Origin of the sequence: Mycobacterium sp. (genome assembly GCF_029961025.1) — a bacterium.
Lineage (GTDB): Bacteria > Actinomycetota > Actinomycetes > Mycobacteriales > Mycobacteriaceae > Mycobacterium.
In genome coordinates, this window is sequence record NZ_JASBVP010000007.1 from 227597 (window position 1) to 341896 (window position 114300).

Genomic DNA, 114300 nt, shown 5'->3' on the forward strand with positions numbered 1-114300 from the left:
CGCACCGGATGCCTCGAGTGCGGTTCGTGCATGACGGGCTGCCGCTACGGAGCCAAGAACACCCTGGTGAAGAACTATCTTGGTCTCGCGGAATCGGCTGGTGCGCAGGTGATTCCGATGACAACGGTGACCGGGTTCGAGCAGCGGGCCGACGGGGTGTGGGAGGTGCACACCGTGCGCACCGGGCGCTGGCTGCGCAAGCGGAAACGCAGGTTCACCGCAACGCATTTGGTGCTCGCTGCCGGCACGTGGGGCACCCAGCATCTGCTGTTCAAGATGCGCGACACCGGCAAGCTGCCCGAGCTGTCGGAGCGGCTCGGCATGCTGACCCGGACCAACTCCGAGTCGATCGTCGGCGCGGCCCGGTTACGGGTCAAACCCGACTTGAACCTGACCCACGGGGTGGCCATCACCTCCTCGATTCACCCGACCCCCGACACCCACATCGAACCGGTCCGCTACGGCAAAGGATCCAACGCCATGGGGCTGCTGCAGACCCTGATGACCGACGGGTCCGGCCCGGAGGGCACCGCCGTGCCGCGATGGCTGCAGTTGCTGTACCGGGTCGGCAAGGATCCGCGCGTCCTGCTGTGGCTGCCTCCGCGCCGGTGGAGCGAACGCACCGTGATCGTGCTGGTGATGCAGAACCTCGACAACTCGATCACCACGTTCACCAAGCGGCGGATGCTTGGCCGGCGCCGCTACACCAGCAGACAGGGCCACGGGGAGCCCAACCCGACGTGGATTCCGATCGGCAACCAGGTCACCCGCCGGATCGCCGAGAAAATCGGCGGCGTCGCCGGCGGCACCTGGGGTGAACTGTTCAACGTACCGCTAACCGCCCATTTCCTCGGCGGCGCGGCAATCGGCGACAGTCCGCAAAGCGGTGTCATCGACCCGTATCACCGGGTGTACGGCTATCCGACGCTCTCGGTTCACGACGGGGCGGCGATCTCCGCCAATCTCGGTGTCAATCCCGCGCTTTCCATCACCGCGCAAGCCGAGCGGGCGGTCTCGCTGTGGCCGAACAACGGCGAGCACGACCAGCGGCCCCGCCAGGGCGAGCCGTATCGCCGGCTGGACCCGATCCCGCCGCGGCATCCGGTGGTGCCGCCCGACGCGCCGGGCGCGCTGCGCTGGTCACCGATCGATCCGCTCAGCTCGGCCGGCTGAACTCGCCGCGGCGAACACCCTCAGGCCGCGACCGGGTCGAGTAGCGCGCCGCCGATCACCCGGCTGGGTTGCCCGTGCACATCGACGGGCACGTCGCCCATCACGGTCACCCGGTGCAGCAGCCGGTACTGGCCGTCGTAGTCGTCGACGGCCCGGTGCTGAGTCGCCCGGTTGTCCCAGATGGCCACGTCACCCGGTTCCCAGTTCCACCGAATGGTGTTCTCGGGCACTGTGATTCGCCGTTGCAGCAAATCCAGCAGCAGATGCGATTCGTGATCGTCCAACCCGAGGAACCCGCGCACGAAACCTCCTGCCAGCAGGGTGCGCTCCCCGGTCTCGGGGTGCACCCGCACCACCGGATGCTCGGTGCGAAAGTCCGGCGTCTCGAACGCCTCGCGAAACGCTTGCTCCTTGTCGGTCTGTGCTTGCGGGTGCACATAGTCGTAGTGGTTGGTGTGCAGCGCCCAGAGATTTTCCGCCAGGAGCTTGAGCGGTTCGGGTAGCGCCGCGTAGGCCGCCGCGGTGGAGGCCCACAGCGTCGACCCGCCGTAGCTGGGCAGCGTGACCGCCCGCAGGATCGAGGCCGCGGGGTAGTTGGCGGCGAAGGTCATATCGGTATGCCACCGGGTGGCTTTGCCGTACTCGGAGTTGATCGGGGTGATGATCGGTGGGCTGCCGGCGAGATACCGTCCGGCCGGGTGGGCGATCGGTGTGCCCAGCAGCCGCGCGAACGCGAGCTGCTGGTCGTCGTCGAGGTGGTGCTGGCCGCGGAAAAAGATCACCCTGTGGGCCAGCAGCGCCTGGCGAATCGCCGAGACCGTGGCCGGGCTGAGGTCCCCGCCGAGCCGCACCCCGTCGACCCGGGCGCCAATGCGGCTGCCCAGCTTCGTCACGGTCAGCGGTGTTGTCGAAGAAGAAGATGTGATGGTCGAAGGGGTCATCGTCGTTCCTTAACCCGAATGCTGCGCTGGACTGTGTAGTCATGCGACTACACCGCTTATCGGTTAGTGTAGTCATGTGACTACGGATGGCGCAACCGGGAGGCGCGCCGAAACGCCCGTCGGCCGGGAAGAGGTGGCGGCGGCCGTTCTGGCCGCTGCGGCCGACCTGTTCGCCGAGCGAGGTCCGGCCGCGACATCGATCCGCGACATCGCGGCCCGCTCGAAGGTGAACCACGGGCTGGTGTTTCGCCATTTCGGCACCAAAGACCGGCTGGTTGGGGCGGTGCTCGATCACCTCGGCCTGACGACGAGCAGGCTGGTGCAGGCCGGCGCGCCGCCGGCGGAGGTGGAGCGGGCTTTCGACCGGCATATCCGGGTGATGGCCCGGGCACTTCTCGACGGCTATCCGGCCGGGCAGCTGCAGACCCGGTTCCCCGGGGTGTCGCAACTGCTTGAGCGGGTGCGCCCGCGCTACGACGACGACCGCAGCGCCCGGCTGGCGGTCGCTCACGCGGTTGCCCTGCAACTGGGCTGGCGGCTCTTCGAGCCGTTCCTGCGCTCCGCGGCCGGCATCGACGAGATGACCGAAGCGGAGTTGCGCGAGGCGGTAAGCGCCGAGGCCGCCCGGATCGTCGAACCGCGCTGACCGCAGGTCGGGGGGCGGTCGCGGGCGCGCCCGCACGCCGCCATCAGTCCAGCTGGCTGACCGCGGGCGCGCGCGGCCTGACGAGCCGCCGGCGTGTCGGCTCCCGGCCGGGCGGCTGTTGGGGCGGCGGCAGCAACGGCACCCGCGGTTGCAGGGCAACGGTGCAGGGCGCATCCGTGCTCAGCGTGAGGTCCTCCCCGGCGTGCCGGATGGTCAGCGACCCCCCCGGCCCGTCGCGCAGGGTGTAGGTGACGTCGGCGTGGGTGACATGCACGGTGAGCCGAAACCCATGCCAGCGCAACCGAAACCGCAGATCCGAAATGCCGTCCGGCAGGGCCGGGTTCAGCGACAGCACGCCCTCATCGTCACGCACCCCGCCGAAGCCGGCGACCAGCGCAATCCAGGCCCCGGCCAGTGACGCCATGTGCAGCCCGTCGCGCGTGTTGTGGTGCAGGTCGCGCAGGTCGATCAGCGCCGCCTCGTAGGCGTAGTCATGCGCGAGGTCCAGATGCCCGACCTCGGCGCACATCCCCGCCTGGGTGCAGGCCGACAGCGACGAGTCGCGCACCGTGCGCCGTTCGTAGTAGTCGACGTTGCGGGCCTTCTGCTCGGGGGTGAATGCGCGGCTGTGCCACTGCATCGCCAGCACCAGATCGGCCTGCTTGATCACCTGCGCGGAGTACAGCCGGACATACGGCGCGTGCAGCAACAGCGGGTAGGTCGCGTTGGCTTTGAAGTCCCATTCCGCAAGGGTGGTGAAGCCCTCGCATTGCTGGTGCACGCCCAATTCCTCGTCGTAGGGAATGTGCACGGCGTCGGCGGCGTCCCGCCAGGCGGCCATCTCCTCGGTGCTGACACCCATCGCGTGGGCCGCCTCGGGGTGGCGGGTGCAGGCCTCGGCGGCGGTGCGCAGGTTGTGGGCCGCCATCAGATTCGTGAACACGTTGTCGCGGACGACGGCCGTGTACTCGTCGGGACCGGTCACCCCGTCGAGGTGCCAGACGCCGTGGCGGTCGTGGTGGCCCAATGACAGCCAGAGCCGAGCGGTTTCCACCAGCACCGCCAGGCCGCACTCCTTTTCCAGCGAGTCGTCCCCGGTGACCACCCGATAGCGCTCGAAGGCCGCCGCGATGTCGGCGTTGACGTGCCAGGCTGCGGTGCCGGCCGGCCAGTAGGCCGAGCATTCCTGCCCGCGGATGGTCCGCCACGGGAAACACGCGCCGGCAAGACCGAGTTGGGCCGCGCGCTCCTTGGCGAGGTTCAGGATCGATGCCCGCCACCGCAGCGCGTCGGCGGCCGCGCGGGGAGCGGTGTAGGTGAGCACCGGGAGAACGAATGCCTCGGTGTCCCAGAAGGCGTGCCCGTCATAGCCGGTTCCGGTGAGCCCCTTGGCCCCGATCGCGCGCCGCTCGGCGCGCGCGCTCGCCTGCAACAGGTGAAAGAGCCCGAAGCGCACGGCTTGCTGGCTTTCCGGGTCGCCCTCGACCTCGACGTCGGCGCTGTCCCAGAAGTCGTCGAGGTAGGCGCGCTGCGAGTCCAGCAGCCCCTGCCAGCCGGAATAGCGGGCGCCGGTCAGCGCGGCGGCGGCCTGGTCGCGCAGCGCCGGGCGGGACCGCAGACTCGACCAGCCGTAAGCCAGGTATTTGACGATGCGCAGTTTCTGCCCCGGGCGAAGCCCGCAGATCACCGTGGTCCGGGCCAGATCCGGGCGGGCGTCGGTGGCGACTTCGACCCGCCCGGGCACCTCGACCTCATGGTCCATCGCGGCGGCCATCATCAATCCGCTGGCCCTGGTCCGGTGCATCAGCAGCGCTCCCTGGCCGATCTGCTCGTGCTCGACGGCCTCCAGCGGGTGCTCCAAGGCGGCCGCCACCCGCGGGTCCCCCGAGAACTCCGGCTGGTCCTCGTTGGTCACCAGCTCGGATTGCACCGTGACCCGGACGAATTCGTCGAGCGCTTCCACCACGTATTCGATCGCGGCGACGGCGCGGTGCGCCAGCGACACCAGCCGGGTGGAGCGGACCTTGACCTGTTTGTCCGCGGGCGAGCGCCAGTGTGCGTGGCGGGTCAGCGTCCCGGCCCGCAGGTCGAGAACCCGCTCGTGGCTGATCAATTCGCCGTAGCGGACGTCGAACGGCTCGTCGCCGACGAACAACCGCAAAATCTTGCCGTTGGTGACGTTGACGATGGTCTGGCCGGCCTCCGGATACCCGTAGCCGGCCTCGGCGTAGGGCAGCGGGCGCACTTCATAGAACGAGTTCAAATAGGTGCCCGGCAGCCCCCACGGCTCACCCTCGTCAAGGTTGCCCCGTAACCCGATGTGCCCATTGGACAGCGCGAACACCGACTCCGATTGCGCCAGGATGTTCAGGTCCAGCCGGGTCTCGCGGACGTGCCAGGGTTCGACGGTGAAGGCTTCCTCGGTGATCATGATCGGGCCTCCAGCAGCTCGGCAAGGTCGGTCACCACGATGTCGGCGCCGTTGCGGCGCAACTCCTCGGCGTGGCCGACCCGGTCGACGCCGACGACGAAGCCGAAGTTGCCCGCCCGACCCGCCGCCACGCCCGACAGCGCGTCCTCGAACACCGCCGCCGCGCCGGGGGTGACGTCGAGCAGCTGGGCGGCGCGCAGGAAGGAGTCCGGGGCGGGCTTGCCGGCGAGGTGTTCCTCGCGGAGTGTCACCCCGTCGACGCGCTGGTGGACGAACCTGTCCAAACCGCTGGCTTCCAGCACGTCTCGGGTGTTGGCGCTGGCGGACACCACCGCCACGCGGAGGCCGGCCTCGGTGACCGCCTGCAGGTACCGCCGCGAGCCCTCGAACACCTCGACACCCTCCTCCCGCAGGGTCTTCTGGAACATGTCGTTTTTGCGGCGGCCCAGCCCGTACACCGTCTCGGCGTCGGGGGGATCATCCGGGCTGCCGTCGGGCAACCGGATCCCGCGACTGTCCAGGAATGACCGCACCCCGTCTTCACGCTTCTTGCCGTCCACGTATCGCAGGTAGTCGGTGTCGGGGTCGAAGGGGACGAACGTCTCGCCGGTGCGCTCGGCCCGCCGGGCCAGATAGTCATCGAACGTGGCCTTCCACGCCCTGGCGTGCACGCTCGCGGTGTCGGTGAGCACACCGTCGAGGTCGAACAGACAGGCGCGCACCGTATCCGGCAGACCGAGCATGCGGACCTCGCTTCCCCGGTAGGTCGGGCGACACCGCGTCACCACGCCCGCTGTGCTGGCGACGGCGATTCCCGCGGCTACGTCAGTATCACGTCGATCTCTCGATTGCGCATTCTCGGACCGAGTGCGGCGATGACGCGGGACGCCCTCGCGGGGCAGGATCGCGGCATGGGGTCAGCGAATGCACGTTCTCCCTATATACCGGACACCCGACGATCGGGAACATCGGGATAGGTGACTTCCGCGGGATGGGGCGCGGGATCGGATATGCGTCGCCGGCCGGGGTTGCCCCGGGGGCGCACACACCACCGTGAGCGCGCTACCCTCGGACGGGGCGAGAACGAGCCGCGGGGCCCTTTCGGGAGAGGTCGCCATGAGCTATCGGCACATCACCGTCGATCGTGACCGGTTCGTCACGATCTGCATGAACCGCCCCGAGCGCCGGAACGCCTTGTCTTTGGATCACATGCTGGAGTTGATCGACGCGTTTCGGGCCGCCGGGGCATCGGAGTGCAGCGGAGTTGTCCTCGCCGGCGCCGGCCCGGTGTTTTGCGCCGGCCACGACTTTGCCGACATGGTGGGCCAAGACCTGGGCTTTATGCGTCATCTTCTCGGTGTGTGCACCGAGCTGATGGCGACCATCCAGTCGATCCGCCAGCCGGTGATCGCGAAAGTCCAGGGACTGGCCACCGCGGCGGGCTGCCAGTTGGTGTGCTCGTGCGATCTGGCGGTGGCCTCGACCGGGGCCGGTTTTGCCCTTCCGGGGGGAAAGGGGGGCTGGTTTTGTCACACCCCGCTGGTCGCGGTGGCGCGCTCGATCGAGCGCAAGCGGGCGTTGGAGATGGCCTTCACCGGCGATCCCATCGATGCGCACACCGCGCTGGAGTGGGGCCTGGTCAACCGGGTGGTGCCCCCCGAGCAGCTCGATGCCGCCACCACGGAGCTGCTGACTCGCGCCACCCGGGGAAGCTTTGCCTCCAAGGCGCTGGGCAAGGCGGCGTTTTACGCCCAGGTCGACCTCGACCAGCCCAAGGCCTATGCGCACGCCGTCGAGGTGATGGCCGCGGCAAGCCAGCTTCCCGACGCCCGGGAGGCGATGGCCGCCTTTTTGGAGAAACGCCCGCCGGTGTGGGCAGAGCCGACCCCGCTGGAGCACAAACCGGCGCAGGGTGACTGACGTCCAAGCCACGAGTGGGCGGCGGGCGGATAGCGCTCGGTCCGGGTGCCAGGGGATCAGAATCGGGGGCGCTCGTGGACGCGGGCCCCGCGCGGCGGGCGCCACTAGACTCGCTGCCAATGGGCCAATCCGCTGACCTCGCCGCACCCCGTCCCGTGCTGGTCGTCGATTTCGGCGCGCAGTACGCGCAGCTGATCGCCCGGCGGATTCGGGAGGCGCGGGTGTTTTCGGAAGTCATCGGCCACACCGCCTCGATCGAGGAGATCAAGGCCCGCAGGCCGCGGGCCGTCGTGCTCTCCGGCGGGCCGGCCAGCGTGTATGCCGAGGGTGCCCCGCAGCTGGATCCGGCCCTGTTCGAGCTGGGTGTTCCGGTGTTCGGCATCTGCTACGGCTTTCAGGCCATGACCCAGGCCCTCGGCGGCACCGTCGAACGCACCGGCACCAGCGAGTACGGCCGGACCGAACTGAAAACCCTGGGCGGCGAATTGCATTCGGATCTGCCCGAGATTCAGCCGGTGTGGATGAGCCACCGGGATGCCGTCACCTCGGCACCGACCGGGTTCGAGGTGGTGGCCACCAGCGCGGGCTCGCCGGTGGCGGCCTTCGAAGACCGCCGACGGCGCCTGGCCGGGGTCCAATACCACCCCGAGGTGATCCACACCCCGCACGGCCAACACGTGCTGAGCCGGTTTCTGCACGAGTTCGCCGGGATCGGCGCCCGGTGGACCGCGGCCAACATCACCGACACCCTGGTCGAGCAGGTGCGCAACCAGATCGGCGCGGGCCGCGCGATTTGCGGGCTGTCCGGCGGGGTGGATTCCGCGGTGGCTGCCGCGCTGGTGCAGCGCGCCATCGGCGACCGGTTGACGTGCGTGTTCGTCGATCACGGCCTGCTGCGCGCCGGGGAGCGCGCGCAGGTGCAGCGCGATTTCGTGGCTGCCACCGGCGCCAACCTGGTCACCGTGGACGCGGCGGCGACCTTCCTGGATGCGCTGTCGGGGGTGACATCGCCCGAGGGCAAGCGCAAGATCATCGGTCGGCAGTTCATTCGGGCCTTCGAGGGTGCGGTGCGAGACATCCTGGGCGACAGTGCTTCTGGGGCTTCCGGGGCCGCTGGCGGAAACATCGAGTTTCTGGTGCAGGGCACGCTGTATCCGGACGTGGTGGAGTCCGGCGGCGGTAGCGGCACCGCGAACATCAAAAGCCACCACAACGTCGGCGGACTGCCCGGCGATGTGAAGTTCAAACTTGTCGAGCCGCTGCGCCTGCTGTTCAAAGACGAGGTGCGCGCGGTCGGCCGCGAGTTAGGTCTGCCGGAGGAAATCGTTGCGCGCCAGCCATTTCCGGGCCCGGGTCTGGCCATCCGGATTGTCGGCGAGGTCACCGCGCAACGGTTGGACACCCTGCGGCGCGCCGACGCGATCGCGCGCGAGGAACTGACCGCCGCCGGCCTGGACGGCCTGATCTGGCAGTGCCCGGTGATCCTGCTGGCCGACATCCGCTCGGTCGGTGTGCAGGGCGACGAGCGCACCTATGGGCATCCGATCGTGCTGCGGCCGGTGTCTAGCGAGGACGCGATGACCGCCGACTGGACCCGGGTGCCCTACGAGGTTCTCGAGCGCGTCTCGACCCGGATCACGAACGAGGTTCCCGAGGTCAATCGTGTGGTGCTGGACATCACCAGCAAGCCGCCGGCCACCATCGAATGGGAATAGCCGGGAATACCCCGGCTTCACCCCTTGACGTTGCCGGGGGAGAGGCCTTTACTCGATGGTATCGAACATTTATTCGAAAAGAGTGGCAACCCGGCTGTTGTGCCGCAGGTAGTACCGGAGGTGACGATGGCGACGGTCCCGGCCCGTGACCGGCCGGACGGCGGGGGGGCCGAGCGGCTGGGGGCGTTGCGCAGGCAGCTGGCGGCGGTGTCCGGGAAAGTGGGTGCCGGACGCTGCGGGCGCGCCGACCGGAACGTTTGCGACTCAGAAACGCGGCTGCCGATTCCGCCGGCGCTGGCGGACGTGCTGCCCGGTGCGGTGCCGCGGGGAACGGTGGCGGTGTTGTCGGGAGCCCGCTCGCTGCTGCTGAGCATGGTGGCCGCGGTCACGGCCGCGGGCGGGAACGCGGTCATTGTCGGTCAGCCCGATATCGGACTGCTCGCCGCGGTGGAGATGGGGGCGGATCTGAGCCGGGTTGCGGTGATCCCCGATCCCGGGACCGATCCGGTGGAGGTGGCCGCGGTCCTTATGGACGGGATGGATGTGGTTGTCCTCGGTTTGAGCGGACGCTCGGTGCCGCCGGCCCGGGCGCGGGCGCTGACAGCCCGTGCCCGTCAGAAGGGCTGCACCCTGCTGGTCACCGACGGCGACTGGCATGGGGCGGCGATACACCTGCAGGCCCGGGTCTGCGGCTATGAGACCACCTGCGGCACCGCCGTTCCCGGTTTCGGGCGGATCGGCGGGGTGCGGCTTCAGGTCCGCCGGGCGCGGGGACGGGCGGTCCGGGCGCCGGCGGGGTGAGGTGAGCGCGGTGGATGCGGTGGCCTCCCGGGTCCTGGCGATCTGGTGCATGGACTGGCCCGCGGTCGCCGCGGCGGCGGCCGCGGGGTTGCACCCCACGGCCCCGGTCGCGGTAAGCCTGGCCAACCGGGTGATCGCCTGTTCGTCGGCGGCGCGCTCGGCGGGGGTGCGCCGGGGGTTGCGGCGGCGGGAAGCGCTGGCCCGCTGCCCGCAGCTACACGTCGTGACGGCGGACACCGACCGCGACGCCCGCTTTTTCGAAAAGGTGATCGCGGCGGTAGACGAGCTGACGCCCCGCTTCGAGGTGCTGCGACCGGGACTGCTGGTGTTGCCGGTGCGTGGGGTGGCCCGCTTTTTCGGGTCCGAGCGGCACGCCGCCGAGCGGTTGAGCGATGCGGTGGCCGCGGTCGGTGTGGAGTGCCAGGTCGGCATCGCTGACCGGTTGCCCACCGCGGTGTTCGCCGCGCGTGCGGGCCGTGTGGTGCCGCCGGGAGAAGACGCGCGGTTCCTGTCGGCGCTGTCGATCCGCCAACTGGCCACCGAGCCCAGCTTGTCCGGACCGGGGCGGGAAGAGCTGACGGATCTGTTGTGGCGGATGGGGATTCGCACCATTGGGCAGTTCGCTGCGCTGGCGCGCACCGACGTCGCTTCCAGGTTCGGCGCCGATGCGGTGGCCGCGCACCGGCTCGCCCGCGGCGAACCGGAACGCGCGCCGTCGAGGCGGGCGCGGCCCCCGGAGCTTCACGCCGTGCTGCACTGTGATCCGCCGATCGACCGGGTCGATGCCGCAGCGTTCGCCGGGCGCTCGCTGGCCGCCACCTTGCATCGGACGTTGCTGGCCGCCGGGGTGGCCTGCACCCGGTTGGCCATTCACGCCGTCACCGCCAACGGCGAAGAGCTGCACCGGGTGTGGCGGTGCGCCGAGCCGCTGACGGAGGATGCCACCGCCGATCGGGTGCGCTGGCAGCTGGATGGGTGGCTGCACAATCGAACCGCTGCAAATTGCCCCGCAGCCCCGGTGACGTTGTTGCGGCTGCAGGCGGTGGAGGTGGTTTCCGGCGGGGCGCTGCAGTTGCCGCTATGGGGCGGCCCCGGTGAGGACGACAGGCTGCGGGCCCGCCGGGCCCTGGTGCGGGTGCAGGGCCTGCTCGGCCAGCAGGCGGTGCAGGTGCCGGTGCTCAGCGGGGGTCGCGGGCCGGCCGAGCGCATCACCTTGACCCCGCTGGGCGACCCGCCGGTGCCCCAAGCCGACCCGCGCCCGCCGTGGCCCGGTCAGCTGCCCCAGCCCTCACCGGCGGTGCTGCTCGACGATCCGGTGGAATTGCTTGACGCTCAGGGTCATCCGGTGCGGGTAACCAGGCGGGGAATGTTCTCCGCCGATCCGGCGCGGCTGATCGCCCACGGTCGAGTCGATCGGCTGCGCTGGTGGGCCGGACCCTGGCCGGTCGACGAGCGGTGGTGGGATCCGGATGGTGCGGCGGCCCCGGGTGGGCGCATCGCCCGCGCCCAGGTGCTTCTGGAGGGTGACCCGGGTACCGCGCTGCTGCTGTGCCACCGCCGGCACCGCTGGTATCTGGAGGGGCGCTACGAGTGAATCGCCGGCACAGGCGCGGCCACGGCAAAAAACTGCAAACCAAGAACTGCAAACAAAAAGCTGCAAACGTGCCACCGTCAGTGCCCGTTCGGCGAGCCCAGCCGGCGAGCGAACCGCCCAACCCGTTGGATGTAGCGGTCGAAGAACACCGGCGGATCGACATCGATACCGATCTGCGCGTTGGGCTTTCGACCCCAACAACCTAACCGGTCGACGACCGTCATGCCGCGGGTCAGGCTCCCCGTCAGCTCGACATCCACCGTCGCCGGCTGTGTGGCCACCAGTTGCGGATCCAGGGCGACCGCGGCGGCCAACGGATCATGCAGATGCGCCAGATATCCATGGCCGCGGTCCTGGTAGGCCTCGAAGTAAAACCGCATCGCGTCCTCGATCACCCGGATCAGCGGGTTGGCGGCCGCCGAGCGGCTGCCACGTTCGTCCTCCGGGCTCAGCAACCTCGTTTCCGAGCCGGCGACCGCCGCCACCCGTGCGAGCAGCTCCGGCGTCATGACGATCTTTCGGGTCAGCTCCAATCCGCACAAAATCGGAAGTTCGTGCCGCCCTTTCTCGTTCGAGACCGCAGCCCAACCGGCGAATACCTCGGCCGCGGCCTCGGGATCCACGCTGATATTGAATTCGGCGACCGCCGTGGTGTTGCCGCGGTAGTCGTAGGCCCCGCCCATGATCACCAGCCGGCGCAGCAGCCGCGGCAGCGCCGGCTCGGTGCGCAGCGCGAGCGCCAGATTGGTCAGCGGCCCGGTGGCCACGCCGATCAGCTCTCCCGGATGGCTGCGCGCCGCCCGCACCCAGGCCGTGGCGGCGTCATAGCTGGTGAGCCGGCGGTCGCCGGGTGGCAGCTCGGCATACCCTAGACCTCGCCCGCCGTGGGTTTTCTCACCGGTGCGCAGCGGACCCCGCAACGGCCCGTCGGCTCCTTGGGACACCGGTATTTCGGCGGCACGGCACACCTCGAGCAGACCGAGATTGTTGGCGCAAACCTGCTGCACCGCCGCATTGCCGGCGGTCGAGGCGATACCGACGAGGTCGGCTTCCGGACTGGCCAGCAGATACACCAATGCCAGCGCGTCGTCGACGCCGGTATCCACATCGGCGAAAACCGGGAACGCCGCGACGTTCACCGCGGCAAGGATACCGGGTGCGAGCCGCGCCGAGATCGCCGGATTACCAGTGCACCCCGGGCAGCAGACGGACCGCTTTTCTGACCGGCCCGGTAACGCGCATCCGGGGGACGGCGCGGGCCGGGCGTTTCGGCCGGCCCGGCACCGGATGTTCGACCGCGGTGTCGGGGGAAACCAGGCCGCGGGCCGCCGGCGAATCGGGGTAGCCCAGGTAGAGCTGGTGCAGGATCCACCGCGAGAGCCGCGGCGCGAGATAGTAACCGATCTCGGCGAGCGTGCCCAGCGGGGTGTCGATGCGCACCGGCTTTTCGATCAACGCCCGTACCACCATCGCGGCGGCGTGCTCGGCGCTGATCGGGCGCACCGGGTGCAGCCGCGCCGACGGCACGATCATCGGGGTGTCCACCAGCGGCATGTGGATGGTGGTGAAGGTGATGTGATCAGACACCGTCTCTGAGGCCACCACGTCGGCGAACATGTCCAGGGCGGCCTTGCTCGACAGGTACGAGCTGTAGTTGGGGTGGCGCGCCAGCACACCACCGCTGGAAACGTTGACGACGTGGCCGAAGCGACGCTCCCGCCAGTGCGGCAGCAGCGCCAGCACCATTCGGACCGCGCCGAAGTAGTTCACCGCCATCGTCCGCTCGTAGTCGTGCAGCCGGTCGGTGGAGTTGATCACCGATCGCCGGATCGACCGGCCGGCGTTGTTGACCAGGTAGTCGACATGATCGAAGCGGCCCAGGATGTCCTTGACGGTGTGCTCCACCGACGCGGTGTCGGTGAGATCGCAGGTGAAAGCATGGGCCTGACCGCCGTTCGCGCGGATCTCGGCAACCAGTTCGTCGAGCGCCGCGGCGTTGCGGGCCAGCGCGAACACCGTGGCTCCCCGCTCGGCCACCGCGATCGCCGAGGCCCGGCCGATACCGCTGGACGCGCCGGTGATGATGACGTGCTTGCCCACCAGCGGTCCGGCCGGATCATCCCGACGCGCCCGGTCCGGGTCCAGATGCTCCGCCCAGTACCGCCACAGCCGGGGCGCGTACGTCGTGAACTCTGGTACGTGGATTCCACTGCCGGACAACGCCTCCCGAGTGTTATCGGAGGTAACCGCGGGTGCGGTGTCCAGCAGGTCGAGGATCTCGGCGGGAACACCCAGCTGGGTGGCCAGCACGTCGCGGACCACTCTGGCCCGACCGCGCGCGTGAAGCAGCGGGGTCGCCGCCGCTCGCGGCAGCGACCCGCGCAGCCGCGGTAGGCCCGCAGCTTCCGCGACGGCGCGGTAGATGCCGTGCAGCCCGATGCTTTTCGGTGCGGTCAAGTGAAACGTTTGGCCGTCGCGGCCTGTGATGTGCATCAGTTCGACCATCGCGGTGACGACGTAGTCGACCGGGACGATGTTGGCGGCCCCGACGTCGGGCAGCACGACCGGGATGAACCGGGGCAACCTGGCTAGCCGGGCCAGCGCCGGGAAGACGTAATACGGTCCGCCGATCTTGTCCATCTCGCCGGTGCGGGAATCGCCGACCACCACGGCGGGCCGGTAGATCCGGTAGCGCAGCCCCGGTGTCGAGCGCACCAGCAGCTCGGCTTCGAACTTGGCGCGGTGATACGGGGTCGGCATCCGCTGGCCGACGTCGAAGTCGGCCTCGGTGTATTCACCGGCGAAATCGCCGGCCACCGCGATCGACGACACATGGTGAAGCGTGGCGTGCAGCCGCTGCGCCAGCTCGATCACGGTGCGGGTGCCGTCGACGTTGACGGCGCGCAGCTCGGCTTCACCGGCGCTGATGTCGTCAATCGCCCCGCAGTGCACCACGTGATCGACGCTCCCGAGGTCGCCGACGCCGTCCCCGGTCCACCCGAGATTAGGCTGGGTCAAATCGCCGACCAATGGTTTTACCCGCTCATCCCACTCGGCGGCGAGGCGTTCGAAGCGGCCCAGGGACCGGCGGCGCACCAGCACCCGGATCTCGGCCCCGGGTTGGGTCGCCAGCAGCCGGGACACGAGCCGGCGCCCGATGAATCCGGTACCGCCGGTAACGAGATAACGCATGCCGTCCATGGTGACGGCCGGCGGCCGCGGCCGTCAACCGAGGGTGATGCCACCGCCGGCGCGCACCGCGGGCGCTCAGTTGAAGCTGCGGATGCCGTCCCAGTCCACCAGGGTCCAACCGGCCGTCGGACTGCCGGTGATCACCACCCGGCCGACGTTGGGCAGCGGGTGGCTGGCCAGCAGGCTGTCCTTGGGGTTTTTGACGTTCATCAGGGTCCAGATCATGATCGCCGTACCGTGCGAGAACACCACCGGCTTGTTGTGGCGGCTGTCGTAGATTTTCTGGACGGCGGCGCTGAACTCGCTGTTGAACTCGTTGCCGTCGACCGATCCCGGGATCGCGTCTCGGCGGTCGCTGTTCAGCCAGTCCTTGGGGGCCAACAGATAGGTGGAGTTGGCCATCGATTGCGGTTTGTGATTAAACCAGCCGGCGTCGATTTCGCGCAGGCCGGGCAGGATTTCAACCTGTTTGCCCAGCTCCTCGGCCAGCGGCGCGGCGGTCTGCTGGGTTTCGACCATGCTGGAGGCATAGACGGCGTCATAACCGTTACGGGCGAGCTGGTGGGCGAGCTGTCGAGCCTGACCGCGGCCTTCCTCGGTGAGTTCCGGGCCGGGCACGTCGGTATCGATGATGTTCTCGGCGTTGCTGCGTGACTGGGCGTGCCGGACGAACGTCAGGGTGATGGCGCGCGGGTGCGGGGTGCCGCCGGAACAGGCGGCCACGGCTATGGTGGCGGCCAGGGTGGCGGTCAGGGCGAGGGCGGCTTTGCAGACGGTGCGAGTGGGCATGGCGATAGCCTGCCTCCCCGACGGCGATGATGGGGAGTGTTTTCGCGGTTGGGTGAAGAAAAATGACTCGAATAACCTCATCACAGGGAAAAGATATAGGAGACCCGCATGGCGATCGACCCGAATGCCGTCGGCGCGGTGACCGAGCCGATGCTCGTCGAGTGGACCGACCGTGACACCATGCTCTATGCGCTCGGGGTGGGTGCCGGCACCGCGGACCTCTCCTTCACCACCGAGAACAGCCACGGCATCACCCAGCAGGTGCTGCCCACCTATGCGGTGATTTGCTGCCCTGCTTTCGGGGCGGCGGCGAAGATCGGGTCGTTTAACTGGGCCATGCTGTTACACGGCTCGCAGGGCATCCGGTTGCACGCCCCGCTGCCGGCCGCGGGCAAGCTCTCGGTGATCTCCGAGGTCACCGACATCCAAGACAAAGGGGAGGGCAAGAACGCCATCGTCATGCTGCGCGCCCGCGGCCGTGACCCCGACTCGGGCGCCCTGGTCGCCGAAACCTTCGCCACCCTGGTCATCCGCGGTGCCGGTGGATTCGGCGGAGTGCCGGGCCGGCGCCCGGCCGCACCGGACATCCCCGACCGGGAGCCCGACGCCCGGATCGCGCTGCCCACCCGGGAGGATCAGGCGCTGATCTACCGGCTCTCCGGTGACCGCAACCCGCTGCACAGCGACCCCTGGTTTGCCAGGGAGATGGCCGGCTTTCCCAGGCCGATCATGCACGGGCTGTGCACGTACGGTTTCGCCGGTCGCGCGCTGGTCGCCGAACTCGCCCAGGGGATCGCCGCCAACATCACCTCAATGGCCGCCCGGTTCAGCGCCCCGGTGTTTCCCGGCGAGACGCTGACCACGTTGATCTGGCGCACGCAACCGGGCCGGGCGGTGTTTCGCACCGAGGCGGCCGCGCCCGATGGCGCCGATGGGGCCGCGCGGGTGGTGCTCGACGACGGTACCGCGGAATACACGGCGACATAGGCGACATAACTGGCGACAGAACAGGATTGACGGTTCGCCGTCGACCACGACGTCGGCTCGGGTAGCTTGTTGGCCCATGGACATCGCGCTGCGTCCGGGCACCCCCGATGACGCCGGGATTTGCGGACGGATTTGCTACTCGGCGTTCCGCTCGATCGCCGCCGCGCACAATTTCCCCACGGACTTCCCCACGCCGGAGGCCGCGATCGAAACCTTGGCGCAGCTGTTTGCGCACCCGGGCTTTTATTCGGTCGTCGCCGAAGCCGAGGGCCGGATTGTCGGGAGCAATTTCCTCGACGAGCGTGGCCAGGTCTGCGGAGTCGGCCCGGCCTCGGTGGATCCCGCCGTGCAGAACCGTGGCATCGGCCGCCGGCTGATGCTGGACGTCATGCGCCGCGGCGCGGCCCGGGGCGCACCGAGTGTGCGGCTGTTGCAAATCGCCTATCACAATCGTTCACTGGCCCTGTATGCCACGCTGGGGTTCGAGGTGCGCGACCTGCTGGGCTGCCTTCAAGGGCCGCCACCGCGAGTCGAAATCCCCGGCTATCGGGTCCGTCAGGCCACCCCGGCCGATCTCGACGCCTGCAACACCTTATGCCGCGCAATCCACGGACACGACCGGGGCGGCGAGCTTGCGGACGGCATTTCTCTGGGCACGGCGATGGTCGTCGAACACGGCGGACGGATAACCGGCTATGCCAGCGGGATCGGCCTGTACAACCACGCGGTCGGGGAGTGCAACGAGGCTCTCAAGGCCCTTATCGCCTCGGCCAAGCGGATCGAGAGCACCGGTGTCCTGGTGCCCACCACCAATGCCGAGCTGTTCGGGTGGTGCCTGCGTAATGGCCTGCGGATCGTGGACCTACGGACCCTGATGACCACCGGGCTCTACTCCAGCCCACGCGGCGCCTACCTGCCGGCCATCCTCTACTGAGGGCACGAGTAAGGGCACGCCCTCCAGCCCCGGGTGATCGGCCGGGCGGGTCTACTTCGCGAACAGCAAAACCGACTCCCGGCTCAGCGCTTCCAGACGAGCCACCGCCGTTTGGATACCCCGGGCCAACTCCTCCACATCGGGTGCCGCGTCGTAGTCGGCGGTGATACCGAACACCAGGTCGTCGGCGTAGCTCAGCACGGCGATCCCGGTACGCAGCCGCAACGCGATCGGCGGGATCGGCAGCAACCGCACCACCGTGCGGTCCATCATCCGCAGCCGGCGCCGTGGCCCGGGAACGTTGGTCGCCAGCGCCACGACGCCGCGTTGCGGCAGCCGCGTCAGCAGTCGAATCATCAACGAGGACACCACAAACGGAACGTGATTGGCGGCTGTGACGAGGACGTGGGCGGCGTGGCGCTGCCCACCCTGCTTGGCGCGGCGCAACCGGCTGTGCACGACACGCAACTGCTGAATCGGGTCGTCCTGCTCGACGGGCAGGTGCGGCAGCATGATCGAAATGCGGTTGCCGGGCTCCTCCAGCGCGTCCGGCGGGCGCACCGAGACCGGCACCAGGGTGCGCAGCGTATTCGCGCGCGGCTGCTCGCCGCGATGCAGCAAAACCTCCCGGAAGCCCTCGGTGATCGCCGCGAGGGCAACGTCGTTGATCGTCACGCCGAACTTGCGGCACACCCGCTCGACGTCGGCGAGGGGGACCCGGACCGCGCGGTAGCGCCGCATCGCGGTGACCGGGCCCACCAGCGAAGACCCGCCCGCCGGGCGCATCAGGGCGCCGGCGATTTCCGCGGTGCCGCTGACCGCGCGCGCGGCGGCGGCGGTGACGGCGCCGGCGGCCCGCCAAAACTCGTCGAGCGGCTTGCGTGGGGCGGCGTCGGGCACCGGCCGCAGCTGCACGGGGGGTCGTGCGGCCCGGCTCGGGCCGAGGTGGTGGGTGAAGACGGGGCCGTCGGCGTCGTCACACAGCCGGGTGAGGATGCGGGTCGCCGAGATCCCGTCGGCGACACAGTGATGGATCTTGATCAGGATCGCCCACCGGTTGCCCTGCAGCCCCTCGATGATCCAACATTCCCAGAGCGGGCGGTCCCGGTCCAGGCGCCGCTCCAACACGTCTCCGACCACCCGAAACAGCTCCGGGTCACCGCCGGGCCGGGGAAGCGCCACCCGGCGCAGGTGACGAGCGAGGTCGAAGCCGGGATCGTCGACCCACTTGGGGGCGCCCACGTCGAAGGGATGCGTCCGCAGCACCTGGGTGCCCCGGGGTATCGCGCGAATCCGTTCTGCCAGTACAGTTTTAAACCGGTTGTCGCTGGGGGCGGAGCCCTCGATGATGGCGATCCCGCCGATCGCCAGGCTCACGCGGCGGTCGGAGTCTTCGGCCATCAGGAAACCGGCGTCGAGCGTTTTGAGGTGCTCCATGACCGGTCACCACCGTTGCCTGTGGGAATGGGTAGTGGCTTCGAGTATCCGCCGTCAATCCCCCGCGAGATGTAGCCGGAAGATTAAATCTTCTAAACAGCTGTTTTGCGGTGGTGTGGCAGCGCCGCCGCGGGGCCGGCCTCGTTAATCGAACGTATATTCGATACACTGTGGGCGCTGTGGGCTGGAGCAACGGACCACCGAGCTGGGCGGAGATGGCGCGGGTGCTCGACGGCAAGCCGCGCCGCGCCGGCGCGCCGCCTGTGGGTGAGCCGGGCGATGATGCGCCGTTCTCGCGCCGGCGCGCGGGCGGCGAGCCGCCGGGCGTTGGCCGAAGGGAACGCTCGCCGGTCGCCTACGCCGAGCTGCACGCGCATTCGGCGTTCAGCTTTCTCGACGGGGCCAGCACCCCGGAGGAGCTGGTGCAGGAGGCCGCCCGGCTGGATCTGCGCGCCCTCGCGCTGACCGACCACAACGGCCTGTACGGGGCGGTGCGGTTCGCCGAAGCGGCCGCAGAACTGGACATTCGCACCATATTCGGCGCCGAGCTGTCCCTGGGGCACGGTGCTCGCACCGACGGGCCGGATCCGCCGGGCCCGCACCTGTTGGTGCTGGCCCGCGGCCCGGAAGGCTATCGCCGGTTGTCGCGCCAGCTGGCCGCCGCGCACCTGGCCGGCGGTGAAAAGGGCAAGCCGCGCTTTGATTTCGACGCGCTCTCCGACGCCGCGGGCGGGCACTGGCACGTTCTGACCGGCTGTCGCAAAGGCCATGTCCGCCAAGCACTTTCCAAGGGCGGGCCGGAAGCCGCCGCCGCGGCGCTGGCGGAGCTGGTGGACCGGTTCGGCGCGAAGCGGGTCAGCGTCGAGCTGACCCATCACGGCCATCCACTCGACGATGAACGGAACGCGGCGCTGGCGGCGTTGGCGCCACGCTTCGGCGTGGGAGTGGTCGCGACCACCGGCGCGCATTTCGCCGACCCGTCACGGGCCCGGCTGGCGATGGCCATGGGCGCGATCCGGGCCCGGCAGTCCCTGGACTCCGCCGCCGGGTGGCTGGCTCCGCTGGGTGGCTCGCATCTGCGGTCCGGTGCGGAGATGGCACGGCTGTTTTCCTGGTGTCCCGAGGCGGTGACCGCCGCGGCCGAACTCGGCGAGCTGTGCGCCTTCGGGCTGGCGCTCATCGCCCCGCGGCTGCCGCCGTTCGGCGTGCCGACAGGGCACAGCGAAAACAGCTGGCTGCGTGCGCTGGTGAGGGCCGGGGCGCTGCGGCGCTACGGACCGCCCGAGCGGGCGCCGCGGGCCTACGCGCAGATCGAGCACGAGCTGCAAGTCATCACACAACTGAGGTTTGCCGGCTACTTCCTGATCGTGCACGACATCACCCGGTTCTGCCGGGAAAACGACATCCTGTGTCAGGGCAGGGGCTCGGCGGCCAACTCCGCGGTCTGCTACGCCCTCGGCATCACCGCCGTCGACCCGGTGGCCAACGAGCTGCTGTTCGAGCGCTTCTTATCGCCCGCGCGCGACGGGCCGCCCGACATCGACATCGACATCGAGTCGGACCGGCGGGAAAAGGTCATCCAATACGTCTATGACACATACGGCCGGGACCATGCCGCGCAGGTCGCCAACGTCATCACCTACCGGGAACGGATCGCGGTGCGCGACATGGCCCGTGCGCTGGGCTTCGGGCAGGGCCAGCAGGACGCCTGGAGCAAACAGATCGGCCGCTGGAACGGGCCGGCCGGATCACCCGACGTCGAGGGCATCCCCGAGCAGGTGATCGAATTGGCGACCCAGATCCGGAATCTGCCGCGGCACCTGGGCATCCACTCGGGCGGCATGGTGATCTGCGACCGCCCGATCGCCGACGTGTGCCCGGTGGAGTGGGCACGCATGAAGGACCGCAGCGTCCTGCAGTGGGACAAAGATGATTGTGCGGCAATCGGTTTGGTGAAGTTTGACCTACTCGGGCTGGGTATGCTCTCCGCGCTGCACTACGCCATCGACCTGGTGGCCGAACACCAGGGCGTGGAGGTGGATCTGGCCCAGCTCGACCTTTCCGAGCCGGCGGTGTACGAGATGCTGGCCCGCGGTGATTCCGTCGGGGTGTTCCAGGTGGAGTCCCGGGCACAGATGGCCACCCTGCCGCGGTTGCGGCCGCGGGTGTTCTACGACCTGGTGGTCGAGGTCGCGCTGATCCGTCCCGGACCCATTCAGGGCGGCTCGGTGCATCCGTATATCCGGCGGCGCAACGGCATCGACCCGGTGGTCTACGACCATCCATCGATGGTGCGAGCGTTGCGAAAGACGTTGGGGGTTCCGCTGTTTCAGGAACAGTTGATGCAGCTCGCGGTGGACTGCGCGGGGTTTTCCGCTGCCGAGGCCGATCAGCTGCGCCGCGCCATGGGGTCCAAGCGCTCGGCGGAGCGCATGCAGAGGCTCCGCCGCCGGTTCTACGAGGGCATGCGCCGGCTGCATAACGCCCCCGACGAGGTGATCGACCGGGTATACGAAAAGCTGGAGGCCTTCGCCAATTTCGGCTTTCCGGAAAGCCACGCGCTGAGCTTCGCGTCGCTGGTGTTCTACTCGGCGTGGTTCAAGCTGCACCACCCCGCGGCGTTCTGCGCGGCGCTGCTGCGGGCCCAGCCGATGGGCTTTTATTCCCCGCAGTCACTGGTGGCCGACGCCCGTCGCCACGGCGTGGTGGTGCACGGCCCCGATGTCAACGCCAGCCTGGCGCACGCCACCCTGGAGAACGCCGGGACGGAGGTGCGACTGGGGCTGGGCGGTGTCCGCCATATCGGGGACAAGCTGGCCGAGAAGCTGGTCGAGGAGCGAAAAGCTCACGGGCCGTTCACGTCTTTGTTGGATTTGACGTCTCGGGTGCGGCTTTCCGAAGCCCAGGCCGAGGCGCTGGCGACCGCCGGGGCGCTGGGCTGCTTCGGGATGTCCCGGCGTGAGGCGCTGTGGGCGGCCGGGGCGGCGGCCGCGGAGCGGCCCGACCGGTTGCCCGGTGTGGGCTCGTCGCCGCACATCCCGGCGCTGCCGGGGATGAGCGAGCCGGAGCTGGCCGCCGCCGACGTGTGGGCCACCGGCGTCTCCTGCGGCAGTTTCCCCACGCAGTTCCTGCGGGCGGATCTGGATGCGCTGGGGGTGCTGCCCGCCGACAAGCTGCCCAGCGTGCCCGACGGCGAGCGCGTGCTGGTCGCGGGGGCGGTGACCCATCGGCAGCGGCCCGCCACGGCCCGGGGGGTGACGTTTCTCAACCTCGAGGACGAAACCGGGATGGTCAATGTGCTCTGCACGCCGGGGGTGTGGGCGCGCCACCGTAAGCTGGCGCAGACGGCGCCGGCGCTGGTGATCCGCGGCCGGGTTCAAAACGCCAGCGGCGCCGTCACCGTCGTGGCCGAGAGACTTGACGGCATCCGGCTGACGGTTGACTGCCGCTCACGGGACTTTCGCTGACAGTTGCATCACCGGGACCCCGGGCTGGGCAACGGTGGCCTAGGGCAAGCCTGCCGGTGACGCCTTGCGCGCGTTCGCCGGTCATCGGGTGACCGGAGCCGGGAACTGGAAAATGTAGTCTCCAGCCATGACCTTGAACCTGTCCGTCGACGACGTTCTCACCACCACCCGCTCGGTCCGCAAACGCCTTGACCTCGACACGCCGGTAGCACGGGAGCTGCTGATGGAATGCCTTGAGCTAGCGCTGCAAGCGCCCACGGGGTCCAACGCGCAGGGCTGGCAATGGGTGTTCGTCGACGACGCCGACAAGAAAAAGGCGATCGCCGATATCTACCTGGCCAACGCCACGGGCTACCTCAGCCTGCCCCCGCCGGAATACCCCGAGGGGGACAGCCGCCGCGAGCGGATGCCGCTCATCCGCGATTCCGCGAGATATCTGGCCGAGCACATGCACCGGGTGCCGGTGCTGATGATCCCGTGCCTGCGGGGCCGGGTGGAGCAGGCACCGCCGGGGCAGAGCGCGTCATTCTGGGCGTCGCTGTTTCCGGCGGTGTGGAGTTTTTGCCTGGCGTTGCGCTCCCGCGGGCTCGGGTCGTGCTGGACGACGCTGCACCTGCTGGGCGACGGCGAAAAGCGGGCCGCGGAGATCGTGGGGATCCCCTTCGAGGAGTACAGCCAGGGCGGGCTGCTTCCGATCGGCTACACCAAGGGCACCGACTTCAAGCGCGCCAAGCGGCTGCCGGCGCGGCAGGTCACGCACTGGAACACCTGGTAGCCCTCAAGTCGCCCCGGCGTAACCGTGCTGGCGCCACGCCTCGTAGACGGCGACCGCGGCGGCGTTCGAGAGGTTCAACGACCGTCGGCCCGCCAGCATGGGGATCCGCACCCGTTCGGTGATGTGGGCGTCGGCCAGGGTCACCGCATCCAGCCCGCAGGGCTCCGGCCCGAACATCAGCACGTCACCCGCCCGGTAGCCGACCTCGGTGAACAGCGTGGCCGCATCGGTGGTGAACGCGAAAACCCGCGCCGGCGACAACGCCTCCCAGGCGGCCTCGAGGGAGGGATGAACGGTGACCGACGCCAGGTCGTGATAGTCCAGCCCGGCCCGGCGCAGCTTGGCTTCCGAGAGCTCGAAGCCCAGCGGCTCGACCAAGTGCAGCTCGCAGCCCGTGACGGCCGCCGTCCGGATGGCATTGCCGGTGTTGGGTGCGATGCGCGGGGAGTAAAACAGCAGCCGGAACACCCATCGATCATGGCAGTCGAGCACACCCGTCGGCGGTGGCGAGTTGCCACACCCGGCTCTCGGGGTGCGGGCCCGCTCGGCGGATCCCCGGTCGTCAGTAACAATGGTGGCGACCCCGGCCGCGGGCTGTCATACTCGTCGAATTGCCAGGCGTATATCGCTCGCCTATCTGCCCAGGGGCGGGCGGATTGAGCAGGAAGTCTCATGAACGACTTGCTAACACTGCGTGCGGGGGCGGTCGGTAGCCCGGCCGCGGCTCGGTGACGGTGTTTGCCCGCCCGGCCGAGGAGGCCGTGGCGGTGACCGACGAGTCCGCCACCGCGGCAGCGCAGGCCGGGGCGGGTGCCCGTCCGCCGGGCTGGTCGCTGCGCAATTGGCCGGTTCGGTGGAAGGTCGTCGCGATCGTGCTGGTGCCACTGCTGCTGTCGGTGGCTCTCGGCGGAACGCGGGTCTACGGCGCGGTGACCGATGCCCGCAACCTGCGACTGGCCGCGGAGCGCGCCGAGGTGGTCCCGGCGATAGCGAAGTACCTCTCGGCGTTGGATGTCGCGGTGCTGGCGAACTCCGGTGCGGGCGACGTCGCGGGGGCCAAGAAAAACTACGACGCTCGCCGACACGAGTTGCGCGCCCGGCTGGCCGACACCGATGTGTCCCCCGACGTGCGCTCCGCGTTGAACACCGTGCTCGACGGCGGGCAGGCACTGCTGGACAAGGTGGCGTCCGACAGCATCGGTTTGCGGGAGCGGGTGACCGCGTATGCGCCGATCCTGATGACCGCGCAGAACGCGATCACCGGGTCGGTGCGTGTCGACAGCGAGCGGGTCCGGGCCAAGGCAGCGGGTTTGAGCCGCGCGGTCGGCGTGCGCGGCCAGATGATGATGCAGCAGCTTCTGGTCACCCGGGGAGCCGACCTTCCCGAGCCGGAGTTGCGCGTCTCGATGATCACTCTGGCCGGTACCGAGCCCTCGACCCTCTACGCGCTGGGTGAGGTGCTCGGCGCCGGCTCACCCGAAGCCCGCACGCTGCAGCAGCAGATGGTGGACCGGATGGCGATCATGTCCGATCCGGCCAGCACCCTGGTCAACAACCCCCAGCTGCTCCGCTCGATACAGACCAGCGACGCGATCGCGGACCGGGTGATCAAAGACACCGTCGCCGCGGTGACGAAGTCGGTCCGGGAGCAGGCGGCGGCCCGGCGCGATGCGGCCATCCGCGACACGGTTCTGGTGCTGGCCGGTGTGGTGACCGCCCTGGTGATCGTGCTGCTGGTCGGGCGATCGCTGATCCAGCCGCTGCGGGTGCTGCGCGACGGCGCGCTGAAGGTCGCCCACGAGGATCTCGAGCGCGAGATCGCGCGGGTGCGTGCCGGCGATGAGCGGGCTCCCGAGCCGCTGCCGGTGTACACCACCGAGGAAATCGGCCAGGTCGCGCACGCGGTCGATGAATTGCACTCCCAGGCGTTGCTGCTGGCCGGCGAGGAGGCCCGGCTGCGGCTTTTGGTCAACGACATGTTCGAGACCCTGTCGCGGCGCAACCGCTCCCTGGTCGATCAGCAGCTGGCGCTCATCGACCGGCTGGAGCGCAACGAGGAAGATCCCGGCCGGCTCGAGAGCCTGTTCCGGCTCGACCACCTGGCCGCCCGGATGCGCCGCAACGCCGCCAACCTGCTGGTGCTGGCGGGGGCACGGGTTTCCCGCGACCCGCGGGGGGTGATGCCGCTGTCCGCGGTGATCAACGCCGCGGCCTCCGAGGTGGAAGACTATCGCCGGGTGCACACGGCGATGATTCCCGAGTGCACGGTGGCCGGCGCCGCGGCCGCCGACATCGTCCACCTGTTCGCGGAGTTGATCGACAACGCGCTGCGCTACTCGCCCCCGGAATCGTCGGTCCGGGTGTGCGGGGAGCGACGAAACGACGGCGGGGTTGTGGTGCAGATCATCGACTCCGGGCTGGGGATGACCGACGGTGATCGGCGGGTGGCGAACATTCGGTTGCGAGTGGGCGGCGAGGTCACCCCCGACAACGCCCGCCACATGGGTCTATTCGTGGTCGGGCGGCTGGCCGATCGGCACGGTATGCGGGTGCGGCTGCGCAGCTCGGCAACCGGGGAGCGCGCCGGCGGCACCACGGCCGAGGTCTATTTGCCGCCGGGCGTTCTGGCCGGCCGCGCCGCCGGCAACCGGGTCCCCGTCCCGCGGGCCGCGGCCAGCAGCGAGCCATGGCACGCGGCCACGGTCGATGCCGGGACCGACGGCCGGGATGCCGGGACCGACGGCCGGATCGTCGCCTCTGCGGTGGCCGTCGCCGACCCGGACGCATCGAAGCGCAACGGGCCGCATCCGGCTGCCGGGCTGCTGCCCCGCCGCGACCCGGGGTCCAGCGGTATCACCGACCTTCCGGCCCGGCCGACGGCGCCCGGCGACGCCGTTGAGCATGCCCCGCGACTCCCGCGGCGCGAGCTTCCCCCGCCCGGGGGGGACCACCCCGCCCACCACCACCCCGACCGGCCGGCGGCCCGGCAGGTCTCCGACACCTCGGGGTATTTCTCCGCACGGCCGCGGGCCGCTCGCGACGGCGCCCCGGACGCGGATGCGGCGCGGGGCGGCGAACCCGGGCCGGGGCCCGCCGACACCCCCACCGAGGATGTGATCTATCAGCGGATGCTTGCGGAGTACCTGGTCGATCCGCACGAGCTGGGCCGAAGTAGCGACCTGGACTGGAAATCGGTGTGGGACCGGGGCTGGTCGGCGGCGGCCGCGGCGGAGAGCGTTCCTATCCGCTCGCACACCGACCACGGTCTGCCGGTGCGGGAGCCCGGCGCCCGGCTGGTACCCGGGACAGCCGTGCCGGAGCCTTCAGCATCGGGCGAATCACCCATCACCGCGGTTGCGCGGCACCGGGCCCCCGAGCAGCACCGGGAGAACCGGGTGGCAGCAAACGGTGGATCGCATGCCCGGCGGCCGTGGGCGGATGCGTCGCCGCTGCCGGACCCGGACGCCGTCCGCGCCTCCATCAGCAGCCATTTCGGTGGCGTGCACGCGGCCCGATCGCATGCCCGCGAGACCCATCGAGGACCCGATCACGAATGACCCATCTCGCACCCGACAACGCGCTGGATTGGCTGGTATCCAACTTCGCCCGCGAGGTGCCCGGGGTGGCGCACGCGGTGCTGGTGTCGGTCGACGGTCTGTTGATCGCCGCCAGTGAACATCTGGCCCCCGACCGGGCGGATCAGCTTGCGGCGGTCGCGTCCGGACTGGCCAGTCTCGCCACCGGGGCCGCACAGCTCCTGGAGGGCGGGCAAGTGTTGCAGTCGGTAGTCGAGATGCAAAACGGCTATCTCCTGTTGATGCGGGTCGGTGACGGCTCGCACCTGGCGACGCTGGCCGCCGGCTCGTGTGACATCGGTCAGATCGGTTACGAGATGGCCATGCTGGTCGAGCGGGTGGGCGGGGTGGTGCAGTCCTCCCGGCGAACCGAGCCCGATCTGCAGCCGTGAGCCGACATGGGCCGACATGAGACGCCGCAACCCGCGGGTGAAGCGAGCCTCGTCCGCCCATACACGCTGACCGCCGGGCGGACCACCACCAGCGTCGAGCTGCCCTTGGAAGCGCCGGTGCAGACCCTGCAGCCGGCACCGACACCCCGATGGCCCCCCGAGGATATCCGGTGCGAGATCCTCCAACTGTGCACCGACCGTCCTTCGATTGCCGAACTCTCGGCCCGTCTGGACGTGCCGATCGGTGTCGCCCGCGTCTTGGTGGGCGATCTGGTCACGTCCGGCTACCTTCGGGTGCAGCCGACGCTGACCGACCGTTCGACGAGTGACGAACGCCGTGAACTCATAGGGAGGACGCTCCGTGGCCTACGAGCGCTATGAGGGGGGGTACCACCCGGTTGCGGGGGCGCGGGCGCCCGCCTCGACGAAGATCGTCATCGCGGGTGGATTCGGTGTCGGGAAGACCACATTCGTGGGCGCGGTTTCGGAGATCATGCCGCTGCGCACCGAGGCGATGGTGACCGACGCCTCCACCGGTGTGGACATGCTGGAGGCGACCCCGCAAAAACGCACCACGACCGTGGCGATGGACTTCGGCCGGATCACCCTGGATGAGGATCTGGTGTTGTATTTGTTTGGCACGCCGGGGCAGCGCCGATTCTGGTTCATGTGGGATGACCTGGTGCGGGGCGCGATCGGCGCGATCATCTTGGTCGACTGCCGTCGCCTGCAAGACAGCTTCGCCGCGGTTGACTTCTTCGAGCACCGCAACCTACCGTTTCTGATCGCCATCAACGAGTTTGACGGTGCGCCAAGATATCCCATAGCCGAGGTGCGCGAGGCGCTGACGCTGCCGGAGCACGTCCCGGTGATCACCATCGATGCCAGAGACCGGCGCTCGGCGACCGACGCGCTGATCGCCGTGAGCGAGTATTCGCTGGCGTCCCTCGCCCCGGCGACGATGCGGCCCGAAACGGCCCGCTGAGGAGCGGGGCAATCAAGGACGCTTGAGCCTGATCTGCCAGCGCACGAAAACCGCGTACGCCACGGACAACACCCCCAGCATCGCCATGTCGAACAGCCACGCGTGCGGGGTGTGTGCCCAGTGGCTGTCCTGCGGGCACAGGTTGGGGGATATCAGCGCCCGCACGTCGACGGTCGAGGCGGTCGCGGCGTAGCCCCAGCGAGCCGGCGTCAGCCAAGACAGCGGGTCAAGCTTTCGGTCGGTCACCGTGATCATCCCGCCGGAGAGCACCAACTGGGTCATGACCGACACCACCAGCAACGGCATGATCTGATCGTTGGAGCGGGCCAGCGCCGAGAGCAACAAGCCGAGCAGCGCCGACGCGACGCAGGTCGCGGCGACACCCACAAACAATTCAACGGCGGCGTCCGCCTTGGTGGCACCGAAGACGACGGCCCCTCTGGTCGGCGCCCCCTTGCCGAGCACGACGATGCTGGTCGTGATCGCCGACTGGATGACCGCGAACACGCAAAACACACCGATCTTGGCCAGCAGATAGGCTCCGGTCGACAGGCCGACCGCCTGCTCCCGGAGAAAAATGGGGCGCTCACCGGTCAGGTCGCGAATGGTCAGCGCGGTGCCCGTAAAGACGGCACCGACGTTGAGCAGCACCAGCAGCTGCGCGGGTTCGGTCGGGGTGTTACCTTCCAGCGCGGCGGGTCCGAATCCTGTGGCGCCGCGAACGGCCAGCGCCAGGGCGCCCATGACGAACGGCACCACCGCCAGGAATGTGAAGTAGGCGCGGTCGGCCACGATCAGCCGAACCTGGCGGCGGGCGATCGTGGAGAGCTGCCGCCACACACTGGTGTGTGCCGCGGCGCCCAACTCGGCTTTCGGCGCTGGTGGCGCCGCGCTCGGCGGCGGCCGGTTTTGGGCCAGGAAACGCCGGTTGGCGGCGTCCGGGTCGTCACCGACCTTGGCGAAAATATCGGCCCAGTTGGTGGTCCCCATCACCGCGCCGATGCGGGCGGGTGGTCCGTAGAACGCGGTCTTGCCGCCGGGTGCCAATAGCAGCACCTGGTCGCAGATGTCGAGGTAGGTCAGCGAGTGGGTGACCACCAGCACGACGCGGCCGGCGTCGGCCAGCTGGCGCAGCATCAGCATGACCTGCCGGTCCAGCGCCGGATCCAAACCCGAGGTTGGTTCGTCAAGAATCAGCAGCGACGGGCCGGTGAGCAGCTCCAGGGCGACCGAGGCCCGTTTGCGTTGCCCCCCGGAGAGCTTGTCCACCCGGGTATTGGCGTGCGTGGTGAGCTCGAGCTCGTCGAGAACCTGGGCCACGACGTGCTCACGGTCGGCTTTGCTGGTGTCGGGCGGCAGCCGCAGCTCGGCGGCATACCCCAGCGCCTGGCTGACCGTCAGCTGGCGGTGCACGACATTGTCTTGCGGGACCATGCCGATCCTGCTGCGCAATATCGGGTACTCGGCGTGGATGTCGTGGCCCTCAAAGGTGACCGTGCCCCGGCTGGGGCGGGTATAGCCGGCGATCAGCCTGGCCAGGGTGGTCTTGCCGGCGCCGGAGCCCCCGATGATCGCGGTGAGCGTGCCGGGTCTGGCCGTCAACGAGATGTTGGTGAGCAGCTTGCGGCCGTGCTGGATGCTGAAATCGACGGTGTGCACCTCGAGCCCCCCGGTGCGGGTCGCGGCCTCGGTGCGGCGGACCAGGGTGCCGTCGCTGAACACCAGGTCGACGTTGCCGATCGTGACCACGTCACCGTCGGTCAACACCGCCGATTCCACCCGGACCCCGTTGACGAATGTGCCGTTGATACTGCGGTCGCGGATTTCGGTGCCGTGCGGCGTGGCGAGCAACATCGCGTGATGGCGCGACGCCAGGACGTCTTGGACCACGATGTCGTTGTCGGTGGCCCGACCGATCGTGACGGAGCCGGGTGGGGCCTCGGGCTTGGATCCGGGTGGCGGCTCCGCGGGGGTCCGCGGTGGCCGGCCGGCGGCCCCCCGGTGCCGTCCCACCTCGAAGGTCAGGCGGGGACCCTCGGGATTTCCGATGTTGATGCTCTGGCCGTCATGGATGTCAATCAGCGGCACCCGCTGACCGTCGACGAAGGTGCCGTTCCGCGATCCGTTGTCGATGCCCAGCCATCGGCCCTGCTCGAAGCGCAGCAACAGGTGCGACCGGGAAATCAGTGGGTGAGCGACCCGCATGTCGGCGCGCAGGTCACGTCCGACAACCACATCATGGCCGGGCGTGAAGCTCCGTTCGACGCCGTCGTAGCGAACCGTCAAGACCGGCGGAGCGGATGCGGTCACCCCCTCAGTATTGGGTGGCGGGCCCGTTATTTCGCGCCGTGTCGGGCGGAATTCGCCGGGCCGTTACCGGTGATTAGCGGGACCGCTCAGCGACGCTTCAGCCGGATTTTCCACCAGACGATGCCGGTGTAGGCGACCGACACCACCACCAGCATCGCCATGTCGAACAGCCAGGCGCTCGGCTTGTGCGCCCAGTGCTGGTCTTTGGGGCTGACCGGGCCCGGCACCAGTTTGTCGATGTTGATCGTGGATGCCGACGCCGCGTATCCCCAGCGCGCGGGCGTCAGCCACGACAGCTGGTCGAGCACCGTGCGGTCGGTCACCCAGATCATGCCGCCGGAGAACACCAGCTGCGACATGATCGACACCACCAGCAACGGCATGATCTGGTCTTGGGTTCGGGCGATGGCCGACAGGGCCATGCCGAGGATCGCCGAGGCCACGGCGGTCGCGGCGACCGTGACGAACAGCTCCAAGCGCACGCTCCCAAGCATTACGGCGTCGGTAGGCGGCGGGCCCCAGTAGGCCAGCGTGATGGTGGTGGCGATGGCCGCCTGGATGATCGCGAACACCGAGAACACCACGAGCTTGGCGGCCAGATACGCCGCGGTCGAGAGGCCGACGGCCTGTTCTCGCTGGAAGATGGGGCGTTCGCCGATGAGGTCGCGGATGGTCAGCGCGTTGCCCATGAAGACCGCGCCCACATTGAGCATCACCAGGATCTGCCCCGGCTGATCGGGATTATCACTTATGGGGTTGGCGATTCCCAGTCCGGTTTTGCCGCGCACGGTCGCCGACAGCACGCCGATGAGGAACGGCAACAACGCCAGAAACACCGTATATCCGCGGTCGGAGACGACCAACCGGATTTGGCGGCGCGCGATCGTGGAGAACTGGCGCAGCACGTCGGTGCGTACCGGCTCACCCAGATCCCTGGGCGCCGCGGTGGTCTGCACCGGTTCGCGGCGCCGCCCCTCCCGTTCCAGGAAGCGGCGGTTGGCCTCGTCCGGGTCGGCGCCCACTTTCGCGAAGATGTCCGCCCAGTTCCTGGTTCCCATAGCCGACTCGATCTGGTCGGGCGGGCCGAAGAACGCCGTTTTTCCGCCGGGTGCGATCAGCAGCAGCTGATCGCAGACATCGAGGTATGACACCGAGTGGGTGACCACCAGCACGACGCGGCCGGCGTCGGCGAGCTGGCGTAGCATCAGCATGACCTGGCGGTCCAGCGCGGGGTCCAGACCGGTGGTCGGCTCGTCAAGAATCAGCAGCGACGGGCCGGTAAGCAGTTCCAGCGCCACCGAGGCCCGTTTGCGCTGGCCGCCGGAGAGTTTGTCGACCCGGGTATCGGCATGCTTGGTCAGCTCGAGCTCCTCGAGCACCTGGGCGACGGCCTGGGCGCGGTCGGCCTTGCTGGTGTCGGGTGGCAGGCGCAGCTCCGCGGCATACCCCAGCGCCTGGTTGACCGTCAGCTGGCGGTGCACCACGTCGTCCTGCGGGACCATGCCGATCCTGCTGCGCAATGAGGCGTATTCACGGTGGACGTCATGGCCCTCGAAGGTGACCGTGCCGGAACTCGGGCGGGTGTACCCGGCGATCAGCCGGGAAAGCGTGGTCTTGCCGGCGCCGGATCCGCCGATGATCGCGGTAAGGGTGCCGGGCCGGCAAGTCAGCGAGATGTGGTCGAGAAGTTGCTTTCCGTCGACGCTAAAACAGACCGAATTGACTTCGAGACCCCCGGTGCGCGCCGCGGCTTCGGTGCGCCGGACCAGGGTGCCATCGGTGAATACCAGGTCGACGTTGCCGATGGTGACCACGTCGCCCTCGTTCAAGATCGCCGACCCGACCCTGACCCCGTTGACGAACGTCCCGTTGACGCTGCGCGCGTCGCGGATCTCGGTGCCGAGCGGCGTGGGCACCAGGAACGCGTGATGACGTGAGGCCAACACATCCTGGATGACGATGTCGTTGTCGGTGGCGCGACCGATGGTCGCCGAGCCCGCCGGCTTCTGGGGTGCTGCGGCCCCGGGGCGCAGCGCCTGAATCATCTTTGTCGCCAGGTTGGCCACTTCCGGTGGTTTTGCGGCGGCGGGTGCCATCTGGGTTCGTGGCTGATAGCTGGCGGGCGGCGCCGGAGGAGCTGCGCTGTGTGGTCGCCAGGTCCCCGGCGCCGGTTGTGGCGCGCCATAGGGTCCCCGCTGCCCGCCGCCGGTCGGATACATCGGCCGGGGTGGCGCCGGCGCAGCCGACGGCGGCGCGGTAGGACGCGGCCGCGGCGCCGGCGCCCAGGAACCACTGGTCGGGCGCACGGGCTGCGACGGCGCCGAGGGCGGTTGGACTATCCGCATGGTCGAGGTGAGCGGTGGCCGGCCCGCCATGCCCTGGTGCCGGCCGATCTCGAACGTGAGCCGCGGCCCGTCGGGGTTGCCGATGTTGATGCTCTGGCCGTCGTGGATGTCGACCACGGGCACCCGGTGACCGTTGACGAAGGTTCCATTCAGGGATCCGTTGTCGATCGCCAGCCACCTGCCCTGATCGAAGCGCAGCAACAGGTGCGCCCGGGAGACCAGCGGATGGGTGATGCGCACATCGGCGCGCAGGTCACGTCCGATCACCACGTCGTGGCCCGCCGCGAAGGTGCGTTGCGACCCGTCGTAGCGGACCGTCAACACCGGCGGGGATGGCTGGCTCATTGCAGCACCAACTGTAGCGGGTTGGCTCACCGCACCGACTGTAGCGGTTTGCGGCCAAGCGGCCTACGAACGAACCGCGCCGCGTCACCTGAAACACTTCCGCGGCCACCGCGCATCCGCCCGGACCAGCAGATGCCCCACCGGCCGGCGTGGCCGGGCATGCCGCGCCGGACGGCGGATGTCAGACTGTCTGACGTGACTGCTATCGCGCTGGACGGCAAGGTTACCCGCGATGAGATCTTTGCCGACCTGAAGCGGCGGGTGGCCGTCCTGACCGCAGCGGGCCGCACACCGGGGCTCGGCACCATCCTGGTTGGTGACGACCCCGGTTCACAGACCTACGTCCGTGGCAAGCACGCGGACTCGGCCAAGGTGGGCATCACCTCCATCCGCCGGGATCTGCCCGCCGACATCTCTCAAGTCAAACTGAACGAAACCATCGACGAGCTCAACGCCAACCCCGAGTGCACCGGCTACATCGTGCAGCTGCCGCTGCCGAGGCATCTCGACGAAAACGCGGCCCTGGAGCGCGTCGACCCGGCCAAGGACGTCGACGGTCTGCATCCGATGAACCTGGGCCGGTTGGTGCTCGGCGCCCCGGCGCTGTTGCCGTGCACGGCGCGCGGCATCGTGCATCTCTTACGCCGCTACGGCATTGAGATCGCCGGAGCCCATGTGGTCATCATCGGCCGTGGCGTGACGGTCGGCCGCCCGTTGGGGCTGTTGCTCATCCTGCGTTCGCACAACGCCACGGTGACGTTGTGCCACACCGGAACCTGCGATCTGCCCCGGTTGACCCGCCAGGGGGACATCGTCGTCGTGGCCGCGGGTGTGCCGCACCTGCTCACCGCCGAGATGGTGCGCCCCGGCGCCGCCGTCGTCGACGTCGGTGTCACCCGCACCGAGAACGGGTTGGTCGGCGATGTGCATCCCGACGTGTGGGAGGTCGCCGGTTACGTGTCGCCGAACCCCGGCGGCGTCGGCCCGCTCACCCGGGCGTTTCTGCTGACGAACGTCGTCGAGCTGGCGGAGCGGCAATGAGTGCCCGCGAGACGATCCGGGCGCAGGCGCCGATCCTGCTGGTTGGGTTGATCTTCCTTGCGGGGTTCGGTTTGGTGGCGGCGAATTTCTGGCGTCGCGGGGCCTTGCTCATCGGCATCGGGGTGGGCGTGGCGGCGGCGCTGCGGCTGGTGTTATCCGATGAGCGGGCCGGCCTATTGGTGGTGCGCAGCAAGGCAATCGACTTCGTCATGATGGCCGTGGTCGCGGCGGCGATGGTGTATATCGCCTCGACGATCGACCCGTTGGGGACGCGCTAGGCACCCGGCAAGCCCGGCAACTGAGGAAAATTGGGCATGTTGCCGTTGGCGATTGATGTCATCATCGACGGGCAGTACATCGATATCGCAAGGCTGGTAAACATTCCCGCCATGGCCGGTGACATCCCGGTGTTGCCGGTGATGCTCGACACCGCGGAGGCGAGCGTTCCGCCGGGCTGGGCCAGCATGGGACAGATCGACTGGCCAAGCGCCACCGTGCTTGCGGGGTCGCCGTAGTTGACACCGGCGTGGGTTAACGCGGCCAAAAATCCGTCGTCGACCGAGTCCGCCCGGGCCGGCGCAGCGGCCACCGCCGCTGCGGTGGCCGCTGCGCCGAGAGACATCGCCAGCGCGGGAATGACCATCGGCTTTCGGGCCGCGCGTTTCGCCGGCATGTCGGCTCCTTACGTGTTCAAGATGCGCTGACAGCACCCAAAAGGCTCTTCCACGACCATGATCGATCGCCGTCACACCGCCGACACGACGCGATAAAGACGGGGTAAAGATTACCGGGCGCTTAACTACCCGGTGCAAAAGGGGCGCCATGACCGCTATGAGGAGGCCAGCGTGGCCCGAACGCAGACCGTGACGTAGGGCAGCGCCAGACCGGTGGTGTTGGCCAGCGCCGGATGAGTGGCCAGCAACTCGCGGACTCGCTCCAGGGTCTTGGCGCGCACCTCGGCCGGCGACGTGATGCAGTAGCTGCGCGAGGCGACCAGGTCGATCAATGCTTGTGGCGTCAGATAATTCGTCCACTCGACGTGATGGCGTTGCTGCTCGGCGAACGGCGGGGGCAGGGTCACTTTGTTGTGCACCGGGTCGCCGTCGCGGCCGATGATGCGACCCAGCTCGCGCACCCAGCCGAGCCGCTCGTCGCGCGTGTTCCACACCAGACCCAGCCGCCCGCCGGGCCGCAGCACCCGCGTCACTTCCGGAATTGCCCGGGCAGGATCGAACCAGTGCCACGCCTGGGCAACCAAGACAGCGTCAACGCTGTTGTCGGCCAGGGGAATCTCTTCCGCGGTGCCCAGCAATGCGGGCGTTTCGGGCAGCGAGCTGCGCAGCACGTCGAGCATCTCGGGGATCGGATCGACCGCCACCACGTGCAACCCGCGTTCGACCAGCCGGGCGGTCAGCTTTCCGGTCCCCGCGCCCAAGTCCAGCACGTCGCGAGCCCCCGCGGGCAGCAGCCAATCGATCGCTTCGGGCGGATAGGATGGCCGGCCCCGCTCGTAGGCGGCGGCCTCCGCGCCGAACGATAGCGAACGCTCGTGCCGTGAGCGGGTCACCGCCAATGCACGCCTTCGGCCGGGGCGGATTCGAGAGCCAACTCCAGGGTTTGCCGGATCAGCTCGCCAACGGCCTGCCTCTCCAGCAGAAACCCGTCGTGCCCGTAGATCGAGTCAACAACCTTCAGTTCGGCGCAGCCCGGCAGCAGGTCCGCCAACTCCTCTTGCAGGCGCAACGGGTAGAGCCGGTCGGAGGTGATGCCCGCGACGACCACCGGCACCGGGCAACCGCTCAGCGCCGCAGCCACACCGCCCCGTCCACGGCCGACGTCGTGGCTGTTCAGTGCCTCTGTCAACACCACATAGGTCCCAGCGTCAAAGCGCGACACCAGTTTTCGGCCCTGGTGTTCCAGATAGCTTTGCACCGCGTAGCGCCCGCCGGTTACCGGATCTGCGTCGTCCTGGGGGTCGTTGGCGAATCGGATGTCCAGGTCCAGCTCGCCACGGTAGGTCAGGTGCGCGAAGCGGCGGGCGATCTGAAGTCCGGTGTCAGGCGTGCGCCCGGTGCCGTGGTAATCACCGCCCTGCCAGTTCGGGTCGGCCTTGATGGCCGCGATCTGGGTTGTCTGGGTTCCGATCTGATCGGCGGTGGCACGTGCCCCCACCGCCAGCAGCAACCCGGAGCGGACCCGGTCAGGATGGCTGACGATCCATTCCAGTGCTCGCGCACCGCCCATCGACCCGCCGACCACCGCGGCCACCTCGGTGATGCCCAGGGCGGCCAGGGCAGCGACATCGGCCGCCACCTGGTCGCGCACCGTAATTCTGGGGAACCGTGAGCCCCATGGCTTTCCGTCACGCGCTAGTGAGCTGGGCCCGGTCGAGCCGCGGCAACCACCCAGCACGTTGGTGGCCACCGCACACCAGCGGGTGGTGTCGATTGGCGCGCCCGGCCCGGCCACACCGTCCCACCAGCCCGGTGTCGGATGCCCCGGGCCAGCGGGCCCGGTGATGTGTGAATCACCGGTGAGCGCATGCAGGACCACGACCACGTTGTCGCGGGTCGGTGACAGCTCGCCCCAGCGCTGCACGGCGATACAGACGTCGTCGATCACCGCTCCGCTTTCCAGCCTCAGCGAGCCGATGTCGATCAAGCCCACTTCGCCTTCGGCGGGCAGTGTCTGTATCGGCACGTCGGAGATCGTCATCTCAGACTCCTCAAAAGGCAGCCACGGACTGCGGATCGGTGGTGGTTCCGCGGTGTGCTCGCGCGGCCGCGAAGCCGAGCTCTAGATCGGTGAGAATGTCGTCGATGCCCTCGAGGCCGACCGCCAGCCGCACCAGCCCCGGGCTCACCCCGGTGGACAGCTGCTCCTCGGGGGTGAGCTGGGAGTGGGTGGTCGAGGCCGGATGGATCACCAGCGAGCGCACGTCACCGATGTTGGCGACATGGCTGTGCAGCTTCAGCGCGTTGACGAACGCCTTGCCCGCCTCTACCCCACCCGCCAATTCGAACGACAGCACCGCTCCGGTTCCTTTGGGCGCCAGTTTTTTTGCACGCTCAAACCAGGGTGATCCGGGCAGCCCTGCGTAGTTGACCGAGAGGACGTCCTCGTGACCGGCGAGGAACTCGGCCACCCGCTGCGCATTGGCAACGTGCCTCTCCATCCGAAGACTCAACGTTTCCAGGCCCTGGGCCACCAGAAACGCGTTGAACGGCGAAGCCGCCGAGCCATAATCACGCAGCAGCTGCACGCGGGCCTTGATCGCGAACGCCGGCGGACCCAGCTCGGCGTATACCACGCCGTGATAGCTGGGATCGGGTGTGGTGAATCCGGGGAAGCGTCCGCTCGTCCAATCGAAGGTGCCGCCGTCGACGATTACCCCCGCGATCGCCGCGCCGTGCCCGCCCAGGTACTTGGTAGCGGAGTGCACCACGATGTCGGCGCCGTGGGCGATCGGCTGTATCAGATAGGGGGTGGCAATGGTGTTGTCGACGATCAGTGGTACGCCGTTTTCGTGGGCGACCGCCGACACGCCTGGGATGTCGAGAATGTCGATCTGGGGATTGGAGATGGTTTCGCCGAAGAACGCCCTGGTGTTCGGTCGGACCGCGGCCCGCCACGAGTCCGGGTCGTCGGGATCATCGACGAAGCTGACGTCGACGCCGAGCTTGGGCAGCGAGTAGTGAAACAGGTTGTAGGTGCCGCCGTAGAGCCGCGGGCTGGACACAATGTGGTCGCCGGCGCCGGCAAGGTTCAGTATCGCGAATGTCTCCGCGGCCTGCCCCGACGCCAGGAACAGCGCCGCCGCACCGCCTTCCAGCGCGGCGATGCGCTGTTCGACGACCTCGGTGGTCGGGTTGCCGATCCGGGTGTAGATGTTGCCCGGGATCTCCAAACCGAACAGGGCCGCGGCGTGGGCGGTGTCGTCGAAGGTGTAGGAGGTGGTCTGGTAGATCGGCAGGGCACGCGCGTTGGTAACCGGATCCGGTCGTTGGCCGACGTGGATCTGTTTCGTCTCAAACGACCAGTGCGCGGTCGGGTCGCTGTCGCCGGTGTCGTTGTGCGAGCTCATCTGGGGTGCTTTCTGCTAGGGGTTCGGATGGGTGGGTCTCGCGCCCGCAATCATCTATGACGCCATCGGTGATGACGTCAGTCGGCGGCCATCGGCTCAATGACAACGACGCATAGCGGGCCAACCCACATAGGCGCGCATCAGGTTTCCCTGTCTACTCGGGGGGCCCGTCATGGCGGACCCGCGCTTGCCGCGTAGCCGGTGGTGGCTACTCAACCTGGTCATCACCCGGGGCACCCCACCGCGGTTGGAGGGTTGCCGGCCAGCAAGCCGGGGCTTGGCGCTGGCGCTCATGACCGAGAGAAAGGTTATCGCATGACCCCGACCCGGCGCCACCGGGGGCGAAAGCTACCCGTCAGTAGCCCACAGAGCGCTGCGCTCGACTGTGGACGGTCAAATCGCTCCTTGTAGTCTGGCCTGGGAGTGGCCGATTGCGACGGGCTACCCGGCCGGCCACAACCGCTCACCAGGCGATCGTCGCGTAGGAGGACTGGGGTTCACATGTCCAGCGGATCCAAGATCAAAGTCGAAGGCACGGTAGTAGAGCTTGATGGCGACGAGATGACTCGTGTCATCTGGAAGCTCATCAAAGATATGCTGATTTTTCCGCACCTGGACATCACTCTCGAGTACTACGACCTGGGCATCGAGCATCGCGACGCCACCGATGACCAGGTGACGATCGACGCGGCGTATGCGATCAAAAAGCACGGCGTCGGCGTCAAATGCGCGACCATTACTCCTGACGAGGCACGGGTCAAGGAATTCAACCTGAAGAAGATGTGGCTCTCGCCCAACGGGACGATCCGGAATATATTGGGCGGTACAATTTTTCGCGAGCCGATCATAATCTCGAATGTCCCGCGACTGGTGCCCCACTGGACCAAGCCGATCGTCATCGGCCGCCATGCCTTTGGCGATCAGTACCGGGCGACCAACTTCAAGGTCGACCGGCCGGGCACCGTCACCCTGACCTTCGTTCCCGAGGACGGCGGTGAGCCGATCGTGCATGAGATGGTGCGCATCCCCGAGGACGGTGGTGTGGTGATGGGGATGTACAACTTCAAAAAATCCATCCAGGATTTCGCCCGGGCGTCATTCGCCTACGCGCTGCAAGAGCACTATCCGGTGTATCTATCGACGAAAAACACCATCCTCAAGGCCTATGACGGCATGTTCAAAGACGAGTTTCAGCGCATCTACGACGAGGAGTTCAAAGACGAGTTCGAAGCGGCCGGGCTGACCTATGAACACCGGCTGATCGATGACATGGTGGCGGCCTGCCTCAAGTGGGAGGGCGGCTACGTGTGGGCGTGCAAAAACTACGACGGCGACGTGCAATCCGATACCGTGGCCCAAGGCTATGGGTCGCTGGGGTTGATGACGTCGGTGTTGATGACGGCGGACGGCAAAACGGTCGAGGCCGAAGCCGCTCACGGCACGGTCACCCGGCATTTTCGCCAATACCAGCAAGGCAAGCCCACCTCGACCAACCCGATTGCCTCGATTTTCGCCTGGACCCGCGGATTGCAGCACCGCGGCAAGCTGGACGGCACCCCCGAGGTGATCGACTTCGCCCGGAAGTTGGAGGAGGTCGTGATCGGCACGGTCGAGGAGGGGCAGATGACCAAGGATCTGGCCGTGCTCATCGGTCCGGAGCAGGGCTGGCTGAACACCGAGGAGTTCCTCGGTGCAATCGCCGACAATTTGAAAAAGGCGCTCGGCTAGCGCACCGCTAGCCCGCCGAGGGTGCCACCGTTTGGATCGGCCGACTGTGCTGGTCGAGAAAGTCGGCGATGACCTCTGTGATCCGCTTCGGCGCCTCGAACATCGGGATGTGCCCGAGACCGTCCAGGGTGATCACCAAGGTTGTGTCCGGCAAGTGGTCGGTGAAATGCGCACCAAATCTGCGCGGAGGCACCACCCGATCCCTTTCGCACAACACCAGTTGGGTGGGGACGGCGGTAGCGGCCAGGTCGATCAGCCCGGGCAGCAGCAACGATTTGACGAGCAGCTGGAAGTAGGCCGGGCAATGCGCGAGGTCGTCGATGATGGCGCTGAGTTCGCGCTCGCTGACCCCCTCCGGGGATCCGCTGATCGGCAGCGTCCCTATTCGCCGGCTCCACGGCAGAAGCAGCATGCGCGGACCCAGCCAGCGCGCCAGCAGCCACACCGGCAGGCCCCCAGCGAATTTGCCGATCACCTCGAACTTCGTTAAACTCCAGCGCTTCCAGCCGCCTGCGGGCGCGATCGCCGTGACGGTCCGCGCCCGTCCGCGGCTCTCCAGTTCGAACGCCACCCACCCGCCGAGCGAGTTGCCGACGATGTGTACGGTGTTCCAGCCCAGGTCATCGAGCTGGCGCTCGACGTGGTCGGCCAGCACCGCGGAACTGAGGAATCGTGTTTGCGGGGCCGGGCCACCATGGTGGCCGGCCATCGTCGGCGCGTACACCTCATAGCGGCCGGTGTCGGCCAACCGCTGTGCGACGGTCTCCCATACCGTCTGCGACATCAAAAACGGGTGCAGCAGCAGGACCGGTTCGCCGGTTCCCAGGTGGATCGGCGCGCGGCTCATGGTCCGGGGCATGACGCCGACATTAGGGTGATACCGCCGGTACCGCAAGCCGTGAGCGCGGGTGTCGCGTCACCGGGTGGTCGCAGAGCACCGCCCGGAACCAACGTGACAAGATCGGACCATCATGACCATCGCCAGCGGACCTCGGCGGGTCTTTTCCGGCGTGCAGCCCACCGCCGACTCTCTGCACCTGGGTAACGCGCTGGGCGCCATCACGCACTGGGCCGCGCTGCAGGACGATTACGAGGCGTTCTTCTGTGTGGTCGACCTACATGCCATCACCGTCCCGCAGGATCCCGAGGAGCTGCGTCGCCGCACCCTGCTCACCGCCGCGCAGTACCTGGCACTGGGTATCGATCCCGCCCGCAGCACCGTTTTCGTGCAGAGCCATGTGCCGGCCCATACGCAGCTCGCGTGGGTGCTGGGCTGTTTCACCGGTTTCGGGCAGGCCGCGCGGATGACGCAGTTCAAAGACAAGTCGACGCGTCAGGGAAGTGAGTCGACCACCGTCGGTTTGTTCACCTATCCGGTGTTGCAGGCCGCCGACGTGCTCGCCTATGACAGTGATCTGGTACCGGTCGGTGAAGACCAGCGTCAACACCTCGAACTGGCGCGCGACGTCGCGCAGCGGTTCAACAGCCGCTTTCCGAACACTTTTGTCATTCCCGAGTTGCTTATCCCCAAGACGACCGCCAAAATCTACGATCTGCAAGATCCGACGGCGAAGATGAGCAAATCCGCGGCCAGCGACGCCGGGTTGATCAGCCTACTCGATGATCCGGCGTTGTCCGCCAAGAAGATTCGCTCAGCTGTGACCGACAGTGAGCGAGAAATCCGTTATGATCCCCAGGCCAAGCCCGGTGTGTCGAATCTGCTGACCATCCAGTCGGCCGTCACCGGTGTCGAAATCGACACTCTCGTTCTGCGATACGCCGGGCACGGCTACGGGGATCTGAAAAAGGACACCGCCGAGGCCGTCATCGAATTCGTGCGACCGATCAAGGCCCGGGTGGACGAATTGATGGCCGACACTGCGGAATTGGAGGGCGTGCTCGCTGCGGGGGCGGAGCGGGCCCAGGATGTGGCCGCCAAAACGGTTGACCGCGTTTATGACCGGCTCGGGTTTCTCCCACGGCGTTTGTAAGACCCGGGTTCGCCATGGAGGAAACGGACACACCGGGAATTCTGCATCGGCTGCGGGCGCGGTACGGGTGGATCGACCACGCCATCCGGGCCAACGAGCGCTATAACGACCGCAAGGGGAATTTCTACGCAGCCGGCCTCGCCTACTACACGATCTTCGCGTTATTCCCGTTGCTGATGGTCGGTTTCGCGATCGCCGGATTCATCCTGGCGCGTCGGCCCGATCTGCTGGCCGAGATCGACAACCGCATCAGATCCTCGGTGTCGGGCGATCTGGGGCACCAACTGACCGACGTGGTCGGGTTGGCGATCGCCTCGCGCACGTCGGTCGGTGTCATCGGCCTGATCGTCGCGGCGTGGGCGGGTCTGGGGTGGATGGCGAATCTGCGTGAAGCGCTGAGCCAAATGTGGAAACAACCCACCAGGCCCACCGGTTTTGTGCGAACCAACCTCTCGGATCTGGCGGCCATGACCTGCGCGGTTGTGGTGATCCTTGCCACCGTCGCGCTGACCGCGCTCGGGGATGCGGCGGGCATGGCCAAAGTCCTGCGATGGCTCGGCGTCCCCGATTTTCCGGTGTTAGGCGGGTTTCTCCGGGCCGCGTCATTGGTGGTGTCTTGGCTGGTGTCATGGTTGTTGTTCACCTGGGTGATCGCACGGCTGCCGCGAGAGGCGATCAGCTTTAACAGCTCGATCCGGGCCGGCCTGATCGCGGCGGTCGGCTTCGAGTTGTTCAAGCAGGTGGCGTCAATCTACTTGCGAATGGTTCTGCGCAGCCCGGCGGGGGTGACGTTCGGCCCGGTAGTGGGCCTGATGGTGTTCGCATACCTCACCGCTCGGCTGGTGCTGTTCGCCACCGCGTGGGCGGCGACCTCACCGGACGGCTGACACCGGGCTACCGGCCGACCCGCCACCGACCGTTGGCCATGACCGCGGTCACCCGCAAATCCTGATCCAGCACAACCAGGTTGGCGTCCAGGCCGGCCCGCAGTACGCCGACCCCGTCCAACCCGAGGACGCGGGCCGGCGTGGCCGAAGTCATCCGCACAGCGGCGGCCAGCGCCGCATCCGAATGCGCGTCGGCCACGGCGCGAAAGAGCCGATCCATGGTGGCGGTGCTGCCGGCGATGGTCGCCGTGTTACGCACCCGTGCCACCCCGGAGACGACCTCGACCGGCAGCGACCCTAGCCGAAACGAGCCGTCGGGCAACCCGGCCGCCGCGGTGGCGTCGGTTACCAGGGCCACCCGGTCCGGTCCGGCGAACTCGACTACCGCGCGCACCAGGGCGGGGTGAACATGCACTCCGTCGGCGATCAGCTCGACGGTCACCCGCGGATCTTCCAGCAGGGCAAACGCGGGCCCGGGCTCGCGGTGATGCAGCGGGCGCATCGCGTTGAACACATGGGTGCCGACCGTGGCGCCGGCCGCGATGGCCTGTTTCGTCTGTTCGTAGGTGGCGTCCGTGTGGCCGATGGCGACCACGACATCCGCGTCGAGAAACCGGTCGATGGCTCGGCCGCTTGCGTGCAGCTCCGGCGCCAGGGTCACCATCCGGATCGCACCGGCCCCGGCGGCGAGCACCGCGTCGATCTCCGCAGGATCGGGATCGCGCAGCCGGTCGCGGTCGTGGGCACCGGGGTGGGCCGGGCTCAGCCACGGCCCCTCCAGATGGATGCCGGCGATAAGCCCGGCGGCCGCCGCCTCGGCGAGCGCCCGCACCCCGGTGAGCAGCTCGGCGGGTGACGCGGTGACCAGGCTGGCCAGCGTGGTGGTGGTGCCGTGCCGCGCGTGAAACTCGGCGGCGCGCGCGATTTCGGCCGCGCGGGCATCGCCGTAGGATGCGCCGTCGCCGCCGTGCACGTGCACGTCAACGAAGCCGGGCACCACCACCGAGTCGGCGAAGGCGACGTCAGCCGGCCGGGGTGGTGCGCCGGCGCCGCAATCCCGGATGCGTCGACCGGATGTCTCTAACCAGCCCGGCCGGCAGACCCGGTCGTCGAGCACGATAGCGCCGGCGGCGATCAGCGTCACGTTTGTGTGACCCGCTTTGGGCCGCGTGGGGTGCCGTCGGCGACGCGCCTCACCCGACGAAGCGTAGCCAACGCCGGTTAGCGTCTGCTCATCGTGAGGGTCCCCTTGGTGGTGAGCACCTTCGCGGCGGTGATCTTCTCCGCCTTGCGGGCCTCCCGCTCCAGGTAGCGCTGCTTGGACACCTCGAACTTGTCGCAGGCCTCCTCCAGCTCCTTGACCAGCACCGCCAGGTCGTCGCGCATCCATGCGGCCTCACCGGTAAAATCCTCGCGTTCGAAGATGCGCCACTTTCTCAGCACCGGCATCACGACCTCGTCGAGATGGATGCGCGGGTCGTACACGCCGCCGACGGCGATGATCACGGCCTTGCGGCGGAACTCGGGCACCGTGAACCCCGGCATCTTGAAATTCCGCAGCACCCGGTGCACCGACTTCATCGCCTGGTTGGGCGCAATTTCCAGGCCGGCTGCGGTGACGTCGCGGTAGAAGATCATGTGCAAGTTTTCGTCGTGGCCTAACCTGGCCATCAGCTGGTCCGCGATCGTCTCATTACAGGCCTTGCCGGTATTGCGATGCGACACTCGGGTGGCCAATTCCTGAAACGACACGTACACAACGGAGTCGAACAGGCTTTCGGCGAACAAGTCGCCCTGGTGGTTCTGGCCCGGGCTGAAGCCCCGAGTCATCTGCTCGATGCGAAGTTTCTCCAATTCGACCGGGTCGACCGCGCGGGTCACCACCAGGTAGTCGCGCAATGCTGTGCTGTGTCGGTTCTCCTCGGCGGTCCAGCGGTTCACCCATTGCCCCCAGGGGCCGTCCATACCGAAGTTCATCGCGATCTCGCGGTGATATGCGGGGAGGTTGTCCTCGGTCAGCAGGTTCTGGACGATCGCCACTCGGGCGACGTCGGAGAGCCGGCACTGCTCAGGCTCCCAGTCCTGACCGCCAAGGGCGTAGAAGTTCTTGCCGTCGGACCAGGGAATGTAGTCGTGCGGATTCCACTCCTTGAACTTTGCGAGGTGACGGTTGAGGAGGCGCTCCACCGTCGGCTCCAGCTCTTTGAGCAGTTGCTCGTGGGTCAGGTCTTTGGACATGGCACCTTCCAGTTATATGTGTCTGACAGTTGCGGGTAATATATCTGTGCAATCCGGTTACATACAAGTTGGACACGCCGAGGTGCCTGATTCGTATTGTGCGGAGCATGCGGGGCGGCCGTCGGCTAACCGGCGGGTGCCGCGGTGGTGGGGCCCGGACGATCGGGCTCTCGGGCTCAGTGCTGGGGTCGGCGGTTCATGGAGCGCGCGAGCGTCATCAATCCGAACACGATCAGCGTGCCGATGACAGCCACTCCCGCCCGCACCGGCAGCGCATCGGCGGGCGATGCGATCGCGCCGCCCGGGGCGGCGTCGCGGATCCCGTCGGCGCCGGGCTTGTTGGCGAGCAGCGCCGGATCAGGTTCGATCAGCGTCCCGACCCGGGTGCCCGGCGTGGTAGCGAACCCGTAATCCAGCAGATGCGCCGCTTGTTCCCAGGGCGGAATCGGCTGACGGGTCCCATGCAGCAGCACCGCCATCAGCCTGCGCCCGTTCCGGTTGGCGGCGCCGACGAACGTCTGCCCGGCGTCGTCGGTGTAGCCGGTTTTGCCGCCCAGCGCGCCGGGATAGTTGTACAGCAGCTGGTTGTCGTTTTCCAGCTGGTAGCCGGGGTGATCGCCGTGGCCGGGGAAATCGAATGTCCGGGTCGCGACGATGCCGGCGAAGGTGGGGTTCTGCCACGCGTAGCGGTAGAACAGGCCGATGTCGTAGGCCGAGGTGCTCATGCCCGGACCGTCCAGCCCGGACGGTGTCGCCACCCGGGTGTCGCGTCCTCCGAGCTTGCCGGCCAGCGTGTTGATCTTCTCCAGCGCGGTCTGCATGCCGCCGAGCTGCATGGCCAGGGCGTGCGCGGCGTCGTTGCCGGAATGCATCAGTAGCCCGTGCAGCAACTGGTTGACGGTGTAGGTGCCGTCGGGGGCCACGCCGACCTTGGTTCCTTCGACCGCCGCGTCTTCGGCGGTCCCGGCCACCGTGGTGTTGAGGTTGAGCTCGTTGAGCGTCGCCATGGCGATCAGCACCTTGATGACGCTGGCCGGACGGTGACGCCCGTGCGGATCTTTGGCGGCGATGACGGCGCCGCTGTCCAGATCGGCCACCAGCCAGGCGTCGGCGGACACATCCCCGGGCACCGGCGGGGTGCCGGGGGCGGTGATCACCCCGCAGCCACCCAGCGCGGTGCCGCCGACCGGGGTCGCGGGCACCGGCAGCGGAAGAGGCGGGTCACCGGCCCTGGGGATCTCTGACGTGTCGACCGCGGGCGGGGTAGCGACCTTGTAGGGGCAGCCGTCAGGCGCCGCATCGGGTTCGGCGGCTGCGCCCGGCATGGCCGGCAGCGAGAACGCCAGCAAAACCGTTGCCGCCAGGCAGGATGCGACGCGTGGAGTAGTCATCGTCTGTGCAGACTAGGCGATGAACGCCCGGATCCCGCGGAGCCGCGCTGTGCAGCTGGGAATAGCTGGGAATAGTGAGGCGGCGGGCCGCGAGAGTGTGTCCAACGACGGCGTTACTCGAGAAACGCGTCGGCAGTTGCACTTTCGCGACCGGATAAGACGCTGCGCAGGATGGCTTCGATGGTGTCGAACTCGGCCGGACCGCTGATCAGCGGGGGTGCCACCTGAATCACCGGGTCACCGCGGTCATCGAGGCGGCAGTACAGCCCGGCCGCAAAGAGCGCCGAGGACAATTGAGGCAGCAGCCGCCGGCGTTCCTCGGCGGTGAAGGTTTGCCTGGTGGCCTTGTCTTTGACCAGCTCGAGCGCGTAGAAGTATCCCTCGCCGCGGACATCGCCGACGAGGGGCAGGTCGTAGAGTCTCTCCAGCGCGGCGCGCAGCAGCGGGGCGTTGCGTTTAACGTGGTCGTTGAGGCCCTCGCGCTCAAAGATGTCGAGGTTGGCCAGCGCGACGGCCGCCGACACCGGATGTCCGCCGAAGGTGTAGCCGTGCGCGAACATCGTCTCACCGTCGGCAAACGGTTCGAACAGCCGGTCGCTGGCGATCATCGCCCCGATCGGCGAGTACCCGGACGTCAGGCCCTTCGCGCAGGTGATGATGTCGGGCAGATAGCCGCCGTCCCCAATATCGCAGCAGGCGAACATCGACCCGATCCGCCCGAACGCGCAGATCACCTCGTCGGAGACCAGCAGCACGTCGTAGTGGTCGCAGATCTCGCGCACCCGCTGGAAATACCCGGGGGGCGGCGGGATGCAGCCGCCGGCGTTCTGCACCGGTTCGAGGAAGACCGCGGCCACGGTGTCCGGGCCTTCGAATTCGATCGCCTCGGCGATCCGGTCGGCGGCCCACCGTCCGAAGGCTTTGACGTCGCTGCCCAGCGGTTCGGGTGCGCGGTAGACGTTGGTGTTGGGCACTTTCACCGCACCCGGCGTCAGTGGCTCGAACGGTGCTCTGAACTTCGGCACGCCGGTGAGCGCCAGCGCCCCCTGCGGGGTGCCGTGGTAGGCGATCGCCCGCGAGATCACTTTGTATTTGCCGGGTTTGCCGGTCAGCTTGAAGTACTGTTTGGCGAGTTTCCACGCGGTTTCGACGGCCTCGCCGCCGCCGGTGGTGAAGAACACCCGGTTCAGGTCACCCGGGGCGTACCGCGCGAGACGTTCGGCAAGCTCGATCGCGCTCGGGGTGGCATAGGACCACAGCGGGAAGTAGGCCAACCTGCGGGCCTGCCGGGCGGCGGCCTCGGCGAGCTCGTCACGCCCGTACCCGACCTGCACCACGAACAGCCCGGACATCGCATCGAGGTAGCTCTTGCCCCGGTGGTCGAAGATCCACACACCCTCACCACGAGTGATGATCGGCGGGGTGATGCCCGCGCCGTGGCGGGCGAAATGGCCCCACAGGTGGCGATCCGCCTGGGCCGACAAATCAGGGAACTCCATCCCAGTCATCTTGCCTGGGGCTGCGCCGGCCGCGGCGGAGCACCAGGATATTCGCGATCTGCGGGCGTGGCTAACCACGGTGGTCAGCCGGTTGGCTCTCGACCGACTGCGGTCGGCGGCGCACCGGCGCGAAACCTATGTCGGCGAATGGCTCCCGGAACCGGTGGTGACCGGTCTCGACGGCGCTGATCCGCTCTCGGCGGTGGTGGCCGGAGAGGACGCGCGGTTTGCGGCGATGGTGGTGCTGGAGCGGCTCAGTCCCGGTCAGCGGGTGGCGTTCGTGCTGCACGACGGCTTCGCGATTCCGTTCAACGAAATCGCCGACGTCCTGGGAACCAGCGAGGCGGCCGCCAGGCAGTTGGCCTCGCGGGCCCGTCGCGCGGTGGCCAACGAACCACCGCCGGACCTGGACCCCGCCCACAACGAGGTGATCGGCAAGCTGATGGCCGCCATGGCCGCCGGTGACCTGAACGCGGTGGTGTCGTTGCTGCATCCCGACGTCACGTTCACCGGCGATTCGAACGGCAAGGCGCCGACGGTGGCGCGGGTCATTCACGGTCCCGACAAGGTGGCCCGGTTCCTGTTCGGCCTGGCGCGACGCTACGGCCCGGCGTTTCTCACGGCCAACCAGCCGGCTCTGGTCAACGGCGAGCTGGGTCTCTACACCGCGGGCAGTCCGGCCGGCGACGGGTATCGGGAGATGCTGCCGCGTATCCTCGCCATCACGGTGCACGACGAAAAGGTTTGCGCCCTATGGGATATCGCCAACCCGGATAAGTTCAGCGGCTCTCCGATGAGGTCGAGTCCGCCCACGGCACCCGGCACGCGTCACCGGAGCTGAAGCCCTGCTCGGTGATGCCCAGCGCCGCATTCATTCGTGAGCCGCTCGATGTCGAGGCCCTCGAGGCGCTGCAGCATGGCCCCGAAGTCCACGCGCCACGAGCAGCCAATGCTGCGGGCAGCCCAAAACACCGCCAGCTCACGCACATTCGCGGGCAGCTGCTTCGACGCCTTTTCCAGCATGGTCTTGTGGACGGCATTGGCCACCAGCAGCCGCGGGTGATGCGCGGCGACGGTGAACGGCTCAGGGACTTCACCGAAGCGTCGTTTGGCGTACCGATACATCGCGCGGATCCACAGCGGTGCGCGTTGCGGGGACAGGGGTTCGACGCGGGTTTTCTGTGTCATACCGTCAGACGCGGTAGCCGCGGAATGTGTGACGGCACGCAGCAGCTTGAGCCGAAGGTTCAGCTTCAGCACTGGTGCTTCATCTGTCACACGAGTCACCGCTCAGGTCAAGTGGGTATTTGCCCGCCTTCGAGCGATTTCGCGATTGATGTCGTACCAGCATGCGATGGTCTGACGATGAACGACGTGCGGCGCCTGCGTTTGCGTGGAATCGAACTCCGCTACACACTCACGATGCACCTGTTTGACCACGGTCCCGCGACCATCACCAACCTGGTCGAGGCGCTCGCCTCGCAGGGCTTCGACGTTGGTCAGCCGGCGCCGAAATCGGTGTCGGACGCGTTGCGGTGGGAAATGCGACGGGGCCGCGTGCGCCGGCTCGGGCGCGGCCGCTACGGTCCGGGGCGGATGCCACGTGGCACGGAGCATCGCATCCATCAACGGGTGCTGGCACTGCGCGCCGAAAATCGCTCAGAGCCGGGCACATAGCATGTTGACCTGCGCGGTGACTCGCGTGGCAGACGTGGCGGATGTTACCGGCGCCAGCGGCGTGTCCTTGCAACCTCGCAATGGTGGACACCCGCTCAGCGCGCGCACATCAGCGCGCGCTTCACCTCCTGGATCGCCTTGGTCACCTCGATGCCGCGCGGGCAGGCCTCGGTGCAGTTGAACGTGGCGCGGCAGCGCCAAACCCCGTCGACGTCATTGAGGATGTCCAGGCGCTCGGCGGCGGCCTCGGTCGCGGCTGTCGAAGATGAAGCGGTGCGCGTTGACGATCGCCGCCGGGCCGAAGTAGCTGCCCTCATGCCAGAACACCGGGCAGCTGGTGGTGCAGGCGGCGCACGGGATGCATTTGGTGGTGTCCTCATAGCGGGCCCGGTCGGCCGGGCTCTGGATGCGCTCTCCCGTCGGCGGGTTGCCGCTGGTGATCAGGTACGGCTTCACCGCGCGGTAGGCGTCGAAGAACGGCACGCATCAGCACCTTGCAGGCCAGCCGGTTGACCCCGTTGATCCGCATGGCGTCCGAGCCGCACACACCGTGCGCGCAGGATCGCCGGAAGGTGAGCGTGCCGTCGAGATAATCCTTGATGTACATCAGCAGGTTGAGCACCCGGTCGTTGGGCAGGCCGGGGACCCGGAAGCTTTGCCAGCCGCCGGTATCGGCGTACTTGCCCGGTCCTCCGGGTCGAACCGGGCGATCCGCAGCGTCACCATCACCGCACTCTCGGGGACCGGCGGCGGGTGCCCCAGCACAAGCGTGAACACCATCGACACCCCCAGCAGCGTGTTCAGCCAGAAACGGGTGGAGTCCTTGCGGGCATAGTCGTCGATGATGGTGCGCAGACCGTTGCCGCCGTGCAGTTGCGCCAGCCACAACAGCAGCAGGTCCCAGGTCTGCCAGAACGGCGAATGCAGCGCACCGCCACATAGTTGAAGTCGATGCGGTAGACACCGTCGTCCCACATCAGCATCCGAACAGGTGCCCGAGCGCTAAGAACACGAGGACAACGCCGGAAAACCGCATGAACAGCCAGGCGTATTTCTCGAAGTTGGGCATGCCGGCACGGTGACGCGACGCCCGCGGATTGTCCAGCCCGGCGGGGCGGTCGTAGCTGCGCGCCAGCGCCGGTGCGATCTGGCGTGTGGTGCTCATGCGAAGCGCTCCATCATGTGGATGCCGATCACTACCGTCGCGGGAACCATGACCAGCAGCCAAATGATGCCGATCACCCGCAACATCAGCCGCTGATAGCGCGGGCCGTGCGTCCAGAAATCGATCAGAATGACGCGGATCCCGTTGAGCGCGTGGTAGAGCACCGCGGCCACCAGCCCAAGTTCCATCGGCCCGACGATCGGCGTCTTGTAGGTTTCGATGACTTCGTTGTAGGCCTGCGGACTGACCCGGACCAGCGCGGTGTCCAGCACATGCACGAACAGGAAGAAGATGGTGGCACCGGTGATGCGGTGCAGCACCCACGCCCACATGCCGGGATCACCCCGGTACAGGCTTCGGCGCACCTGGGGTGCCGGCCTAGCAGACGTCGCCGTCATCAGCCTCCTGTCATGATGGCGACCCGCTGCGCCCGGTTTCGCCGCGCTTGCGATCGCCACGGGTGTCGCGGGGCGGACGGTAAACCCATTGGCGGTTTCGATGAACCGGCCGCGGCCGCCGACGCCCGCGTCGGCGGCAAAGTTAGGGTGGCCGTGGGAATTGACCGACGGCCTCACGGCGCCGCCGGATGTGTTCAGAGGATGGCTGGCATTGCTATCATGACCGACGCGATTGACTGGAATTTGCTGCGGGACAAGGCAACCCAAGCAGCACTGGCAGCCTATGCGCCGTATTCGCGGTTTCGGGTGGGTGCGGCGGCGTTGGTCGACGATCGGCGGGTGGTCATCGGCTGCAATGTGGAAAATGTCTCCTACGGGCTGAGTCTTTGTGCCGAATGCGCGGTGGTGTGTGCCCTGCACTCGACCGGTGGCGGCCGGCTGGTGGCGCTGGTGTGCGTCGATGCGGCGGGTTCGCTGCTGACCCCCTGCGGGCGGTGCCGCCAGGTGCTGCTCGAACACGGCGGGCCGCAGCTGTTGATTGATCACCCGGGCGGGCCCCGCCGGCTCGGTGACCTGCTGCCGGACGCATTCGGAGCCGACGAGCTGCCCCGGTGGTCCCCATGAGCTTCGACGCACCGACGGTGATCAGGACCAAGCGGGACGGCGGCCGGCTCTCCGACCCCGAGATCGACTGGGTGATCGACGCCTATACCCACGGGCAGGTCGCCGAGGAGCAGATGGCGGCGCTGCTGATGGCGATCTTCCTGCGCGGCATGGACTACGGTGAGACCGCGCGCTGGACGGCGGCGATGGTGGCATCCGGTGATCGGCTGGACTTCACCGATCTGCGCCGCGACGGCAAGCCGCTGGCAACGGTGGACAAGCACTCCACCGGCGGGGTTGGCGACAAGATCACGCTGGTGTTGGTGCCGGTGATCGCCGCCTGCGGGGGTGCGGTGCCCCAGGCGGCCGGCCGGGGGCTCGGGCACACCGGTGGCACCCTCGACAAGCTGGAGTCGATCGCGGGCTTCACCGCGTTTCTGTCCAATCAGCAAGTCCGGCAACAACTCCGCGATCTCGGTGCGGCCATCTTCGCGGCCGGGAGGCTCGCGCCGGCCGATGCCAAGCTGTACGCGCTGCGCGACATCACCGCCACCGTGGAATCCCTGCCGTTGATCGCCAGCTCGGTGATGAGCAAGAAGCTGGCCGAAGGGGCGGGCGCGTTGGTGCTCGATGTGAAGGTCGGTTGCGGGTCGTTGCTGAAATCGGAACCACGGAGTCGGGAGCTGGCGCACACCCTGGTGCGGCTGGGCGCGGCGCACGGGGTGCCCACCCGGGCGCTGCTGACCGACATGACCTGCCCGCTGGGCGCCAGCGCCGGCAACGCGCTCGAGGTCGCCGAGGCGCTGGAGGTGCTGGCCGGCGGTGGGCCACCCGACGTCGTGGAGCTGACGCTACGGCTGGCCGGCGAGATGCTCGAGATCAGCGGCATCGCGGGCGGTGATCCCGCGCAGACGCTGCGCGATGGGACCGCGATGGACCGCTTCCGGGCGTTGGTTGCTGCGCAGGGCGGTGACTTGTCGGTACCGTTGCCGATCGGTGCGTGTTCTGAGACCGTGACCGCGGGTCGGAGCGGCACAATGGGCGACATCGACGCGATGGCGGTGGGGATGACGGTGTGGCGGCTGGGTGCGGGCAGGGCCCGGCCGGGCGAGCGGGTGCAGCCCGGTGCCGGCATCCGGATTCACCGGCGCCCCGGGGAACCGGTGGTCGCCGGTGAGCCGCTGTTTACGCTGTATACCGATACCCCGGAGCGTTTCGGGCCCGCGATGGCCGCGCTGGAGGGCGGCTGGAGCGTCGGCGACACACCGCCTGCGCGACGGCCACTGATCATCGATCGGATCACCGCATGACGACACCGCTGACGCTGGAGATGATCGAGAAAGCGCCGAAGGCGCTGCTGCATGATCACCTCGACGGCGGGCTGCGCCCGGCCACCGTGCTGGACATCGCCGGCCGGATCGGCTACGACGAGCTGCCCGCCACCGACGTCGAGGAGCTGGGCCGCTGGTTTCATACCAGGTCCTACAGCGGCTCACTGGAGCGCTATCTGGAGCCGTTCTCCCATACCGTGGCGGTGATGCAGACCGCCGAGGCGCTGCACCGGGTGGCCTACGAGTGCGTGGAAGACCTCGCCGCCGACAACGTGGTGTACGCCGAGGTGCGGTTCGCCCCCGAACTGCACATCGAGCGCGGGCTGTCGTTCGACGAGGTGGTCGACGCCGTGCTGGCGGGTTTTGCCGACGGCGAGAAGGCCGCGGCCGCCGAGGGCCGCACCATCACGGTGCGCTGCCTGGTCACCGCGATGCGCCACGCCGCACTGTCGCGGGAGATCGCCGAACTGGCGATCCGGTTCCGGGACAAGGGGGTGGTGGGGTTCGACATCGCCGGCGCGGAGGCCGGCTACCCGCCCACCCGGCACCTGGATGCTTTTGAATACATGCGAGACAACAACGCGCGCTTCACTATTCACGCAGGTGAGGCGTTCGGACTGCCGTCCATTCACGAGGCGATCGCATTCTGCGGTGCCGACCGGCTCGGTCACGGCGTGCGGATCGTCGACGATATCCACGTCGATGACCACGGCACGGTGCGACTGGGTCGGCTGGCGTCGATATTGCGCGACAAGCGAATCCCGTTGGAGTTGTGCCCGAGCTCCAACGTGCATTCCGGTGTGGTCGACAGCATCGCCGAGCATCCGTTCGACCTGCTGGCCCGGGCCCGGTTCCGGGTGACCATCAACACCGACAACCGGTTGATGAGCGATACGTCGATGAGCCGTGAGATGCACCGGTTGGCCCAGGTGTTCGGTTATGGCTGGAGCGACTTGGAGCGCTTCACCATCAATGCGATGAAGTCGGCGTTCATCCCCTTCGATGAGCGGTTGGCGATTATCGACGAGGTGATCAAGCCGCGGTACGCGGTGCTGATCGGATAGCACACACCATCGGCGTGACATCGGCGTGAACACTTGTCGACCACATTGACCGTGCCGCGCCGCGCGGTCTGTACTTGACGGCGATGACGTTGCCATTGCTGGGCCCGTTGACGCTTTCGGGCTTTGAGAACCCCTGGTTTTTCCTGTTCCTGCTGGTCGTGGTGCTGCTGGCCGGCCTTTATGTGGCGGTCCAACTCACTCGCCGCCGCCAGACTTTGCGCTTTGCCAACATGGACGTGCTGGAGCAGGTCGCGCCGCATCACCGCAGTCGGTGGCGCCACCTCCCGACGCTTCTGCTCGTGCTGTCTTTGGTGTTGCTGACGACCGCAATGGCGGGGCCGACTCACGACATCCGGGTTCCGGTCCACCGCGCGGTGGTGATGTTGGTGATGGACGTCTCGGAATCGATGGCGGCCACCGACGTCGCACCGAGTCGCCTGGGCGCCGCGCAGCAGGCCGCTACGCAGTTCAGCGAGGAGCTCACGCCGGGTATCAGCCTCGGTCTGGTGGAGTTCGCGGCCACCGCGACGCTGTTGGTTGCCCCGACGACCGACCGCAGCGCCGTGGAAGCGGCGATCAAAAGCCTCAAGCCTTCTCCGAAAACCGCGACCGGCGAGGGGATTTACACCGCGCTGCAGGCGATCGCCACGGTCGGCGCGGTGATGCCCGGCGGCCCCGGTCCACCACCCGCGCGGATCTTGCTGCTTTCCGATGGCGCCGAAAACGTGCCAATGAACCCGAACGCCCCGCAGGGGGCGTTCACCGCGGCCCGGGCGGCGAAAGCCGAAGGGGTGCAGATCTCCACGATCTCCTTCGGGACGCCCAACGGCACCGTCGTCTATGACGGCGCCACCCTTAAGGTGCCCGTCGATGACCAAACGCTGCAGAAAATCTCCGAGATCAGCGGCGGTCACACGTTTCACGCCGATAGCCTAGAGGCACTCAATAGCGTCTACACGACCTTGCAGCAGCAAGTCGGCTTCGAGACCGTGCACGGGGATGCCAGCTTCGGGTGGATTGTGCTCGGCGCGATCGCGATGGCCGGTGCCGTGCTGGCGGGTCTGCTGCTGAACCGCAGGCTGCCGTCGTAAAACGGCTTGCTTCATCAGACTCACGTAGGTACGCGCCGGTTGATCACCAGCGCCAGCACGGTGGCGAGCACCGCAGCGATGACGGCCAGGCGCAGCCAGCCGGCGCTGGCAGGGCCCCGGACCGTGCGATATCCGATCTGCTGTTGGATCGCGTCGTAGCTTTGGTTGAGTTCATCGATGTTGCCGGCGGTGTAGGCCTGGCCGCCGGATAACCGGGCGATGGTCTTCATCTGCTCGGGGTCGGCGGGCACCGGGATCAGGTGGCCGTCCAAGTCGATGGAGCCGGTGCGGGTGCCGAACGTGATCGTCGAGATGGGCACCCCCTGAGTCTTGGCCAGCCGCGCTGCGGTGTAGTCGCCGTGCGGGTTGTTCGGGTCTTCCGGAACGTTTTCGGCGCCGTCGGAAAGCAGGACGATGCGAGCCGGCAGCGGCCCACCCCCGGTGACGGTGGCCGTGGTGCTGATCGCCTGCAGGGCGGTGAAGATCGCGTCCCCGGTTGCCGTGCTGTTGGCGAATTGGAGGTTCTTCAGTGCCGCCAAAGTCTGCTGATGCTGCACGGTGGGGGGCACCAGCAGATACGGCGTTCCCGCAAACGCGACAAGCCCGAGATCGATGCCTGGCGTCAGCTGGCTGGTAAACCGGGCGGCGGCCCGTTCGGCAGCCCGCAGGCGATCAGGCGGAACATCGGTCGCGCGCATCGACGGCGAGACGTCGATCACCAGCACGATGACGGCGCGGCTGCGCGGGATGAGGATGCTGTGGCTGGGCGTGGCCAGCGCCACGGTCAACAGCGCCAGGCCGACGAGCGAAACAATGATGGGTAGGTGCCGCCAGGCCGACTGCGGCACAGTCTCCTCGGTGAACCGGCGCAGCCGCTGCCGACGACGCGCCTGGGTGATCAGATAGACGGCCAGAAGGGCCAGCGGCACCAGCCCGAAGAGCACCATGCCCGGGCGCTGAAACCCCGACAGCGGCAGCGGGCCTATTCCTGGCAGTGTCATACCTCGTCGGGACGCCCTTTTCTGCTAGCTTCCTGCTGGCGACGCCAGTAAAGAGCAATCTTGATCCGGCGTCAAACGATGGCCGGCCGCGGCGGCCCAATCGCGGCGTTATTCGCGCCTTAGCCGCGACTCCACGAACCGCTCGAGTTCCTCCCATTCGCGGACCGCTTGGGCATCCGGCGCCGCGGGCTTGCCCACCGAGTCGGGTTCTAAGACGTAGGCCACCAGCCGGCCCAGCGGCCGGTCGGGCTGCAGCGCCTTGTCGACGGTGGTGTCCTCGGCGTAATCGCCGACATCGCGGAGCAGCTCGACGGCCAGGTCGAGCTGCTCCCGGTCCACCGCGTCCGGCCCGGCGGCGAGATCATCGGCCAGCCCGGTCAGCACGTAGACGTTCTCGTCGGTGACCTGGATCGCCAGCGAACCGTCGGTCGCGGCGGTGCGGATGTCGTCGTAGGTGCTCAGGTCGGACAAATCATGGTCGTGCTCGTCGGCAAGATAGCGCGCCAGCGCCCGCTCGGAGGTAAACACGCTGATCCGCCCGTTGCGGCCCAGAAAGATCGGCCGGTCGTCGAAATAGCAGCGAAGCGTGTAGAAGGTACCCGAGCCGGTCATGATCCGGATCGGGTCGATACCCACCTTGAGCCAGAAGTCCTCGTCGCTGCCCAACACGACGCCCTCACCGGTCGCGGGGGTGGTTTCGCTGTCCTCGGGGGACCTGGCGTCATCGGCGGTGTCAACCGGGGTCTCGTCCTCCTCGGCGGTCAGCGACTCGTCGTCCGCGCCGTCCGGTTCCCCCTCGTCCACGGGCTCTGCCAATTCCTCTGCCGCCCGAGCGGCGAGCTGCGCGTCCACATCGGGGGTGCGCACGATGCCGTCGATCGCGGCCAACACATCGTCCCAGCTTCGTCCGATGATCTCGGCGATCCCGTGCCACCGTTTGCGGCCGGCCCTGCCGGTGAAATGGTCGATTCCCCCGGCGAGCAAACCCAGGCTCGGGTTGCCGTTGAAGAATTTCGACACCGCCGTCAGCTCGCAGACCGACCCGATCGCCGACACGATCTCCAGCGTGCCCGCCAGGGCCGCAACCGACTCCTCGGTGGGCTTTTCCGCAACCAGCTCCTCGACGGCGGCCAAGTCGAACCGCTTGTCCTCGGCCGGATTCAGCTTGTGTGCGTTCGCCTTGGCCAGATCCGGCCACGCCGGGTGGTCCACCAGATCGTTGTCGGTGTCGGTGCGCACGAAAGCCACCAGGTCAGCGACGGTCTCGAAGGCGTACAGGTCGTCGTCCTTACCCAGAAACGCCTCCCACTCGTCCCCGGAATCACGCCAGCGGGGTGCCCACAACGTGTAGCGGTCGCCGGCGGTCAGGCTCAAGCAGATGGGCACTAGCTCAGCAGCCATGCGGCACAGAATAGCGACGGACGGCCGCGCGCCGGTACCGAGTCCGCGGCCGGCCGCTTCCGATCCCGGACGCCGATCGGTCAGGTGTTCCAAATATCAGTGATTGCAGGGGCTTTCGCCGCATAACCGGTCTTAGCGAGTCCGTACATCTGTTCCAGGGTCGATAACAGGTTGTAGTGCCTGATCGGCTCGGCGTAGGCCCCGGTCTTCACATTCGCACCGTAGACGATCGTCGGAATGTGGTTACCTGCGGTGTTGTCATCCTCGTCCCAGGTCAAAATGAGCAGGCTGTTGTTGGTCTTTGCCCATTCGGCGTAGGCGGACAGGTTGCTGCGCAGCCACGCGTCACCGCGGGCGATCGAGCCGTCGTGCATGTCGTTGTCGGCGTTGGGGATGACGAACGACACCGTGGGCAAAGCGGCGTAGTTCGCCGGTGCCGGAAACTCGGAGAACGGCACCGAACAGGTTGCGGGCACGTTGGTGAAGCTGACCCAGGGCACGTGCTTGCGCACGTATTTACCGGAGCTGCACACGGTCGAGCCGACGGCGGGCAGGCTTTCCGCGTATCCCGTGAAGGTGTATCCGGCGGCGAGTAATTCGGAGGCCAGGTTGGGAGTTGCGCCGAGGTTGACGGGGCAGCTGTCCTCTTTGAGCCCGAACGTGCTGCCGGCGAACAGGGCGAAGTAGTTCGGTTCGCTGGGGTGTGTTTCGGCGAACGACTGCGTCATCATGGCGCCGTTGGCGGCCAGCGCATTGATGTAGGGTGCCGACGGGTTGCCGATGATATTGGCCTGAGAGCGGTTCTCCTCCACGACGATTACGACATGCGCGGGGGTCGGCAGGGCGGACGCGGCGAATTTCACCGGGGGGCTGGGGTTCACGGCGGGCGCCGTGGGGCCGAAAGCCATCGCCGCGGCCAGGACGCCGATCAGCCCGCCTGCCGGACCTCCACCCGGCATCCACCGCCGCAGCCGCCGCATGCCCGGAGTATAGGAGGCGCTATGACCTCGACGAGTCCGCCCGCGAGCGTGTCCGGCACCGGTTAGTGTCGAACCTCGTGGAGGTGCGTGTCGTTGATCACCCGCTCGCGGCGGCCCGGCTCACCGCGCTACGCGACGAGCGCACCGACAACGCCGGATTCCGGACCGCGTTGCGCGATTTGACGCTGATGCTGGTCTACGAGGCCACCCGTGACATGCCGTGCGAGCCGACTCCGGTGCGCACGCCGCTGGCCACGACGCTGGGAGCACGGCTGGTGAAGCCACCGCTGCTGGTGCCGGTGCTGCGCGCCGGGCTGGGCATGGTCGATCAGGCCCATGCGCTGCTACCGGAGGCCCGGGTGGGGTTCGTCGGTGTTGCCCGCGACGAGCGGACCCATCTGCCGGTGCCGTATCTGGAGTCGCTGCCCGACGACCTGAGCTCCCAGCCGGTGATGATCCTGGACCCGATGCTGGCCACGGGTGGGTCGATAACGTACACCATCGGGCTGCTGCACTGCCGCGGCGCGGCGGACATCACCGTGGTGTGCGTGGTAGCGGCGCCGGAAGGCGTTGCCGCGCTAACGAAAGCGGCGCCGAACGCACGGTTGTTCACCGCGGCGGTCGATGAGGGGCTCAACGAGATCGCATATGTCGTGCCGGGTCTCGGCGATGCCGGTGACCGCCAGTTCGGGCCGCGCTGAGCTACCAGCGGCGCACCGCGGCAACCAGTTCCTCGCGCAGCCTGCCGGCTCGCTCCCGGGCTGCGCGCAGGTCCTCGGTGACCGCACAGCGAACCTCGATGTAGCACTTCAGTTTCGGCTCCGTGCCCGAGGGGCGCACCACCACCCGGGCCGACATGCCGGCGGTGTCGCCGGTGAAGACCAGCACGTCGGCGCGGTGCGGCCCGCGCGCGAGATCCACCGTGCTCACGGGGAGCCCGGCCAGTCGCTTCGGCGGGGCCGCGCGCAGTCGCCCCATGAGTCCGGCGGCCTCATCGACGCCGCCGACCCGGCGCGACACCGCCGCGACCTCGTGCACGCCGTGCCGCCGGGCGAGTGCGTCCAGCATGTCGAGCATCGAGCGCCCCTGGGCTTTCAGCGCCGCGGCCAGATCACACACCAGCACCGCGGCACTGATGCCGTCCTTGTCGCGCACCGCCGCCGGGTCCACGCAGTATCCGATGGCCTCCTCATAGGCGTAGATCAGGGTGGCCCCGGGCAGCTCCGCGTCCGCGCGTGCCAGCCATTTGAAACCGGTGAGGGTCTCGACGTGCCGCACCCCGTAATCCGCGGCGATCGCGGCGAGCATTCGGGAGGAGACCACACTGCTGGCCACCACGCCGCTCGCCGGCAGGTTGGCCTGGGACGAAATGTAATCGCCTAGCAGCCAACCGGTTTCGTCGCCGCAGAGCATTCGCCACCCCGCGGGGGTGGGTATCCCGACCGCGCAGCGGTCCGCGTCGGGATCCAAGGCGATGGCGACGTCGGCGCCGACGTCGCCGGCCAGCGCCAGAAGCGCATCGGTGACGCCCGGCTCCTCGGGATTGGGGACCGTGACGGTGGGGAAACCGGGGTCCGGAGCGAACTGTGCAGCCACGGTGTGCACCTCGGTGAAGCCCGCACGGCGCAACGTCTCCACGGCCGGCGCACCGCCCACCCCGTGCAACGGGGTGAGGGCGATCCGGACCGAACCGGTGCCGCGCCGGACCTGCGCGGCCCGCCGGATGTAGTGCTCGACCAGCCGGGTTTCGGCGGGCTTGACCGTCTTCCTGCGGATTCGGTCGGCGAACGGGGCGGCGGCCATCGCGGTTTGGATCTCTTGGTCGGTGGGGGAGGTGATCTGGATGCCGTCGCCGCCGTAGACCTTGTAGCCGTTATCGGCGGCCGGGTTATGCGATGCGGTGATCTGGATCCCGGCCGCGGCGCCGGTGTGGCGCACCGCGAACGCCACCACGGGTGTGGGAACCGGGTCGGGTAGAAGCACTACCGAAAAGCCCTCGGCAGCAAGCACTTCCGCGGCAGCAGCGGCAAATTCGTCCGACCTGTGCCGGGCGTCGCGGCCGACGATCACCGCCGAGCCGCTGCGCCCGTGATCGGTTAGCACCCGGGCCAGCGCCCAGGTGGCGCGCAGCACCACGGCCAGGTTCATGGCGTCCGGCCCGCCCCGCACCGGCCCGCGCAGCCCCGCGGTGCCGAAGGTCAGGGGCCGAGCGAACCGCGCGGCAAGCTCGTCGGGCCCGCAGGCGGCGAGCTCGGCGGCGGTCACCGGGTCGGGGTCGTGGATGATCCACTCCTGGGGTGTCACGGCGGGCCTCCCAGCCGCTCGACCACGGCGCCCAGCAGGGCACCCATCCTGGTGGCCGACGCGGCACCGGCCGCGAGCACCTCGGCGTGGCGGAGCGGCTCGCCGGTGATCCCGGCCGCCAGGTTGGTCACCAGCGAGACGCCCAGCACCTGGGCGCCGGCCGCGCGTGCCGCGATGGTCTCGTGCACCGTGGACATGCCCACCAGGTCGGCACCCAGCAGCCGCAGCATCCGGATTTCGGCGGGGGTCTCGTAGTGCGGTCCGGGCAGGCCCGCGTATACGCCTTCCGGGAGCTGCGGCTCGACGCGGCGGGCCAACTCCCGCAGCCGCGGCGCGTACGCGTCGACCAGGTCGACGAATTGCGGTCCGACCAAAGGGGACCGCGCGGTGAGGTTCAGGTGGTCGCTGATCAGCACCAATTGGCCGACCCGCAGGTCGGGGCGCAGCGCCCCGGCCGCATTGGTGAGCACGACGGTGCGCGCCCCCGCGGCGCACGCCGCCCGGACCGGGTGCACGACGTGGCGCAGGTCGTGGCCCTCGTAGGCGTGCAGGCGCCCGGCCAGCACCAGCACCCGGTGTCCGGCGATGGGCACCGAGAGCACCTGGCCGCTGTGCCCGACCACGGTGGGCGGGGTGAATCCGGGTAATTCGGCCATGGGCAGCACGTTGCTGGCGGCGCCGAGTTCGGTGATGGCCGGGGCCCACCCCGATCCGAGGACGATCGCGACATCGTGTTCGGTGACCCCGGTCCGCTCGGCGATGGCCTGCGCCGCTTGCCGCGCGAGCGCGTCGGGATCGGGTGCACCGGTCACGGCCATTGAGGCTAGTCGTCGTGATCGCCCGGCAGCTCCGGGTGAGCAGCTGCGGGTGAGATACTGGTGAAATGCCCGCTGCCCCCGCATTCGCCGCTGTCGAAGACGCGGTGTGTCGCCGGGGCGGCTGCCGGGGTGAGCCGTCCCGAGCTATCCGCACCGAACCGAAACCGGTGGCGGGCAGAACAATTCAGGTTGTCGAGGCGCCGGCCGAACCGCAGCGGGTGCCGGCGGCTCGCGACCGGTGGGTGGCGAGATGAGCCTGACGGAGAGCACCGAAAGGTGGCTGGCGGCGCACCACGGCGACCTGGTCGAATGGCGACGACACATCCACCGCTACCCCGAACTCGGTCGCCAGGAGTACGCCACCACCCAGTACGTCGCCGAGCGGCTGGCCGACGCCGGCCTCAACCCGAAGGTGCTGCCCGGTGGGACCGGCCTGACCTGTGACTTGGGGCCGGAGAACGAGACCAGGATCGCGTTGCGGGCCGACATGGATGCGCTGCCGATGGCCGAGCGCACCGGCGCGCCGTACGCGTCGACGATGCCCAATGTTGCGCACGCCTGCGGGCATGACGCGCACACCGCGATCCTGCTCGGCGCCGCGCTGGCACTGGCCTCGGCGCCGGAATTGCCGGTCGCGGTGCGCCTGATTTTCCAGCCCGCCGAGGAGCTGATGCCCGGTGGCGCGCTGGACGCGATAGCCGCCGGGGCGCTGACCGGGGTGACCCGGATCTTCGCGCTGCACTGCGACCCCCGGCTTCTGGTCGGCAAGGTGGCGGTAAAGCCGGGGCCGATCACGTCGGCGGCCGATCAGGTCGAGATCAGCCTGTACTCACCGGGCGGACACACCTCACGGCCGCACCTGACCGCCGATTTGGTCTACGGTCTGGGCACGCTGATCGTCGGGCTGCCCGGTGTGCTCTCGCGTCGCATCGACCCGCGTCACGCTACCGTCATGGTGTGGGGGGCGGTCAACGCCGGCACCGCCGCCAACGCCATACCGCAGAGCGGCGTCCTGTCCGGCACCGTGCGCACCGCCAGCCGCCAGACGTGGGATTCGCTGGAAAACGTCATCCGCCAGGCGGTGTCCGCGCTGCTGTCGCCGCTGGATATCCGGCACACGCTGCACTACCGCCGCGGCGTGCCGCCGGTGGTCAACGAGGAGGTTTGCACCCGCATCCTCAGCCACGCCATCGAAGCGCTGGGCCCGGAGGTGCTGGCCGACACCCGGCAGTCCGGGGGCGGCGAGGATTTCTCCTGGTATCTGGAGGAGGTTCCCGGCGCGATGGCCCGGCTCGGGGTGTGGTCGGGTCAGGGACCGCAATTAGACCTGCATCAACCGACATTCGATCTCGACGAGCGGGCCCTGGCGGTCGGGGTGCGCGTGCTGGTCAACGTCGTCGAGCAGTCGGCGGGGTTCTAAGTCCCCGGGCCGATGTTGCGGGCCGGGCGGGTGCGCAGGTCATGCACGTAATCGGGTGGCGCCCCGGCCATCTCGGCGGCATCGGCCATGACGCCCAGGTAGTGCGCCGACGGCAGCCCGCCCTCCCAGGCATCCAGCACGTAGAGCCAGGCGAGCACCGGGTCCGTGGTGGTGTAGGAGGACAAGCGCTCTACCCGGCACCGGATCTTCTTGTGGATCCCCAGCTCCGAGCCCTCCCAGCGGTCCAGGTTCTGTTCGTCGGCGGGGGTGACGTCATAGAGCACGACGAAGACCTTCGAGTTCGGGTCCTCGACGACGGTGGCCAGCGCGCCCTCCCAGCCGATGTCCTCACCACCGAATGTCAGCCGCCACCCGTGCAGCCAGCCGGTCCCGGCCATCGGCGAATGGGGTGCCCGCTGTGCCATCTGCTCCGGATCCATGTTCGAGCCGTAGGCGGCGTAGAGCGGCACGGAGAAAGCTTAGATGGCGCGCGCCCGCTCGGCGTAGGTCCGAGCGGTTGGCTAGGTTAAAGCCGTGGCGACCCGTATTGTGATCCTCGGGGGAGGGCCGGCCGGGTACGAGGCGGCGCTGGTCGCCGCCCCCCGCGACGCCCGGGTGACCGTGATCGACTCCGACGGCATCGGCGGGGCGGCCGTGCTGGCCGACTGTGTGCCGTCGAAGACGTTCATCGCCTCCGCGGGGTTGCGAACCGAATTGCGGCGGTCGTCCCGGCTGGGTTTCGACATCGACCTCGAAGACGCCAAGATCTCGCTGGGCCAGATCCACGAGCGGGTCAAAGCCCTGGCCGCCGCGCAGTCGGCCGACATCACCGCCCAGTTGCGCAGCGTGGGCGTGGAGCTGATCACCGGGCGGGGCGAGCTGGTCGACCCCGGTCCGGATCTGGCGCGTCATCGCATCAAGGCGACCGCCCGTGACGGCGCCACCAGCGAACACGACGCCGACGTCGTGTTGATCGCCACCGGTGCCACCCCGCGGATCATGCCGACGGCGCGGCCCGACGGCGAACGCATCCTGACCTGGCGCCAGCTCTACGACCTGGACTCGTTGCCCGACCACTTGGTCGTGGTGGGCTCGGGCGTCACCGGCGCGGAGTTCGTCAACGCCTACACCGAACTGGGTGTCGCGGTGACGGTGGTGGCCAGCCGGGATCATGTGCTGCCCTACGAGGACGCCGACGCCGCGCTGGTGGTGGAGGAGTCGTTCGCCGAACGCGGTGTGCGGCTGGTCAAAAACGCCCGGGCGGAATCGGTCACCCGTACCGGCGCCGGGGTTGTGGTGAGGATGACCGACGGGCGCACCGTGGAGGGCAGCCATGCCCTGATGACCATCGGATCGGTCCCGAACACCGGGGGCCTGGGCCTGGAGCGGCTGGGCATCGACCTCGGACCCGGCAACTATCTGCGGGTCGATCGGGTGTCGCGGACGTCGGTGCCCGGGATCTACGCCGCCGGGGACTGCACCGGCTTGCTGCCGTTGGCGTCGGTCGCGGCGATGCAGGGCCGGATCGCGATGTATCACGCATTGGGGGAAGCGGTCACGCCGATCCGGTTGCGCACCGTCGCGGCGACGGTGTTCACCCATCCCGAGATCGCGGCCGTCGGTGTGCCCCAGTCGGCGATCGACGACGGCTCGGTGCCCGCCCGGACCATCAGGCTGCCGTTGCGCACCAACGCCCGGGCCAAGATGTCCGAACTGCGGCACGGCTTTGTCAAGCTCTTCTGCCGGCGCGCCACCGGCGTGGTGATCGGCGGTGTGGTGGTGGCGCCGATCGCCTCCGAGCTGATCCTGCCGATCGCGGTGGCGGTGACAAACCGCATCACGGTCGACGAGCTGGCGCAGACCCTGGCCGTCTACCCGTCGCTGTCGGGGTCGATCACCGAGGCCGCCCGCCGGCTGATGGCCCACGGTGACCTGGACTAGCCACGGTAGCCTTGGGGGCAGCTCGTCTACCGATGAGTAACCGACTGGAGGCCTTTCCGTGAGCGACCCGATCCGCCCGCCGGGGTACGCGCCGGCCTGGCCGGCATCCTTTTTAGGGCCTTCGCAGCGGGCGTCGGCCTGGGAACGACTGGGCACCGAGCAGTTCGACGTCGTGGTCATCGGGGGCGGCGTGGTGGGCTCGGGATGCGCCCTGGACGCGGCGACCCGGGGGCTGAAGGTGGCGCTGGTCGAGGCGCGTGACCTCGCCTCGGGCACCTCGAGCCGGTCGTCGAAGATGTTTCACGGCGGGCTGCGCTACCTCGAGCAGCTCGAGTTCGGTTTGGTTCGTGAGGCGCTCTACGAGCGCGAGCTGTCGTTGACCACCCTGGCGCCGCACCTGGTCAAGCCGCTGCCGTTTCTGTACCCGCTGACCCGGCGGTTTTGGGAACGTCCGTACGTGGCCCTCGGCATGCTCCTTTACGATCGCCTTGGAGGTTCGAAATCGGTTCCGCCGCAAAAGCATTTGACGCGCGCGGGTGCGCTGCGGCTGTGCCCCGGGTTGAAGCGCAGCTCGCTGATCGGCGGTATCCGCTACTACGACACCGTCGTCGACGACGCGCGGCACACCATGACGGTCGCGCGCACCGCCGCGCATTACGGCGCGGTGGTGCGATCCTCCACCCAGGTGATCGCGTTGCTGCGCGAAGCCGACCGGGTGATCGGCGTGCGGGTGCGCGACTCCGAGGACGGTGCGATCACCGAGGTCCACGGGCACGTGGTGGTCAACGCGACCGGGGTGTGGACCGACGAGATCCAGGCGCTCTCCAGGCAGCGGGGGCGCTTTCAGATCCGGGCCTCCAAAGGTGTGCACATCGTCGTTCCGCGGGACCGGATCGTCAGCGACGTCGCGATCATCCTGCGCACCGAGAAGTCGGTGATGTTCGTCATCCCGTGGGGAAGCCATTGGATCATCGGAACCACCGACACCGACTGGGGTCTTGACCTGGCGCACCCCGCGGCGACCAAGGCCGACATCGACTACATCCTGGGCACCGTCAACACCGTGCTGGCCATTCCGTTGACCCACGCCGACATCGACGGCGTCTACGCCGGGTTGCGGCCGCTGCTGGCGGGGGAGAGCGACGAGACTTCCAAGCTGTCCCGTGAGCACGCGGTGGCGGTGACCGCTCCCGGCCTGGTGTCCATCGCGGGCGGCAAGTACACCACGTATCGGGTGATGGCCGCCGACGCCATCGACACTGCGGCGCAGTACATTCCGGCGCGGGTGGCACCGTCGATCACCGAGAAGGTCCGGCTGCTGGGCGCCGACGGCTACTTCGCGCTGGTCAACCAGGCCGAGCGGGTGGGCGAACTGGCGGGGCTGCACCCCTACCGGGTGCGCCATCTGCTGGACCGTTACGGGTCGCTGATCAGCGAAGTGCTGGCGTTGGCGGCCGACCGCCGCGACCTGTTGAACCCGATCACGGCGGCGCCGGTCTACCTGAAGGTGGAAGCCGCCTATGCCGCCACCGCTGAGGGCGCGCTGCACCTGGAGGACATCCTGACCCGGCGGATGCGGATCTCCATCGAATACCCGCACCGGGGTGTCGACTGCGCCCGCGAGGTGGCCGAAGTGGTCGCGCCGATACTGGGCTGGACCGACCGCCAGATCGACCGTGAGGTCGACACGTACGCCGCGCGCGTGCACGCCGAGATCCTCTCGCAGACCCAACCCGATGACGCGTCTGCGGACGCGTTGCGCGCCAGCGCACCGGAAGCGCGCGCCGAAATCCTCGAACCGGTGCCGCTTAATTGAGGCCCGAACCGACCCCCAGGCCCAAAGGTAGCCGCACCGGGGGCTACCGTCATCGGGAACTGCCCGACGAAGTGCCGGTGCCGTTCGACATCCCGGTGATCTATCGCGACGACGACATCGTGGTCGTCGACAAGCCGCACTTCCTGGCGACCATGCCGAGGGGCTGCCACGTCACGCAGAGCGCGGTGGTGCGGTTACGGCGCGAACTAGGGTTGCCGGAGCTGAGCCCGGCCCATCGGCTGGACCGGTTGACCGCCGGGGTGCTGTTGTTCACCGTCCGCCGTGAGCTTCGCGGGGCCTACCAGATGCTGTTCGCGCGCCGCCGGGTGCACAAAACCTATCTGGCGCGGGCGGCCGCTGATCCGGCGATCGAGTTGCCGTGCCTGGTACGCAGCCGGATCGTCAAACGGCGCGGCTGGTTGCAGGCCGTCGAAGAGCCCGGTGAGCCGAACGCCGAAACCCTGGTGGAGTTGGTAGCGCCGGATGGTCTTTACCGCTTGACGCCGCGAACCGGACGCACCCACCAGTTGCGGGTGCACATGGCCTCGCTGGGACTGCCGATCCAGGGAGATCCGTTGTATCCCAACGTTATCGACGTTGCACCCGATGACTTCACGATGCCCCTCCAATTACTGGCACACACCCTGGAATTCGCCGACCCGCTGACCGGTGAGCCGCGCCGCTTCGTCAGCCGGCGGTCGCTTCAACCGCATGAGACTCCCGCACGGCCCGGCGCAGGCCCGTCGGCCGGCGATGGCCGAACCGTTGCCGTCAGCAACGCTCGGCCCCCCGGGGCATGATCCGCAGCGGTTCTCGATCACCCCTGGGTGGCGGGTCCGGTGCGGGCGCCATGGCGTCGCGGCGCGTCCCGTCGGGCGCGCGGAGCCCGTCGAATACCTGGGTGGTGTTCCGCAGCGACGCCACCACCGCCCGGGTAGGGGCTGCGCCCTGGGTGACGGCGCGCAGCGTGTCCCACGCGCGAGTGGTCAGGGAGCCCGCCTTGCAGGAGCCGATTGTCGCAAGAGCGCTGATGCCGAGATGGTTCTGCAGTGTGAGCACGCTGGTGTCCTCCAGTAGTCCGGCGAGGTCGGTGAGTGATCTTCGGCGACGTCGTCGGCGCACTTTCAGTGACCAACGCGATGACCCTATCGGCAGGTAATCGGGTCATAGGCCAGTCAACGGTGACCAACCGTTGGGTGGCAGTTTTTCTGCCCATCCCCTTCTGCCCATTCCCTACGGTAGGTGCCCGCAGCCGGAAAGGCAACGCCCCACGCTGTTCCGGCGTGTCGGGATTCCAGGCTACCGATACGGGGATGACGGCCCGGTACCGGCGGTGCACCATCGCGTGAACAACATCTGAACGGGGCCCAAGCCCGGTGAATCGCGTGCCGCCCAAGTTGTCAACGCTGACACGACGGGCAGTAGAACATCACCCGACCGCCGCCGGTGTCCCGCATGATCAAGGTGCCGCAGCGGTGGCACTGCTGTCCGAAGCGTCCATAGACCCAAAGTCGGCGGCCCGCACGGGTGTCGCCGGTGGTGCAGCGGGCCCACCGGAAGCGGTTGGCCCACAGCATCTCTCGCGCGCGGGACACGAGCCGTGCCGGGTCGGCGATGACGCCGACCGGCGTGTTCGGCAGATGCCCGCTGACGAAACACAATTCATTGCAGTACACGTTGCCGATCCCGGCCATCACCCGTTGGTCCAGCAGTACCTCCGCGAGGGGCCGGCCCGGATCGGCGATGAGGTTGGCGGTGGCGACACGGGGATTCCAGTCCTCGCCGAGCAGATCCGGTCCCAGGTGCGCGACCACGTCGCCGTCGCGGTCGCGGTCGAGGATCTCCAGGACGGCCAGGTCGATGCCGAGGGCCCGGATACCGCCGGCTTCCAGGATGATCCGGGTCCGGTGGTCGGCACGCTGGCCTCGGCTGCCCACCCGCCAACTGCCGTCCATCTTCAGATGCGAGTGGATGCTGGCCGGCCCGACGCGGATGAACAGGTGCTTGCCGCGGCTGAGCACCTCGTCGACGACGTGGCCGCTGAGATCAACGGTCGCGAACCGCGGCACCCGGATGTCGCAGCGCGTTAACATGCGGCCCGCCAACGCCTGCCGCAGCGTGGCGGCGGTGTGCCAGACGGTGTCGCCCTCGGGCATCGGTTAGCGCAGCCTCAATCCGCGGGGTGTGCTGGCGAACCCGGCACCGACCAGTGCCGCATAACTCGGCGAGTCCCGCAGCTGCAGCACCGGCACGCCGTTAATTCGCTCGACCAGGATCGAGTCGACTCGTCGGCTGCCCACCAGATCCGCCAGCGCGGCGGCCGCCGCGTGGTTGGCCCCGGGATCGTCGGTGAAGCTGAGCAGTGAGCGGCCGCCGCGCTCCACAAACCACGCCAGCTCGCCGTCCACCAGCACCACCAATGCCCCGGCCTTGCGGCCCGGACGGGCCCCGGCGTCGTCCGCCGCGGTGGGGCACGGCCAGGGCAGCGCCGCCCCATACGGGTTGGCCGGATCGGCCGCGGCCAGCACCACGGCGTGGTGTTCGGGGCGCTCGGGGTCGGCGAGGGAGCCGGGCTCGTCGAGGTAGCCGCGCAGCCGGTCGACCGTGGAGGCGGCCGCGAACTGGGCGCCGCCCAGCGATTCGATGAAATACCCGCGCTGGCAGCGGCCGGCGTCCTCGAATCCGGTCAGCACCTTATAGAGCGTGGCGAAACCACCCGGCAGTCCTTCGGCCGCGACGGCGCCCTTGGTCACGACGCCGTGGCGGTGCAGCAGCAGCTCGGCTTGGTGGTGGGCCCGCAGCGTGGAGTCCGTTTCCGGCTCCGGCAGCGCGGACCAGCGCCCGGCCACGGTGGGGTCGGCGGCGCGGGTCGCCGCATGCGCGACGCTATAGCGGCTCAACCTGGGGGGCCGGCGGCCCCAGTGACCCTGCCGGTGCGCGGGCGTGGCGCGTCGGCGGGTGCCGGGGCCGCCGGATAACATCGCCCGCACCGGCGCGAAGGTGTCGCCGGTCACCCAGCCGGCCCAGACCAGCTCCCACAACGCCGTTTTCAGCTCCTGCTCGGTGATTGCGGCCTGGGCGAGCTGGCGGAAGAAAAAGGCGCCGCCGCCGGCGAGCGTATCCAGGATCACCCGGTGGGCGTCGGTGAACTCGATCGGGACCCCACCGGCCAGCGTCAGCGGCGCGCAGTCGGCGGTGTGAAAGGCGATCCAGCCATCGTTGCCGGAAATCGATCCGCAGCCCGACCAGATCACCTCCCCGGAGGCCAGCAGCTCGTCGAGCATCGCCGGTGAATAGTCACGCACCCGCGCCGTCAGCACCAGCGGCTCGACCGCCGAGGCCGGCAGCGGGAAACCGGCGAGCTGATCGATAACGGCAGCCAGACCGTCGATCCCGGACGCCGACTCCGCGCCGACCTGCTGCCAGGCCGGCAGGAAGCGCGCATAGGCCGCGGTGCTGACCGGCTCGATCTGGGCGCGCAGCGCCGCGAGCGAACGGCGCCGCAGGATCCGCAGCACCTCGGCGTCGCACCATTGCTCGCCCACCGCGTCCGCGCTGAACTCGCCGCGTACCAGGAGGCCGTCGGCCGCCAGCCGACCCAGCACGTCGGCGGTCACCGACAGCCCCAGGCCGAACCGGGCGGCCGCCTCGGCGGTGGTGAACGGCGCCCGGGTGCGGGCGTAGCGGCCGAGCAGCTCGCCCAGAGGGTCGGCGACCGCCTCGGTGAAGCTGGCCGGCACTCCGACCGGCACCGCGACCCCCAGCCCGTCGCGCAGCCGGCCGATGTCCTCGACGGCCACCCACCAGGTTCGTCCGGCGAAGGACACGCTCAGCGCGCGTTTTGCGGCGTGCAAACCCGCCAGCCAGCCACCCACGTCGGCCCCGCCGGCGCGCTCGGACACCTCCTGCTCGGTCAGCGGGCCCAGCAGCCGCAGCAAATCGGCCACCGCCTCGGCATCCCGGGCCGCCCGTTCCGGCGAGAGATGCTGCAGCTGGCGTCCGGTTGCGGCCACCACGTCCGGGTCGAGCAGGTCCCGCAGCTCGACCCGGCCCAAAAGCTCGGCCAGCAGCCTGGTATCCAGTGACAGCGCCGCGGCGCGGCGCTCGGCGAGCGGACTGTCGCCCTCGTAGATGAACGCCCCGGCGTAGCCGAACAGCAGCGAGGCCGCGAACGGCGACGGGGTCGCGGTCTCGGCTTCGGCCACCCGCACCCGGCGCTGCGCGATGCCGGTCATCAACTCGGTCAGGGCCGGCACGTCGTAGACGTCCTGCAGGCATTCGCGCACCGTCTCCAGCACGATCGGGAAGTCGGGGTATTTGCGGGCCACATCGAGCAGTTGGGCGGCGCGCTGCCGCTGGTGCCACAGCGGGGAGCGGCGCCCCGGGTGGCGCCGCGGCAGCAGCAGGGCGCGGGCCGCGCATTCCCGGAACCGCGACGCGAACAGCGCCGAACCGCTCACCTCGGCGGTGACGATCGGGTCGATTTCGTCGGGATCGAACACGAATAACTCCGCACCGGGCGGCGAGCTCCCGGCGTCCGGGCCGCACTCGGGGAGCGTGTCGGGTAACCGCACCACGATGCCGTCGTCGGAGGCCGTCGGTTTCTCGTCGATGCCGTAGCGGTCCCGCAGCCGCCTCGCGACCGCCAGCGCCAGCGGGCCGTGCACCCGCAGGCCGTACGGCGAGTGCAGGATCACCCGCCAATCGCCGAGTTCGTCGCGGAAGCGTTCCACCAGCAGCGTCGTGTCGGTGGGGACAACAGCCGTGGCCCTGCGCTGATCCTGCAGCAGCCGCCACAGGTTGTCGGCGGCGTAGGCATCGAAACCCAGGGCAGCGCAACGCGCATCGAATGCCGTGCGATCAAGGCGGGCGAGTTCGCCGGTGAACGCGCCGATCGCACGGCCCAGCTCCGCCGGGCGCCCGGCGTCGTCGCCGCGCCAGAACGGCAACCGGGCGGGCTCTCCCGGCGCGGGGATCACCAGCACCCGGTCGGGGGTGATCTCGGTGATCCGCCAGCTGGTCGCGCCCAGCGAGATCACATCGCCCGGGCGTGACTCATAGACCATCTCCTCGTCGAGTTCCCCGACCCGCGAGGGCTTTTCGGTAGCCAGCCAGACGGTGAACAGCCCGCGGTCGGGGATCGCGCCGCCGGAGGTGACGGCCAGCCGCTGCGCGCCGGGGCGTGCGGTCAGGGTGGCGGTGTCGCGGTCGTAGACCAGCCGTGGCCGCAACTCGGCGAACTCCGTGGACGGATATTTGCCGCTGAGCAGATCCAGGGTCGCCTCGAATGCGCTGCGCGGCAGCGTGGCGAACGGCGCGCTGCGCCGCACGGTGTCGAACCAGCGCTCGACGTCCAGCGGCCCTGCCGCGGCCGCCGCCACGGTGTGCTGCGCCAGGATGTCCAGCGGGTTGGTGGGCACCCGCATCGTCTCGATCTGCCCGGCGAGCATGCGTTGAGCGGTGACCGCGCAGCGAATCAGGTCGGTGCGGTGCTTGGGAAGCAGCACACCTCGGGAGGTTTCGCCGACCTGATGGCCGCCGCGGCCGATGCGCTGCAAGCCGCTGGCCACCGAGGGCGGTGCCTCCACCTGGACCACCAGGTCGACCGCGCCCATGTCGATGCCGAGTTCCAGGCTCGAGGTCGCCACCACCGCTTTGAGCCGGCCAAGTTTGAGATCCTCTTCGACCGCAGCGCGTTGCTCCTTGCTGACCGAGCCGTGATGAGCGCGCGCGAGCACCGGTGCGGCGCCGTAGGTTTGGCCGCTCCCCAAAAGCTGTGCGGGCGCGCCCCCCGCGACCTGGGGGTTGCTGACGACGGGTAACTCGACACCGCAGCGTTGGGCATGGATCTCGTTGAGCCGGGCGGTAAGCCGTTCAGCGAGTCGCCGCGAGTTGGCGAACACGATCGTCGAGTTGTGCGCTTCGATCAAGTCGGCTAGGCGGGCCTCGACGTCGGGCCAGAGGGTGTTGTTCGCCAGGTTTGCCATATCGGGCACCGGCACCTGCACGGTCAAATCGAGGGTTTTCGGCGATGGGGGCGCGACGATCGTCGTCGGGGATTGGCCGGACAAAAATCGCGCCAGCTCCCGCGGTGGGCGCACGGTCGCCGACAAACCGATCCGCTGTGCCGGGCGCTGCAAGAGATTGTCGAGGCGTTCCAGCGACAACGCCAGGTGCGCACCGCGCTTGGTGCCGGCGATCGCGTGCACCTCGTCGACGATCACCGTTTGCACCCCGGCCAGGGTCTGGCGGGCGGCCGAGGTCAGCATCAAAAACAGCGACTCCGGGGTGGTGATCAGCACGTCGGGTGGCCGGGCGACGAGCTGGCGGCGCCGTGCGGGCGGGGTATCACCCGATCGCACGCCGACACTGATCTGCGGGACGGGCCGGTGCCGGCGCTGGGCGATTCGGGTAATCCCGGCCAGCGGCGTGCGCAGATTGCGTTCGACGTCGACCGCCAGCGCCTTGAGCGGCGACACATACAGCACCCGGGTGCCCGCAGAGCGTGCCGGTGCGCCGGCCGCCCGGCTCAGGCTGTCCAGGGCCCACAGGAACGCCGCCAGCGTCTTCCCGGAGCCGGTCGGCGCGATGACCAGCGTGTTGTGACCCTCGGCGATCGCCGACCAGGCGCCGGCCTGAGCCGGGGTCGGCGCGGGGAACGTGCCGGTGAACCATTCCCGCGTCGGTTCGGAAAACAGGGCCAGCGGGTCTGGCCGCGCTGCAGCGCTCACCGGTCGCTCGGGTCAACCCACTGCGGCCCGTGGCGCGGCACCCGGGCCCGGCCGGTTACCGGGCCGTTCACCACCGGCGAGCGTGGCGAAAGCCGCCGGCGCGGGAGTTCTGAGCCGCTCGAGCCCGTCATGATGCGCGGAACGCTCAGCACCGTTCGAGCGTCAGCGCTGCCGCCAACTGGGCCGGAATCCCGGGCACCCGGGAAACCGCGTCCAGCAGCGCGTGCGCGCAGGCGTCGGAAAGCTGGCCTGCGTCGGTAGCGAGGTCCATGATCCGCTGGCGGCACAACTCGAAGGTGAACGCCAGCCAGCCGTGCACCACCATCCGCAGGATGCGCTCGACTTTCGGGTCAAGCTCCATGTCGGGGCCCCCGATCTCGCTGATGCGGCTCATCACGTGTTCCAGCTGCCGGTTTTTGGCTTCGTCGTCGATACCGAGCAGCACCGGGTCCGAACGGCCGATGCCGACATAGGCGGCCCAGGCGGAGTGCGGGTGCTCTTGCTGATACTGCATGTAGGCGAGCACGCCGGTACGGACCTCGTCGAACAGTGTCTGGCCCGGCAGTGGCAGGTGGCTGGTGGCTTCGATCAACCGGTCGGCCTCGTCCTTGACGACCGCGGCGAAAAACGCCCGTTTGTCGGGGAAGTAGTGGTACATCAGCGCCCGCGACACCCCGGCACGCTCGGCGATCTCGTCGATGCGGACCTCATCGTAGGGTCGTTGGCCGAAAATCTCGGCGCCCAGCGCCAGCAACTCGGCACGCCGGTCGTCCGGGGTCAGCCGCCGGCGCCTCGCTTGCATGACACCGATGTTAACGTGCCGGTGCTCGCCCACTACGCACTAGTGACAATTTGACAATTTCTTATCAGGTTCTTACCGGCAAATTCTCACCGGCAGATTCTCACCGGCGGATCGGTGACCGTGCCCTGGTGGCTACCCGTCCAACGATCACGCCGGGAACTCAGCTGCCGAAACCTCCACCCGCAGACGGGGCGGGAAGGTCCCCGGTGCCCGGAGCCGTTGCGTTCAGCCGGCCGGCGGCAAAGGCGGCACCCTGGTCGACCATTGCACCGTCCTCCGCATAGCCCTGGTGGGCGGCGAAATTCATCCCGTCAGAGCACACCGGGTCCTCGGCAGCGCACAACTTGATGGTCTTGGCCTGATAGGCCGGGCCGATGACGACCGGCGGCTCGCCGAGGAAGTTCATGGCCCGGGCGTTGGGCATGCCGAACAGGACGATCGCGGCGACGTGATCGGCGACCTCGGGCGCCAGCGGTTTGGGTACGGTCGCGGGGTCGATTCCGTCGGGCACCGCCGGCGAGGTGACAAAGCCCATGACGGCCGCACCCTGGGAGTACCCGCCGAGCACCATCTTGGTCTGGGGACAGCTCGATACCGTGGACACCAGGTGAGCACCGGCGTCCTTAATCCCCTCGATGCCGGTGTCCCAGTGGTCGCTGGCCGGGTAGTTGACCGGGTAGACGGCCATCGACTTTGCCCCCACGCGCGGGCGCAGCGAAGCGACGAACGCCTCTCCGGTGGGGCCCAGCCCGGGCGGCTCCCCGGTACCCCGGGCGAAGACGACGTCGATGTCCGGGCACGGCTGGGCGGACGCGGCCGGAGCCGCAAAGCCCGAGAGGGCCGGGGCGGCGAAGCCCCCCGCCGCGAGCATCGCACAGCCCACGAAACGACACAGGCGAGGTGTGGTCATGGCCGATGAGGTTCCCATGCACGCATGACCTTAAACCTGAAGTTGTCGAAATTCTCGGTAAAAGATTCTCGAACCCCGCTCTTCCCGCGGGACCTGTGGGGGTCACCGCACCGCCGCGGCTGACGGCGGGCGCGGACCATTGCCGGACCGCCCGAGGACCACTTAAAGGAAGCGCACACCCTGTGCCAGCGGTAACTCCGAGGAGTAGTTGACGGTATTGGTGGCTCGGCGCATATAGGCCTTCCACGCGTCGGAACCGGATTCGCGGCCGCCGCCGGTCTGCTTCTCGCCGCCGAACGCGCCGCCGATCTCCGCACCCGAGGTACCGATGTTGACGTTGGCGATGCCGCAGTCCGATCCGTCAATGAAGCGTTCTGCCTCGCGGATGTCGGTGGTGAATATTGCCGACGAAAGACCTTGTGGCACACCATTATTGAGCGAGATCGCTTCGTCCAGATCATCGTAGGTCAACACGTAGAGGATCGGTGCGAACGTCTCGGTCGCGACGACGGGCGTCTGTGACGGCATGCGCACCAGTGCCGGCGCCACGTAGTACGCGCTTTCCGGGAACCCCTCGTGCCGGCGTTCACCGCCGATGACCTCACCGCCGTCGGCGCGAGCCTGCTGCAGTGCCGCCACCATGGCGTGATAGGCGGTCCGGTGGATCAGCGGCCCGACCAGCGTGCCCTCGGCCGACGGGTCTCCGATCGGCAGCCGAGCGTAGGCGGCGAGGACCCGGGCCACCACCTCGTCGGCCACCGAGCGGTGCACGAGCAGCCGGCGCAGGCTGGTGCAGCGCTGCCCGGCGGTGCCGGCGGCGGCGAACACGATGGCCCGTACCGCTAAATCCAAATCCGCCGACGGCGTCACGATGGCGGCGTTGTTGCCGCCCAGCTCGAGCAACGCCCGGCCGAAACGCCGGGCGACCCGGGGGCCGACCTGTTCACCCATCCGCACCGAGCCGGTCGCCGACACCAGCGCGATCCGGTCGTCGTCGACCAGCCGTTCCCCGAGGTCGCGGCCGCCCAGGACCACGCCGCTCACCTCCGGTGGCGCCTCGGCGTCCGCGACGGCCCGGGCGATCAGCGCCCGGCAGGCCAGCGCGGTCAACGGGGTCAGCTCGGAGGGTTTCCACACCACGGTGTCCCCGCAGACCAGCGCCACCGCGGCGTTCCACGCCCAGACCGCGACCGGGAAGTTGAACGCGGTGATCACGCCCACCACCCCGAGCGGATGCCAGGTCTCTAGCAGCCGATGCCCGGGACGCTCGGAGGCGATGGTGCGCCCGTAGAGCTGACGTGACAGGCCCACGGCGAAGCGGCAGACGTCGATCATCTCCTGCACCTCGCCGAGGGCTTCGGAGGTGATCTTGCCCACCTCGATGGTCACCAGGGTGGCCAGGTCGTGCCGGTGGATGGTGAGCAGCTCGCCCAGTCGGTGCACCACCGCCCCACGCACCGGCGCCGGTGTGCGGCGCCACACCGAGAACGCTTGTGCAGCAGCGGCAATCGTGTCATCGGCCTGTTCCGGGGTGGTCTGGGCGACGGTGAACAGCACGTCGCCGGTGATTGGCGTGCGCGCCGGCAGCCCCGGGGCATTCGGGTCGCCGAGGCGATCGGGGACGCCGATCTCTTCGAAAACGCGCCGCACTCGGGCGCGTAATTCCTCCGCGGCGGGCAGCCGGTTGGTGCCCGCCCGCGAGCGATGCCGGTCGGGCGGTGAGCCCGAACCACGCCGGGCGCCCGGTTCGGTCGCGCTCACCTGCGGACCTCCTGGGGCGGGCCGTCGCTGCGATAGTCTCCGCCCATGGGTGAGTCGCTCGACGACATCGACCGGACGCTGGTGCGCGCGCTGGTCGCCAACGGGCGCGCCACGCTGGCGGAGTTGGCTTCCGGCACCGGGCTGTCGGTGTCGGCGGTGCAGTCGCGGGTGCGCCGGCTGGAATCACGCGGCGTGGTGACCGGGTATACGGCCCGGATCAACCCGGAGGCGGTGGGCAACCTGCTGTCGGCGTTCGTGGCCATCACCCCTCTCGATCCTTCCCAACCCGATGATGCGCCCGCCCGCCTCGAACAGTTCGAGGCGATCGAGTCCTGTCATTCGGTGGCCGGCGAGGAGAGCTACATCCTGTTCGTGCGGGTTGCGTCTCCGCGGGCGCTGGAAGATCTCCTGCAACGAATCCGCACGGCGGCAAACGTCCGTACCCGCAGCACCATCATATTGCACACATTTTTCAGCGGACGCCAATATATACCGTAACCTTTCCTGGACAATCGTTAATATTCCGTAAAAAACCGCGCTATCATGGTTTTATGATTGCGGCAGCGGCGGTCGATCGGGACATCCGACCGGGTCAGGTTCGTGCGGTGCTGTCCCGCAGTATGTTGCTCGACGGTCTCGACCTGGTGCTGGATCTGAACCGCTCGGCCGGTTCTTACCTGGTCGACGCCCGTGACGGTCGTCGTTATCTGGATATGTTCACCTTCGTCGCATCCTCGGCACTGGGCATGAACCACCCGGCGCTGGCTGAAGACGAGGCGTTCCGAGCCGAGCTCACCGAGGCGGCGATCAACAAACCCAGCAACTCCGACGTGTATTCGCTGCCGATGGCCCGCTTTGTGCAAACCTTCACGCGGGTACTGGGCGACCCGGCGTTGCCGCATCTGTTCTTCATCGACGGTGGCGCCCTGGCGGTCGAGAATGCGCTGAAGGTCGCATTCGACTGGAAGAGCCGGTACAACGAGGCCCACGGCATCGATCCCACGCTGGGTACCCGAGTGCTGCACCTGCGCGGGGCCTTTCATGGCCGCAGCGGCTACACCCTGTCGCTGACCAACACCGGATCCGTTGCCGTGGCGCGTTTCCCGAAGTTCGACTGGCCGCGCATCGACGCGCCCTATATCCGTCCCGGGCTGGATGGGCCGGGCATCGAAGCGCTGGAAGCCAAGTCGCTGCAACAGGCTCGCGCGGCGTTCGAGGCACACCCGCACGACATCGCCTGTTTCATCGCCGAACCCATCCAGGGGGAGGGCGGCGACCGGCATTTCCGGCCCGAGTTTTTTGCCGCGATGCGTGAGCTGTGCGACCACCACGACGCCCTGTTGATCTTCGATGAGGTGCAGACCGGCTGCGGGTTGACCGGAACCGCCTGGGCGTACCAGCAATTGGGGGTCGCACCTGATGTGGTGGCCTTCGGCAAAAAGACACAGGTATGCGGGGTGATGGCCGGGCGCCGAGTCGACGAAATCGCCGACAACGTGTTCGCCGTCCCTTCTCGGCTCAACTCGACGTGGGGCGGCAATCTCACCGACATGGTTCGGGCGCGGCGCATTCTCGAGGTGATCGAAGCCGAGGGACTGTTCGAGCACGCCGCCGAGCAGGGCCGCTACCTGCGCGCCCGGCTCGACGAACTGGCCGCCGGCTTTCCGGAACTGGTGCTCGACCCCCGCGGGCGCGGTTTGATGTGCGCCTTCAGTCTGCCGAGCACCGCAGCGCGCGACGAGTTGATCCGCCGACTGTGGGAGCGTCAGGTGATCGTGCTGCCCAGCGGCACCGACAGTGTGCGGTTCCGCCCGGCACTGACGGTGTCCCGCGGGGAGATCGACGCGGCGGTCGGTGCCGTCCGCGGCGCGTTGGCCGACATGCGATCGGCGGGCTGATTTTTCGAAGGTTGCCGGCGGTAGTCGACGAATATGCGTGACGAACTCGGCGTCAGAGCACGGTTGCGCGCAGAATGGTACTGATGCCGCCGGTCGGGCGATGACGCTGCGGACGGCCGAACCCGCAGAGAGGTTCCCAGGATGCAAAGACCACGCGAGAGCTGGCCCGGCGACCCGCTGGGCCAGGAAAACGGCGAGGTCCAGGCGGCGGTCCGGTTCGCGGCCCTGGCCACCGTCGCCGGTGTGGGTTTTCTCATCCTGGCCGCGTTGTGGGTCAGCACCTGCAGCGGGGAACTGAGCGTGGACACCGCGGCCTGTGGCAAACCCCAGCGGGTGCTGTTGGCGTTAGGGGCGCCGGCGATCCTACTGGGCTGCGGGATCAGGGCTTTCGTGCGGACCTATCGGGTCTGGCATGAACGGGGCATCTGGTGGGCGTGGCAGGGCGCCGGATGGTTTTTGCTGATGCTGATGCTGTTGACGCTTACCCTGGGTGTTCCCCCGATCGCGGGCCCGGCGCTGGGCGGCTGACGGCCGTCGGCGGTGCGCCGCTGGGCCGGGGCTGGGTCCGGCGTCGTTGTCGATGGCGGCTGCGCCCGCCCCCTACGTGGCGTGGCTTTCGGCCACCGCCGCGCGGGCCGAGCCGCACCGCCGCTCAGGCCGAGCTAAGGCCGCCGCAGCCGCCTAGCCGCGTTTACGATGACGGTGCCCCCGGCGGTGATCGGCCGCCAACCGCAGCCCGCTAACGGCAGCCAAATGGCGGCCCGGCTCTTAGCCGACGTGCTGGCGCGGCCGGCTCTCGGGATGCGCGGCATGCCATTGTGCGTCGATACGGGCCACGCGGCGGCGTTCCACGACACACCAGAGCGTTCCGGCAATCGTTCCGAGCACGGTGATAAGCCCCGTCGTCGCGAGCCACTCATAGTGTTCGTAGGCCGCAGCCGCGGCGGTGGCGATCATCCCGAATAACGCGACGACGAGCAGGATGAACCCGGGCCAGAGCAAATTGTCCTTCATCGTCATCCCGGCGTGCGGCAGCGTGGTCCGCCAGCGATCCGTCGGATCGTGATGCGTATCTCCCATCGGCTCCCTCCGTCCTCGGCGAGTGAGCAAATACTACTTCGGCGACGGACCCGACGAAATGCCTTGATTTAGCGGTGACCGGCGGATTTTACCGGTGACCGGCGGTTCCGCCGCCGTGCAACGGCACTAAGCCGCCGTCCTGCAGGGTCCCGCGGCAGCCCGCGCCGGCTGGTCAGGCAGCGCCGGCCTCACCGCGAACCAACACGTCGGGCACCGAGATCGCCCCGATCGTTGTGACCAGCCACACCACAACCGTGGTGGCCACCCACGACGCGATGCCGTCGATGCGAAGCCCTTCGGTGAGCGCCGAGGCGAGACCGAGGGCGACAACGGTGAGTGCCAGACCGGTTCCGCCGAGCATCAGCGACGCATAGGCACGAGGTAATTTCACGATCAACAGAGATAGGCCTGCCTGCGCCACCGCGAACAGCAGCGTTGCGACGATGAACCCCGACGCCGCTACCGCGACCCCGGGAACAACCCACGCCGCGACCAGGAGCCCCATCGCCCACGATCCCAGAAACACAACCCCACGCAGCAGGATTTGCTTCATAGTAGTCAGCGTAGGGTGTCAGACCGGGGCTGTCATCGGCCCGTCCCGGGACGAGTGCGGCGCCGGCCGATGTGGTGCGGCCGCCCCGGCCGTGCGCGGAGGGGTGAATTGTGTTGTGGCGACAGAGGTTAGGTCAAAGCGACGGATTGGGGCGGCGCCGCGGCGGTGGTTGCAACGGCCTGTTTTAATCCCTGCGACAAGCGGGTACCCAGGGTCGCATGACCTGGATGAAGCTGATGGGCAAAGGCCCGGGTGCGGCTCACCGCGACTCCCCGATCATCGGGGAGAAGACCACCAGGGGTGGAGCCGGGGGTGCTCATGACTGAGCCGCTCGAAGGCGGTTCGGGTTCGATGCGGGCGGCGCCGGGAGGTCATCTGACCGCGGAACCCCCGGCCGACCGGCCACGACGGGGTGATCGCGCAATCGAGTTGCGGGTCGGCGCACGTCTGGAAAACCTGGCGGTGCTGCGCACGCTGGTCGGCGCGGTCGGCACCTTCGAGGACCTGGACTTGGACGCGGTGGCGGACCTGCGGCTGGCGGTGGACGAGGTGTGCACCCGGTTGATCCGCTCGGCGGTCCCGGACGCCACCCTTGTTGTGGTCGTCGACCCGCGAGATGACGAATTGGTGGTGGATGTTTCGGCGAAGTGTCGGACCTACGATGTGCTGGCGCCGGGCAGCCTCAGCTGGCACGTCCTGAGGTCGTTGGCCCACGGCGTGCACACCTTCCACGATGACCGCGGGCCCGATGAAGGCGGCGGGGTGTTCGGGATCAGCCTGACGACGCGACGGGCGGGCCCCGGCAGGTCCAGGTGACGTCGCGAGCTGTCGGGGCCGCCAGCTCGCGAGCCGATGAATACGCCGACGTTCGCGAGATGTTTCGCGAACTGGCGCGCCTCGATGCTGACTCGGCCGAGTTCCGGCGCCATCGAGACCAGATCGTCAACCGCTGCCTACCGTTGGCCGATCACCTCGCGCGCAGATTCGAAGGCCGGGGTGAACCCCGTGAGGACCTGGTTCAGGTCGCGCGGGTGGGGTTGGTCAACGCGGTCGACCGGTTTGTACCCGCCACCGGTTCGGATTTCGTGTCCTTCGCGGTGCCCACCATCATGGGTGAGATCAAGCGTCACTTTCGCGACAACAGCTGGTCGGTCAAGGTTCCCCGGCGGCTGAAGGAGTTGCACCTGGAGCTCTGCGCCGCCGCCGCCGAATTGTCGCAACGGCTCGGCCGGGCGCCGACCGCATCCGAACTCGCCGAAGAACTCGCCGTGGACCGCACCGAGGTGGTCGAGGGTTTGGTGGCCGGAAGCTCTTACCGCACGTTATCGATCGACAGCGGCGGCGGTGCCAGCGACGACGAGGGGGCTGCTATCACCGACCGCCTCGGTGATCTGGACGCCGGGCTCGAGCGGATCGAGAATCGAGAAGCGTTGCGCCCCTTGCTGGATGCACTGCCCGAGCGCGAACGAGTGGTGCTGGCGCTGCGGTTCTTCGAGTCGATGACACAGTCGCAGATCGCCGAGCGGGTCGGAATCTCCCAGATGCATGTGTCGCGGCTGCTCGCTAAATCGTTAGCGCGACTGCGCGACGCGTTGGAGTAGCACGCCCGCGTCTTGCCGAATAACGGTCATTTGATCTCGGCGAGTACCGTGCCCTGGGTGATAGCGGAGCCGGCCTCGACGGCCAGTCCGGTGATGGTGCCATCCTTGTGCGCGGTCACCGGGTTCTCCATCTTCATCGCTTCGAGCACCACCACCAAGTCCCCGGCGGCAACCGTCTGTCCCTCCTCGACCGCGACCTTCACCACGGTGCCCTGCATGGGAGCGGTCACCGCATCGCCCGATGCCGCAGCTCCGGCGAGCGCACCCCGCTTGCGGGGCCTGGGTTTTCTGCGGATGACACCGGCGGGAGCGCCGCCGTTGGACAGTGCCAGGTTGGCGGGTAGTGACACCTCAAGGCGGCGGCCGCCGACTTCCACGACCACCTTCTGCCGCGGTCGGGCACTCTCGTCCTCGAGGGGCTCGCCGCCGGTGAAGGGTTCGATGGTGTTGTTCCACTCCGTCTCGATCCAGCGGGTATGCACCGAGAAGCCGTTCTCATCCCCGACGAACGCCGGGTCGCGCACGATCGCCCGGTGAAACGGGATCACCGTGGCCAGGCCCTCGACCTCGAACTCATCGAGGGCGCGCCGGGCGCGTGCGATGGCCTCCTGGCGGGTGGCACCGTGCACGATCAGCTTGGCCAGCATCGAGTCGAACTGGCCGCCGATGACCGAGCCCGTCTCGACGCCGGAGTCCAGCCGCACTCCCGGGCCGGTGGGCGGGTGGAATTTGGTCACCGGCCCCGGTGCCGGCAGGAAGTTGCGCCCGGGGTCTTCGCCGTTAATCCGGAATTCGATAGCGTGTCCCCGCGGCTCGGGGTCTTCGGTGATGTCCAGCGTGTCACCGTTGGCGATCTTGAACTGCTGCAAGACCAAATCAATACCCGCGGTTTCCTCGGTGACCGGATGCTCCACCTGCAGCCGGGTGTTGACTTCCAGAAACGAGATCAGACCGTCCTGGCCCACCAGGAACTCCACGGTCCCGGCGCCGTGGTAGTGCGCCTCTTTGCAGATCCGCTTGGCGGATTCGTGAATCTCCCGGCGCTGGGCATCGGTCAAAAACGGCGCCGGCGCTTCTTCGACCAGTTTTTGGTAGCGACGCTGCAGTGAGCAATCCCGGGTGCCCGCGACCACGACGTTGCCGTGCTGGTCGGCGATCACCTGTGCCTCGACATGACGTGGTTTGTCCAGGTAGCGCTCCACGAAGCACTCGCCGCGGCCGAACGCGGCCGTGGCCTCGCGGACCGCCGACTCGTACAACTCGGGGATTTCGTCGAGCGTGCGGGCCACCTTCATGCCCTTGCCGCCCCCGCCGAAGGCCGCCTTGATCGCGATCGGCACCCCATACTCTCGGGCGAAAGCCACCACCTCGTCGGCGTCCTTGACGGGATCGGGGGTGCCGGGCACCAGGGGGGCCTGGGCGCGGGCGGCGATGTGCCGGGCGGTGACCTTGTCACCGAGGTCGCGGATCGCCTGCGGGCTGGGTCCGATCCAGATCAGGCCGGCGTCGATGACCGCCTGCGCGAAGTCCGCGTTCTCCGCCAAAAACCCATAGCCGGGGTGAATGGCGTTGGCGCCGGACTTCGCGGCGGCATCGAGGAGCTTACCGAAGTCCAGATACGACTCCGCCGATGTCTGTCCGCCCAGTGCGAACGCCTCGTCGGCCAGCCGGACGTGCAGCGCCTCGGCATCGGGCTCGGCGTACACCGCGACGCTGGACAGGCCGGCGTCGCGGGCCGCGCGGATCACCCGCACCGCGATCTCACCGCGATTGGCGACCAGCACTTTGGAGATCCTCGAGCTGGCATGACTGGGCACTGCGCCTCCTGTCTGGCATCTCAGCGGAGATTCTCTAAGAGAATTTCTTACAACGGTGTCGGGGGAAGTCTAAGCGCCGCGCCGCGAGTCGGCTCAGCCGGTGTCTTAGCCTCGGGCCGCCTGGCGTAATCGCTGCTTGATCCGCGCCAGCATCGCTGACATCCCACGCAGCCGCAGCGGGCTGATCAACGCCGCCAGACCCAGATCGGCGTAGAAGTCTTCGGGCACGGCAAGAATGTCGGTGGCGGGCTGTTCATCCAGGCCGGCCGCCAGGATCGCCGCGAACCCGCGGGTGGTGGGCGCCTCGGCCGGAGCACTGAAATACAGCCGGACCCGCTGCGGGTCACTGGCATCGACGTGCAGGAACAGTGGGGATTGGCACTCGGGCACCGGCTCCATCGCCGCCTCTTGCAATTCGGCGGGCAACGGCGGCAGGTCGTTGGCGAATTCCAGCAGCAGCCGCAGCTTGTCGGGGCCCTGAACTTCGGCGAAGTCGGACACCACCTCGGCCAGCGGCGCGGGCAGGGTCATAGCGCCGGTACTTCTCCGGGTTCCTCGCCGGCGACGATCGGCACCCGCACGGTGTTGCCCCACTCGGTCCACGACCCGTCGTAGTTGCGGACACCGGGCTTGCCGAGCAGGTGCGTCAGCACGAACCAGGTGTGGCTGGATCGCTCGCCGATGCGGCAGTAAACGATAGTCTTGTCGTCCGGCTTGATGAAGCCGTAGATCGTCTCCAGCTCCTCGCGGCTGCGAAACCGCCCGGTCTCATCCACCGCTTTCCCCCAGGGAATGTGCACCGCCGTCGGGATATGCCCGGCGCGCAGCGCGCCCTCTTCGGGGTAGTCGGGCATGTGGGTGCGCTTGCCGGTGTACTCCTCCGGTGAGCGCACGTCGATCAGCGGCTGGCTGCCGAGGCTGGCCAGGACGTCATCTTTGAACGCGCGAATCGGTTCGTCGTTGCGCTGCACGACCGGGTAACCGCTCGAGGTTTTGGTGGGAACCTCCAATGTGGTCTCGCGGCCCTCGGAGAGCCAGAGATCGCGCCCGCCGTTGAGCAGCCGCACATCGGGATGGCCGAACAACGTGAACACCCACAGCGCGTAGGCCGCCCACCAATTGCTCTTGTCGCCGTAGATCACCACGGTGTCATCGCGGGCGATGCCTTTGCGGTCCATCAACTCGGCGAATTGCTCGCCGTTGATGTAGTCCCGCACACGTGGCTGGTTGAGGTCGGTATGCCAGTCGATCTTCACCGCGCCGGGAATATGGCCGACGTCGTAGAGCAGCACGTCCTCGTCGGATTCGACGATGACCAGGCCGGGTTGGCCCATGTTGGCGGCCAGCCAGTCGGCGGTGACCAGCCGTTCCGGGTGGGCGTAGGACTGCAGGCTGGGGCTTGGGTCTGGCGGTAGTGGCACGTCTTAAGCCTACCTACCATGACCTTGCCCGGGCCAGCCGCCGGAATCGGCGCCCGTGGACGTGGTCTCGGTGACCGGATTGGCCCTCCACAACGCCGCGATTGACAACCCGGCCCGGTGCAGCAGTGAGCGCGTTGCCGGCAGCCCCAGGCCCACCACCGCCGACGGGTCGCCGTCGACGTTGTCGATGAACCAGCCGCCCAGCCCGTCCAGCGTGAATCCACCCGCGACCCGCAGGGATTCCCCACTGGCCAGGTAGGCATCGAGGTCCTCTGGTGATGGTACGCCGAAATGCACAGTGGTTACTGATGTTTCAATGCCACGGTAGATAATTTGGTTGTGTTGCAATCGGATTACGCAGTGCCCGGTGTAGAGTTGGCCGGCCCGGCCCGCCATCGATTGCCAAAGCCCCCGGGCCTCAGCGATGGATTGCGGTTTGCCGCAGAGTCGGTTGTCGATGTGCAGCATCGAATCGCAGCCGATGACAACACAATCTGCCGCGATCTCACGATCGACGTCGACGGCGACCCGTTCGGCCTTTACCTGGGCCAGGGCACCCACCACGTCCCGCGGTGAGGTGTCCGGTGCCAGTGCGGCGGTGACGGCATCCTCATCGACAGCCGGGGTCAGGACCAGCGGTTCGATGCCCGCTTGGCGAAGCACCTTGAGCCGCCCCGGAGACGAGGACCCGAGCACCACGCGGGTCATCGGCGCCGCTTCGTGATCCCGGCTTCGCCGGCATCGTCGTCCCCGGTGGGGATCATCGGCGCATGTGGGTCCGTTCCAGCAGCGTGACGCGCTGCCAGCTGAAGATGGGATAGCGCAGTTTGTCGACGGGATGTCCCCACATGTTGCGCTCGACGGGTCCGGGGTCGGCCGGGCCGGCGCCGATACTGCCCAGAACCGCGATCAGCGCGGCCAGCTCCTCATCGGTGGGCTGGCCTTTCACGATCTGGATATGGGGCTCGTGTTGGTCATCCGACTCGGTGGGGGTTGGCTGGTTCGTCTTACTCCCGTCGCTCACTGCGTTCGCTCCGCTCGTTCGACTCGGTGGGGGTTGGCTGGTTCGTCTTACTCCCGTCGCTCACTGCGTTCGCTCGCTCGTTCGACTCGGTGCGGCTGGTTCGTCTTACTCCCGTCGCTCACTGCGTTCGCTCCGCTCGTTCGACTCACGGGTGCTCACAGGGGGATGTTCCCGTGCTTCTTGGGTGGCAGCTGGGCGATCTTTCGTTCCAAAAGCCGCAGTGAGGTGGCGACGTAGCCGCGAGTGTGTGACGGCGGGATGACCGCGTCCACATATCCTCGCTCGGCGGCGATGTACGGGTTGACCAGGGTGTCCTCGTACTCCTGCTGCAGCTTCAGCCGCAGCGCGTCGACATCCTCGCCCTTGGCGGCGGCCTCGGTGAGCTGCTGGCGATAGACGAAGCCAACCGCGCCGGAGGCACCCATCACCGCGATCTGCGCCGTCGGCCAGGCGACGCAGACGTCGGCGCCCATGTCCTTGGAGCCCATCACGCAGTAGGCACCGCCGTAGGCCTTGCGGGTGATGACGGTGATCTTGGCGACGGTGGCCTCGCCGTAGGCATAAAGCAGCTTGGCGCCGCGGCGGATGATGCCGTTGTACTCCTGGTCGGTGCCCGGCAGAAAGCCCGGCACGTCCACCAGCATGACGATCGGGATGTTGAAGCAGTCGCAGGTCCGCACGAAGCGGGCCGCCTTCTCCGAAGCGTTGATGTCCAGACAGCCGGCGAACTGGGTGGGCTGATTGGCGACGATACCCACCGGACGGCCCTCCACCCGGCCGAACCCCACAATGATGTTGTTGGCGTAACCGGCCTGCACCTCGAGGAATTCGTCGTCATCGAGGATGCGGGTGATCACCTCGTGCATGTCGTAGGGCTGGTTGGGGGAGTCCGGGATCAGGGTGTCCAATTCGAGGTCCTCGGTGGTGAGGTTGTCCTCGATGGCGCCCTCGGCAACCGGTACGGCGTATCGCGGCGGATCGGCGTAGTTGTTGGGCGGAAGGTAGCTCAACAGGTCGCGTACCCAGTCGAAGGCGTCCTGCTCGCCGGAGGCGACATAGTGGGCCGTTCCGGATTTCGCCATGTGGGTATGGGCCCCGCCTAACTCCTCCATCGTGACGTCCTCGCCGGTCACGGTCTTGATGACGTCCGGGCCGGTGATGAACATCTGGCTGGTCTGGTCGACCATGATCACGAAGTCGGTCAACGCCGGGGAGTAGACGTGCCCGCCCGCGGCGGCCCCCATGATCAGCGAGATCTGCGGGATCACCCCGGAGGCCAGGATGTTGTTGTGGAAGATCCGGCTATAGAGGCCCAGCGAGACCACGCCCTCCTGAATGCGTGCGCCGGCGCCGTCGTTGATGCCGATGAGCGGGCGGCCGGTCTTGATCGCCAGCTGTTGTACCTTGACGATCTTCTCGCCGTACACCTCGCCGAGGCTGCCGCCGAACACCGTGGCGTCCTGGCTGAAGATGCACACATCGCGCCCGTCGATGGTGCCGTAGCCGGTCACCACGCCGTCGCCCAACGGGCGCTTGGCGTCCAGGCCGAAGTTGGTGCTGCGGTGGCGCGCCAGGGCGTCCAACTCGACGAACGAGCCCTCATCCAGCAAGGCGTAAATGCGCTCGCGGGCGGTCAGTTTGCCCTTCGCGTGCACCTTCTCGACCGCGTCCTCGCCGACCGGATACCGGGTCTCTGCGGTCCGCTTGCGCAGCTCAGCCAGCTTGCCCGCCGTGGTGTGGATGTCGATGGTGTGCTCGGCGGCGGGTTCGGCACGGTGGTCGGTAACGCTTGTCATGGCCATCGAGCTTAGCCGTCGGGTCCCGTCCGGCCCCTAAGCTGGGCGGCGATGGACGGTGATGTGCCCAGGCCGCCGCTGGATGCGCCGACGATAGGTGACGGTCTGGTGGGGCCGGGGCTGCCATGGCGCCGGCTTGACGTGGTCGAGGAGACCGGCTCCACCAACGCCGACCTGCTGGCCCGGTGCGCGGCCGGCACCGACATCGACGGGTCGGTGCTGCTCGCCGAATACCAGAACGCCGGCCGCGGACGCCACGGCAGGCAATGGTCGGGCCCGCCCCGTTCCCAGATCGCCATGTCGGTCGGGGTCAGCGCGTCGTCGGTTCCCCCCTCGGGGTGGGGCTGGCTGACGTTGGCGACCGGTGTGGCGGTGGTCGACGCGCTGGCCGAGATGCCCGGCGTGCAGGCGGGTCTGAAATGGCCGAACGACGTGATGCTCGGCGGCGGCAAGCTGGCCGGTATCCTCGCCGAAGTCGCCGCGCCCGCCCCGACGATCGTGGTGGGCCTGGGGCTCAACGTCACGATGACGGCCGACGAAGCACCCGATGACGCGGCCACCTCGTTGTTGCTGGCGGGATCACCAGCCGACCGAAACGCGCTGACCTCCGGTATTCTTCGTGCACTGGCCAGACGCATCCGGCAGTGGCGCGCCGGCGGGGGCGCCGGTCGGGAGCTGCACGACGACTACCGCCGCTACAGCCTGACGCTGGGTCGGCGGGTGCGGGCGACGCTTCCCGGTGGCCGCCATCTCGTCGGCCTTGCCCGGGACGTCGACGAGTTGGGCCGGTTGCGCATCGACACGGGCGAACACACGGTGACGCTATCGGCCGGCGACATCACCCACCTGCGAGCGCTCTAGGTGCCGGCGTGCGCTATCCCGACAATGTGTTGGCCGGCGACGAACAGGTGGTCGTGCATCGCACCCGCACTGGAATTTTGCGACATTCCGCGGGTGGCACAAGTGCCCGCGCTGCCCTATCACGAGGTCTTCGACACCCTCGAGTCCGATGAATCGCCCAGCTGACGAAACCGGTTGGCGCGCGATCGCCACGAGCGCAGCAGGGTGACGTTGCCGCCCTCGATGTTGTCTTCGAAGACCTCGGCGAATCCGCCCGCCGTGAGGGTGGACTCGAGTGCCTTCTCGGGGTTGCGCCCGAACTCGTCGGGGAACACCCAGCGCCGGAACGCCCAGAAGCGGAACGCCATCTGCAGCAGATTGCCGATGATGTAGGCGGCGATGAAGTCGGCGATGTTCTCCACCGTCAACGACACCGTGGGCACCCGCAGCTGCAGGATGTAGTGGGAGACCCACAACGGTGCCAGGGCGAGCAGCACGCCCCCCCCGCTGAACGCGAAGAACAGCAGCGCCTCGTGGTGGCGTTCGCGGCCGCCGCGGTCGCGGAAGCTCCACTCCCTGTTCAAGATGTAGGAGGCGATGACGGCGACGATCCCGGAGATGACCTTGGCCGTCACGGGTTTGGGCTCGAGCACGGTGAGCTTTAGGGTGTAGAAGATCGCCGAGTCGATGACGAACGTGGTGGCACCGACGATGGCAAACTTGATCAGCTCGTGATGGCGTTCGACGTATGGTCGGACGAGCCCAGGTAACCGCGCGATCGTGGCATCGGCAAAGGACACAGTTTGGCAGTGTACGTACCGCCGGTGACCCGTGCGCCGCGACGGTGTCACCACCGTTAAATACTTGCTCAGCCGCCATGACACCATGAATGGCGTGCCCGCAGCCCGCGCCGCTGCGCCGCTGGTCGCCATGGTCGGCGGCGGTCAGCTCGCCCGGATGACCCACCAGGCGGCGATCGCGTTGGGTCAGTCGCTGCGGGTGCTGGTCACCGATGCCCACGAGCCGGCCGCTCAGGTCACCCCGGATGTGGTGATCGGCTCGCACACCGACCTCGACGACCTGCGCCGCGTGGCGGCCGGGGCGGACGTGGTGACCTTCGATCACGAGCATGTCCCGATCGAGCTGCTGGAGAAGCTGGTCGCCGAAGGCGTCAACGTGGCACCCTCGCCGCAGGCCCTGGTGCACGCCCAGGACAAGCTCCGGATGCGCCGCCGGCTGGCGTCGGTGGGCGCGCCGGTGCCGCGTCACGTCGGCGTCGAGAGCCTCGACAACTTGGCCGATATCGACGCCTTCGTCCGGCGGATCGGGGGTCCGGTCGTGGTCAAGGCGGTCCGCGGTGGTTATGACGGGCGCGGAGTGCGGATGGCGCGTGATCTGGCGCATGCGCGGGAGACCGCGGCCGAGTTTCTGACCGCCGGCGTGGCGGTGCTGGTCGAAGAGCGGATCACGCTGCGCCGGGAGTTATCGGCGCTGGTGGCACGCTCCCCCTTTGGCCAGGGCGCGGCCTGGCCGGTGGTCGAGACGGTGCAGCGGGACGGTATTTGCGTGCTGGTGATCGCGCCGGCGCCGGACCTGTCCGAGGACACCGGCACCGAGGCGCAGCATCTGGCCTTGCGCTTGGCGGCCGAGCTGGGCGTCGTGGGCGTGCTGGCGGTCGAGTTGTTCGAGACCACCGCGGGTGCGCTGCTGGTCAACGAGCTCGCGATGCGGCCGCACAACTCCGGGCACTGGACCATGGACGGGGCCCGCACCAGTCAGTTCGAGCAGCATCTGCGCGCGGTGCTCGACTACCCGCTCGGGGAGACCGCCGCGACCGTTCCGCTGACCGTGATGGCCAACGTGCTGGGTGCCCCGCAGCCGCCGGCGATGACCGTCGACGAACGACTGCACCACCTGTTCGCCCGGATGCCCGACGCCCGAGTTCACCTCTACGGCAAGGACGAGCGCCCGGGCCGCAAGATCGGGCACGTCAACCTGCTCGGCGCCGACGTCGCCGATCTGGCGACCCTGCGGGAACGCGCCGAGCGGGCGGCACACTGGTTATCCCACGGACAGTGGACCGACCGATGAGCCCCGCCGGCGGCGATGCAGAGCGCAGCGATGAAAAGGAGCGGCGCCGATGACCCGACAACCCCGAGTCGCGGTGATCATGGGCAGCGACAGCGACTGGTCGGTGATGACCGCGGCCGCCGAGGCGCTGGCCGAGTTCGACATCCCCTTCGAGGTGCGGGTCGTTTCGGCGCACCGCACGCCCGCGCTGATGCTGGACTACGCCCGCGGCGCCGCCGACCGCGGCATCCAGGTGATCATCGCCGGCGCCGGAGGCGCCGCCCACCTGCCGGGAATGGTCGCCGCCGCCACGCCGCTGCCGGTCATCGGGGTGCCGGTGCCGCTGGCCCATCTCGACGGCCTCGACTCGCTGTTGTCGATCGTGCAGATGCCGGCCGGCGTGCCGGTGGCCACGGTCGCTATCGGGGGTGCCCGCAACGCGGGTCTGCTGGCGGTGCGCATGCTGGGGTCCGCGGACCCCGGGCTGCGCACGCGGATGCTGGCCTTCCAGGAGCGGTTGGCGGAGACGGTACGGGCTAAGGACAACTCGCTTCAAGGTAAAGTTACCGGCGAATAGCCAGCGGCGACGCCGCCCATCGGGTAAACCCGAGGGCACTGCGGGTGCCGGGGAAGCCGGGTGATCGGGCACAGCGAGGAGGCCGAGGTGGGTAAGTGGGCCGGAAACCCGTCGTTCGATCTGTTCCAACTGCCCGAGGAGCACGAGCATTTGCGGGCGGCGGTGCGTGCGCTGGCGGAAAAAGAGATCGCCCCGTACGCCGCCGACGTCGACGAGCGCTCCCGATTTCCCGAGGAGGCGCTGGCCGCGCTTAACGCTTCGGGGTTCAACGCCGTCCACGTTCCCGAGGAGTACGGCGGGCAGGGGGCGGATGCGGTCGCGACCTGCATCGTGATCGAGGAAGTGGCACGCGTGGACGCCTCGGCGTCGTTGATCCCGGCCGTGAACAAGCTGGGCACCATGGGCTTGTTGCTCAGCGGTTCCGAGGAGCTGAAGCGACAGGTGCTGCCGGCGGTGGCGTCCGGAGAAGCGCTGGCGTCGTATGCGCTGTCCGAACGCGGATCGGGCAGCGACGCGGTGGCTATGCGCACCCGCGCCAGGCCCGACGGAGACTCCTGGGTGCTCAACGGGTCCAAATGCTGGATCACCAATGGCGGCAAGTCGACTTGGTACACGGTCATGGCGGTGACAGACCCGGACATGGAGGCCAACGGGATCTCGGCGTTCATGGTGCACAAGGACGACGAGGGGTTTTCGGTTGGCCCCAAGGAACGCAAGCTCGGCATAAAAGGCTCACCGACCACGGAGTTGTACTTCGAGAATTGCCGCATCCCGGGGGATCGGATCATCGGCGAGCCCGGCACCGGGTTTAAGACCGCGCTGAAGACGCTGGATCACACCCGCCCGACGATCGGCGCCCAAGCGGTGGGTATCGCCCAGGGCGCGCTGGATGCCGCGATCGCCTACACCAAGGAGCGCAAGCAGTTCGGCCAGCCGATCAGCGATTTTCAGGGTGTGCGGTTCATGCTCGCCGACATGGCGATGAAGCTGGAGGCGGCCCGGCTCATGGTGTACACGGCCGCCGCCCGCGCCGAACGCGGCGAGACCGGGCTCGGTTTCATCTCGGCGGCCTCGAAATGCTTTGCCTCCGACGTCGCGATGGAGGTCACCACCGACGCCGTGCAGCTGTTCGGTGGCTATGGCTACACCCGCGACTTCCCGGTCGAGCGGATGATGCGCGACGCCAAGATCACCCAGATTTACGAGGGAACCAACCAGATTCAGCGTGTGGTGATGTCCCGGGCGCTACTGCGCTGACGTGGCCTCCGGGGTGGTGAGGAACTCGCCGTTGTGTTGGCCCGCGGCGGGAGGCGGGTCGGTCACCGCCGCGGTGAACGTGGTGTAGCGCGCGGGGGTGCGAATCACGGTAACCGCTTCCTGGCCACCGCCAACTTTCAGGGCCAGCTTGTTTTCCGCAAACAGCGGGGTGGCGACGACCTGTTTCCAGGTGTAGGGCAGGCACGCCATTATCCCGTTGCGGCACAGCAAGTCAACCCATTCGGAAGCGGTCCTGGTGAGTAGTGTCGCCTCCAATTCGTCGGTCAACTCGGCGTAGTGGATCGCTCGCGATCGCTGATCGGCGAACCGCGCGTCGTCGAGAAGGTCGCAGCGGCCGAGGACCCGGCACAGCAGCACCCAATGTTTGGGCACGTAGGCGCTGATGACGACATACCCGTCTGCGGCGCGAAAGGCACCTGAAGGTTGCGCCGCAAACCCCACCGTCTTGCGGCCCGCGGCGCGCGACACCGGTTGATCGCCGGGCGGGTTCAGATGCACCGTCAACTGGCTGGCTTGCAGTCCCACCGCCACGTCATACATTGCGACGCTGATGACGTCGGCCACGCCGTGGCGTTCCCGGTTGAGCAGGGCGGCCAGCACCGCCTGGGCCAACACGTGACCGCTGGCATTGTCGACGAGCTGAAACGGGATGAGTTGCGGTCGGCCGTCCGGGGTGCGCATCCCGGAGGTCATGCCGGCTTCGGCCGCCACCGTCAAGTCGATGCCCGGCCGGCTGCCGTGCGGGCCGTTACCGCCGTAGGCCGAGAGCCGCGCATAAATCAGTTTGGGGTTGCGTGCCTGCACGTCGGCGGGGCCCAAGCCGAGCTTTTCCATCACCCCGGGGCGGAACGCCTCAAGGATCACGTCCGCGGTGTCGGCGAGCCGCAGGATCTGCTGCTTGGCTTCTTCGGCGCCAAGATCGACCATCACCGATTTCTTGCCGCGATTATTGGGAAGAAAATACGCGGGCAGCGACGGGCGCCCGGGAAGGACCGAGGTGAGGTGGCGGGCGGCCTCCCCGCCGGGCGCCTCGATCTTGATGACCTCGGCGCCCAGGTCGGCAAGTACCTGTCCGGCCAGCGGCCCGGCCACGTTCTGGGTGAAATCCAACACCCGAAACCCCTGAAGAGGCTTGGGGCCATCGCCGTCGGGCATCTGCGGCCCTTTCCCTAGCGCGCGCCGTCCTTGGTGTGCAGTACCGCGGTGCAGTAGTAGTTGTCGGCGTAGTACGCCCCACCGTCTTGGGTTTGCGGCACCGGTAATCCGTTGTCGGCCAACAGTTGGCCCTGCGATATGCGCACCGTGCTCCAATGGTGGCCCGCCAGGTAGCTCACCACATCGTTACGTTCCCCGGAAAACCACAGGTCGTCGAGTTCCACGTCGAGACCGTGCTCGTACCACTTCCGGGTGGCCGCCCGCAGGATTTGCTGGTTGCCAGGGGAATTCCCGAAGACCTCGGCAACCAGCCGGCTGCCGGCGGCGCTGAGTTCGGTGATGTTGTCCAGCAAGCGGTCCTGGGCTTCGGGAGGCAGGAACGCCAGCAGGCCTTCGACGACCCACGCGGTGGGCCGCGTCGTGTCGAACCCGGCCTCGCGCAGCGCCGTCGGCCAATCGTGGCGCAGATCGATCGGTACCGTCCGCAGGTCGACGGTCGGCTCGGCGCCGAGTTCGGCGAGCGCGGCGGTCTTGAACTCGATCACCCGCGGTTGGTCGATCTCGAACAGCGTCATGCCGTCCGGCCAGGGGAGTCGATAGCCGCGGGTGTCCAGACCCGAAGCCACGATCACCGCCTGGCGGATTCCGGCCGCGACGGCGTCCGACAGGAACGTGTCGATGAAACGGGTGCGCGCGGCCAGCACGTCGGTCATCCGCTGCATCCCCCACGGCAAGTCGGGAATGTCAACGTCGACCGACTCGAGTTCGCCGGTGGCCCACCGGGTGAAAAAGTCGATGCCGACCGCCCGGACCAGGGGCTCGGCAAACCGGTCTTCGATGAGCGGATGCTCAGCTCGGGTGGCGCGGGCCCGGCCCGCGGCCACCATCGTCGCGGTGGCCCCCACGCTGGTTGCCAAATCCCAGGTGTCGTTTTCGGTGCGTACCATCGCCGCCAGTGTAACGGCAGACGCGGCGCAATCGCCCGCGGCGAATGCGCGCCCGATCGAGAGACCCCCGTCAGCCGACCGTTCGCCGGGGAAGCGCCACCGGCGATTGCGGATTCGGCGATTATGGATTCAGACGGAGAAGGAGCGCCGGTGACCGACTTGGACCTGCGGAAAAATCTCGTGACGCGCGTCAACGTGGGCGACATGCTGACCCGTACCGCTTGGCGACTGCCTGGGAAAGAGGCCGTGATCGACGGCCCGCGCCGGCTGACCTATGGCGAGCTGAACGCCGCCGTGAATCGGCTGGCCAACGCGCTGCTGACCGCGGGTTACCACCGCGGCGATGTGCTCGCCCTGGCGTGTGGTAACAGCGTCGAGTTCTTGCTCACCTATTACGCGTGTGCCAAAACCGGTGTGGTGTGTGTGCCGATCAATCTCGCGTGGGGACCGTCCGAGACGGCCTACGTGCTGGGGCACTGCGGCGCCAAAGGAATACTTGTGGAAAGCCAATTGGCCGAGCTCGTCGGTGCGGCGCTCGACCGCCTCGAACATCGCACGGTGACCGATGTGATCGTCGCACCCGGTACCGGCAGGCAATGGGGATCCACCGGTTCGTGCCACTGGCGGGCACTGGGCGAGTTCGTCGGCGACGCCACCGACGCCGAGCCGGAATGCTTCGTCGCCGACCGGGACCCCATCACCTACCTCTACACCAGCGGCACGACGTCGGCCCCCAAGGGGGTGGTGAGCAGCCACCTCGCGGTCTACCTGGAGTCGCTCACGGCCCCTTTGGTGTTGGGTCTTGGTGCCCAGGACCGCGCGGCGGTGATGATGCCGCTGTTTCACACCGCTCAACTCAACGGGTTCACCACCGCTTTGATCTACGTCGGTGGCACCGCGGTGTTGATGCGGGCGTTCGACCCGGCCGCGCTGTTGGCGACCATCGAGGCCGAGCGCCTCACGCAGATCTTCGGGCTGCCGATGATGTACCGCGCGATGATGGATCACCCCGATATCACCGCACGCGACCTGTCGAGCCTGCGCCTGGCGCTGTATGCGATGGCACCGATGCCCGACACCGACCTGCGCAGGGCCATGGAGGTTTTCGGCTGCCGGTTCGCGCTCGGTTTCGGCCAGACCGAGATGAACCCGCTGACCACCGTCTTTCCGCCCGAGTATCAGCTGTCGCACGCGGGCTCCGTCGGCCTGCCGGTTCCCAATGTTCAGGTGGGGATCATGGACGATGCCGGCCGGCTGCTGCCCGGCGGCCAGCCCGGCGAGATCGTCTACCGTGGCCCGCACGCGATGGAGGGCTACCTGCGCGACCCGGAGGCCACCGCCGAGGCATTCGCGCATGGCTGGTTTCATTCCGGCGACATCGGCCGCTTCGATGCCGACGGGCTGCTGTGGTTCACCGACCGCAAGAAGGACGTGATCAAGACCGGGGGTGAGAACGTGGCCTCCATTGAAGTCGAGAAGGCGCTCTATGAGGCAGAGCCCCGGATCCAGGAGGTGGTCGTGGTGGGAGTGCCGCATGAACGCTGGACCGAGGCCATCGTGGCGATCGTCACCCCCAAGCCGGACACCCGGCTCACCGAGGAGGACGTGCTGGCTGCGGCCCGCCACCGACTGTCGGGGTTCAAGGTGCCCAAGGCGGTGATCTTCACCGACAAGATGCCCCGCACCGCGACGGGCAAGGTGCAAAAGAACCTGCTACGGGAGCAGTACCAAGACTTTTTCTTTCCAGGACTAAACGGAGGGGGAGGTCGGTGTCCACTGCGCCGGTCGCGGTCCCGGCGCCCGGGGACGTGTCGACCGACGTGGCGTGGATCGGTTCCCGGCTGTTTCACGGGTCGGGCGGTGGTGCCATCTCGCGAAAACTGCGGTGCGCGTAGACGATCGGTGAGGCCTCACCCAGACGAACGTGCCGCACCAAGCCGAGCAGGATGGTGTGGTCGCCGGCTTCAATCCGCTGTGCGGTCTCGCAGTCGACGGTGGCCACCGCGTCAACGAGCGCCGGACAGCCCAGGGCGGTGTCGGTGAATGATGCGCCCGCAAACTTGTCGGCGCCCTTGCAGGCGAATCTGCGCGCCAGGGCGCGGTGCTGTACGCCGAGAATGTTGACCGCGAACGCTCGCGTTGCCAGGAAGGCCGGGTGACAGTCGGCGGTGCGATCCAGACACGTCAGGACCAGCGGTGGAGCCACGGACACCGCGGTGAATGCGGTGGCGGTGAAGCCCCGTGGGCGGCCGTCGGCAGCCAAGGTGGTGACCAGGGTCACCCCGCTGGGAAAGCGGCTCATCGCCTCGCGGAACAGCGCTTGGGTCACTGCGGTGTCTTGGCCGACGGTCATCGTGGCGCCCGGTAGACGTCGTCGGGCAGATCCTCGGGCAGATCGAGGAGAGGACCGAGCTTATCCCGCTTGCTGCGCAGGTAGCGAAGGTTATCTGCGGTGACGCCGCAGCGCGGCGCTACCCTGTCGAGGCCGTAACCGGGCGGACCGGGCGGACCGGTGTACTTCGCGGGAGTGAGCGGCATGTCACGGTGCTCGGCAAATCGCTGCAGGATCCGAGACATCGTCGGTTACTCGAAGCAGTGGGGGGCGTGGCCGAATTCCGCCCAGTCTTGCGGATCGTGGGTGATCCACACCGTGGCGTCGGCGCTGTCGCGCAACAATTGCAGCCGCCGGATGGAGCGCAGCGACTGCTCGGTGTTCGCGTCGTAGGGCATCGGCACCACGGCTTCGAGGGCCTCACGCAGATGCACCGTGTCGCCGGTGAGGATGAAATTGCGACTGGGCAGGCGCACCAGCAGGCTCAGCTCCCCGGGGGTGTGGCCGGGCGTGAACAGGATCACGACGCTGCCGTCACCGAACACGTCGTGGTCTACCCCCGGGATCTCCCGCCACCGGAACCGCCGGGCGGCGTCGATGTCCGCTTGCCGGAAGAACGCCGCGCCTGCGGGGTCGGGCCAGTACGCGTAGCGGATATCTCCCTGCCCGACGAAGAACTCGGCCTGCGGGAACAGATACAAACCGCCGCTGTGATCGAAGTGGGTGTGCGAGACGATCACGTATTTGACATCCGACGTCGCATAACCCAGCGCCTGCAGCTGACGGTCGATCGCCTGCTCGGGACTGAAGCGCAACCCGAGCAGCCCGGCGAGTTCCCCGTAGACGCCTTCGGGGTCGGTCGCCGCCGCCGGGACCAGGCCGGTGTCGAACAGCACCAGCCCTTTGGGGTGCTCGATGAGGTAGGCGGGCATGGGGATGGTGCACTCGCCGGAGGCGCCGACCATGAGAATCGACTTATCGAGGGTGAACGTCGGCGAATCCAGCGCCCACAGGCGCTTTGCCGTGCCGAACGCGGTCATTGGCGGGGCATCGTCGTCAGGTCCCGGCCACCGCCGGCACGGCGACATCCAGGTTCACCGAGCTGTCTTGGCGCGCCGGGCTGCCGCCGCATTCCTTGCGCAGCACCGGCATGATCTCCTCGGCGAAGTACTGCATCTGCGCCTCGATCTCCTCGCCGGCGAAGCCCCCGAGCTCAAACCAGGCGTTGAACATGAAGTCCTCATAGCCGCACTGGTCTTTGACCTTCATGATGGTGTCGATCACGTAGTCCTTGGAGCCGTGGATGGCGACCTCCTTTTGGCGCAGCAGGTCCGCGGTGACCTTCATGTTCAGGTCGTACATGGGCTCGTCGGCCTCGGCCAGCACTGCGGCGAACCCGAACGGCCCGTAGTAATCCCACTGCAGCTCCATTCCGCGTGCGGCGCGATCCAGATCGCCCAGCCCCTTGTCGACCACATGGATGTAGCGGCAGGTCACCACGCCGCGGCGCTTCTCGGCATCCCAGCCGTGTTTGAACTGCCCGCGGCCCTGGCGGTCCGGCCATCCCGCTTTCTCCGCAGCGTCGTAGTACAACTCGATGTTCTTACGCAGCCGCGAGTTCGGTTCGACAATGAAGTAGCCATTGATGCCGTGCTCGGCTGCCCACTTGATGGAGCGGGAGCTGGTCAGCGGCTCCCAGATCTGGGGGTAGGGCTTCTGCAGCGGCTGCGGGTAGACGGGAAACTCCAGCAGCTTGGTGGTGGTCGCCTGGACCGGGTTGCCGCCCGAGTACATGTCCGGCGGCCCCAGCTTGAGCACCTGCTCCAACGACCGGCCCACGCCCGGACGGCTGAAATAGGCGATCGTCTGCTTGTGATTCCACTTGGTGTAGGACGGCGGCAGCGACAGGAATTCGCCGTGGTGGCTGAAGGAGTCCTGGGTCCAGGCCTTGATGATGGTCTCGTAGGCCTCTTCGTAGTAGGCGCGGTTGCGTTCCTGGTCCTGGATGGTCGACCCATAGGTCCATCCGAAGGTTTCGTTCTCCCGCGGCTGATAGCCGCGGCCGATGCCGAACTCCAGGCGCCCCCCGCTGATCACGTCGAGCATCGCGGCTTGCTCGGCGATCCGCACCGGGTGCCACCAGGTGATGATGTTCGCCGCTTGTGCCAGCCGGATCCGCTTGGTCCGAGACGCGATCGCCGCCTCGCTGAGCAGCGGATTCGGCGACAGTTCCGCGCCTTCGGGCTGGAAGTGGTGCTCGGTTTGAAACCAGTAGTCATAGCCGAGCTGGTCGGCGAGAATGCCTTGCCGCACCTGGTTGACGATGGTTCGCTGGGCGGCGGCATGGGTCTCGGCCAGCGTGCCGTCGTTGACGGTGACCGACACCCCGTCCACGTCCACCGCGACCCCGGGCAGGTCGGATGCACCGTTGTGGAAGACCCCGATCTCGATCATCTCGCTCCTTATCGTTGTGGGTCTCGGCCGCGCCGGACCGCGTCAGCGTTAGCTTGCTCCCGGTATCGGCTGATGATGCGTCCCGAAACGGGACACCGAGAGAAACGGCGGCCGCCGAAGCGGGTCGGGTTACGTTCAGTCATCGCGGCCTTGCCCGGGGGGTCGGTGCGCGGGGTGGGCGTGCGGGTGGCCGGGGTGCGGCGGGCGGCCATGTCCGTGGTCATGGCGTACCGGCTCACCGGCCGCAGCCCCGTGCTCGCGCAGCGTTTGCTCCTGGCGCTGCAGTTCGCGTTCCAGTCGCCGGTTGTCGCGGCGGGCGCGGGCCACCCAGGCGCGCGCCGCCGGGGGCGTCAGGTGGCACAACCCGGGCACGTCGGGATACTCACGGCAGGACGGCGCCCGGTCACCGGAACCGTCCGCCGCGGGCGGCCGGGCGACACCGCCGAGGCTCACCGGGCGGTAGCACCGCCGCGCCGGAGCGCCGCAGGCCGGGCAGGGCATCACGCTCGGCGGTGGTGTCGCGACGAGCCGCTCCACCCGGCCGGAGCAGGTCGTGCAGCGGTAGTCCACCAGGATCACCGGGCCGGCACCTCCCCGGCGGGGGCGCGCAGCGCCGCGCGAGCGGCCGGATCGGCGAACCGGGCGCGCAGCGCCTTCTTGTCGAATTTGCCGACCCCGGTCTTGGGAATCTCCGGCAGCAACAGGACCTCGTCGGGTATCCACCATTTGGGTAGGCGGTCGGCCAGATACGCCCTGAGTTCCGGCTCGGTCAGCACATCCCTGGCGACAACACAGGCCAGTGGACGTTCCAGCCACCGGGGGTGCGGCACCGCCACCACCGCCGCCTCGATCACCGCCGGGTGGGCCATCAAGGCGTTCTCCAATGCCACCGAGGAGATCCACTCGCCGCCGCTTTTGATCAAGTCCTTGGCCCGGTCGGTCAGGCGCACGTACCCGTCCGGGTCGATGGTTCCGACGTCACCGGTGTAAAACCAGCCGTCGCGAAAACTCTCTGAGCTGCGGGGATCGTCAAAATACTCGCGGGCAACCCAGGGTGAACGCAGCAGAAATTCGCCCACGTGGGTGCCGTCCCACGGCAGTTCCCGGCCGGCCTCGTCGACGAGCCTGATCTCGCACAACGGCAGCGGCAGCCCTTGGGCGGCGCGAACCGCGTCCCGCTCATCCTCGGCAAGATCGCGGTGCTTTTCCTTCAGCTCGGTGAAGGTCACCAACGGCGAGGCCTCGGTCATGCCCCAGCCCTGGGCCACGCTGACCCCGTGCACGTCGCGCCACCAGCGCATCAGGCCGGTAGGTGGTGCTTGTCCGCCCAGCCACAGCACCTGCAGCGAAGAGAGGTCATAGGCTCGCCCGGCCGACAGCAGCTCATCGCGCATCATCACCCCGACCGTGACCGCGCCGACGGCATGGGTGACCCGACACGCCTCGATCAGCTCGAGGTAATCGCGTGCCTGCGGGTGCGGGCCGGGCAGCACCAGGGTGGTGCCCTGCAACGCGGCCGCATACGGGATGCCCCAGCTGTTGGCGTGAAACATCGGGCTGATGGCCAGGAAGGTGGCGTCTTCGCGCACGCCGATCGACCCGTGCACGCACAACCCCAACGTGTGCAAAACCAGGCTGCGGTGGCTGTACACCACGGCCTTGGGATCACCGGTGGTGCCGGAGGTGTAGCACACGGCCGCGGCGGTGTTCTCGTTGAATTCCGGTGCACCGCCATCGCCGCGACCCGCGGCCAGCAGGTCCTCGTATCCGTAAACCGGGCACAGCCGGGTCTCGGGGACCCTGGGCGCCATCACGACGTAGGCCCGCACCCCGGGCAGCTGCGGTGCCAGCCGCTCGGCCAGGGGGATCTGATCGGGCTCCAGCAAAAGCACCCGGTCCCCGGCGTGGTTGATGGTGTAGCGAATCTGCTCGGGAGGCAGCCTCAGGTTCACGGTGTGCAGCACCGCGCCCATGCAGGGCACCCCGAAATAGGCCTCGTAGTGCCGGTAGGTGTTCCACGCCAGAGTGCCCACCCGGTCGCCGGCACGCACACCCAGCGCCGCCAGCGCCTCACCGAGCCGGCGAACGCGATCCGCGAACTCCGCGTAGCTGTAGCGGTGGATGCCCTCGCCGGTGCGCGCAATGACCGGTTTGTCGCCGAAGACGTGCTCGGCGCGCCACAGCAGCCGGTGGACCAGCAGCTGGTGGTCCATCATCAGTGCGCGCATGTGTGCGCCCTTCCGCTCTCCTCCCGCGAAGCGGAGTCCACGGCATACGCCATAACCAGGCACTTCGGCTGCCACGCGAACCGTCGCCATTCTGGCATCAGCGGAAGCCATTCTGGCATCAGCGGAATCAGAAAGCGTGTCTCAAAACGGCACATCGTTGCCCCGGTCGATACGGGAAACTCACTGTAACGTGGCTCACATACCGAGATAAGCGGAGGATCCAGGTGGCGGTTGCACGGGCATCAACCAGCCATGCCGCGATGGAGAGCGCGAAAGCCCGGTTGATCAACGGAGAGCCGATCAGCCACAGCGTTCGCGACGAAATCCTCACCTCGTGGCGTCGCTCCCGAATGCTCGGGGCTGATCCGGACCGGTTTGCGCTGCCATACCGGCCCGAGTTCGACGCGCAGAGCCCGCTGCTGCGTGCCGCGATTCCCGTTGTCGATCGGCTGGCCACCCTGCTGGCGGACACCAACACCGCGATCATCCTGTCCGACCCGCTCGGCCGCATCGTGGCCCGCCGGGTGGGTCAGGGCGCCCTGATGCGCCACCTCGACCGGGTGTGCGCGGCCGAGGGTTTCGTCTACGCCGAGGACATCGTCGGCACCAACGGCCTGGGCACCGCGGTGGAAATCGGCCGGGCGATCCAGGTGGTCGGACCGGAGCACTTCGCCGAGCGGCTGGCGGAGCTGACCTGTGTCGGCGTGCCCATCCTCGATCCGCTCACCCGACGACTGGTGGGCGTGATCGATTTGACCTGTCACGTGCGCGACACCAACGGTTTGCTTCGCCCCCTGGTGGAACAAGCCAGCCGGGACATCAGCGAGCGGCTGTATCACCAGCGCAGCCTGGACGAGCAGGCGTTGCTGCAGCATTTCCTGCAAGCCGGCCACACCAGTTCGCAGGCGCTGGTCGCCATCAACCAGCGGATCATGATCGCCAACGCGCGGGCGTCCCGCCTGCTCGCCGGCGTCGAACACGCCCTGCTGTGGGAACAGGCGGGCCGGATGATGACGATCGGCACCGGTGGCGAACACGACCTCGCGTTTCCGGGTGAGACGGGTTTGCGGGTGCGGGCCAGGGCGATCCAGGAGGCCGGCACACCGATCGGTGCGCTGCTGGAGATCCGGGAGATGGCACAGCCGCCGGGTCCGCGACCGACGGGCGACGACGGCGCCGACGAGCTTCCCGGTGTGGCCGGTCGCAGCGCCGCGTGGCGAGGATGCTGTCGGCTTGCCCGCGACGCCGCGCGCCGCGGCGCCTCGCTGGTCCTGTCGGGCGAGCCCGGGGTGGGCAAGTTCACCGTGGCCAAGGCGCTGCACGAGACGGTGCACCCGGGGGCCGCACTGGTGGTGGCCGACGCGGCCGCGGTGGCCGTCGAGGGCCCGTCGCCGTGGTTGTCCCGGCTGCGTCACCAGGTCGCCGGCCCGCCGCACGGGACCCTGATCGTCCGCAACGTGGATGTGCTGGAACCGGCGCTGGTGCGCGGCTTGCGCGCACTGGCGCAGGATCTTCCCGCGGGTGGGTGGCTGTTCATCGCGACCGCGACCGGCCTCGGTGACTGTGATCCGCTAACAACGTTTCTCGACGCGGTGCGGGTCGAGGTGCCGACGTTGCGGGAACGGCCCGAGGATCTGCCGCCGCTGGTCGCCGCGCTGGCAACGCGCCAGGCGCGGCGCACCGGGCGGCGGCGCGAGTTCAGCAGCGAGGTACTGCAGGCCTTCCAACGGCTGTACTGGCCGGGCAACGTCGCCCAGCTGGCCGAGCTTGTCGAGACCCTGACCTCGGGTGCGCAACCCGGTCCGGTCCGCCTGACCGAAGTTCCAGCCGACCTGCTGCGCGCGGCGACTCGCCGCCCCGTCAGCCGCTTCGAGCGCGCCGAAGTCGACGCGATCCTGGCCGCGCTGCACGAAACCGGGGGCAACAAGAAAGCGGCGGCGCAACGCCTGGGGATCTCACGCTCCCGCCTGTATCGCAAGTTGCACAGCGTCGGCATCGATATCGACCACGCGTTTTACTGAGCGTTTTACCCGAGAGCCTGGTTGGCGCTGCGGCCCGATCACCTCACTGGGCGGTGTAACCGCCGTCGATGACGAGTTCGGAGCCGGTGACGAATGAGGACTCGTCCGATGCGAGAAACAGGGCCCCGTAGGCAACCTCCTCGGGTTTCCCGGCCCGGCCCAGCGGGGTGGCCCGAATTAACGGGGGCAGCGCGTCGGGCGGCACTTGCTCGTCGATCATCGGGGTGGCGATGACACCGGGGTGCACGGAGTTGACCCGGATGCCCTGCGGGGCGTACTGGATCGCGGCGGTCTTGGTCAGCAGCCGAACGGCGCCCTTGGTGCCTTGGTATGCGGTCGCGGCGCCGCTGCCGATGAGGCCATAGATCGACGAGACATTGACGATCGAGCCGCCCCCTGCCCGGCGCATCGCCGGCACGCAGGTCTTCATGCCCAGCCACACACCGGTCTGGTTGACCGCGATGATGGTGTTCCACAACGCCAGGTCGGTGTCTTCGACCCCCGCCATGCTCAGGATTCCCGCGTTGTTGACCAGGACGTCCAGCTTCCCGTAGCGGTTCTCGGCCTGCGTGACCGCGTTCGTCCAGTCGCTTTCACGAGTCACGTCGAGGCGCATCGCGTAGACCTCGCGGTTGCTGCCAGCCAACTCGTCGCGAAGAGCGTACACGTCATCTTCCCGCACATCGCCGATCACTAACCGGGCGCCCTCGGCGGCGAACAAGCGGGCCTCCGCGGCGCCCTGCCCGCGGGCGGCCCCGGTGATCAACGCCACCTTGCCCTGGAGTCTGTCGGCCACCGGGACCCGCCCTTCCGCTCGCGCCTTCGAAAACCGTTCATCGCGCAGTATGCCCGCTGCGGAGGCCGGGGAGGTGTCGCGTTTCGGGACGCACCCTGGATTGCGGGCGACGCCCGCTCGGCGCGGCCCTCGGAAGCGCGCCGGGGTTACCGCTAGCATCACGGGGATGACCCACCCCGTCGGGAACCGCGCCCGTCACGCCGGAGACACCTGCTGCGACGACGATTCACCGCAGTCCGGCCGGGAAGCGGCATGGCACCGGCTCGCCCGGTGGGCGCGACGGCTGGCCTGGGTGAGCCTGGCCGCGATGCTCACCGAAGGCGCCGTGGGGTTGTGGCAGGGCTTGGCGGTGGGATCCATCGCACTGACCGGCTGGGCGCTGGGCAGTGCGCCCGAGGCGCTGGCCAGCGCCATGGTGATCTGGCGGTTCAGCGGGGTGCGCACCCTCTCCGCGACCTCCGAACGACGGGCCCAGCGCGGTGTCGCGCTGTCGTTTTGGCTGACGGCCCCCTACATCGCCGCCGAATCCGTCCGGGATCTGTTCGGTGCGCACCGCGCCGAGACCTCGCGGATCGGCATCGCCGTGACCGGCATTGCGCTGGTGTTGATGCCGGTCCTCGGCCGGGCCAAACGCAACCTCGCGCTGCGGTTGGGCTCGCCGGCCACCGCCGGCGAGGCCACCCAGAATTATCTGTGCGCCGCCCAGGCCGCCGCGGTTCTGGTCGGTCTTTCACTCTCCGCCGCCTGGCCCGGCGGCCGGTGGTGCGATCCGGTGATCGGTCTGGGCATCGCCGCCGTCGCGGCCTGGCAGGGCATCCGGTCGTGGCGGGGCGAAGACTGCGGATGCTGAATCATCACCGTCAGCACCCGGGCTGTCGGCGTGGCCCCGCGCACCGGGCGCCGCCGGCGATCGCCCCTGCTGGTCGAGGCGGTAGCGGATCAGCCGGGAGCTGTTGGCCACCACGGCCACCGAGGAGGCGTTATGCAGGATCGCCGCCAGCACCGGTGACAGCGCGCCCCCGGCGCCGATCAGCAGTCCGGCGGCGTTGACCGCGATGGACATGGCGTAGTTCTGCCGGATCACGTCCACGGCCCGGGCACCCAGGTCGCGCACGTCGAGCAGGCGCTGCAGATCGTCGTTGGCCAACGCGACATCGGCGGTCTCGACGGCGACGTCGGTTCCGGCCAGCCCCATGGCGATCCCGATGTCGGCGGCCGCCAGCGCGGGCGCGTCGTTGATCCCGTCGCCGACCATCCCGACGACGTGACCCTGCTGCTGCAACGCGCGCACCACTTCGAGTTTGTCCTCGGGCAGCACCTCCGCGCGCCACTCGTCGATGCCCAGCTCCCCGGCGACCGCCTCAGCGGTCTGGGGGTGATCACCGGTGAGCATGACGATGCGGCGGATGCCGGTGTCCCGCAACTTCTTCAGCACGTCGACGGCCTCAGGCCGCACTTCGTCGCGCAGGCTGATCAGGCCGACCAGCGTGCCGTCGACGGCGAGCAACAGCGGGGTCTCGGCTTGGCGTCGCAGCTTGTGCACCCACTCGGCCGCCTGCGGGGACACCTCGACGTTTTCGGCCTGCAACAGCGAGGGGCTGCCCAGCAGCAAGGTCCGGCCGTCGGCCCAGGTCCGCATGCCCAGACCCACCAGCACCTCGCATTCCTCGTGCGGCGGAATGCTGATGCGGCGTTCCTCGGTCGAGCGGATCACCGCTTCGGCCAGCGGATGGCGGGAGTGGATCTCCGAGCTGGCCGCATAGGCCAGCACCTGCTCGGGTTCCCAATCCTCATGCATGGCAACGATATTCGTTACCACTGGGCGCCCGACGGTGAGCGTGCCGGTTTTGTCGAACACGATCGCGTCCACCTGGCCGGCTTGTTCCAGGTGTGACCCGCCCTTGATCAGGATGCCGCGGCGGGCGCCGTTGCCGATCGCCGCGCTGATCGCGGTCGGGGTAGCCAGCCCCACCGCGCACGGGCAGGCGATGAGCAGCATCGTCATCGCGCGCCGGACATCCCCGGTGACCGCCAGGGTGAGCACGGAAACGATGAACGACGTGGGCACGAAACGCCGGGAGAAGTTCTCGCCGACGGTTTGAATCGGCGCCCGGTCGTGCTGGGCCTCTTCGACGCGGGCGATGATGCGGCCGATCGCGGTGTGCCGGCCCACCGCTCGGGCCCGCACCACCAGGCGGCCGCGCACCACCACCGAACCGGCGTGCACCGTCGCTCCGGGGAGGATGCTGACGGGCAGGGTCTCCCCGGTGATCGCCGACTGGTCGACAACCGCCTCACCGTCGACCACCTCGCCGTCGACCGGGATCGCCACGTGATCGTGCACCACCACCTCGTCGCCGATGCGCACCGAGTCGATCGGCACCTGGATCTCGTCTCCGCCGTCCAGGCGAATCCACGCCGTGTCGGCGCTGCCGCGCAGCAACTCCGAGATGGCCCGCCGGGTGCGTCGCAAGGTCAGGTCCTGCAGGTACTCGCCGATATTGAGCAGCCACAGCACCGTGAGCGCGACCACGTTCTCGCGCAGCACCAGGCTGGCCACCGTCGCCGCGGACACCAGGGCATCGGTGCCCGCCCGGCCGGAGCGAATCGAGCGCAAGGCGCCGCGCAGGAACGGATAGCCGGTGAACACCGTGACGCCGGTGGCAACCAGTCGGCCGGTCGGGCCCAACAGCGGCGGCCGACCGAACACGTAGCGGCGCACCCCGAGCAGCGCCAGCGCCGCCCCGCCGGCGACCATGCGCAGTACGTCGGCGTTGCGGATCTCGGCCGAATGCGGGGCGCGCGCCGGGATCAGGTCGACGGGAACGTCAGCGGCCGCGCGGATCGCCGCCAGCACCCCGGCGCGATCGCAGCGTTTCGGCGAATACCACACCACGACGGACCCGGTACGCGGATAGCCATGCACCGCGCGCACGCCGGGTTGCTTGGCCACCGAGTCCTCGACGGCCACGGCGCGACGGGCATCGCCGGACACCCACGCAACCCGGACCCGCATCCGTCCGGCGGCATCCGAAATAACCTGCAGGGCAGGACCCCTCGCGATAGTCATGTCACCGGTTCCAGGTCACCGGATCAGTGTTCGTGCCGCTCGGTGTCGCCGAGGGCCGGGGCCGGCACCTCTTCCCCGATGCGTTCTCGGGCTTCGGCCATCACGTCGGCCAGCTTCAGCCGGGCCGATTCCGCCGCCTCCTCGGCCCGCCGGGTCCCCCGCAGCCCCCATTCCGCGGCGGTGACGGCGGCTTGGTGGAAGGGAACTTTGGTCACCGCCTTGCGCAGCGCCTCATAGCCGGCCGCCCCGATCACCCCGGTGAGCGCCAGCGTGGCCGTTTTCGCGACAAGCCCGTGCATCGCCATTGTTTAACCTTCCTCCCGTGCTGCCTCGTCGGCGCGACCGCCGTCTGGGTGCCAGATTAACATAGAAATATTGCTATATCAACATGAATCTGAACGGCTATCGGTCGCGATCATCCGACGCGGGTGCTATTTTCCTGGTTAGCTTCGTTCGGCGAGTGGGTCTGGTCCGGACGCCAAGTGGGTGTGCCGTCGCGGTGCTGCGGCGATCGGAACCTGGCCAAGGTGTGGGGTATGCGTTCGGGGCGCGATGGGTCCAGGCGGCCTCGCGGTTCGCGGGCTGGTGGGCGAAAGCGGATGTGGGGGAGGCTGTTTCGGCTACGCGGAAGGGTTGCTGCCAATGCCGGTCCCGATGCCGCCCACCGACGCGTTGTTTTTGGCCGCCGAGACACCGAAGCGGCCGATGCACGTCGGCGCACTGGCATTGCTGAGCGGACCCGAGGGCGGCCACCCGCACCACGTGCGGGAGATGTTCGCCGCCGCGCTGGCGCGTGAGCGGGTAGCGCCGCTGTGGCGGCGGCGCCCGCGTCGCTCACTGACTTCGCTCGGACAGTGGTACTGGCACACCGACACCACCGCCGACCTGTCCTACCACGTACGGCTGAGCGCGTTGCCGCGCAACGCCGGGATGGCCGGGTTGTGGGATTTGGTGGCAGAGCTTCATTCGGAGATGCTGGACCGGTCCCGCCCGCTGTGGCAATTGCACCTGATCGAGGGCCTGGGCGACCAGCGGTACGGGCTGTACGTCAAGACCCACCACGCGATGGCCGACGGTGTCTCGGCGATGGGCCTGCTGCAGCGAACCGTCAGCGCCGACCCGGATCGGCGCGGCATGCCCGCGATGTGGGAGATCGCCGGTCACGCCCGATCGTCGGATACCACGGCGACCGCGGGCAGGGCCGGTGGCTTAAGCGCCGCACGTCGGGTGATGGAAACCGCCGAAGAGTGGGCCGGCATGGTGCCCGCCATGGCCGACACCGCCTGGCGGGCGCTGCGCGGCCGCGGTGGCCCGCTGAGCCTGGCCGCACCACATACCCCCCTGAACGTGTCGATGAGCAATTCCCGGGTCGTCGCCGGTTGCACCTTCCCGATCGAGCGGCTGCGGCTGGTGGCCAAGCACGCCGACGCCACCCTCAACGACGTCGTGCTCGCCATGTGCTCGGGTGCGCTGCGGCGTTATCTGCTCGCCCGCGAGGCTTTGCCGGCCGCGCCGCTGGTGGCGATGGTGCCGGTCTCGCTGCGGGAGGCGGAGAATTCCGGGGCGCCAGGCGACGTTCCCGGCAACAAGATCGGGACGTTGATGTGCTCACTGGGCACGCATCTGGCCGATCCGGCCGAGCGGCTGGCGGCGGTGCAGGCGAGCATGCGCGACGGCAAGGCCGCACTCGCACGCCGCAGCCCGTTACAGGTGCTGGCGATGAGCGCGGTGGGCGCCGTCCCGCTCGCGCTCGCGATGGTGCTGGGCCGTGCGCCCGGGGTGCCGCCGCCACCGAACGTCATGATTTCCAATGTTCCCGGCCCGGTGGGACCGCTGTACTGGAACGGCGCTCGCCTGGAAGCGCTCTACCCGGTGTCGGTTCCCGTCGACGGGCAGACCCTCAACATCACCTGCACCAGCCTCGACGGCCAGATGTCGTTCGGCCTGACCGGCTGCCGCCGCGCCGTACCGCAGATCGGCACGCTGGCCGACCTGCTGGGCCGCGAGCTGGATGTGCTGGACGCCTTCCACCGGCTCCCGGAAGCCCGCCGCGAGCGACACCACGATCGGCGGCCTCGCCGGCGGCCGAGTTCGCCGCGATCCGGCCAGGCCCCGGCGATGCGTTCGTCGTCGCGGTCCGGACCGCAGCGGCCGCTCGGGCCGCGGTAAACGCCGCCGGGCGCGCCCGGGCTTGGCTCAGGCCAGGACGCGGGTGATCTTCTCGGCCTCGATCCTGCGCGGCAACGCCGAGGGGTCGGGGTTGACGACCTGCACCAGCGAGGCGCCGATCGCCAGGACGGCCAGCACATTGTCCACCAGGTCGCCGGGCCGGTCCCAGGACATGGTGGATAACACCCGGTCGGCTGGTGTCAAAGCCCTGGCCGCCGCGGAGTTTTCACAGGCGGTCAGGACCTCGCCGACCGATCGACCGGCCAGTGCCGGGCCGGGATGGGGTTCGGGGATGATCCGGTCGGCGTGCACCCGAACAGCGGTGGCGTAGTCGGTGACGCCGACCGGCAGATCGGGAGCCGGCCGCCCGAACGGATCCAGCGAGAGCACCGCCACCTCGCCGCCGGCACCGACGGCCGCCTCCGCAGCGTGGACCCGATCAGCGGTGCACAACGCGACCTCGGCGGGGCCGCCGAACACGACCTGTGCGCCGATCCACCAGATACCGAACAACACCGCCGCGGTCTGCCAGTGCGCCGGCAGCAGCACGGCGACCCGGCTGGTCCTCCCGGCGCCCAGTTCGTCGCGCAACAGGTTGCCGGTCTTGGCGGCCCAGTTGGCCAGGGTGGCCGCGGACAGCTCGATGCGCTCGCCGGCAGCGTCGTCGTAGTAGGTGATGCGCGGTCCCACCGGGTCGGCGCGCAGCATCGGGCCCAGGATCGCGTCGGTGAGCGTGGTCAGTTCACACACTCCGGGTGCTCGGAGCCGGCGGTCAGAATCGGCGACGGCGGGGGAGCGCCGGTGTCGCCCGGACCCTGCTGCGACGCGGCCGGCTTCGCCGCGGCGGTGCCCTCAAGACCGGATCCGGGGCCGGTGTAGTCGTTGGAGAGCACCACCCGAACGGATCCGGGCGGCACCGACGGATCGGCGATGACGGGCAAGCCGCCGAGGTCTTTAGACACCGCCTGCGCGCCCAGGTCGTCGGTCTTAGCGGCCCGCACCTGGCTAGCGGTCACATGCCCGGTTTCGTTGTTGGCGACGGTGCCCGCGGTAAACCCTTTGGCGGTCAACACCTCTGACACCGCAGCGGCCAATCCGTTGATGTCGGTGTCATTGAACACGTTGGCGGTGGTCTTGCTGGGCGTGTAGGTCAACTCTTCGGTTTTGCCCTGATCCTGGGCACGCAGCAAGCCGGCGACCCAGTCGCGAACCTGGTTGGGATCCACCCGCACCACGCTGTGCATGCCGTCATCGCTCCAGCCGGCTTCATCGAGCACCGGAATGGTGGCGAAGGCGATATTGCCGGCGGCCAGCTTCTGCAACTGCTGCACGAAATCCATGATGTCCCACCCGGAGGAGATCACCACCGACCGTTGGATGGCCTGCTGCAGCCGGTTCAGCGTGGCGGGGTGTGACAGCGTCTTGCCGGAGATGACCTTATGGGCGAGTGCGGCCATCACCGCCTGCTGGCGCACCACCCGATCCAGGTCGCCGCGGGGCAAATCGTGGCGCTGGCGGACAAAGCTCAATGCCTGGGGGCCGTTGAGCTTTTGCCAGCCCGCCGGAAAGTCGGCACCCGAAAATGGCTCGTACACCGGTTCTTTGAGGCACACGTCGACACCGCCGAGGGCATCGGTGATCAGGGCGAAGCCCAGCAGGCCGATCTCGGCATAGTGGTCGACGGTCACCCCGGTCAGGTCGGCGACCGTTTCGATCAGGGCCTCCCGGCCGGCCTCCGTACCCCGCGCCTCGGCCTCCGCCGGCGCCACGCCCGACTTGACGAGGCCGGCCCGCTTGTCCTCCCTGACTTGCCCGTAAACCCCGTTGATCTTGGTCTTGCCCAGACCCGGTGCCTGGACATAGGTGTCGCGCGGAATCGAGATCGCGGTGGCCGATTTTCCGTTGTTGGGGATGCGAATCAAGATGATGGTGTCGGTGTTGGTGACGACGTCGTCACCCGCGCGCAGCGCGGCCAACTCCTCGGCGGACAGCGGGTTGCCGTGGGCGTCGGTGCGGCTGTCCATGCCGACCAGCAAGATGTCGATCGCACCGTCGTCGCCGCCACGGCCCAGCGAGGGGGCGAACATGTGATAGATGCCGTCTTCGAAGGTGTGGAGCTTGCTCCACGCGACCCCGGTGCCGAGCACCACGGTGACGGCCGCCGCGGTGGCGACCATACGGCTCACTCGCTGAACATCCATCACTTTAGATTACTTCCGCTACAGCCCCATCGTGGGGACGAGGGTCCGGCGTGCCAGACTCAACCCGTGCAGAGCGAAGCGCTGCGCTGGGGGTGCCTGCCGGTCGCAAGCGAGGGCGGCCGCGGATGAGCCCGCCGGCCAGGATCGTGATCACCGGCGCCGGCGGGCAGGTCGGGAGGTTTTTGGCGGCGGCGGCCGCCGACCGGGGCGGCGACGTGCTGGCGCTGACCTCAGCGCAGTGGGATATCACCGACCCGGCCGCCGCCGAGCGCATCGTGCAGACCGGCGACGTGGTGATCAACTGTGCGGCCTACACCGACGTCGACGCCGCCGAGAGCGAGGCGGTCAGGGCGTATGCGGTCAACGCGACCGGCCCGCGGTATCTGGCGCGCGCCTGCGCGCGCGCCGGCGCCCGGCTGATCCACGTTTCCACCGACTATGTGTTCAGCGGCGAGTTCGGCGGCCGGCCGCCGCGCCCCTATGAGCCCGGCGACCAGACCGGTCCGGTGAATGCCTACGGGCGCACCAAGCTCGCCGGCGAATCGGCCGTTCTGGCGGCATGTCCGGACGCCACCGTGGTGCGCACCGCCTGGGTCTACACCGGGGGGGCCGGCAACGACTTCGTCGCCACCATGCGCCGGCTGGCCGCCGGCGACGGCGTCGTGGAGGTGGTCGATGACCAAACCGGCTCACCGACCTACGTCGCGGATCTGGCCGCGGCGCTGCTGGAGGTGGCCGACGGGCGGGTTGGGCGGGCGCCGGCGGGCATCATGCACATCGCCAACGACGGGGCGGTCACCCGCTACGGTCTCGCCCGCGCGGTGTTCGAGGAGCTGGGGGCCGACCCGCGGCGGGTGTTGCCGGTCTCCAGCGACCACAAGCCGCGGCCGGCGCGCCGACCGCGCTACTCCGCGTTGTCACCCCGGCTGTCGGTGCAGGCCGGTCTCTCGCCGCTTCGGCCATGGCGGGATGCGGTGGCCCGGGCATTGTCCGCGGCGCAGTCCCCGCGACCGTTACCCTCGACGCGTGAGTGACATTCTGCCGGTGGTGACGGTGACCTACTCCCCGGGGCCGCACCTGGAGCGTTTTCTGGCATCGCTGTCACTGGCCACCGAGCGGCCGGTGCGGGTGCTGCTGGCAGACAACGGCTCCACCGACGGGGCCCCGCAGGAGGCGGTGGCGCGCTACCCCGATGTGCGGCTGTTCCACACCGGGGCCAACCTCGGTTACGGAACGGCGGTGAACCGTGCGATCCTCCAGCTCGCCAAAGACGGCGAGGTCAGCGACGAGTGGGTCATCGTGGCCAACCCGGACGTGCAGTGGGGGCCGGGCAGCATCGACGCGCTGCTGGACGCCGCCGCCCGCTGGCCCCGCGCGGCCACCCTGGGCCCGCTGATCCGGGAGCCCGACGGCTCGGTGTACCCCTCGGCGCGCCAGCTGCCCAGCCTGATCCGCGGGGGCATGCACGCGGTGCTCGGACCGATCTGGCGCGACAACCCGTGGTCGACGGCTTACCGCCAGCAGCGCCTGGAGCCCAGCGAGCGCCCGGTGGGCTGGTTGTCGGGTTCGTGTCTGCTGGTGCGCCGCGCGGCCTTCGACCAGGTCGGCGGCTTTGACGAGCGTTATTTTTTGTACTTCGAGGACGTCGACCTCGGCGACCGGCTGGCCAAAGCGGGTTGGTTGAACGTCTATGTGCCGTCCGCTGAGGTGCTGCACCACAAGGGTCATGTCACCCGGCGCGATCCGGCCGGCAACCTGGCGGCCCATCACAGCAGCACCTATATCTTCCTCGCCGACCGGCATTCCGGTTGGTGGCGCGCGCCGCTGCGATGGACGATGCGGGCCGGATTGCTGGCACGCTCGCGGTGGATGGTGCGCCGGTCGCGGCGCGCACAGGCAGAAGGGCGGCGGACACGGTGACCCACCCCGAGGTCGATGCGGTGGTCTTAGTCGGCGGCAAGGGCACCCGGCTGCGGCCGCTGACCCTGTCGGCGCCCAAGCCGATGCTGCCGATCGCCGGGGTGCCGCTGCTAACGCACCTGCTGTCGCGAATCGCGGCGGCCGGTATCGAGCACGTGGTGCTGGGCACGTCTGATCGGCCGGCGGTGTTCGAGGCGGAATTCGGTGATGGGTCCAAGCTGGGTT

97 protein-coding genes, 6 pseudogenes and 1 riboswitch (2 of these 104 only partly in view) are annotated in these 114300 nt (G+C 68.5%); of the genes and pseudogenes, 46 read left to right on the forward strand and 57 right to left on the reverse strand.

All coding sequences use genetic code 11. The annotated features are described in order from the left end of the window. Window positions 1-1173, forward strand: partial view of a GMC family oxidoreductase gene (locus QJR12_RS10785; RefSeq protein ID WP_300581806.1) — the 3' portion only. Its footprint begins 591 nt before the window's first position; 1173 of the gene's 1764 nt are visible here — the last part of the coding sequence; its start codon lies off the left edge, out of view; its stop codon occupies window positions 1171-1173. Between the two features lie 20 nt (window positions 1174-1193). On the opposite strand, the gene QJR12_RS10790 is transcribed toward QJR12_RS10785, so the two are convergent. Next, window positions 1194-2114, reverse strand: coding sequence for a TauD/TfdA family dioxygenase (locus QJR12_RS10790; protein WP_300581808.1), 921 nt, complete (start codon window positions 2112-2114; stop codon window positions 1194-1196). Window positions 2115-2190: 76 nt separating this feature from the next. On the opposite strand from QJR12_RS10790, the gene QJR12_RS10795 reads away from it, so the two are divergent. Further along, window positions 2191-2760, forward strand: coding sequence for a TetR/AcrR family transcriptional regulator (locus QJR12_RS10795; protein ID WP_300581811.1), 570 nt, complete (start codon window positions 2191-2193; stop codon window positions 2758-2760). A gap of 43 nt (window positions 2761-2803) precedes the next feature. On the opposite strand, the gene QJR12_RS10800 is transcribed toward QJR12_RS10795, so the two are convergent. After that, window positions 2804-5191 (reverse strand): glycoside hydrolase family 65 protein, encoded by a 2388-nt coding sequence (locus QJR12_RS10800; RefSeq protein WP_300581814.1) that lies wholly within the window; start codon window positions 5189-5191, stop codon window positions 2804-2806. Next, on the reverse strand, window positions 5188-5934 hold the full coding sequence (locus QJR12_RS10805; protein ID WP_300581816.1) for a beta-phosphoglucomutase family hydrolase: 747 nt from the start codon (window positions 5932-5934) through the stop codon (window positions 5188-5190). Before QJR12_RS10805 ends, QJR12_RS10800 begins: the two co-directional genes overlap by 4 nt. Window positions 5935-6307: 373 nt before the next feature. Between QJR12_RS10805 and QJR12_RS10810 the strand changes: the two genes are divergently transcribed. The 4 genes from QJR12_RS10810 (at window position 6308) to QJR12_RS10825 (ending at window position 11221) form a co-directional block, all read left to right on the forward strand. Continuing rightward, window positions 6308-7111, forward strand: coding sequence for an enoyl-CoA hydratase-related protein (locus QJR12_RS10810; RefSeq protein WP_300581819.1), 804 nt, complete (start codon window positions 6308-6310; stop codon window positions 7109-7111). A gap of 119 nt (window positions 7112-7230) precedes the next feature. Beyond that, window positions 7231-8826, forward strand: a complete 1596-nt coding sequence (guaA, locus tag QJR12_RS10815; protein WP_300581822.1) for a glutamine-hydrolyzing GMP synthase — start codon at window positions 7231-7233, stop codon at window positions 8824-8826. A gap of 126 nt (window positions 8827-8952) precedes the next feature. Continuing rightward, window positions 8953-9627, forward strand: coding sequence for a hypothetical protein (locus QJR12_RS10820; RefSeq protein ID WP_300581825.1), 675 nt, complete (start codon window positions 8953-8955; stop codon window positions 9625-9627). 49 nt (window positions 9628-9676) lie between these two features. After that, on the forward strand, window positions 9677-11221 hold the full coding sequence (locus QJR12_RS10825) for a DNA polymerase Y family protein (protein WP_300582429.1): 1545 nt from the start codon (window positions 9677-9679) through the stop codon (window positions 11219-11221). A gap of 77 nt (window positions 11222-11298) precedes the next feature. On the opposite strand, the gene QJR12_RS10830 is transcribed toward QJR12_RS10825, so the two are convergent. From QJR12_RS10830 to QJR12_RS10840, 3 genes are all read right to left on the reverse strand, one after another. Next, entirely contained in the window at window positions 11299-12360 is a 1062-nt protein-coding gene (locus QJR12_RS10830; protein ID WP_300581828.1) for a nucleoside hydrolase, read from the reverse strand. A 43-nt stretch (window positions 12361-12403) separates the two neighbouring features. Next, window positions 12404-14413, reverse strand: coding sequence for an SDR family oxidoreductase (locus QJR12_RS10835; protein WP_300581830.1), 2010 nt, complete (start codon window positions 14411-14413; stop codon window positions 12404-12406). Between the two features lie 75 nt (window positions 14414-14488). Next, window positions 14489-15202, reverse strand: coding sequence for a histidine phosphatase family protein (locus QJR12_RS10840; protein WP_300581833.1), 714 nt, complete (start codon window positions 15200-15202; stop codon window positions 14489-14491). A 108-nt stretch (window positions 15203-15310) separates the two neighbouring features. On the opposite strand from QJR12_RS10840, the gene QJR12_RS10845 reads away from it, so the two are divergent. Together QJR12_RS10845 and QJR12_RS10850 are read left to right on the forward strand one after the other, a co-directional pair. Beyond that, window positions 15311-16189, forward strand: coding sequence for a MaoC/PaaZ C-terminal domain-containing protein (locus tag QJR12_RS10845; protein WP_300581836.1), 879 nt, complete (start codon window positions 15311-15313; stop codon window positions 16187-16189). A gap of 76 nt (window positions 16190-16265) precedes the next feature. Continuing rightward, on the forward strand, window positions 16266-17123 hold the full coding sequence (locus QJR12_RS10850) for a GNAT family N-acetyltransferase (RefSeq protein WP_366526303.1): 858 nt from the start codon (window positions 16266-16268) through the stop codon (window positions 17121-17123). Window positions 17124-17174: 51 nt separating this feature from the next. Here the strand turns inward: QJR12_RS10850 and QJR12_RS10855 are convergent, their stop codons facing one another. Next, entirely contained in the window at window positions 17175-18560 is a 1386-nt protein-coding gene (locus tag QJR12_RS10855; RefSeq protein WP_300581840.1) for a wax ester/triacylglycerol synthase family O-acyltransferase, read from the reverse strand. A 179-nt stretch (window positions 18561-18739) separates the two neighbouring features. On the opposite strand from QJR12_RS10855, the gene QJR12_RS10860 reads away from it, so the two are divergent. Both QJR12_RS10860 and QJR12_RS10865 read left to right on the forward strand, forming a co-directional pair. After that, window positions 18740-22027: an error-prone DNA polymerase gene (locus tag QJR12_RS10860; RefSeq protein WP_300581843.1), complete on the forward strand. Its 3288-nt coding sequence runs from the start codon at window positions 18740-18742 to the stop codon at window positions 22025-22027. 127 nt (window positions 22028-22154) lie between these two features. Next, window positions 22155-22802, forward strand: a complete 648-nt coding sequence (locus QJR12_RS10865; RefSeq protein ID WP_300581846.1) for a nitroreductase family protein — start codon at window positions 22155-22157, stop codon at window positions 22800-22802. Window positions 22803-22805: 3 nt separating this feature from the next. Here the strand turns inward: QJR12_RS10865 and QJR12_RS10870 are convergent, their stop codons facing one another. After that, window positions 22806-23270, reverse strand: a complete 465-nt coding sequence (locus QJR12_RS10870) for a tRNA (cytidine(34)-2'-O)-methyltransferase (protein WP_300581849.1) — start codon at window positions 23268-23270, stop codon at window positions 22806-22808. A 260-nt stretch (window positions 23271-23530) separates the two neighbouring features. On the opposite strand from QJR12_RS10870, the gene QJR12_RS10875 reads away from it, so the two are divergent. The 4 genes from QJR12_RS10875 to QJR12_RS10890 are packed head-to-tail and all read left to right on the forward strand — an operon-like array spanning window position 23531 to window position 27754. Beyond that, window positions 23531-26359, forward strand: a complete 2829-nt coding sequence (locus QJR12_RS10875; protein WP_300581852.1) for an ATP-binding protein — start codon at window positions 23531-23533, stop codon at window positions 26357-26359. After that, on the forward strand, window positions 26356-26769 hold the full coding sequence (locus QJR12_RS10880; RefSeq protein ID WP_300581855.1) for a serine protease inhibitor: 414 nt from the start codon (window positions 26356-26358) through the stop codon (window positions 26767-26769). Before QJR12_RS10875 ends, QJR12_RS10880 begins: the two co-directional genes overlap by 4 nt. 6 nt (window positions 26770-26775) lie before the next feature. Then, a complete protein-coding gene (locus QJR12_RS10885) occupies window positions 26776-27150 on the forward strand; it encodes a DUF742 domain-containing protein (RefSeq protein ID WP_300581858.1) in 375 nt (124 codons plus the stop codon). Continuing rightward, the gene (locus QJR12_RS10890) at window positions 27131-27754 is read left to right on the forward strand and encodes an ATP/GTP-binding protein (RefSeq protein WP_300581860.1); all 624 of its coding nucleotides are present in this window, start codon (window positions 27131-27133) and stop codon (window positions 27752-27754) included. Before QJR12_RS10885 ends, QJR12_RS10890 begins: the two co-directional genes overlap by 20 nt. Before the next feature lie 12 nt (window positions 27755-27766). On the opposite strand, the gene QJR12_RS10895 is transcribed toward QJR12_RS10890, so the two are convergent. Beyond that, window positions 27767-30064, reverse strand: coding sequence for an FHA domain-containing protein (locus QJR12_RS10895; RefSeq protein ID WP_300581863.1), 2298 nt, complete (start codon window positions 30062-30064; stop codon window positions 27767-27769). Between the two features lie 86 nt (window positions 30065-30150). Next, window positions 30151-32754 (reverse strand): FHA domain-containing protein, encoded by a 2604-nt coding sequence (locus QJR12_RS10900; protein WP_300581866.1) that lies wholly within the window; start codon window positions 32752-32754, stop codon window positions 30151-30153. A 195-nt stretch (window positions 32755-32949) separates the two neighbouring features. On the opposite strand from QJR12_RS10900, the gene QJR12_RS10905 reads away from it, so the two are divergent. Both QJR12_RS10905 and QJR12_RS10910 read left to right on the forward strand, forming a co-directional pair. Beyond that, window positions 32950-33795 carry a bifunctional methylenetetrahydrofolate dehydrogenase/methenyltetrahydrofolate cyclohydrolase gene (locus QJR12_RS10905; protein ID WP_300581868.1) on the forward strand — a complete coding sequence of 282 codons (846 nt, stop codon included), beginning with the start codon at window positions 32950-32952 and terminating at the stop codon, window positions 33793-33795. Continuing rightward, entirely contained in the window at window positions 33792-34073 is a 282-nt protein-coding gene (locus tag QJR12_RS10910) for a DUF3017 domain-containing protein (RefSeq protein ID WP_300581870.1), read from the forward strand. The genes QJR12_RS10905 and QJR12_RS10910 overlap by 4 nt, the downstream gene beginning before the upstream one ends. On the opposite strand, the gene QJR12_RS10915 is transcribed toward QJR12_RS10910, so the two are convergent. From QJR12_RS10915 to QJR12_RS10930, 4 genes are all read right to left on the reverse strand, one after another. After that, window positions 34070-34468 (reverse strand): DUF732 domain-containing protein, encoded by a 399-nt coding sequence (locus QJR12_RS10915; protein WP_300581873.1) that lies wholly within the window; start codon window positions 34466-34468, stop codon window positions 34070-34072. The two genes, QJR12_RS10910 and QJR12_RS10915, sit on opposite strands and share 4 nt — an antisense overlap. A gap of 156 nt (window positions 34469-34624) precedes the next feature. Then, complete coding sequence (locus QJR12_RS10920) at window positions 34625-35362, reverse strand: class I SAM-dependent methyltransferase (RefSeq protein ID WP_300581876.1); 738 nt, start codon at window positions 35360-35362, stop codon at window positions 34625-34627. Continuing rightward, window positions 35359-36510, reverse strand: coding sequence for a homoserine O-acetyltransferase (locus QJR12_RS10925; RefSeq protein WP_300581879.1), 1152 nt, complete (start codon window positions 36508-36510; stop codon window positions 35359-35361). Before QJR12_RS10925 ends, QJR12_RS10920 begins: the two co-directional genes overlap by 4 nt. 10 nt (window positions 36511-36520) lie before the next feature. After that, window positions 36521-37879: a bifunctional o-acetylhomoserine/o-acetylserine sulfhydrylase gene (locus QJR12_RS10930; RefSeq protein WP_300581882.1), complete on the reverse strand. Its 1359-nt coding sequence runs from the start codon at window positions 37877-37879 to the stop codon at window positions 36521-36523. 178 nt (window positions 37880-38057) lie between these two features. Further along, window positions 38058-38177, reverse strand: a riboswitch (SAM riboswitch). Between the two features lie 203 nt (window positions 38178-38380). On the opposite strand from QJR12_RS10930, the gene QJR12_RS10935 reads away from it, so the two are divergent. Continuing rightward, window positions 38381-39607: an NADP-dependent isocitrate dehydrogenase gene (locus QJR12_RS10935; protein WP_300581884.1), complete on the forward strand. Its 1227-nt coding sequence runs from the start codon at window positions 38381-38383 to the stop codon at window positions 39605-39607. A gap of 7 nt (window positions 39608-39614) precedes the next feature. Here QJR12_RS10935 and QJR12_RS10940 read toward each other — a convergent pair whose 3' ends face one another. Then, window positions 39615-40412: an alpha/beta hydrolase gene (locus QJR12_RS10940; protein WP_300582431.1), complete on the reverse strand. Its 798-nt coding sequence runs from the start codon at window positions 40410-40412 to the stop codon at window positions 39615-39617. Window positions 40413-40578: 166 nt separating this feature from the next. Between QJR12_RS10940 and trpS the strand changes: the two genes are divergently transcribed. Together trpS and yhjD are read left to right on the forward strand one after the other, a co-directional pair. Continuing rightward, entirely contained in the window at window positions 40579-41598 is a 1020-nt protein-coding gene (gene trpS / locus QJR12_RS10945; RefSeq protein WP_300581885.1) for a tryptophan--tRNA ligase, read from the forward strand. 14 nt (window positions 41599-41612) lie between these two features. Further along, complete coding sequence (gene yhjD, locus QJR12_RS10950) at window positions 41613-42485, forward strand: inner membrane protein YhjD (protein ID WP_300581887.1); 873 nt, start codon at window positions 41613-41615, stop codon at window positions 42483-42485. 7 nt (window positions 42486-42492) lie between these two features. Here the strand turns inward: yhjD and nagA are convergent, their stop codons facing one another. The 4 genes from nagA to QJR12_RS10970 form a co-directional block, all read right to left on the reverse strand. Then, window positions 42493-43629: an N-acetylglucosamine-6-phosphate deacetylase gene (gene nagA, locus QJR12_RS10955; protein WP_300581890.1), complete on the reverse strand. Its 1137-nt coding sequence runs from the start codon at window positions 43627-43629 to the stop codon at window positions 42493-42495. 77 nt (window positions 43630-43706) lie between these two features. After that, window positions 43707-44723: an acyl-ACP desaturase gene (locus tag QJR12_RS10960; RefSeq protein WP_300581893.1), complete on the reverse strand. Its 1017-nt coding sequence runs from the start codon at window positions 44721-44723 to the stop codon at window positions 43707-43709. A 176-nt stretch (window positions 44724-44899) separates the two neighbouring features. Beyond that, window positions 44900-46114 (reverse strand): D-alanyl-D-alanine carboxypeptidase family protein, encoded by a 1215-nt coding sequence (locus QJR12_RS10965; RefSeq protein ID WP_300581895.1) that lies wholly within the window; start codon window positions 46112-46114, stop codon window positions 44900-44902. A 113-nt stretch (window positions 46115-46227) separates the two neighbouring features. Continuing rightward, a complete protein-coding gene (locus QJR12_RS10970) occupies window positions 46228-47622 on the reverse strand; it encodes an aspartate aminotransferase family protein (RefSeq protein WP_300581898.1) in 1395 nt (464 codons plus the stop codon). A gap of 52 nt (window positions 47623-47674) precedes the next feature. Here QJR12_RS10970 and QJR12_RS10975 point away from each other — a divergent pair. After that, window positions 47675-48454, forward strand: a pseudogene (locus QJR12_RS10975) (sigma-70 family RNA polymerase sigma factor); the annotation flags it as partial. Here QJR12_RS10975 and QJR12_RS10980 read toward each other — a convergent pair. Further along, a pseudogene (locus QJR12_RS10980) lies at window positions 48393-48801 on the reverse strand (hypothetical protein). The pseudogenes QJR12_RS10975 and QJR12_RS10980 sit on opposite strands and share 62 nt — an antisense overlap. A 177-nt stretch (window positions 48802-48978) precedes the next feature. Between QJR12_RS10980 and QJR12_RS10985 the strand changes: the two are divergent. Continuing rightward, complete coding sequence (locus QJR12_RS10985; RefSeq protein ID WP_300581901.1) at window positions 48979-49290, forward strand: hypothetical protein; 312 nt, start codon at window positions 48979-48981, stop codon at window positions 49288-49290. Between the two features lie 95 nt (window positions 49291-49385). Here QJR12_RS10985 and QJR12_RS10990 read toward each other — a convergent pair. From QJR12_RS10990 to sdhC, 3 genes and pseudogenes are all read right to left on the reverse strand, one after another. After that, window positions 49386-50070 (reverse strand): annotated as a pseudogene (locus QJR12_RS10990) (succinate dehydrogenase iron-sulfur subunit). After that, a pseudogene (locus QJR12_RS10995) lies at window positions 50047-50455 on the reverse strand (succinate dehydrogenase hydrophobic membrane anchor subunit); the annotation flags it as partial. The pseudogenes QJR12_RS10995 and QJR12_RS10990, both read right to left, overlap by 24 nt. Further along, window positions 50452-50853, reverse strand: a complete 402-nt coding sequence (gene sdhC, locus QJR12_RS11000; RefSeq protein ID WP_300581904.1) for a succinate dehydrogenase, cytochrome b556 subunit — start codon at window positions 50851-50853, stop codon at window positions 50452-50454. The pseudogene QJR12_RS10995 and the gene sdhC, both read right to left, overlap by 4 nt. A gap of 219 nt (window positions 50854-51072) precedes the next feature. Between sdhC and QJR12_RS11005 the strand changes: the two genes are divergently transcribed. From QJR12_RS11005 to QJR12_RS11020, 4 genes are all read left to right on the forward strand, one after another. Beyond that, entirely contained in the window at window positions 51073-51477 is a 405-nt protein-coding gene (locus QJR12_RS11005) for a cytidine deaminase (protein ID WP_300581906.1), read from the forward strand. Next, entirely contained in the window at window positions 51465-52766 is a 1302-nt protein-coding gene (locus tag QJR12_RS11010; RefSeq protein ID WP_300581908.1) for a thymidine phosphorylase, read from the forward strand. Before QJR12_RS11005 ends, QJR12_RS11010 begins: the two co-directional genes overlap by 13 nt. Further along, complete coding sequence (locus tag QJR12_RS11015; RefSeq protein ID WP_300581910.1) at window positions 52763-53851, forward strand: adenosine deaminase; 1089 nt, start codon at window positions 52763-52765, stop codon at window positions 53849-53851. The genes QJR12_RS11010 and QJR12_RS11015 overlap by 4 nt, the downstream gene beginning before the upstream one ends. An 83-nt stretch (window positions 53852-53934) precedes the next feature. After that, window positions 53935-54942, forward strand: coding sequence for a VWA domain-containing protein (locus QJR12_RS11020; protein WP_300581913.1), 1008 nt, complete (start codon window positions 53935-53937; stop codon window positions 54940-54942). A gap of 20 nt (window positions 54943-54962) precedes the next feature. Here QJR12_RS11020 and QJR12_RS11025 read toward each other — a convergent pair whose 3' ends face one another. From QJR12_RS11025 to QJR12_RS11035, 3 genes are all read right to left on the reverse strand, one after another. Further along, on the reverse strand, window positions 54963-55943 hold the full coding sequence (locus tag QJR12_RS11025; RefSeq protein ID WP_300581915.1) for a VWA domain-containing protein: 981 nt from the start codon (window positions 55941-55943) through the stop codon (window positions 54963-54965). Window positions 55944-56051: 108 nt separating this feature from the next. Continuing rightward, window positions 56052-57344 (reverse strand): primosomal protein, encoded by a 1293-nt coding sequence (locus QJR12_RS11030; RefSeq protein WP_300581918.1) that lies wholly within the window; start codon window positions 57342-57344, stop codon window positions 56052-56054. 80 nt (window positions 57345-57424) lie between these two features. Then, window positions 57425-58324, reverse strand: a complete 900-nt coding sequence (locus QJR12_RS11035) for an alkaline phosphatase family protein (protein WP_300581921.1) — start codon at window positions 58322-58324, stop codon at window positions 57425-57427. Window positions 58325-58401: 77 nt separating this feature from the next. Here QJR12_RS11035 and upp point away from each other — a divergent pair, with 77 nt between their 5' ends. After that, window positions 58402-59025, forward strand: a complete 624-nt coding sequence (gene upp, locus QJR12_RS11040; RefSeq protein WP_300581924.1) for a uracil phosphoribosyltransferase — start codon at window positions 58402-58404, stop codon at window positions 59023-59025. Between the two features lies 1 nt (window position 59026). Here upp and QJR12_RS11045 read toward each other — a convergent pair whose 3' ends face one another. Both QJR12_RS11045 and QJR12_RS11050 read right to left on the reverse strand, forming a co-directional pair. Further along, window positions 59027-60628 (reverse strand): phospho-sugar mutase, encoded by a 1602-nt coding sequence (locus QJR12_RS11045; protein WP_300581927.1) that lies wholly within the window; start codon window positions 60626-60628, stop codon window positions 59027-59029. Then, the gene (locus QJR12_RS11050; protein WP_300581929.1) at window positions 60625-61446 is read right to left on the reverse strand and encodes a purine-nucleoside phosphorylase; all 822 of its coding nucleotides are present in this window, start codon (window positions 61444-61446) and stop codon (window positions 60625-60627) included. The genes QJR12_RS11045 and QJR12_RS11050 overlap by 4 nt, the downstream gene beginning before the upstream one ends. Before the next feature lie 250 nt (window positions 61447-61696). Between QJR12_RS11050 and QJR12_RS11055 the strand changes: the two genes are divergently transcribed. After that, window positions 61697-62866 (forward strand): M20 family metallopeptidase, encoded by a 1170-nt coding sequence (locus tag QJR12_RS11055; protein WP_300581931.1) that lies wholly within the window; start codon window positions 61697-61699, stop codon window positions 62864-62866. Here the strand turns inward: QJR12_RS11055 and QJR12_RS11060 are convergent. Further along, a complete protein-coding gene (locus QJR12_RS11060; protein WP_300581933.1) occupies window positions 62863-63336 on the reverse strand; it encodes a gamma-glutamylcyclotransferase in 474 nt (157 codons plus the stop codon). The genes QJR12_RS11055 and QJR12_RS11060 overlap by 4 nt on opposite strands. A gap of 64 nt (window positions 63337-63400) precedes the next feature. Between QJR12_RS11060 and QJR12_RS11065 the strand changes: the two genes are divergently transcribed. The 3 genes from QJR12_RS11065 to QJR12_RS11075 are packed head-to-tail and all read left to right on the forward strand — an operon-like array spanning window position 63401 to window position 67423. Next, window positions 63401-64807: an NAD(P)H-quinone dehydrogenase gene (locus QJR12_RS11065; RefSeq protein ID WP_300581936.1), complete on the forward strand. Its 1407-nt coding sequence runs from the start codon at window positions 63401-63403 to the stop codon at window positions 64805-64807. Between the two features lie 58 nt (window positions 64808-64865). Then, window positions 64866-66623, forward strand: coding sequence for a glycerol-3-phosphate dehydrogenase/oxidase (locus QJR12_RS11070; protein WP_300581938.1), 1758 nt, complete (start codon window positions 64866-64868; stop codon window positions 66621-66623). After that, the gene (locus QJR12_RS11075; RefSeq protein WP_300581941.1) at window positions 66620-67423 is read left to right on the forward strand and encodes a pseudouridine synthase; all 804 of its coding nucleotides are present in this window, start codon (window positions 66620-66622) and stop codon (window positions 67421-67423) included. Before QJR12_RS11070 ends, QJR12_RS11075 begins: the two co-directional genes overlap by 4 nt. Here QJR12_RS11075 and QJR12_RS11080 read toward each other — a convergent pair. The 6 genes from QJR12_RS11080 to QJR12_RS11105 form a co-directional block, all read right to left on the reverse strand. Then, complete coding sequence (locus QJR12_RS11080; protein ID WP_300581943.1) at window positions 67395-67682, reverse strand: hypothetical protein; 288 nt, start codon at window positions 67680-67682, stop codon at window positions 67395-67397. The genes QJR12_RS11075 and QJR12_RS11080 overlap by 29 nt on opposite strands. Window positions 67683-68023: 341 nt before the next feature. Beyond that, on the reverse strand, window positions 68024-68779 hold the full coding sequence (gene nei2, locus QJR12_RS11085) for an endonuclease VIII Nei2 (RefSeq protein WP_300581946.1): 756 nt from the start codon (window positions 68777-68779) through the stop codon (window positions 68024-68026). A 3-nt stretch (window positions 68780-68782) separates the two neighbouring features. Beyond that, the gene (locus QJR12_RS11090) at window positions 68783-73354 is read right to left on the reverse strand and encodes an ATP-dependent helicase (protein ID WP_300581949.1); all 4572 of its coding nucleotides are present in this window, start codon (window positions 73352-73354) and stop codon (window positions 68783-68785) included. A gap of 145 nt (window positions 73355-73499) precedes the next feature. After that, window positions 73500-74156 carry a TetR/AcrR family transcriptional regulator gene (locus QJR12_RS11095; RefSeq protein WP_300581951.1) on the reverse strand — a complete coding sequence of 219 codons (657 nt, stop codon included), beginning with the start codon at window positions 74154-74156 and terminating at the stop codon, window positions 73500-73502. A 160-nt stretch (window positions 74157-74316) separates the two neighbouring features. Next, entirely contained in the window at window positions 74317-75084 is a 768-nt protein-coding gene (locus QJR12_RS11100) for a cutinase family protein (protein WP_300581954.1), read from the reverse strand. A 144-nt stretch (window positions 75085-75228) separates the two neighbouring features. Beyond that, window positions 75229-76716 carry an aldehyde dehydrogenase family protein gene (locus tag QJR12_RS11105; RefSeq protein WP_300582433.1) on the reverse strand — a complete coding sequence of 496 codons (1488 nt, stop codon included), beginning with the start codon at window positions 76714-76716 and terminating at the stop codon, window positions 75229-75231. A gap of 156 nt (window positions 76717-76872) precedes the next feature. Between QJR12_RS11105 and QJR12_RS11110 the strand changes: the two genes are divergently transcribed. The 3 genes from QJR12_RS11110 to QJR12_RS11120 all read left to right on the forward strand — a co-directional run bounded on the left by QJR12_RS11110 (window position 76873) and on the right by QJR12_RS11120 (window position 79253). Next, window positions 76873-77325 carry an Lrp/AsnC family transcriptional regulator gene (locus tag QJR12_RS11110; protein ID WP_300581956.1) on the forward strand — a complete coding sequence of 151 codons (453 nt, stop codon included), beginning with the start codon at window positions 76873-76875 and terminating at the stop codon, window positions 77323-77325. Window positions 77326-77378: 53 nt separating this feature from the next. Further along, complete coding sequence (gene lat / locus QJR12_RS11115; RefSeq protein ID WP_300581958.1) at window positions 77379-78725, forward strand: L-lysine 6-transaminase; 1347 nt, start codon at window positions 77379-77381, stop codon at window positions 78723-78725. A 141-nt stretch (window positions 78726-78866) separates the two neighbouring features. Next, window positions 78867-79253: a hypothetical protein gene (locus QJR12_RS11120; protein ID WP_300581960.1), complete on the forward strand. Its 387-nt coding sequence runs from the start codon at window positions 78867-78869 to the stop codon at window positions 79251-79253. 240 nt (window positions 79254-79493) lie between these two features. Here the strand turns inward: QJR12_RS11120 and usfY are convergent, their stop codons facing one another. Together usfY and QJR12_RS11130 are read right to left on the reverse strand one after the other, a co-directional pair. Further along, on the reverse strand, window positions 79494-79805 hold the full coding sequence (gene usfY / locus QJR12_RS11125; protein ID WP_300581963.1) for a protein UsfY: 312 nt from the start codon (window positions 79803-79805) through the stop codon (window positions 79494-79496). A 172-nt stretch (window positions 79806-79977) separates the two neighbouring features. After that, window positions 79978-80358 (reverse strand): phage holin family protein, encoded by a 381-nt coding sequence (locus QJR12_RS11130; protein WP_300581965.1) that lies wholly within the window; start codon window positions 80356-80358, stop codon window positions 79978-79980. A 351-nt stretch (window positions 80359-80709) separates the two neighbouring features. Here QJR12_RS11130 and QJR12_RS11135 point away from each other — a divergent pair, with 351 nt between their 5' ends. Both QJR12_RS11135 and QJR12_RS11140 read left to right on the forward strand, forming a co-directional pair. Next, entirely contained in the window at window positions 80710-81174 is a 465-nt protein-coding gene (locus QJR12_RS11135) for an ATP-binding protein (RefSeq protein ID WP_300582435.1), read from the forward strand. After that, window positions 81171-81959: an RNA polymerase sigma factor SigF gene (locus tag QJR12_RS11140; protein ID WP_300581967.1), complete on the forward strand. Its 789-nt coding sequence runs from the start codon at window positions 81171-81173 to the stop codon at window positions 81957-81959. The genes QJR12_RS11135 and QJR12_RS11140 overlap by 4 nt, the downstream gene beginning before the upstream one ends. 26 nt (window positions 81960-81985) lie before the next feature. Here QJR12_RS11140 and QJR12_RS11145 read toward each other — a convergent pair whose 3' ends face one another. The 6 genes from QJR12_RS11145 to QJR12_RS11170 form a co-directional block, all read right to left on the reverse strand. Then, window positions 81986-83776: an acetyl/propionyl/methylcrotonyl-CoA carboxylase subunit alpha gene (locus QJR12_RS11145; protein WP_300581969.1), complete on the reverse strand. Its 1791-nt coding sequence runs from the start codon at window positions 83774-83776 to the stop codon at window positions 81986-81988. 105 nt (window positions 83777-83881) lie between these two features. Further along, window positions 83882-84307, reverse strand: coding sequence for a SufE family protein (locus QJR12_RS11150; RefSeq protein ID WP_300581971.1), 426 nt, complete (start codon window positions 84305-84307; stop codon window positions 83882-83884). Next, window positions 84304-85197, reverse strand: a complete 894-nt coding sequence (locus tag QJR12_RS11155; RefSeq protein ID WP_300581974.1) for a sulfurtransferase — start codon at window positions 85195-85197, stop codon at window positions 84304-84306. Before QJR12_RS11155 ends, QJR12_RS11150 begins: the two co-directional genes overlap by 4 nt. Window positions 85198-85206: 9 nt before the next feature. After that, entirely contained in the window at window positions 85207-85905 is a 699-nt protein-coding gene (locus QJR12_RS11160) for a nucleoside triphosphate pyrophosphatase (RefSeq protein ID WP_300581978.1), read from the reverse strand. A 52-nt stretch (window positions 85906-85957) separates the two neighbouring features. Next, window positions 85958-86221: an acyl-CoA carboxylase subunit epsilon gene (locus QJR12_RS11165; RefSeq protein WP_300581980.1), complete on the reverse strand. Its 264-nt coding sequence runs from the start codon at window positions 86219-86221 to the stop codon at window positions 85958-85960. A gap of 155 nt (window positions 86222-86376) precedes the next feature. Beyond that, entirely contained in the window at window positions 86377-88017 is a 1641-nt protein-coding gene (locus QJR12_RS11170; protein ID WP_300581983.1) for an acyl-CoA carboxylase subunit beta, read from the reverse strand. Between the two features lie 51 nt (window positions 88018-88068). Here QJR12_RS11170 and QJR12_RS11175 point away from each other — a divergent pair, with 51 nt between their 5' ends. After that, on the forward strand, window positions 88069-88878 hold the full coding sequence (locus QJR12_RS11175) for a biotin--[acetyl-CoA-carboxylase] ligase (protein ID WP_300581986.1): 810 nt from the start codon (window positions 88069-88071) through the stop codon (window positions 88876-88878). A gap of 119 nt (window positions 88879-88997) precedes the next feature. Here QJR12_RS11175 and QJR12_RS11180 read toward each other — a convergent pair whose 3' ends face one another. Next, window positions 88998-89657 (reverse strand): GtrA family protein, encoded by a 660-nt coding sequence (locus QJR12_RS11180; protein WP_300581989.1) that lies wholly within the window; start codon window positions 89655-89657, stop codon window positions 88998-89000. An 85-nt stretch (window positions 89658-89742) separates the two neighbouring features. Here QJR12_RS11180 and QJR12_RS11185 point away from each other — a divergent pair, with 85 nt between their 5' ends. From QJR12_RS11185 to QJR12_RS11195, 3 genes are all read left to right on the forward strand, one after another. Beyond that, on the forward strand, window positions 89743-90948 hold the full coding sequence (locus QJR12_RS11185) for a 5-(carboxyamino)imidazole ribonucleotide synthase (protein ID WP_300581991.1): 1206 nt from the start codon (window positions 89743-89745) through the stop codon (window positions 90946-90948). Between the two features lie 49 nt (window positions 90949-90997). After that, on the forward strand, window positions 90998-91504 hold the full coding sequence (gene purE, locus QJR12_RS11190) for a 5-(carboxyamino)imidazole ribonucleotide mutase (protein WP_300581993.1): 507 nt from the start codon (window positions 90998-91000) through the stop codon (window positions 91502-91504). A gap of 87 nt (window positions 91505-91591) precedes the next feature. Further along, window positions 91592-92761, forward strand: a complete 1170-nt coding sequence (locus QJR12_RS11195) for an acyl-CoA dehydrogenase (RefSeq protein ID WP_300582438.1) — start codon at window positions 91592-91594, stop codon at window positions 92759-92761. Here the strand turns inward: QJR12_RS11195 and QJR12_RS11200 are convergent. Further along, window positions 92750-93937 carry a CoA transferase gene (locus tag QJR12_RS11200; RefSeq protein ID WP_300581995.1) on the reverse strand — a complete coding sequence of 396 codons (1188 nt, stop codon included), beginning with the start codon at window positions 93935-93937 and terminating at the stop codon, window positions 92750-92752. The two genes, QJR12_RS11195 and QJR12_RS11200, sit on opposite strands and share 12 nt — an antisense overlap. Before the next feature lie 14 nt (window positions 93938-93951). After that, window positions 93952-94884: a class I SAM-dependent methyltransferase gene (locus QJR12_RS11205; RefSeq protein ID WP_300581998.1), complete on the reverse strand. Its 933-nt coding sequence runs from the start codon at window positions 94882-94884 to the stop codon at window positions 93952-93954. 204 nt (window positions 94885-95088) lie between these two features. Between QJR12_RS11205 and QJR12_RS11210 the strand changes: the two genes are divergently transcribed. Further along, complete coding sequence (locus QJR12_RS11210; RefSeq protein ID WP_300582441.1) at window positions 95089-96927, forward strand: AMP-binding protein; 1839 nt, start codon at window positions 95089-95091, stop codon at window positions 96925-96927. Here QJR12_RS11210 and QJR12_RS11215 read toward each other — a convergent pair. The 6 genes and pseudogenes from QJR12_RS11215 to QJR12_RS11240 all read right to left on the reverse strand — a co-directional run. Continuing rightward, window positions 96815-97237 (reverse strand): annotated as a pseudogene (locus QJR12_RS11215) (flavin reductase family protein); the annotation flags it as partial. The gene QJR12_RS11210 and the pseudogene QJR12_RS11215 overlap by 113 nt on opposite strands. Further along, complete coding sequence (locus QJR12_RS11220; protein ID WP_300582000.1) at window positions 97234-97461, reverse strand: hypothetical protein; 228 nt, start codon at window positions 97459-97461, stop codon at window positions 97234-97236. The pseudogene QJR12_RS11215 and the gene QJR12_RS11220, both read right to left, overlap by 4 nt. A gap of 6 nt (window positions 97462-97467) precedes the next feature. Then, window positions 97468-98256, reverse strand: coding sequence for an N-acyl homoserine lactonase family protein (locus tag QJR12_RS11225; protein WP_300582003.1), 789 nt, complete (start codon window positions 98254-98256; stop codon window positions 97468-97470). 16 nt (window positions 98257-98272) lie between these two features. Further along, on the reverse strand, window positions 98273-99670 hold the full coding sequence (locus QJR12_RS11230) for an LLM class flavin-dependent oxidoreductase (RefSeq protein WP_300582006.1): 1398 nt from the start codon (window positions 99668-99670) through the stop codon (window positions 98273-98275). Window positions 99671-99805: 135 nt separating this feature from the next. Beyond that, window positions 99806-100249: a zinc ribbon domain-containing protein gene (locus QJR12_RS11235; protein WP_300582009.1), complete on the reverse strand. Its 444-nt coding sequence runs from the start codon at window positions 100247-100249 to the stop codon at window positions 99806-99808. Then, window positions 100246-101898 carry a long-chain fatty acid--CoA ligase gene (locus tag QJR12_RS11240; protein ID WP_300582012.1) on the reverse strand — a complete coding sequence of 551 codons (1653 nt, stop codon included), beginning with the start codon at window positions 101896-101898 and terminating at the stop codon, window positions 100246-100248. Before QJR12_RS11240 ends, QJR12_RS11235 begins: the two co-directional genes overlap by 4 nt. 260 nt (window positions 101899-102158) lie before the next feature. Between QJR12_RS11240 and QJR12_RS11245 the strand changes: the two genes are divergently transcribed. Then, window positions 102159-103919, forward strand: a complete 1761-nt coding sequence (locus QJR12_RS11245; protein ID WP_300582015.1) for a helix-turn-helix domain-containing protein — start codon at window positions 102159-102161, stop codon at window positions 103917-103919. A 43-nt stretch (window positions 103920-103962) separates the two neighbouring features. Here QJR12_RS11245 and QJR12_RS11250 read toward each other — a convergent pair whose 3' ends face one another. After that, window positions 103963-104715, reverse strand: a complete 753-nt coding sequence (locus tag QJR12_RS11250; protein ID WP_300582018.1) for a glucose 1-dehydrogenase — start codon at window positions 104713-104715, stop codon at window positions 103963-103965. A gap of 166 nt (window positions 104716-104881) precedes the next feature. On the opposite strand from QJR12_RS11250, the gene QJR12_RS11255 reads away from it, so the two are divergent. After that, complete coding sequence (locus tag QJR12_RS11255) at window positions 104882-105565, forward strand: cation transporter (RefSeq protein WP_300582021.1); 684 nt, start codon at window positions 104882-104884, stop codon at window positions 105563-105565. Window positions 105566-105634: 69 nt separating this feature from the next. Here the strand turns inward: QJR12_RS11255 and ctpC are convergent. Continuing rightward, a pseudogene (gene ctpC, locus QJR12_RS11260) lies at window positions 105635-107785 on the reverse strand (manganese-exporting P-type ATPase CtpC); the annotation flags it as partial. A gap of 23 nt (window positions 107786-107808) precedes the next feature. Further along, window positions 107809-108090, reverse strand: coding sequence for a DUF1490 family protein (locus QJR12_RS11265; protein WP_300582024.1), 282 nt, complete (start codon window positions 108088-108090; stop codon window positions 107809-107811). Window positions 108091-108427: 337 nt separating this feature from the next. On the opposite strand from QJR12_RS11265, the gene QJR12_RS11270 reads away from it, so the two are divergent. Further along, entirely contained in the window at window positions 108428-109954 is a 1527-nt protein-coding gene (locus QJR12_RS11270; protein ID WP_300582026.1) for a wax ester/triacylglycerol synthase family O-acyltransferase, read from the forward strand. A 27-nt stretch (window positions 109955-109981) separates the two neighbouring features. On the opposite strand, the gene QJR12_RS11275 is transcribed toward QJR12_RS11270, so the two are convergent. Together QJR12_RS11275 and QJR12_RS11280 are read right to left on the reverse strand one after the other, a co-directional pair. Next, window positions 109982-110704 (reverse strand): TIGR03089 family protein, encoded by a 723-nt coding sequence (locus QJR12_RS11275; protein WP_300582029.1) that lies wholly within the window; start codon window positions 110702-110704, stop codon window positions 109982-109984. Next, on the reverse strand, window positions 110692-112155 hold the full coding sequence (locus tag QJR12_RS11280; RefSeq protein ID WP_300582032.1) for an LCP family protein: 1464 nt from the start codon (window positions 112153-112155) through the stop codon (window positions 110692-110694). Before QJR12_RS11280 ends, QJR12_RS11275 begins: the two co-directional genes overlap by 13 nt. A 125-nt stretch (window positions 112156-112280) precedes the next feature. On the opposite strand from QJR12_RS11280, the gene rfbD reads away from it, so the two are divergent. The 3 genes in view from rfbD to QJR12_RS11295 are tightly spaced (at most 10 nt apart) and all read left to right on the forward strand, a layout consistent with a single transcriptional unit that may run on beyond the window. Continuing rightward, window positions 112281-113189 (forward strand): dTDP-4-dehydrorhamnose reductase, encoded by a 909-nt coding sequence (rfbD, locus tag QJR12_RS11285; RefSeq protein WP_300582035.1) that lies wholly within the window; start codon window positions 112281-112283, stop codon window positions 113187-113189. A 10-nt stretch (window positions 113190-113199) separates the two neighbouring features. Next, window positions 113200-114075: a glycosyltransferase family 2 protein gene (locus tag QJR12_RS11290; protein ID WP_300582444.1), complete on the forward strand. Its 876-nt coding sequence runs from the start codon at window positions 113200-113202 to the stop codon at window positions 114073-114075. Further along, window positions 114072-114300: the start of an NDP-sugar synthase gene (locus QJR12_RS11295; RefSeq protein ID WP_300582038.1), read on the forward strand. The gene runs 845 nt beyond the window's last position; 229 of the gene's 1074 nt are visible here — the first part of the coding sequence; it begins with the start codon at window positions 114072-114074; its stop codon lies beyond the right edge, outside the window. The genes QJR12_RS11290 and QJR12_RS11295 overlap by 4 nt, the downstream gene beginning before the upstream one ends.

What these genes read in the sequence shown, in the direction of transcription:
- QJR12_RS10790 (WP_300581808.1), bottom strand. Translation starts at nt 2,114, where the DNA reads ATGACCCCTTCGACCATCACATCTTCTTCTTCGACAACACCGCTGACC.
- QJR12_RS10800 (WP_300581814.1), bottom strand. Translation starts at nt 5,191, where the DNA reads ATGATCACCGAGGAAGCCTTCACCGTCGAACCCTGGCACGTCCGCGAG.
- QJR12_RS10805 (WP_300581816.1), bottom strand. Translation starts at nt 5,934, where the DNA reads ATGCTCGGTCTGCCGGATACGGTGCGCGCCTGTCTGTTCGACCTCGAC.
- QJR12_RS10810 (WP_300581819.1), top strand. Translation starts at nt 6,308, where the DNA reads ATGAGCTATCGGCACATCACCGTCGATCGTGACCGGTTCGTCACGATC.
- guaA (WP_300581822.1), top strand. Translation starts at nt 7,231, where the DNA reads ATGGGCCAATCCGCTGACCTCGCCGCACCCCGTCCCGTGCTGGTCGTC.
- QJR12_RS10820 (WP_300581825.1), top strand. Translation starts at nt 8,953, where the DNA reads ATGGCGACGGTCCCGGCCCGTGACCGGCCGGACGGCGGGGGGGCCGAG.
- QJR12_RS10825 (WP_300582429.1), top strand. Translation starts at nt 9,677, where the DNA reads ATGGACTGGCCCGCGGTCGCCGCGGCGGCGGCCGCGGGGTTGCACCCC.
- QJR12_RS10835 (WP_300581830.1), bottom strand. Translation starts at nt 14,413, where the DNA reads ATGCGTTATCTCGTTACCGGCGGTACCGGATTCATCGGGCGCCGGCTC.
- QJR12_RS10840 (WP_300581833.1), bottom strand. Translation starts at nt 15,202, where the DNA reads ATGCCCACTCGCACCGTCTGCAAAGCCGCCCTCGCCCTGACCGCCACC.
- QJR12_RS10845 (WP_300581836.1), top strand. Translation starts at nt 15,311, where the DNA reads ATGGCGATCGACCCGAATGCCGTCGGCGCGGTGACCGAGCCGATGCTC.
- QJR12_RS10850 (WP_366526303.1), top strand. Translation starts at nt 16,266, where the DNA reads ATGGACATCGCGCTGCGTCCGGGCACCCCCGATGACGCCGGGATTTGC.
- QJR12_RS10855 (WP_300581840.1), bottom strand. Translation starts at nt 18,560, where the DNA reads ATGGAGCACCTCAAAACGCTCGACGCCGGTTTCCTGATGGCCGAAGAC.
- QJR12_RS10865 (WP_300581846.1), top strand. Translation starts at nt 22,155, where the DNA reads ATGACCTTGAACCTGTCCGTCGACGACGTTCTCACCACCACCCGCTCG.
- QJR12_RS10880 (WP_300581855.1), top strand. Translation starts at nt 26,356, where the DNA reads ATGACCCATCTCGCACCCGACAACGCGCTGGATTGGCTGGTATCCAAC.
- QJR12_RS10885 (WP_300581858.1), top strand. Translation starts at nt 26,776, where the DNA reads ATGGGCCGACATGAGACGCCGCAACCCGCGGGTGAAGCGAGCCTCGTC.
- QJR12_RS10900 (WP_300581866.1), bottom strand. Translation starts at nt 32,754, where the DNA reads ATGAGCCAGCCATCCCCGCCGGTGTTGACGGTCCGCTACGACGGGTCG.
- QJR12_RS10910 (WP_300581870.1), top strand. Translation starts at nt 33,792, where the DNA reads ATGAGTGCCCGCGAGACGATCCGGGCGCAGGCGCCGATCCTGCTGGTT.
- QJR12_RS10915 (WP_300581873.1), bottom strand. Translation starts at nt 34,468, where the DNA reads ATGCCGGCGAAACGCGCGGCCCGAAAGCCGATGGTCATTCCCGCGCTG.
- QJR12_RS10925 (WP_300581879.1), bottom strand. Translation starts at nt 36,510, where the DNA reads ATGACGATCTCCGACGTGCCGATACAGACACTGCCCGCCGAAGGCGAA.
- QJR12_RS10930 (WP_300581882.1), bottom strand. Translation starts at nt 37,879, where the DNA reads ATGAGCTCGCACAACGACACCGGCGACAGCGACCCGACCGCGCACTGG.
- QJR12_RS10935 (WP_300581884.1), top strand. Translation starts at nt 38,381, where the DNA reads ATGTCCAGCGGATCCAAGATCAAAGTCGAAGGCACGGTAGTAGAGCTT.
- trpS (WP_300581885.1), top strand. Translation starts at nt 40,579, where the DNA reads ATGACCATCGCCAGCGGACCTCGGCGGGTCTTTTCCGGCGTGCAGCCC.
- yhjD (WP_300581887.1), top strand. Translation starts at nt 41,613, where the DNA reads ATGGAGGAAACGGACACACCGGGAATTCTGCATCGGCTGCGGGCGCGG.
- QJR12_RS10960 (WP_300581893.1), bottom strand. Translation starts at nt 44,723, where the DNA reads ATGTCCAAAGACCTGACCCACGAGCAACTGCTCAAAGAGCTGGAGCCG.
- QJR12_RS10965 (WP_300581895.1), bottom strand. Translation starts at nt 46,114, where the DNA reads ATGACTACTCCACGCGTCGCATCCTGCCTGGCGGCAACGGTTTTGCTG.
- QJR12_RS10970 (WP_300581898.1), bottom strand. Translation starts at nt 47,622, where the DNA reads ATGACTGGGATGGAGTTCCCTGATTTGTCGGCCCAGGCGGATCGCCAC.
- QJR12_RS10985 (WP_300581901.1), top strand. Translation starts at nt 48,979, where the DNA reads ATGAACGACGTGCGGCGCCTGCGTTTGCGTGGAATCGAACTCCGCTAC.
- sdhC (WP_300581904.1), bottom strand. Translation starts at nt 50,853, where the DNA reads ATGACGGCGACGTCTGCTAGGCCGGCACCCCAGGTGCGCCGAAGCCTG.
- QJR12_RS11005 (WP_300581906.1), top strand. Translation starts at nt 51,073, where the DNA reads ATGACCGACGCGATTGACTGGAATTTGCTGCGGGACAAGGCAACCCAA.
- QJR12_RS11015 (WP_300581910.1), top strand. Translation starts at nt 52,763, where the DNA reads ATGACGACACCGCTGACGCTGGAGATGATCGAGAAAGCGCCGAAGGCG.
- QJR12_RS11020 (WP_300581913.1), top strand. Translation starts at nt 53,935, where the DNA reads ATGACGTTGCCATTGCTGGGCCCGTTGACGCTTTCGGGCTTTGAGAAC.
- QJR12_RS11025 (WP_300581915.1), bottom strand. Translation starts at nt 55,943, where the DNA reads ATGACACTGCCAGGAATAGGCCCGCTGCCGCTGTCGGGGTTTCAGCGC.
- QJR12_RS11030 (WP_300581918.1), bottom strand. Translation starts at nt 57,344, where the DNA reads ATGGCTGCTGAGCTAGTGCCCATCTGCTTGAGCCTGACCGCCGGCGAC.
- QJR12_RS11035 (WP_300581921.1), bottom strand. Translation starts at nt 58,324, where the DNA reads ATGCGGCGGCTGCGGCGGTGGATGCCGGGTGGAGGTCCGGCAGGCGGG.
- QJR12_RS11050 (WP_300581929.1), bottom strand. Translation starts at nt 61,446, where the DNA reads ATGGCCGTGACCGGTGCACCCGATCCCGACGCGCTCGCGCGGCAAGCG.
- QJR12_RS11055 (WP_300581931.1), top strand. Translation starts at nt 61,697, where the DNA reads ATGAGCCTGACGGAGAGCACCGAAAGGTGGCTGGCGGCGCACCACGGC.
- nei2 (WP_300581946.1), bottom strand. Translation starts at nt 68,779, where the DNA reads ATGCCCGAGGGCGACACCGTCTGGCACACCGCCGCCACGCTGCGGCAG.
- QJR12_RS11095 (WP_300581951.1), bottom strand. Translation starts at nt 74,156, where the DNA reads ATGCAAGCGAGGCGCCGGCGGCTGACCCCGGACGACCGGCGTGCCGAG.
- QJR12_RS11100 (WP_300581954.1), bottom strand. Translation starts at nt 75,084, where the DNA reads ATGGGAACCTCATCGGCCATGACCACACCTCGCCTGTGTCGTTTCGTG.
- QJR12_RS11110 (WP_300581956.1), top strand. Translation starts at nt 76,873, where the DNA reads ATGGGTGAGTCGCTCGACGACATCGACCGGACGCTGGTGCGCGCGCTG.
- lat (WP_300581958.1), top strand. Translation starts at nt 77,379, where the DNA reads ATGATTGCGGCAGCGGCGGTCGATCGGGACATCCGACCGGGTCAGGTT.
- QJR12_RS11120 (WP_300581960.1), top strand. Translation starts at nt 78,867, where the DNA reads ATGCAAAGACCACGCGAGAGCTGGCCCGGCGACCCGCTGGGCCAGGAA.
- usfY (WP_300581963.1), bottom strand. Translation starts at nt 79,805, where the DNA reads ATGGGAGATACGCATCACGATCCGACGGATCGCTGGCGGACCACGCTG.
- QJR12_RS11130 (WP_300581965.1), bottom strand. Translation starts at nt 80,358, where the DNA reads ATGAAGCAAATCCTGCTGCGTGGGGTTGTGTTTCTGGGATCGTGGGCG.
- QJR12_RS11135 (WP_300582435.1), top strand. Translation starts at nt 80,710, where the DNA reads ATGCGGGCGGCGCCGGGAGGTCATCTGACCGCGGAACCCCCGGCCGAC.
- QJR12_RS11150 (WP_300581971.1), bottom strand. Translation starts at nt 84,307, where the DNA reads ATGACCCTGCCCGCGCCGCTGGCCGAGGTGGTGTCCGACTTCGCCGAA.
- QJR12_RS11160 (WP_300581978.1), bottom strand. Translation starts at nt 85,905, where the DNA reads ATGACCCGCGTGGTGCTCGGGTCCTCGTCTCCGGGGCGGCTCAAGGTG.
- QJR12_RS11170 (WP_300581983.1), bottom strand. Translation starts at nt 88,017, where the DNA reads ATGACAAGCGTTACCGACCACCGTGCCGAACCCGCCGCCGAGCACACC.
- QJR12_RS11175 (WP_300581986.1), top strand. Translation starts at nt 88,069, where the DNA reads ATGGACGGTGATGTGCCCAGGCCGCCGCTGGATGCGCCGACGATAGGT.
- QJR12_RS11185 (WP_300581991.1), top strand. Translation starts at nt 89,743, where the DNA reads ATGAATGGCGTGCCCGCAGCCCGCGCCGCTGCGCCGCTGGTCGCCATG.
- purE (WP_300581993.1), top strand. Translation starts at nt 90,998, where the DNA reads ATGACCCGACAACCCCGAGTCGCGGTGATCATGGGCAGCGACAGCGAC.
- QJR12_RS11200 (WP_300581995.1), bottom strand. Translation starts at nt 93,937, where the DNA reads ATGCCCGACGGCGATGGCCCCAAGCCTCTTCAGGGGTTTCGGGTGTTG.
- QJR12_RS11205 (WP_300581998.1), bottom strand. Translation starts at nt 94,884, where the DNA reads ATGGTACGCACCGAAAACGACACCTGGGATTTGGCAACCAGCGTGGGG.
- QJR12_RS11210 (WP_300582441.1), top strand. Translation starts at nt 95,089, where the DNA reads ATGCTGACCCGTACCGCTTGGCGACTGCCTGGGAAAGAGGCCGTGATC.
- QJR12_RS11220 (WP_300582000.1), bottom strand. Translation starts at nt 97,461, where the DNA reads ATGTCTCGGATCCTGCAGCGATTTGCCGAGCACCGTGACATGCCGCTC.
- QJR12_RS11225 (WP_300582003.1), bottom strand. Translation starts at nt 98,256, where the DNA reads ATGACCGCGTTCGGCACGGCAAAGCGCCTGTGGGCGCTGGATTCGCCG.
- QJR12_RS11230 (WP_300582006.1), bottom strand. Translation starts at nt 99,670, where the DNA reads ATGATCGAGATCGGGGTCTTCCACAACGGTGCATCCGACCTGCCCGGG.
- QJR12_RS11240 (WP_300582012.1), bottom strand. Translation starts at nt 101,898, where the DNA reads ATGCGCGCACTGATGATGGACCACCAGCTGCTGGTCCACCGGCTGCTG.
- QJR12_RS11245 (WP_300582015.1), top strand. Translation starts at nt 102,159, where the DNA reads ATGGAGAGCGCGAAAGCCCGGTTGATCAACGGAGAGCCGATCAGCCAC.
- QJR12_RS11255 (WP_300582021.1), top strand. Translation starts at nt 104,882, where the DNA reads ATGACCCACCCCGTCGGGAACCGCGCCCGTCACGCCGGAGACACCTGC.
- QJR12_RS11265 (WP_300582024.1), bottom strand. Translation starts at nt 108,090, where the DNA reads ATGGCGATGCACGGGCTTGTCGCGAAAACGGCCACGCTGGCGCTCACC.
- QJR12_RS11270 (WP_300582026.1), top strand. Translation starts at nt 108,428, where the DNA reads ATGCCGGTCCCGATGCCGCCCACCGACGCGTTGTTTTTGGCCGCCGAG.
- QJR12_RS11280 (WP_300582032.1), bottom strand. Translation starts at nt 112,155, where the DNA reads ATGGATGTTCAGCGAGTGAGCCGTATGGTCGCCACCGCGGCGGCCGTC.
- rfbD (WP_300582035.1), top strand. Translation starts at nt 112,281, where the DNA reads ATGAGCCCGCCGGCCAGGATCGTGATCACCGGCGCCGGCGGGCAGGTC.